At 44.2% G+C, this 115,343-nt stretch carries 76 protein-coding genes and 2 pseudogenes; 43 read left to right on the top strand and 35 right to left on the bottom strand.

The window, feature by feature from the left end; translation table 11 throughout:
• Positions 1–78 precede the first annotated feature (78 nt).
• Positions 79–762, bottom strand: coding sequence for a DUF3334 family protein (locus tag AB6D58_RS02180; protein WP_017059770.1), 684 nt, complete (start codon positions 760–762; stop codon positions 79–81).
• A 222-nt stretch (positions 763–984) separates the two neighbouring features.
• Between AB6D58_RS02180 and AB6D58_RS02175 the strand changes: the two genes are divergently transcribed.
• Positions 985–4,020, top strand: a complete 3,036-nt coding sequence (locus AB6D58_RS02175; protein ID WP_372156411.1) for an FAD-binding and (Fe-S)-binding domain-containing protein — start codon at positions 985–987, stop codon at positions 4,018–4,020.
• A 66-nt stretch (positions 4,021–4,086) separates the two neighbouring features.
• On the top strand, positions 4,087–4,548 hold the full coding sequence (locus tag AB6D58_RS02170; RefSeq protein WP_017059772.1) for an isoprenylcysteine carboxylmethyltransferase family protein: 462 nt from the start codon (positions 4,087–4,089) through the stop codon (positions 4,546–4,548).
• A 91-nt stretch (positions 4,549–4,639) separates the two neighbouring features.
• Here AB6D58_RS02170 and AB6D58_RS02165 read toward each other — a convergent pair whose 3' ends face one another.
• The 6 genes from AB6D58_RS02165 to hutC form a co-directional block, all read right to left on the bottom strand.
• Positions 4,640–5,365 (bottom strand): DUF3581 domain-containing protein, encoded by a 726-nt coding sequence (locus AB6D58_RS02165; RefSeq protein WP_016792117.1) that lies wholly within the window; start codon positions 5,363–5,365, stop codon positions 4,640–4,642.
• Positions 5,366–5,591: 226 nt separating this feature from the next.
• Positions 5,592–7,124 carry a histidine ammonia-lyase gene (hutH, locus tag AB6D58_RS02160; protein WP_372156409.1) on the bottom strand — a complete coding sequence of 511 codons (1,533 nt, stop codon included), beginning with the start codon at positions 7,122–7,124 and terminating at the stop codon, positions 5,592–5,594.
• A 14-nt stretch (positions 7,125–7,138) separates the two neighbouring features.
• On the bottom strand, positions 7,139–8,833 hold the full coding sequence (gene hutU, locus AB6D58_RS02155; RefSeq protein ID WP_372156407.1) for a urocanate hydratase: 1,695 nt from the start codon (positions 8,831–8,833) through the stop codon (positions 7,139–7,141).
• Between the two features lie 90 nt (positions 8,834–8,923).
• Complete coding sequence (hutG, locus tag AB6D58_RS02150; protein ID WP_372156406.1) at positions 8,924–9,952, bottom strand: formimidoylglutamase; 1,029 nt, start codon at positions 9,950–9,952, stop codon at positions 8,924–8,926.
• Complete coding sequence (hutI, locus tag AB6D58_RS02145; protein WP_372156405.1) at positions 9,939–11,189, bottom strand: imidazolonepropionase; 1,251 nt, start codon at positions 11,187–11,189, stop codon at positions 9,939–9,941. Before hutI ends, hutG begins: the two co-directional genes overlap by 14 nt.
• A gap of 113 nt (positions 11,190–11,302) precedes the next feature.
• The gene (gene hutC, locus AB6D58_RS02140) at positions 11,303–12,016 is read right to left on the bottom strand and encodes a histidine utilization repressor (protein WP_017070233.1); all 714 of its coding nucleotides are present in this window, start codon (positions 12,014–12,016) and stop codon (positions 11,303–11,305) included.
• 181 nt (positions 12,017–12,197) lie between these two features.
• Here hutC and AB6D58_RS02135 point away from each other — a divergent pair, with 181 nt between their 5' ends.
• The 7 genes from AB6D58_RS02135 to AB6D58_RS02105 all read left to right on the top strand — a co-directional run bounded on the left by AB6D58_RS02135 (position 12,198) and on the right by AB6D58_RS02105 (position 17,559).
• The gene (locus tag AB6D58_RS02135; protein WP_016789246.1) at positions 12,198–12,941 is read left to right on the top strand and encodes a sporulation protein; all 744 of its coding nucleotides are present in this window, start codon (positions 12,198–12,200) and stop codon (positions 12,939–12,941) included.
• A 383-nt stretch (positions 12,942–13,324) separates the two neighbouring features.
• The gene (gene thrS / locus AB6D58_RS02130) at positions 13,325–15,253 is read left to right on the top strand and encodes a threonine--tRNA ligase (RefSeq protein WP_372156404.1); all 1,929 of its coding nucleotides are present in this window, start codon (positions 13,325–13,327) and stop codon (positions 15,251–15,253) included.
• A gap of 2 nt (positions 15,254–15,255) precedes the next feature.
• On the top strand, positions 15,256–15,807 hold the full coding sequence (infC, locus tag AB6D58_RS02125) for a translation initiation factor IF-3 (RefSeq protein WP_076654893.1): 552 nt from the start codon (positions 15,256–15,258) through the stop codon (positions 15,805–15,807).
• Positions 15,808–15,911: 104 nt separating this feature from the next.
• Complete coding sequence (gene rpmI, locus AB6D58_RS02120) at positions 15,912–16,106, top strand: 50S ribosomal protein L35 (RefSeq protein WP_004738430.1); 195 nt, start codon at positions 15,912–15,914, stop codon at positions 16,104–16,106.
• A gap of 42 nt (positions 16,107–16,148) precedes the next feature.
• A complete protein-coding gene (rplT, locus tag AB6D58_RS02115) occupies positions 16,149–16,502 on the top strand; it encodes a 50S ribosomal protein L20 (RefSeq protein ID WP_004733517.1) in 354 nt (117 codons plus the stop codon).
• Between the two features lie 224 nt (positions 16,503–16,726).
• A complete protein-coding gene (gene yqfB / locus AB6D58_RS02110) occupies positions 16,727–17,041 on the top strand; it encodes a N(4)-acetylcytidine aminohydrolase (protein ID WP_017063603.1) in 315 nt (104 codons plus the stop codon).
• A gap of 68 nt (positions 17,042–17,109) precedes the next feature.
• A complete protein-coding gene (locus AB6D58_RS02105; protein WP_102320512.1) occupies positions 17,110–17,559 on the top strand; it encodes a hypothetical protein in 450 nt (149 codons plus the stop codon).
• Positions 17,560–17,695: 136 nt separating this feature from the next.
• Here AB6D58_RS02105 and AB6D58_RS02100 read toward each other — a convergent pair whose 3' ends face one another.
• The 4 genes from AB6D58_RS02100 to AB6D58_RS02085 form a co-directional block, all read right to left on the bottom strand.
• A complete protein-coding gene (locus AB6D58_RS02100; protein WP_372156403.1) occupies positions 17,696–18,934 on the bottom strand; it encodes a leucine-rich repeat-containing protein kinase family protein in 1,239 nt (412 codons plus the stop codon).
• Between the two features lie 115 nt (positions 18,935–19,049).
• Positions 19,050–20,624, bottom strand: a complete 1,575-nt coding sequence (locus AB6D58_RS02095) for an ABC-F family ATP-binding cassette domain-containing protein (protein WP_372156402.1) — start codon at positions 20,622–20,624, stop codon at positions 19,050–19,052.
• Positions 20,625–21,158: 534 nt separating this feature from the next.
• The gene (locus tag AB6D58_RS02090; protein WP_372156401.1) at positions 21,159–21,737 is read right to left on the bottom strand and encodes a TetR/AcrR family transcriptional regulator; all 579 of its coding nucleotides are present in this window, start codon (positions 21,735–21,737) and stop codon (positions 21,159–21,161) included.
• Entirely contained in the window at positions 21,734–23,170 is a 1,437-nt protein-coding gene (locus AB6D58_RS02085) for a coniferyl aldehyde dehydrogenase (protein WP_372097729.1), read from the bottom strand. Before AB6D58_RS02085 ends, AB6D58_RS02090 begins: the two co-directional genes overlap by 4 nt.
• 561 nt (positions 23,171–23,731) lie before the next feature.
• On the opposite strand from AB6D58_RS02085, the gene speA reads away from it, so the two are divergent.
• The 3 genes from speA (at position 23,732) to AB6D58_RS02070 (ending at position 42,345) form a co-directional block, all read left to right on the top strand.
• Positions 23,732–25,639: an arginine decarboxylase gene (speA, locus tag AB6D58_RS02080; protein ID WP_032500248.1), complete on the top strand. Its 1,908-nt coding sequence runs from the start codon at positions 23,732–23,734 to the stop codon at positions 25,637–25,639.
• Entirely contained in the window at positions 25,639–26,568 is a 930-nt protein-coding gene (gene speB, locus AB6D58_RS02075) for an agmatinase (RefSeq protein WP_372156400.1), read from the top strand. The genes speA and speB overlap by 1 nt, the downstream gene beginning before the upstream one ends.
• Positions 26,569–27,231: 663 nt before the next feature.
• Entirely contained in the window at positions 27,232–42,345 is a 15,114-nt protein-coding gene (locus tag AB6D58_RS02070; RefSeq protein WP_372156399.1) for a retention module-containing protein, read from the top strand.
• A 75-nt stretch (positions 42,346–42,420) separates the two neighbouring features.
• Here the strand turns inward: AB6D58_RS02070 and AB6D58_RS02065 are convergent, their stop codons facing one another.
• From AB6D58_RS02065 to AB6D58_RS02045, 5 genes are all read right to left on the bottom strand, one after another.
• Complete coding sequence (locus tag AB6D58_RS02065) at positions 42,421–43,185, bottom strand: transporter substrate-binding domain-containing protein (protein ID WP_017067326.1); 765 nt, start codon at positions 43,183–43,185, stop codon at positions 42,421–42,423.
• Between the two features lie 263 nt (positions 43,186–43,448).
• Positions 43,449–45,215 carry a sodium:solute symporter family protein gene (locus tag AB6D58_RS02060; protein WP_017061487.1) on the bottom strand — a complete coding sequence of 589 codons (1,767 nt, stop codon included), beginning with the start codon at positions 45,213–45,215 and terminating at the stop codon, positions 43,449–43,451.
• Between the two features lie 861 nt (positions 45,216–46,076).
• Positions 46,077–46,703 (bottom strand): bifunctional 4-hydroxy-2-oxoglutarate aldolase/2-dehydro-3-deoxy-phosphogluconate aldolase, encoded by a 627-nt coding sequence (locus tag AB6D58_RS02055; RefSeq protein WP_017069898.1) that lies wholly within the window; start codon positions 46,701–46,703, stop codon positions 46,077–46,079.
• A gap of 73 nt (positions 46,704–46,776) precedes the next feature.
• Complete coding sequence (locus AB6D58_RS02050) at positions 46,777–47,709, bottom strand: sugar kinase (RefSeq protein ID WP_017061485.1); 933 nt, start codon at positions 47,707–47,709, stop codon at positions 46,777–46,779.
• A gap of 34 nt (positions 47,710–47,743) precedes the next feature.
• Entirely contained in the window at positions 47,744–48,079 is a 336-nt protein-coding gene (locus AB6D58_RS02045) for a cupin domain-containing protein (protein WP_009846518.1), read from the bottom strand.
• Between the two features lie 333 nt (positions 48,080–48,412).
• On the opposite strand from AB6D58_RS02045, the gene AB6D58_RS02040 reads away from it, so the two are divergent.
• The 3 genes from AB6D58_RS02040 to AB6D58_RS02030 all read left to right on the top strand — a co-directional run bounded on the left by AB6D58_RS02040 (position 48,413) and on the right by AB6D58_RS02030 (position 53,889).
• Positions 48,413–50,611, top strand: coding sequence for a heparinase II/III family protein (locus tag AB6D58_RS02040; RefSeq protein WP_017063613.1), 2,199 nt, complete (start codon positions 48,413–48,415; stop codon positions 50,609–50,611).
• Positions 50,612–50,613: 2 nt separating this feature from the next.
• Positions 50,614–52,767, top strand: a complete 2,154-nt coding sequence (locus AB6D58_RS02035; protein WP_372104009.1) for a heparinase II/III family protein — start codon at positions 50,614–50,616, stop codon at positions 52,765–52,767.
• 324 nt (positions 52,768–53,091) lie between these two features.
• Positions 53,092–53,889, top strand: a complete 798-nt coding sequence (locus AB6D58_RS02030) for a fumarylacetoacetate hydrolase family protein (RefSeq protein WP_372127876.1) — start codon at positions 53,092–53,094, stop codon at positions 53,887–53,889.
• 189 nt (positions 53,890–54,078) lie between these two features.
• On the opposite strand, the gene AB6D58_RS02025 is transcribed toward AB6D58_RS02030, so the two are convergent.
• The 5 genes from AB6D58_RS02025 to phnD form a co-directional block, all read right to left on the bottom strand.
• Complete coding sequence (locus tag AB6D58_RS02025) at positions 54,079–54,840, bottom strand: IS5 family transposase (protein ID WP_026028612.1); 762 nt, start codon at positions 54,838–54,840, stop codon at positions 54,079–54,081.
• A 68-nt stretch (positions 54,841–54,908) separates the two neighbouring features.
• Positions 54,909–55,703, bottom strand: coding sequence for a phosphonate ABC transporter, permease protein PhnE (gene phnE, locus AB6D58_RS02020; protein ID WP_372156398.1), 795 nt, complete (start codon positions 55,701–55,703; stop codon positions 54,909–54,911).
• A gap of 10 nt (positions 55,704–55,713) precedes the next feature.
• Positions 55,714–56,568 (bottom strand): phosphonate ABC transporter, permease protein PhnE, encoded by an 855-nt coding sequence (gene phnE, locus AB6D58_RS02015; protein WP_372156397.1) that lies wholly within the window; start codon positions 56,566–56,568, stop codon positions 55,714–55,716.
• Positions 56,565–57,383 carry a phosphonate ABC transporter ATP-binding protein gene (gene phnC, locus AB6D58_RS02010; protein ID WP_102320520.1) on the bottom strand — a complete coding sequence of 273 codons (819 nt, stop codon included), beginning with the start codon at positions 57,381–57,383 and terminating at the stop codon, positions 56,565–56,567. The genes phnE (AB6D58_RS02015) and phnC overlap by 4 nt, the downstream gene beginning before the upstream one ends.
• A 143-nt stretch (positions 57,384–57,526) precedes the next feature.
• Positions 57,527–58,483, bottom strand: coding sequence for a phosphate/phosphite/phosphonate ABC transporter substrate-binding protein (gene phnD, locus AB6D58_RS02005; RefSeq protein WP_102320521.1), 957 nt, complete (start codon positions 58,481–58,483; stop codon positions 57,527–57,529).
• Between the two features lie 265 nt (positions 58,484–58,748).
• Here phnD and AB6D58_RS02000 point away from each other — a divergent pair, with 265 nt between their 5' ends.
• The 7 genes from AB6D58_RS02000 to AB6D58_RS01970 all read left to right on the top strand — a co-directional run bounded on the left by AB6D58_RS02000 (position 58,749) and on the right by AB6D58_RS01970 (position 72,594).
• A complete protein-coding gene (locus tag AB6D58_RS02000; RefSeq protein ID WP_017061478.1) occupies positions 58,749–59,468 on the top strand; it encodes a FadR/GntR family transcriptional regulator in 720 nt (239 codons plus the stop codon).
• A gap of 726 nt (positions 59,469–60,194) precedes the next feature.
• Positions 60,195–61,973 carry a sodium:solute symporter family transporter gene (locus tag AB6D58_RS01995; protein ID WP_017061477.1) on the top strand — a complete coding sequence of 593 codons (1,779 nt, stop codon included), beginning with the start codon at positions 60,195–60,197 and terminating at the stop codon, positions 61,971–61,973.
• A 220-nt stretch (positions 61,974–62,193) separates the two neighbouring features.
• Complete coding sequence (locus AB6D58_RS01990) at positions 62,194–64,272, top strand: DUF4962 domain-containing protein (RefSeq protein WP_017061476.1); 2,079 nt, start codon at positions 62,194–62,196, stop codon at positions 64,270–64,272.
• Between the two features lie 541 nt (positions 64,273–64,813).
• Positions 64,814–65,695 carry an NAD(P)-dependent oxidoreductase gene (locus tag AB6D58_RS01985; protein WP_004733521.1) on the top strand — a complete coding sequence of 294 codons (882 nt, stop codon included), beginning with the start codon at positions 64,814–64,816 and terminating at the stop codon, positions 65,693–65,695.
• A 1,072-nt stretch (positions 65,696–66,767) separates the two neighbouring features.
• Entirely contained in the window at positions 66,768–68,639 is a 1,872-nt protein-coding gene (locus tag AB6D58_RS01980) for a methyl-accepting chemotaxis protein (protein ID WP_372156450.1), read from the top strand.
• A gap of 216 nt (positions 68,640–68,855) precedes the next feature.
• The gene (locus tag AB6D58_RS01975) at positions 68,856–70,598 is read left to right on the top strand and encodes a polysaccharide lyase family 7 protein (RefSeq protein WP_017061474.1); all 1,743 of its coding nucleotides are present in this window, start codon (positions 68,856–68,858) and stop codon (positions 70,596–70,598) included.
• Between the two features lie 430 nt (positions 70,599–71,028).
• A complete protein-coding gene (locus tag AB6D58_RS01970; protein WP_372156396.1) occupies positions 71,029–72,594 on the top strand; it encodes a polysaccharide lyase family 7 protein in 1,566 nt (521 codons plus the stop codon).
• Between the two features lie 968 nt (positions 72,595–73,562).
• On the opposite strand, the gene AB6D58_RS01965 is transcribed toward AB6D58_RS01970, so the two are convergent.
• Entirely contained in the window at positions 73,563–75,389 is a 1,827-nt protein-coding gene (locus AB6D58_RS01965; protein ID WP_372156395.1) for a hypothetical protein, read from the bottom strand.
• A 190-nt stretch (positions 75,390–75,579) separates the two neighbouring features.
• A complete protein-coding gene (locus tag AB6D58_RS01960; protein ID WP_372156394.1) occupies positions 75,580–76,440 on the bottom strand; it encodes an oligogalacturonate-specific porin KdgM family protein in 861 nt (286 codons plus the stop codon).
• 538 nt (positions 76,441–76,978) lie between these two features.
• Here AB6D58_RS01960 and AB6D58_RS01955 point away from each other — a divergent pair.
• The gene (locus AB6D58_RS01955; RefSeq protein WP_017063622.1) at positions 76,979–78,016 is read left to right on the top strand and encodes a polysaccharide lyase family 7 protein; all 1,038 of its coding nucleotides are present in this window, start codon (positions 76,979–76,981) and stop codon (positions 78,014–78,016) included.
• A gap of 258 nt (positions 78,017–78,274) precedes the next feature.
• Here AB6D58_RS01955 and AB6D58_RS01950 read toward each other — a convergent pair whose 3' ends face one another.
• From AB6D58_RS01950 to AB6D58_RS01940, 3 genes are all read right to left on the bottom strand, one after another.
• Complete coding sequence (locus AB6D58_RS01950; RefSeq protein ID WP_372156392.1) at positions 78,275–79,642, bottom strand: MATE family efflux transporter; 1,368 nt, start codon at positions 79,640–79,642, stop codon at positions 78,275–78,277.
• 148 nt (positions 79,643–79,790) lie between these two features.
• Positions 79,791–80,513, bottom strand: a complete 723-nt coding sequence (locus AB6D58_RS01945) for a FadR/GntR family transcriptional regulator (RefSeq protein ID WP_017063624.1) — start codon at positions 80,511–80,513, stop codon at positions 79,791–79,793.
• A 174-nt stretch (positions 80,514–80,687) separates the two neighbouring features.
• Positions 80,688–81,464: an SDR family NAD(P)-dependent oxidoreductase gene (locus AB6D58_RS01940; RefSeq protein WP_065584137.1), complete on the bottom strand. Its 777-nt coding sequence runs from the start codon at positions 81,462–81,464 to the stop codon at positions 80,688–80,690.
• Between the two features lie 342 nt (positions 81,465–81,806).
• On the opposite strand from AB6D58_RS01940, the gene AB6D58_RS01935 reads away from it, so the two are divergent.
• The 3 genes from AB6D58_RS01935 (at position 81,807) to AB6D58_RS01925 (ending at position 85,381) form a co-directional block, all read left to right on the top strand.
• Positions 81,807–82,526: a FadR/GntR family transcriptional regulator gene (locus AB6D58_RS01935; protein WP_010438385.1), complete on the top strand. Its 720-nt coding sequence runs from the start codon at positions 81,807–81,809 to the stop codon at positions 82,524–82,526.
• A gap of 276 nt (positions 82,527–82,802) precedes the next feature.
• Positions 82,803–84,665 carry a DUF294 nucleotidyltransferase-like domain-containing protein gene (locus tag AB6D58_RS01930; protein WP_017061466.1) on the top strand — a complete coding sequence of 621 codons (1,863 nt, stop codon included), beginning with the start codon at positions 82,803–82,805 and terminating at the stop codon, positions 84,663–84,665.
• Positions 84,665–85,381, top strand: coding sequence for a 3'-5' exonuclease (locus tag AB6D58_RS01925; protein ID WP_019822233.1), 717 nt, complete (start codon positions 84,665–84,667; stop codon positions 85,379–85,381). Before AB6D58_RS01930 ends, AB6D58_RS01925 begins: the two co-directional genes overlap by 1 nt.
• 134 nt (positions 85,382–85,515) lie before the next feature.
• Here AB6D58_RS01925 and AB6D58_RS01920 read toward each other — a convergent pair whose 3' ends face one another.
• From AB6D58_RS01920 to AB6D58_RS01910, 3 genes are all read right to left on the bottom strand, one after another.
• A complete protein-coding gene (locus tag AB6D58_RS01920; protein WP_017061464.1) occupies positions 85,516–86,190 on the bottom strand; it encodes an oligogalacturonate-specific porin KdgM family protein in 675 nt (224 codons plus the stop codon).
• Between the two features lie 76 nt (positions 86,191–86,266).
• Entirely contained in the window at positions 86,267–87,526 is a 1,260-nt protein-coding gene (locus AB6D58_RS01915; protein WP_372156390.1) for an alginate lyase family protein, read from the bottom strand.
• A 963-nt stretch (positions 87,527–88,489) separates the two neighbouring features.
• Entirely contained in the window at positions 88,490–89,101 is a 612-nt protein-coding gene (locus AB6D58_RS01910; protein WP_017061462.1) for a toxin-antitoxin system YwqK family antitoxin, read from the bottom strand.
• A 509-nt stretch (positions 89,102–89,610) separates the two neighbouring features.
• Between AB6D58_RS01910 and AB6D58_RS01905 the strand changes: the two genes are divergently transcribed.
• Both AB6D58_RS01905 and AB6D58_RS01900 read left to right on the top strand, forming a co-directional pair.
• Positions 89,611–91,383, top strand: a complete 1,773-nt coding sequence (locus AB6D58_RS01905; protein ID WP_017061461.1) for a sodium:solute symporter family transporter — start codon at positions 89,611–89,613, stop codon at positions 91,381–91,383.
• Positions 91,384–91,468: 85 nt separating this feature from the next.
• On the top strand, positions 91,469–93,085 hold the full coding sequence (locus AB6D58_RS01900; RefSeq protein WP_136973876.1) for a polysaccharide lyase 6 family protein: 1,617 nt from the start codon (positions 91,469–91,471) through the stop codon (positions 93,083–93,085).
• A gap of 192 nt (positions 93,086–93,277) precedes the next feature.
• Here the strand turns inward: AB6D58_RS01900 and AB6D58_RS01895 are convergent, their stop codons facing one another.
• Entirely contained in the window at positions 93,278–93,790 is a 513-nt protein-coding gene (locus AB6D58_RS01895; RefSeq protein ID WP_372156388.1) for a peptide-methionine (S)-S-oxide reductase, read from the bottom strand.
• A gap of 239 nt (positions 93,791–94,029) precedes the next feature.
• Here AB6D58_RS01895 and AB6D58_RS01890 point away from each other — a divergent pair, with 239 nt between their 5' ends.
• The 3 genes from AB6D58_RS01890 (at position 94,030) to tnaA (ending at position 99,041) form a co-directional block, all read left to right on the top strand.
• Positions 94,030–95,145: a YcjF family protein gene (locus tag AB6D58_RS01890; protein ID WP_017063633.1), complete on the top strand. Its 1,116-nt coding sequence runs from the start codon at positions 94,030–94,032 to the stop codon at positions 95,143–95,145.
• Positions 95,132–96,808 (top strand): GTPase family protein, encoded by a 1,677-nt coding sequence (locus AB6D58_RS01885; RefSeq protein ID WP_102398576.1) that lies wholly within the window; start codon positions 95,132–95,134, stop codon positions 96,806–96,808. Before AB6D58_RS01890 ends, AB6D58_RS01885 begins: the two co-directional genes overlap by 14 nt.
• Positions 96,809–97,568: 760 nt before the next feature.
• The gene (tnaA, locus tag AB6D58_RS01880; protein WP_102394496.1) at positions 97,569–99,041 is read left to right on the top strand and encodes a tryptophanase; all 1,473 of its coding nucleotides are present in this window, start codon (positions 97,569–97,571) and stop codon (positions 99,039–99,041) included.
• 127 nt (positions 99,042–99,168) lie between these two features.
• Here the strand turns inward: tnaA and AB6D58_RS01875 are convergent.
• Positions 99,169–99,279, bottom strand: a pseudogene (locus AB6D58_RS01875) (LysR family transcriptional regulator); the annotation flags it as partial.
• Positions 99,280–99,360: 81 nt separating this feature from the next.
• On the opposite strand from AB6D58_RS01875, the gene AB6D58_RS01870 reads away from it, so the two are divergent.
• Complete coding sequence (locus AB6D58_RS01870; RefSeq protein WP_017070645.1) at positions 99,361–99,600, top strand: hypothetical protein; 240 nt, start codon at positions 99,361–99,363, stop codon at positions 99,598–99,600.
• A 214-nt stretch (positions 99,601–99,814) separates the two neighbouring features.
• Positions 99,815–100,132, top strand: coding sequence for a Dabb family protein (locus AB6D58_RS01865; RefSeq protein WP_009846539.1), 318 nt, complete (start codon positions 99,815–99,817; stop codon positions 100,130–100,132).
• Between the two features lie 146 nt (positions 100,133–100,278).
• Here AB6D58_RS01865 and AB6D58_RS01860 read toward each other — a convergent pair.
• Both AB6D58_RS01860 and AB6D58_RS01855 read right to left on the bottom strand, forming a co-directional pair.
• Positions 100,279–100,389: pseudogene (locus tag AB6D58_RS01860) on the bottom strand (DUF3103 family protein); the annotation flags it as partial.
• 122 nt (positions 100,390–100,511) lie between these two features.
• Positions 100,512–103,529 (bottom strand): EAL domain-containing protein, encoded by a 3,018-nt coding sequence (locus AB6D58_RS01855; RefSeq protein WP_017069971.1) that lies wholly within the window; start codon positions 103,527–103,529, stop codon positions 100,512–100,514.
• A 484-nt stretch (positions 103,530–104,013) separates the two neighbouring features.
• Here AB6D58_RS01855 and AB6D58_RS01850 point away from each other — a divergent pair, with 484 nt between their 5' ends.
• The 8 genes from AB6D58_RS01850 (at position 104,014) to AB6D58_RS01815 (ending at position 110,337) form a co-directional block, all read left to right on the top strand.
• The gene (locus AB6D58_RS01850) at positions 104,014–105,432 is read left to right on the top strand and encodes a DASS family sodium-coupled anion symporter (protein WP_102332139.1); all 1,419 of its coding nucleotides are present in this window, start codon (positions 104,014–104,016) and stop codon (positions 105,430–105,432) included.
• 6 nt (positions 105,433–105,438) lie between these two features.
• Positions 105,439–106,794: an ATP-binding protein gene (locus AB6D58_RS01845; protein ID WP_017069973.1), complete on the top strand. Its 1,356-nt coding sequence runs from the start codon at positions 105,439–105,441 to the stop codon at positions 106,792–106,794.
• Entirely contained in the window at positions 106,781–107,254 is a 474-nt protein-coding gene (locus AB6D58_RS01840) for a response regulator (RefSeq protein ID WP_017063648.1), read from the top strand. The genes AB6D58_RS01845 and AB6D58_RS01840 overlap by 14 nt, the downstream gene beginning before the upstream one ends.
• Positions 107,255–107,721: 467 nt before the next feature.
• Positions 107,722–108,222, top strand: coding sequence for an opioid growth factor receptor-related protein (locus AB6D58_RS01835; protein WP_017066571.1), 501 nt, complete (start codon positions 107,722–107,724; stop codon positions 108,220–108,222).
• Positions 108,223–108,421: 199 nt separating this feature from the next.
• Positions 108,422–108,862 carry a hypothetical protein gene (locus AB6D58_RS01830; protein WP_017062406.1) on the top strand — a complete coding sequence of 147 codons (441 nt, stop codon included), beginning with the start codon at positions 108,422–108,424 and terminating at the stop codon, positions 108,860–108,862.
• Positions 108,863–108,923: 61 nt separating this feature from the next.
• Positions 108,924–109,424, top strand: coding sequence for a hypothetical protein (locus AB6D58_RS01825; RefSeq protein ID WP_017064207.1), 501 nt, complete (start codon positions 108,924–108,926; stop codon positions 109,422–109,424).
• 69 nt (positions 109,425–109,493) lie between these two features.
• Positions 109,494–109,943, top strand: coding sequence for an N-acetyltransferase (locus tag AB6D58_RS01820; protein WP_136973884.1), 450 nt, complete (start codon positions 109,494–109,496; stop codon positions 109,941–109,943).
• Positions 109,936–110,337 carry a hypothetical protein gene (locus AB6D58_RS01815; RefSeq protein ID WP_017062409.1) on the top strand — a complete coding sequence of 134 codons (402 nt, stop codon included), beginning with the start codon at positions 109,936–109,938 and terminating at the stop codon, positions 110,335–110,337. The genes AB6D58_RS01820 and AB6D58_RS01815 overlap by 8 nt, the downstream gene beginning before the upstream one ends.
• A 211-nt stretch (positions 110,338–110,548) precedes the next feature.
• On the opposite strand, the gene AB6D58_RS01810 is transcribed toward AB6D58_RS01815, so the two are convergent.
• Positions 110,549–111,577: a methionine synthase gene (locus AB6D58_RS01810; RefSeq protein ID WP_372156387.1), complete on the bottom strand. Its 1,029-nt coding sequence runs from the start codon at positions 111,575–111,577 to the stop codon at positions 110,549–110,551.
• Positions 111,578–111,622: 45 nt separating this feature from the next.
• Complete coding sequence (locus AB6D58_RS01805; protein WP_017064213.1) at positions 111,623–112,600, bottom strand: DUF1852 domain-containing protein; 978 nt, start codon at positions 112,598–112,600, stop codon at positions 111,623–111,625.
• A gap of 343 nt (positions 112,601–112,943) precedes the next feature.
• On the opposite strand from AB6D58_RS01805, the gene AB6D58_RS01800 reads away from it, so the two are divergent.
• Positions 112,944–113,753, top strand: a complete 810-nt coding sequence (locus tag AB6D58_RS01800; RefSeq protein WP_372156386.1) for a sulfite exporter TauE/SafE family protein — start codon at positions 112,944–112,946, stop codon at positions 113,751–113,753.
• A gap of 227 nt (positions 113,754–113,980) precedes the next feature.
• Positions 113,981–114,988: a metal-dependent hydrolase gene (locus tag AB6D58_RS01795; protein ID WP_372156385.1), complete on the top strand. Its 1,008-nt coding sequence runs from the start codon at positions 113,981–113,983 to the stop codon at positions 114,986–114,988.
• Positions 114,989–115,343 lie beyond the last annotated feature (355 nt).

Genomic DNA, 115,343 nt, shown 5'->3' with positions numbered 1-115,343 from the left:
GGTAAAAACAAAAACGCCATCAAGCGTATTGATGGCGTTAGTGACACGTTTTTTCAATATGTCTAGAGCATTCGTAAACTAGATACCCAGTTCATCGAGTAGATCTGCCGCAGAATCATTGCCAGAGCTTTGAGCTGGCTTGTTCGCTTCTTGCATTTTTTTCTGAGTCGCCTCAAGAATGCTATCTGGACATTCGTCTTCTGCGATTTCAAATTCTTCTAATTGAATGAACTCAGTCTTATCCATCGCAAGCTCAAGGTAGAAGATGTTGTTATTAGCGGTAGAGAAGGTCACACGACGAGCTTGTGGACGGTCGAGATTGGTATCAACAGAAAGGTTAACTTGCTTGTTCAGAGCCAGCATTTTCGGTTGGTTTTGTGTGATGTTGGTTTGCAGCTCTTTGCGGATTTTATTGGTGAAATCGCCAACTAATTGGTTCATCAACTCACCCAATACATCACCCACTTCGTCTGAAGTATGAAGCACAGCAAGCTCGTTTTCAGGCATGCCCATATTGCGCATGTAATTGGTGTAGATCTCTAGCGCTGCTTTGGACGTAAAATTAATAACAACGAGACCAGAAAAGCCGCCGTCAAACAGAACGAAGCAACCAAAATCTGGCTTTAGGCTTGTCTTGTTGATCTTTTGAACCATGGCTGAATAGGACACCTGAGAAGCCGTCGCTGAAGTCAGTACGCTTGAGACTGATTGGCATAGTTTAAGAAGGATATCTTCAGTTGTGACTGTTTTGTTTTTTTTCATTGTGATGTGCTCGTGGAGATGTCTTAAACAAAATGTTATTCAGTATATTGTTACTGAATTAAGACGAAAGTGACTATTTCTCCATTCTTGCACTGAGATTCTGATTTGATCACCTTTTTATATGATCTTAATAGTAGTAAAGTGACGAAATTCAAAGAAAATTATTAAAAATCTCAGATAACCCAATGCTGATAGGATCAGCGAAGTAGGGGCAGGAAGCAAATGTTACCAAGACTTCAACTCAATGCTGATGTCGATCCAGTTGTCGTACGCTTTTTAGATGAACTAAAAACAGCGGGCTTTACTGGCGACATTGAATCTCAATATTCTAGCCGTTTGGCTGTGGCGACTGATAACAGTGTCTATCAGCAATTGCCGCAGGCGGTCATCCTTCCTAAAACAACGCAAGACGTTGTGCTTATCGGTAAAGTGGTTTCTAAATCCGCTTACGAACGCGTGACTTTTTCCCCTCGTGGCGGCGGTACCGGAACCAACGGACAATCTTTAACAAAAGGTGTCGTGGTTGACCTGTCGCGATACATGAATAAGGTTCTTGAGATTAACGAGAAAGAGGGCTGGGTAAGAGTTCAGTCTGGTGTCGTTAAAGATCAATTGAACGACGCTGTTCGCCCTTATGGTTACTTTTTCTCTCCAGACCTTTCTACCAGTAACCGAGCAACCTTGGGTGGCATGATCAATACCGATGCTTCGGGCCAAGGGTCATTGAAGTACGGCAAAACGTCTGACCATGTATTGTCGCTGCAAGCGGTGTTCGCAGATGGTTCATGTCTAGAATCTGATTTATCACACGGCTTACCTGTAGAGGGTGAATTCGCTCACCATGCACTTGCGGTGACAGAGGCGGTTTGTCGAGACAAACGCGCTCAAATCTTAGATAAATTCCCTCCGCTGAATCGCTTCTTAACAGGCTATGACCTAAAGAATGCAATCAACGAACAAGATGACAGCTTTGACCTAACTCGCGTTCTATGTGGCGCTGAAGGTTCTTTAGCATTCATCACGGAAGCAAAGTTAAACCTAACCAAGATTCCAAAAGCGCGCACACTGGTTAACGTGAAATACAACACGTTTGATTCTGCGCTGCGTAATGCGCCGTTCATGGTGGAAGCGAAAGCACTGTCTGTTGAAACGGTAGATTCAAGAGTATTGAACCTAGCGAAGCAAGACATCGTTTGGCACACCGTGAGCGATTTGCTGACTGATGTTCCGAACAAAGAGATGCTTGGCATCAACATGGTTGAGTTTGCAGGCCAAGATGAAGCGGAAGTTGAACAGCAAGTTCAAGCGCTGACTGCACGCCTTGAAACCATGGTTGAAAGCGAAGAAGCCGGCGTGATTGGTTTTCAAGTTTGTAGCGATTTGGCGAGCATTGGCCGAATCTACAACATGCGTAAGAAAGCAGTGGGTCTGTTAGGTGCGGCGAAAGGCCGAGCTAAGCCAGTCGCTTTTGCTGAAGATACTTGTGTACCACCAGAAAACCTCGCGGATTTCATCTCTGAATTTAGAGTGTTACTCGATTCAAAAGAGTTGAATTACGGCATGTTTGGTCACGTAGATGCGGGTGTATTACACGTTCGTCCGGCATTGGATCTGTGTGATCCGATGCAAGAAGCCTTGATGCATGAAGTCTCTGATGAAGTGGTTAAGCTGGTGGCGAAATACGGCGGCTTAATGTGGGGTGAACACGGTAAAGGCTTCCGTTCGGAGTATGGCCCAGACTTCTTTGGTGAAGAGCTGTTTACCGAATTAAGACGTGTTAAAGCAGCATTCGACCCGCACAACAAGATGAACCCAGGCAAGATCTGTACGCCTTTAGAAAGTGACGCTGAATTGGTGAAAGTCACCGATACCAAGCGTGGTTTCTACGACCGTCAGATCGACGTACAAGTGCGTGACAGCTTCAAGCAAGCAATGGAATGTAACGGTAACGGCTTGTGTTTCAACTACGATACTAGCTCGCCAATGTGTCCTTCAATGAAAGTTACGGCTGACAGACGTCATTCACCAAAAGGCCGCGCAGGCTTGGTAAGAGAGTGGTTGCGTCAACTGACTGAACAAGGCGTTGATATTCTTGACCTTGAGCAAGAAGCGTTGAAAGACAATACACCCGTTAAGACTATGATTGAGCGTGTTCGTAACACGATGAACAAACGCCACGAATACGATTTCTCACATGAAGTTCATGAAGCGATGAACGGTTGTTTGGCGTGTAAAGCGTGTGCGAGTCAATGTCCGATCAAAGTCGATGTACCAAGTTTCCGCTCACGATTCTTGAACATCTATTACTCCCGTTACCAACGCCCTGTAAAAGATTATCTAGTTGCCAACATTGAAACCATGCTGCCGCTGATGGCGAAAGCGCCAAAAGTAGTGAACGCTGCATTAGGTCAAAAGTGGATCCAAACGGCAACAGCTAAAACGGTCGGTTATGTTGATGCACCATTGATGTCGGTGCCTACGCTACAAAATCGTCTAGCAAGTAAAGAGCTACAACTCTTCGACTTACAGTATTTAGAAGGCTTGTCTTCTGAACAGAAGAAACAGCATGTGCTGATCGTTCAAGATCCGTTTACCAGCTTCTATGATGCTGAGGTGATTGAAGACTTCGTCACTTTGGCTCAAAAGCTGGGCAAAACACCGGTACTGCTGCCGTTCAAACCGAATGGTAAAGCGCTACACATCAAGGGCTTCTTAAATCGTTTTGCACGTGAGGCGAAATCGACTTCTGATTTCTTGTCGATGGTGGCGGATATCGGAATTCCTTTGGTCGGTGTTGATCCTGCTCTTGTGCTTTGTTACCGCGATGAATACGTCGAGATCTTAGGTGGCAAGCGCGGCGACTTTGATGTGCTTACTGTGCATGAATGGTTAATGCCATCGCTAGGTGAGTTCGAAGCACGCTCAGCAAGTGAAGATATGTGGTACTTGTTTGCTCACTGTACTGAGAAGACCAAAATGCCGAACGCTGAAAAAGAGTGGGGTACTATCTTCAAACACTTTGGGGCGGCGTTAACCAGCGTTCCTGTCGGCTGTTGTGGTATGGCAGGAACTTTCGGCCACGAAGTCGATAAGCTACAAATGTCGAAAGACATATATGGTTTAAGCTGGAAGCCTCAAATGCAGGACTTACCAAAAGATCGTTGCTTGGTGACGGGCTATTCTTGCCGCAGCCAAGTGAAGCGTTTTGAAGGTGAGAAGCTTGCTCACCCATTACAGGCGCTAGCAAAAATTCTCTAATACATTTAGCCCAGCAATTGCTGGGCTTTTTTCTAAACTAACAAAGGAATGTTAATAAGGAAAAGTATGAAATTTCTAGAATTAAAAGTACCACCAGTTGCACTGTTCATTATTGTATTCGTAGCATCATACTTCTGCGCTCAACAGTTGAGCCAAGGGACACTGGCATTGCCTCATGGAATGATTGTGTTAGGAATCGGAGTCACATTGAGTGGTGTGATCGGAATATCCGGCATATTGGAATTTCGAAAACAGAAAACCACCGTTAACCCGATCAAAGTCGAAACCGCTTCAGCCGTCGTGGACAGTGGAATTTTTGGCTACACGCGAAACCCAATGTACTTAGGGTTGTTCATCCTGCTATTTTGCTTTGGCTACTTCTTCCAGAATATCTTCAGTGTACTACTTAGCTTTGGCTTCGTAATCTACATGAATTACTTCCAAATCAAACCCGAAGAGCGAGCACTAGAACAATTATTCGGCGCAGAATATGTTGATTACAAACAAAAGGTTAGACGCTGGATTTAGTGATGATTTGAGTGCTGGCTTAGTAATCGAAATAAAAAAGCCCAGCTTGAGATTATCAAGCTGGGCTTTATTGATCTTGTTCTAGAGCTGATTAAGCAGCGGCTGTGAACTGAGCTAGAAACATCTCTTTGCGTTCGTTGAAGCGGTTTACTAGGTCGTCTACAGAAGCTTGGTCGTATGGCTTAAGGCCACTTGCTACCATGCGTTTCACGCCTTTACCTACCACTTCGCCGTCCTCTTTGAAATCGAAGTTCAGTGTCACGATGCCACGCTTGCCTTCAACATCAAAAGTCGCACCAGAGAATTCAACTTCTGGGTGAGATAGGTCTAGGCGAGTAAATTCAACTTCCATGCTCTCGTAAATAACAAGAGGGCGTTGGCAGTTGATCATCATCTGTTGCTCTTCCATAAGAGGAACCATGATGTGTGGGAAGTTCATACCAGAGAACTTAACGTAGTTTGTTACTACGTGTTCGATGAATGCTTGATCGTGGCTTTTCTCACCTTCACAAGACATGTGTAGGTACTCTTTGCCTTTCTCGTCAACCAGTGAGCTTTCTTTTTCACACTTGTTGTCAACGCTAAGCGCAATACCGTTACCAACCATACCTGAAAAATCAAAACGCATTTTTTGGCTGATACCTTCTTTCTGCAGAAGAACTGCAAACAAAAGATCGCCAGGCACGCAGAAGCGCTTGTTGTCTTCATCGTGAATTGGGTTGAAGTCAGCGGCTACTTTTTTAGCAAAGTGGCTAGCCTGTTCACGAGTGAATTGAAATTGATTGTCTTCAGTAGAAAAGTAAGGTGTCAGAAACATAGTATCGCTATTAGTCATCAAATCTGGGGTGGATTATAGCTAACTAACTTCGTTCTAATGGTCTATCCAGTTAACTTTGCTTATATATCAGTCAATTAGATAAATACGTTGGATGGTATGTGACGACTTTAAGAGAGATATGGCCTCTGGCTCAATGCAACAAGGGCTAATCGATAGCCCTTGTTTATATGACACTCTAATGAGTGTTGTTCAGAATGTTTTTGCTTTAAAAGCTACACAAAGTGCCTTCTGGCATTAGGTGATTATGAACGGATAATTTGAGCAATAAGTTCGCTTGTTCAATATCCGGTGCAAAATATCTGTCTTTGTCGTAGAAGCTGACTTTTTCACGCAAAATCTGTTTCGCTTCTTCCACACGAGGAGAAGATAGATTCGGAGCGCGGAAGTCTAGCCCTTGTGCTGCTGCTAAATATTCTACAGCCAATATCCCACGGGTATTTTCAGCCATGTATCTAAGTCTACGTGCTGCGAAGGTTGCCATTGATACGTGGTCTTCTTGGTTTGCTGATGTCGGAAGGCTGTCTATTGACGCAGGATGCGCTAAGGTTTTGTTCTCACTCGCCAATGCTGCAGAGGTAACCTGAGCAATCATAAAGCCTGAATTAACGCCGCCGTTATCGACCAAGAAAGGTGGAAGTTTGCTTAGTGCGCTATCAATCAGCAGTGCCATTCTTCGTTCAGAAAGGCTACCAATTTCTGCAATCGCAAGTGCTAGGTTATCCGCTGCCATTGCCACAGGTTCTGCGTGGAAGTTACCACCTGAAATAATGTCGCCGTCTTCAGCAAATACCAGTGGGTTATCCGATACCGAGTTCGCTTCAACGTTTAACGTTTCTGCTGAATTACGAATTTGCTGTAAACAGGCACCCATCACTTGAGGCTGACAGCGCAACGAGTAAGGGTCTTGAACCTTTTCACAGCAAGTGTGTGATTCACCAATCTCACTCTTTTGATCAAGCATATGGCGATAAGCAAGCGCGGCATCCATTTGACCACGATGACCACGAACGCGATGAATTCGAGGGTCAAACGGACGACGACTACCCAGTGCAGCTTCAACAGACATTGCACCACATACGGTTGCAGACGCAAACAAGTCTTCCGCTGCGAACAGACCTTCTAATGCAAAGGCAGTCGATGCTTGTGTGCCGTTTAACAGCGCTAAGCCTTCTTTCGGCGCAAGTGTGATTGGCTCCAAGCCAGCGATCTGCATTGCTTCTAAGCCAGTGATGATTTTGCCGTTGTGGCGCGCTTGGCCTTCACCTAGAAGTACCGTACTCATGTGGGCGAGGGGAGCAAGATCTCCAGATGCACCTACTGATCCTTTTTGTGGAACACATGGGTAAACCTGTGCGTTCACAAGATCGATAAGAGCATTGATGACCTTGAGTCGGATACCCGAGTAACCGCGAGACAAGCTGTTAATCTTCAATACCATCATCAAGCGTACGGTTTCATCAGACATGAACTTGCCAATGCCCGCAGCGTGAGAAAGTACGATACTTTTCTGTAGAACTTCGAGATCTTCAGGCGCAATCTTGGTGTTTGCTAATAAGCCAAAACCCGTGTTGATGCCATACACAGTGCGGTCTTCAGCAATCACTTGTTCGACAACTTGCATGCTCGCTTCGATATCCGGGATTGCTGCAGGATCGAGTGATAAGTTCACAGGGCTACGGCTGATTTTTCGAAGTTCAGATAGGCCAAGAAGTCCTGGCTTAAGTAATAAGTTCAACATGTTCTCTCCAGACATTAAAGGCGACGAAGTTCTTCGTTTAGCATAGGTAAATCAAGCTTCTGCTCTTTGGCACATTGCTTGGCAATATCGTAACCTGCATCAGCATGACGCATAACGCCGGTTGCTGGGTCATTGTGAAGTACGCGAGCAATACGCGGTGATGCATCTTCACTGCCGTCACAACAAATCACCATGCCTGAGTGTTGCGAGAAGCCCATACCAACGCCACCACCGTGGTGCAAAGAAACCCAAGTTGCGCCGCCCGCTGTGTTCAGAAGGGCATTCAATAGAGGCCAATCTGATACGGCATCTGATCCATCCATCATGCCTTCTGTTTCGCGGTTCGGGCTTGCTACTGAACCTGAATCTAGGTGGTCACGACCGATAACAACTGGTGCTTTCAGTTCGCCATTTTTCACCATTTCATTGAATGCTTGGCCTAAGCGTTCACGATCTTTCAAGCCAACCCAACAAATACGCGCAGGCAGGCCTTGGAACTGAATGCGTTCACGCGCCATATCTAGCCAGTTATGTAGATGTGGGTTGTCTGGAATCAGTTCTTTTACTTTTTGGTCTGTTTTGTAGATGTCTTCTGGGTCACCAGATAGTGCCGCCCAACGGAAAGGACCAATACCTTCGCAGAATAAAGGTCGAATATAAGCCGGAACGAAACCTGGGAAATCAAACGCGTTTTCTACGCCTTCTTCCAGTGCCATTTGGCGAATGTTATTACCGTAATCCACGGTCGCTGCGCCGCGGTATTGCAGGTCTAACATCGCTTGTACTTGAATCGCCATAGATTGCTTAGCGGCTTTCACCACTTTTGCTTCATCAATGGAGCGCTCTTGTGCGGCTTTCTCCATCGTCCAACCTTGCGGCAAGTAGCCGTTAAGAGGATCGTGGGCAGAGGTTTGGTCAGTCACCACATCAGGTGTGATATTGCGTTCAACTAACTCTGGGAAGACGTCTGCGGCGTTACCTAATAAGCCAACAGAGATTGGCGTGTCTGACTCTTTAATCATTGCCATCGCTTCATCTAAGCTGGTGGCTTTTTTGTCTACATAGCCAGTACGCAAGCGGTAGTCGATTCGTGATTCATCACACTCCACTGCGATCATTGAGAAGCCAGCCATCGTTGCAGCAAGAGGTTGAGCGCCGCCCATTCCACCAAGACCGCCCGTTAGAACCCACTTGCCGTTTGCTTCACCTTGGAAGTGCTTCTTCGCGATAGCGACAAAGGTTTCGTAAGTACCTTGAACGATGCCTTGTGAACCAATGTAGATCCAGCTGCCCGCCGTCATTTGGCCGTACATCATCAAGCCTTCTTTATCGAACTCGTTGAAGTGTTCCCAGTTCGCCCAGTGTGGAACAAGGTTCGAGTTAGCGATCAGTACGCGAGGTGCGTTTTTATGAGTCGGGAACACGCCCACAGGTTTACCGGATTGAACAAGTAACGTTTGGTCGTCCTCTAAACGCTCTAATACTTCAACAATCTTGTCGTAACATTTCCAATCACGTGCTGCACGACCAATACCGCCATACACAACCAGTGCATGTGGGTGTTCTGCCACATCAGGATCTAGGTTGTTCATTAGCATACGAAGGGGTGCTTCTGTTAACCAAGATTTTGCGCGCAAAGTGGTGCCATGAGGTGCGCGAATTTCGCGAGTCGTGTCGAGACGAGGGTCACTGTTGTGGTGTTCCGTCATTTTGGAATTCCTTCTGTTTCACGTTATATCGTTGTAGTTGTAGTTGTAGTTGTAGTTGTAGTTGTAGTTGTAGTTATCGGTATAGCTGGATTAGTCGCTGGCCATTGCACTGGCAATATCCCAACACAAACGAGCTGCCAATCGAGCCGTTTGGCCATCGACGTCGTAGTCCGGGTTATATTCTGCAATGTCCGAGATAATGAGTTTTTTACTGTGTTGGAAAATCTGTTCTAGAAAAGGAGCGAGTGCTTCATAGCTCACGCCTCTTGCCGCTGGTGCACTTACGCCCGGCGCAGTAGCTGCGGGGAAAACATCGAGATCAATGGTGAGATAGAGATAATCACACTCAGCGATGAATTTTTGTAACTTGATCAGTTGAGCGACTTGATTCACTTGGGTCATGTTGCGGTCGTGTTCATACCACACGCCCAGTTGGTCAGCTTTGTTAAACAGCGCTTTGGTATTGCTGGCGGCACTCACACCAAGACAAGCGTAATGAAACGGCCACTGATGTGTGTGGCAGTAATCACTTATCTGGTTAAATGGTGTGCCTGAGCTTGGCTTTACGTCAGCGATGTCGCTTTCAAATTCACGAAGATCAAAGTGAGCATCAAAGTTAACGATGCCTATCTTAGGTTTGTGATCTGATTGAGTTCTGTGAAGATGCTCAGCTAGGCCTTGGAAAGAAGCCCAAGCGACTTCGTGACCACCGCCAAGGGTAATCACTTTGTTGGTTGCTAAGGCATTGGCAATCACAGAAGCACACTGTTTTTGGCTGACTTCCAATTGACCATCATTGCACTCGATATCACCAAGATCCGCGATGTATGCGTCACTGTGCCAAGCCATATTCGCCAGAGTTTGGCGTATCAAGTTAGGTGCTTGTTTCGCGCCCACGCGTCCTTTATTTCTTGCAACACCGGCGTCGCTGGCAAAGCCTACCAAGGCGATACCACCGTCAGTCAGCTCGTCACTTAACTCGCTACTTTGCACTTGCTTGGTAATGTGATGAACGCGAGTACCGAGTGGGCCATCTTCAAGATCATTACGCCCTGTCCACACAAAGTTATGCATGGTTGTTGCGTTCTCTTGGATAGCGTTGGATTTAGATTGAGTCATGACACACCTCGCCATTAACAATGCGTTTATGCAGGTGCGGAACACCAACTTGATAGCTTAAGTCGGCAGGGTGGTCGATGTTCCAGATAGCCAAATCTGCGGCATAACCGATTTCGACTTTACCTTTGGTTTGTGACTCACCAATGGCAGCCGCAGCGTTACAAGTTACACCACGCAATGCTTCTTCAGGTGTCGTGCCAAACAGGGTGCAGCTCATGTTCATCATCAGGGTTAAATCTGCAAAAGGGGAGGTTCCGGGGTTTAAGTCGGTCGCGATCGCCATTGGAATCTTGTGTTCACGAAGTAGGGCGATAGGCGGCTGTTGAGTCTCTTTCAAGAAGTAGAAAGCACCGGGTAATAAGGTGGCGACTGTGCCTGATTCTGCCAGCGTTTTTACTCCGGTTTCATCAAGGTATTCAACATGGTCGACAGAGAGTGCGCCGTATTTTGCTGCAAGCGCGCTGCCACCCATATTAGAAAGTTGTTCAGTGTGGCCTTTAATCGCCAGCCCATGTACTTTGGCAGCTGCAAAGACGCGTTCGGTTTGTTCTAAGTTGAAGCCGATAGATTCGCAGAACACGTCAACGGCATCGGCGAGCCCTTGCTCTGCAGCTTTAGGAATGATCTCTTGGCAAACCAGATCGATATAGCTGTCCGGTTGCTCTTTGTATTCGGGTGGCACAGCATGTGCTGCAAGGAGAGTGGTCGTGATCTTAATACGGCGATGATTCTCTAACGCTTTGGCTGCGCGTAACATTTTGAGTTCATCATCAAGTGTTAAACCATAGCCAGATTTTACTTCGATGCTGGTTACGCCACTTCTTAGTAGGCCATCAAGTCTCGGTAATGCCATTTCAACCAGCTCAGACTCTTGCGCTGCGCGTGTTGCAGTGACTGTCGCTAGAATGCCGCCGCCTTGTTTGGCGATGTCGGTGTAAGAGATACCATTCAAACGCTGTTCAAATTCGTTGGCACGATTACCCGCAAATACGAGGTGAGTGTGGCAATCAATCAGACCTGGGGTGACGAGCTTGTTCTTGCAATCATAGGTGATGTAATCCTCAGAGTTATCAGTGCTCGGTTGTTCTACCTCAGAAGCAAGTACGCCTTGGTTTGAACAAGAGATGGACACGATTTTACCGCTTTCGATAACGATATCTTGAGGGGAAGAGGGCTGATAACCGTCGGATCCCGAACTCATGGAGACCACTCGTGCGTTTTTGAGGATCAAATTCATAATCACCTAGATCTTTGCTAAACATTAAATGTATATACAAATAAATAGGCTAAACTATGACCCGAATCAAGTTGATGTTGCAAAAATGTGATCGGCGATCAGGATGATGTTCTTTAATCTAGAAGTATCTTGGAGCTTAATTTGTACTTAGAGCCAGGATGGTAGAGCAATGCAAAGCTGATGAGGCGTTCTTTGCTCCATGTTCTTCTATTCAAAAGAAGGCAAGGCTCTGATTCAGATAGCTTTAGTGACGTTCTGATTTGAGAGTCTGGAATAATGGCTTCAACCGTGTGCTCGATAGCACTTAACGGGCAGCTTTTTGAAAGGTATTCATTAGGTGTGGAAGTTGAAAAGTCTTGCTCTAGGTATTTTGGAGCGGCTTGAGAATTCACCCAGCGCGCTTCCAATTGTATCGGCGTGTTGTCAGCAAAGTGTATGATTTCACTATAGAACACCTCTGCGTTAATCATCACACCTAACCGTGTAGCCGTGCTTTCATCAGCCTTGATACTATCGTGCTTGATAACTTGGCTAGTATACGTTTGGCCGCGGTCTTTGATCTCTTGCGCGATGTTGTTGATATCAAGCAGCGGAGATTGCGCTTTTTCGTCGGGTTCACAAACAAAAGTACCAAGCCTTGGCTTCCTAATGAGCTTACCTTCAGACACAAGATCTCGAATGGCTTTATTGACCGTCATTCTACTCACATTGAACTGCTCGGTGAGTTCGAGTTCGGTGGTAATTTGATAACCCACCGGCCAGTGACCATTGGTAATTTTGTCGTCTATGAACTGTTTTATCTGAAGGTAGAGCGGCGCTTTCGACATAATGAAACCTTATTTGACTATACAAATAGAGTAACGGATTTTTTAACGATTTCAACATTTCCTCGGGCAATGTGACCTTATTCAACATAGATGGGGCAAATTGCTTGATTCTGTGAGGCAAGTGTCGCAAATTGTCACGCAATAACTATTCGTAAATCAGATAATTAGAAAGGGAAATAATATGTTTAAGAAATTAAAGGCCTCGTTGGGCATCGGTGCAGCAAAGGTTGATACCGTCTTAGATAATATTGAAGTTTTCCAAGGTGGAGAGTTGTCTGGCAATGTTCACATTGTTGGTGGCGACGTTGAGCAACAAATCGACCTGATTAACTTGGTTCTCAACACAGAAGTAAAAGTCGAAACGGAAGATAGCACCAGCTACGAAACTTTTTCGTTGGGTCGTATTCAAGCGGTAGAACCATTTGTGATCCAACCGGGTGAAACCAAATTGGTGCCGTTCCGTCTTAAGTTAAATGATGAAACACCAGTCACCGCGTTGAACGCACAAATGAACCAATGCCATGTGTGGGTTGAAACCAACCTAGATATCGGCTTTGCGATTGATCCTAAAGACCGTGACTTTATCTCCGTTCATCCACTGCCAACAGTCGCTAAAATTATCCAAGGTGTGGAAGCATCGGGCATGGCAATGGTGAAAGCAGACGTAGAGAAGGGCTTCTTAAAAGGCAACAGCTTTGCTTCTCGTTCGGGCTGTTACCAAGAGATTGAGTTTCGCAGCGGCGGCTTCATGAATAATAAAGAGATCGAGCTGTCATTCATCGTTGAAGGTTCAATGGTTCACTGCCTAGCAGAAATCGACCGCTCAATGAGCTTCCGTGGCGACCAATACATCTCATTCAGCTTACCTGCTAATGCGGCCGACTCAGACATTCGCAACGCTGTATCAAGAATCATGAGTGCGTAGTTCCCTTTCTGTTAGTAGTCGCTTTTTCTATTAATAGAGACAAGACAGTACGATTTCTATAGCCGAACTTATCCGTTCGGCTTTTTTGTATTGTAGATAAAGCCAACGAATTACTGATTGAACTATGGGTTAGGCGTTAGAAGGATCTATATAGAAGAGACATTTCAGTCATATAGTTTTGTGGTGCTGCGGGACTAACATTGTCATTTCATATTATTTCGTTACAATGTTCGGCTACTCACAGATGTGGCATCTGTATTTGCTTCTATGTGGGTATATTTATTATGCATATATCCCCAATCAGCGTACTCGTTGATTGAAAGACATATATTAAACATTTTCATGTGTTGCTTGGTGTGCAACACCACTGTAAAGGACAAATAATGCCAATTATTACTCTTCCTGACGGTAGTCAGCGTCAATTTGACAACCCTGTATCAACTCTAGATGTTGCCCTATCAATCGGTCCTGGTCTTGCGAAAGCTACCATTGCTGGTCGTGTAGACGGCGAGCGTGTTGATGCTTGTGATCTTATCGAAAACGATGCAAGCCTAGAAATCATCACAGCTAAAGATGAAGTTGATGGCCTTGAAATCGTTCGTCACTCTTGTGCTCACCTTTTAGGCCACGCGGTTAAGCAGCTTTTTCCAGAAGCGAAAATGGCGATCGGTCCTACTATCGATAACGGTTTCTACTACGATATCGATCTTGAGCACTCTCTAACGCAAGACGATCTAGAAAAGATCGAAAAGCGCATGAAAGAGCTAGCGAAGACCAAATACCAGGTTGTTAAGAAGAAAGTTAGCTGGCAGGAAGCGCGCGACGCATTCGAAGCTCGCGGCGAGACTTACAAGATTGAAATCTTGGACGAGAACGTTTCTAAAGATGATCGTCCAGGCCTGTACCATCACGAAGAATACATCGATATGTGTCGTGGTCCACACGTGCCTAACATGAGCTTCTGCCAGCACTTCACTCTACTTAACGTAGCGGGTGCATACTGGCGTGGTAACAGTGACAACAAGATGCTTCAACGTATCTACGGCACTGCATTCCACGACAAGAAGGCACTTAAAGCTCACCTTGTGCGCCTAGAAGAAGCGGCTAAACGTGACCACCGTAAAATCGGTAAAGCGCTTGACCTATTCCACATGCAGCAAGAAGCACCAGGCATGGTGTTCTGGCACCACAACGGTTGGACTATCTTCCGTGAGCTAGAAGTATTTATTCGTCAAAAACTGACTGAGTACGATTACCAAGAAGTTAAAGGCCCATTAATGATGGACCGTGTTCTTTGGGAACGCTCTGGTCACTGGGATAAGTACGCTGAAGCGATGTTCACTACTTCTTCAGAGAACCGTGAATACGCTATCAAGCCAATGAACTGTCCTGGTCACGTTCAAATCTTCAACCAAGGTTTGAAATCTTACCGTGATCTACCGCTACGTATGGCTGAGTTCGGCTCATGTCACCGTAACGAGCCGTCTGGCGCACTTCACGGCATTATGCGTGTTCGTGGCTTCACTCAAGATGATGCTCACGTATTCTGTACTGAAGACCAAGTTCAACAAGAAGTTAAAGCTTGTATTGAAATGGTTTACGATACTTACACAACTTTCGGCTTCGAAAGCATCGTTGTTAAGCTATCTACTCGTCCAGAACAGCGTGTAGGTTCAGACGAAATGTGGGACCGTGCAGAGGCTGACCTTAAGCAAGCGCTAGAGGCAATGGACATTGCATACGAGATTCAAGAAGGCGAGGGTGCGTTCTACGGACCTAAGATTGAATTTACTTTGCATGATTGTTTGGACCGCGCTTGGCAATGTGGTACAGTGCAGCTCGATTTTGCATTACCAGAACGTTTAGGTGCTACTTACGTAGGTGAAGATAACGAGCGTCACACGCCAGTTATGATCCACCGCGCGATTTTAGGTTCACTAGAACGCTTCATTGGTATTCTTATTGAAGAATACGCTGGCTTCTTCCCAACGTGGTTGGCGCCAGAACAAGCAGTTGTAATGGGCATTACAGACAAACAGTCTGAATATGTACAAGAAATTACGAAAAAACTGCAAAAAAGTGGATTTAGAGTCAAAGCAGACTTGAGAAATGAGAAGATTGGCTTTAAAATCCGCGAACATACTTTGAAACGTGTACCGTTCATGCTTGTGTGTGGTGACCAAGAAATGGAAGCCGGCGCAATTGCAGTACGTACACGTAAAGGTAAGGACCTTGGCAAATTTAAAGTGGATGACTTTATTTCATACATCCAAGCCGAGGTTTCAAGCCGTAAGCTCAATCTGGAGGAATAGCTATTAAAGGCGGAAGACGTGGCCAACAACCGGCCAAACAAAACCAGCACCGTTTAAACGGTGACATTCGTGGCGTTCGTGAAGTGCGTCTAACTGGCGCAGACGGCGAAGCTGTTGGTGTAGTATCAATCGCTGAAGCGATGGAAGCTGCAAATGAAGCTGGTATGGATCTTGTAGAGATCAGCCCTAACGCCGAGCCGCCAGTTTGTCGTGTGATGGACTACGGTAAGTTCCTCTTCGAGAAGAGCAAAGCTGCGAAAGAGCAGAAGAAGAAGCAAAAGCAGGTTCAGATCAAGGAAATTAAATTCCGACCTGGAACTGATATTGGAGACTATCAGGTAAAACTACGCAACCTGACTGGTTTCCTAGAAGACGGCAACAAAGTGAAGGTAACAATTCGCTTCCGTGGCCGCGAAATGGCTCACCAAGAAATCGGTGTTGACGTTCTTAATCGTTTGAAAGCGGATACTGAAGAATTTGCAGTAGTCGAATCTTTCCCAACGAGAATTGAAGGTCGCCAGATGATCATGGTGTTGGCCCCTAAAAAGAAGTAATTAACGGCTTTGCAAGTAATTGAACCCTGCAGCCTCAGGTTGCGGGGTTTTATTCGCCCTAATTACTATGTTATTAACAACTCAACAATGCGGAGTTATTCATCATGCCTAAGATGAAAACCAACAAAGGTGCTGCTAAGCGTTTCCAGAAAACTGCTGGTGGTATTAAGTTTAAGCACGCTGGTAAACGTCACATCCTGACTAAGCGTACTACTAAGAACAAGCGTCAGCTACGTCCGAACTCGATCCTTCCTAAATGTGAAGTTGCTCAAGTTCTACGTATGATGCCATACGCTTAATTCTTTTTAGTTTATAAATTCGTTTAGTTTAGGAGAAGCATAATGCCTCGCGTAAAACGTGGTGTACAAGCTCGTGCACGTCATAAGAAAGTTCTAAAACAAGCTAAAGGTTACTACGGAGCACGTTCACGTGTTTACCGCGTAGCTTTCCAAGCAGTTACCAAAGCTGGTCAATACGCTTACCGTGACCGTCGCAACAAGAAACGTCAATTCCGTCAACTTTGGATTGCACGTATCAACGCGGCATCTCGTCAAAATGGTCTATCTTACAGCCGTTTCATCAATGGCCTAAAGAAAGCATCTATCGAGATCGACCGTAAGATTCTTGCTGACATCGCAGTATTCGACAAAGCAGCATTTGCTGTTCTAGTTGAAAAAGCGAAAGCATCTCTATAATTTAGAGTTAGCTTAAAGGTTTAAGAAAAGGAGAACTTCGGTTCTCCTTTTTTATTGCCTGTAATTTGGCTTTGCCATACTCTCTCGCATCTCGCATCTCGCATCTCGCATCTCGCATCTCGCATCTCGCATCTCGCATCCCGCACCTAATTTTTATTCGCTTGAACACGCATTCTGGTATATAAACATTTACCTAACCTTTAAATGTAAAGCGACCGAAATAAATGACCGCACCGACCACTATGACGTTCTTCGAACGTTTTGAAACTGACATCCTATCTGGCAAGAAGACGATTACTATTCGTGATGAATCTGAGCGAGACTACCAGCCAGGCAGTGTTGTGGAAGTATCGACGCTAGAGCAAGACCGTGTGTTCTGTAATCTTAAGATCATCAGCGTTGAGCCAATTTTGTTTGATGACTTAGGTGAGTTCCATGCTCAGCAAGAGAACATGACGCTGCAAGTACTGAAAGACGTGATTCAAGATATCTATCCAGGTATCTCTCAGCTGTATGTGGTTTCTTACGAGCTTGTGTAGCCCGCTTTAAATAGAATTGGTTGATCAATACCGCGTCTAACGCAGAGCAATGAGAAAGAGAAGTCACAATGAATGAATTACAGAATGAAACAGTTCAGAAAATTTTGCTCCAACTTTATTGTCGTGAGCAAACTGAGCAGCCGTTAATTTCTAGAACTGATCTCAACATTGCTCTTTATGATAGCGAAGGCTTTCTAGCGTGGCGTGATACCAAGCGTGACTTCATTGTCAGTGATATCGAGAATCGAGTTTGGGTGAAGAGCTGTCCCGGCGGTTACATCACTGAAGTGCACTTCAATGCTGACGGTTCTTTGATTGAATATCGTTTGTTCGACCGATTTGAAACAACAGGGCAGTGGCAACTAAAAGATGGTTTGTTACACGTCGAGATTCTGAAGGGTGAGAACCGCTACCAGTTTGCTGTTGTGGCTCGTGCTGATCTAAATATTCACTCTGCAGTGGAATATAAAAATGGTGAGCTGCACTCGTATCTGAAATTGGTGCAGGCTGAGCGTTAATCCCTTTTAGCCAACCTTGCTTGTCCATTAAAATTAGTGATATTCCAAGAACAACAAAGCCAACAGTGATGTTGGCTTTGTTGTTTTCAATTCGACCGAGTACTTCTAATCAACGCGCTATTAAGCTATTAAGCCATTAAGCTTTGAAGTTCGCTAGTTGACTATAAAGCTCGCTGTCTTGATCTTGCTTTGCACAAATCGTCAGTAGGTCTTCAATAAAGTACTTTAATGCGCGAGCTTCGATACGACGAATGCCTTGTTGCTGCTCTTCAGTTAGGTAGCCGTAGATAGTTGCCGCTCCAAAGTCGCCAAAGATCATCTGACCTTTTTCGTTCACTAAAGTGTTGTGAGCGTATAGATCACCATGACAGACTTTGTTGGCATGAAGGTGTTCAAACACATCAACCATCTGTTCGGTAATGCTATTAATCTGAGTAATTGAAAGCTCAAAGCCTTCATTGAACGTATCGCGAGTACAGCTTTCAAGAGTAGGGGGTAAGCCTAGGTTGTAATAGTTGCTTGGGATAAGCTCCATCACTAATGCGAGATAGTCTGGTTCATCGACTTGAGCTATCGACTTCACTAGGTTGCTATGATGACCAGCCTGCAAACAAGCTTCGAGCTCATCGTGTGGGTAGCCGTCGCTTGTTACTTCACCTTTAAATACTTTTACAGCGACTTCCTGTGGGAAATCAAAATCGCCGTTCAACCAGTTAGCATGTGAAATTACGCCAGATGCCCCCTGACCAAGTACTTGATTCAGTGAGTAGCATTGCGAGCTTACAGCAGGCACGCTATCTAAGCTGCTCGGGTGTTTGCAAAACGGGTTACCCGCAAATGCTAGCCAAGCCAGCTTTGGTAGCTTAATAAGGAACTCAGGGAATTCAGTCAACTGGTTTGCAGACAGGCGAACCAGTTCAAGGTTGGATAGGCTTTCCATGCTTTCTGGTAACACGCGAATCTTGTTACCCGCCAATGCCAGTTTCTGTAGTCGTGGTCTTTCACCTAGTGAGCTTGGCAGAATCTCAATCTCATTGTCGGTCAGGATTAACCAACGTAGTTGAGTAGGCAGAGACTGCTCGCTAACGGTTTTGATTTGGTTGGTTTTAAAGCCAACCATTTCGAGCTTAGGAAGTGACCCTAGAACATCAGGCAGGTGCGTAAACAGGTTATTCGACGCGAAGATGATACGCAGGTTAGTCAGCTGTGATAACTCGGCTGGTAGGTCTGACAGCTGATTACCTGAAAGGTCTAGGATCTCAAGAGAATCTGCAAGCTCTATGATTTCTAGAGGAAACTCGGTGAGACTTTCTGACAGTTTTAAGCGCTTAATACCTTTAAGTTGCCCTGATTTTAATTGTTCTAGAGTATGCAAACCTTAGCCTTATGAATAGATGTTCGAGGCGCGTAGTTTACTTGTCTCAATCAAGAAAGGCGAGTATCCGGAAGAATACTAGCCTAACTAAACTAAGTGAACGAATTTACGAAGGTTAAAGCTGTATATGGTTTTGGCTAACGCCGACCTCCTCAACAAAATCGCTATCATGACTGACCAAGATGAATGCACCCTGGTATTCACGTAAAGCGGACGCCAATATTTGCTTCGAGTCTATGTCCAAGTGATTGTCTGGTTCATCAAGCAAAAGAAGTGGGGCATCCTGTTTATGGCTGACAATCAACATCGCCAATTTCATTTTCTCGCCACCACTGAGGTGAGCGACTTTGCGATATACAGACTCTCGCCTGAATCCAATTCCCGCTAGCAGGGTTCGCGCGTCACTTTCTGTCATGCCGCAGCTATGTGTCATCAGGCTATCGAACATGGTGTTGTGGGTATCTAGCAAACCAAAGTGTTGATCAAGGTATACGGTCGCCCCTAAGCGTTTGATGGTGCCAGTGTAGTTCGTGTGCTCGTTGTGAATCGCTTTCAACAGTGTCGATTTACCACAGCCGTTTGCACCGCTTAGATAACACCGTTCACCTTGCGACATAGAGAAGTTGATGGGAGCGCCAGAACCAAAACTCATATGGCAATCTTCAACGGTTAATAGCGAGTTCTTTTTACTGTTATTACCCTGTTTAAGATATAACGCTTGTGGTTTTAGTTGTTCCTTTTGTTCTTTAAGAGATTGAAGCCTATCTTGGTTTTGCTCCTTTAAGTTACTTTGGCTAGTGGCTGATGCTCCTAGGGTTCGTCCTGCTTTGTCTTTCATCGCATCCAGTAAGATCTTGGGTTGGCTACCTGACTTTCTGAGTCGGTTTCCCTGAGATTCTCGCTGCTGCGCCTTTTCCTTGTTGGCTTGAGCTTGACGCTCGAGTCGTTTCTTTTCGGACTGATGATGCGCGATCTGTTTGTTGAGCGCTTCGCTTTGGCTAGACACTTGTTTGAAGTAATCATCATAATTTCCTTTATAGAAACGTACGCCCAAGCTATTTAGATGGTAGATCCCGTCCATTTGTCTCAATAATCTTCGATCATGGCTGACGACAAGCACTTTGCCTTCAAACAACTGGCACTGTTCGAGTACCCAATTGCGTCCATCGTTATCCAAATGGTTCGAAGGCTCATCGAGGATCAGTATGTCGTTATTTGATACGAATAGCCGATGAAGCTGTAACAGGGCAAGTTGCCCACCACTCAAAGAGCAACAAAGCGTGTTCAAATCACTAGTGATTTTGAGTGTACCTAGCAACTGCTGGGTACGTGTCTCTAAATCCCAATCATCTCCAACGATATTGAAGTGCTGCAGTTCGCAGCTACCTTGCTCTATCGCTTTTAATACATCTAACTTTTCGGTGAGCCCTAAGAAGTCAGCGATGGTGGTGGCGGAATCCAGTAGCGTTGATGGCAACTGAGAGTAAAAGCCGATCGAACCTTGGCGCGAAATACTGCCTGTTGTGGGCTGTTTTTGCCCGATCAGTAACGAAAGAAGTAGTGACTTTCCAGCCCCATTCCTTCCGACTAGGCCGGTGAGGCGAGTGCTCAAATTAAAGGTGATGTCTTTGAATAACCACTCACCAGTATCGAGTTGGAATGAGAGATTGTTGGCTAATATAGTAGGCATAAAAATACCTCCCTTTACGTGTAAACGAGTAAAAGGGGTGAGGCGCTTTTTCTATATAGAACCCTACATAGAATTCTATGTATAGATCGCCAAAGACGTTACTTAGGTAGCGTACCAATCAAAGATAGGAAATAGAGTGCTGATCTGATTTCTGTCTTTAACGTACTGATCTTAAAGATGTAGCTTGTCAAAAAACGGATCTTTAAGAGCTTGATTTGTCGCGAAAATAGATGACGAAGTAACGCCCACTAACCCCGAGTGTCCAAATGATTTTTATAAAAATAAATCGGATGTCAGGATGTTAGTACTTCATTATGGCGTTATTCTCTTTTGAAATGATGGTGGGATGGTACTGAAAGAAAGTACTCTGAGTCAATATGTTGAGGTGATTAAATTGTGTTCAAATAATTAAAGCGTCTGTGTGGCGCTTTAGTGATCATTATTGGAGGTAAGTTGAGTCTAGAACTTATATCTTTGGGTTTAGAGCTTAGAGCTTAGAGCTTAGAGCTTAGAGCCTTGGGCTTAAAGCTAAAGCTACTTGTTTTGCCCACCAACGGCGCGCCAACACATATCAAAGCTATCGTTGATGTACTTCGATGTTTGCTCTGGTGGAGACTCACTTTGTTCAATCAGCCAGTTTGCACAAATCAGAAAGTGGCTATGGATGAAGTGCCTCACAAGGTTAATGTCTAACACCATTAATTCACCATCCTCTTGCCCTTTCAAAATGATCTCGTCTAACGATGCGAACATCTGTGAAACAATCATTTCTCGAGTTTGAGTCGTTGGGTCGAAATGAACATTGGTGAAGAACTTCATCGCAAGCGGATTTTCTAGTGCCCATTCAATCCCAGTGATCCACATGAACTTAAAGGCTTGATAGAGATCCTGCTCAGCAATATCAGTGTGTTGTTGAAGGGTAGAGAATAGCTCCAACTTCAGCTCGCGAAACAGTTCATCAATCAATAGAGATTTGTTTTCGAAGTGGTGGAACAGCGTCGCTTTCGCCACACCAGCTGTTTTCGCTATTTGTCCAGTAGATGTGCCCTCTAGCCCCTGTTGAGAGAATAGCAAGAGTGCAGCATCTAGGATTTTTTGTCTTTTGGTGATCATCTATTGAGTACTTTGAACATCAGTTTCTTGATTGGGTTGTTGTAAGGAGGATGCATTAACTTGGTGAAGTTGATTTTTCCTCTGCTTAGAACGGTTTTGGCATGGCTAAAGGTCTTGAAGCCTTCAATGCCGTGATAGTGTCCCATGCCTGAAGGGCCAATGCCACCGAACGGCGCGTCTTCTGCTGCCACATGCACTAGCGAGTCGTTAATACAAACACCGCCAGAGTGCGTGTCTGATAAAAGCTTGTCTTGGGTTTCTTTATTATGGCTCATTAGGTACAGAGCCAGTGGGCGTTCTCTCTCTGTGATGTAATTGATTGCTTCTTCGATGGAATCATAAGGCACGATAGGCAAAACAGGACCAAACAGCTCTTCTTGCATCGCGAGCATCTCATCGTTCACTTCGGTGAGAAGGTGCGGCGTCATTCTGTGGTTTACATCGTCTTGTGCTTGTTCGGTTACCGTGTGAATAACCGCGCCTTTGGCTTGTGCGTCTTCAATGACACCTTTCAAGCGATTGTATTGGCGCATGTTGATCACTGAGGTTAAGTCTTTGCTCTCAATACCGGCTTTATAAAGCTTCTTGAAATAACGCTTATAGGCTGTGATGAACTCGTCTGATTTTTCTCGCGGCAATAAGATGTAATCAGGCGCTACACATATCTGGCCAGCGTTTAGACTCTTGGCAAACAAGATACGTTCAACAGCGTCAGCCACATCAAAGTCAGGGGCAATGATGGTTGGAGATTTGCCGCCTAATTCCAAGGTAACTGGTGTTAAGTTGTTAGCCGCTGCTCTCATAACGTGTTTACCCACAGCGGTTGAGCCTGTGAAAAGGATATGGTCAAACGGCAGTTGGCTAAATTTAGCGGAAACGTCAGCTTCGCCTTCGATAATCGCAACCTGATCTTCACTAAAGCCTTCGGCCAACATCGCTTTTAAAACTCGGTTGGTCGCTGGAGTAAACTCCGACATCTTGAGCATCGCCGTGTTGCCCGCTGCTAACGCTGTGATCAGAGGGCCTAAAGAGAGCATGACTGGGAAGTTCCAAGGCACGATGATACCAACCACACCTACTGGCTGATAATGCACAGTAATCTTGGCTGGTGTTAGCATCAAGCCGGCTTTTCGACGTGAAGGCTTCAACCACTTCTTCAGGTTTTTATCACTGTAATTGATCTGGTGTAGGGAAGGGGTGATGTCAGCAATTAAGCTGTCGTGCTCTGCTCGATGGCCATAATCTTCTGATACCGCTTCAATTAACTGCTCTTGGTAGCGCATTAATAGTTTTTTCAAGACTGAGAGATCATTTCGTCTCTGATCAAGTGTTGGATTAACGTTGTTACGGTAGTGATCTTGTTGTCGGTTGAATATTTGATCCATGTCGTTGGTGCTCGACGTGTTTGGTTCAAGGTCTAGATTATGGCTCATAGTATCCCCTAAATTCGAAGGCTGACCGATTGGTTGGTCAGTTAAAATTACAAGAAGATTGAACCGAATACAAGATATGCGCGAGAAAAGTTCAAAAATTGAGCGGTTACAACATTGAAGTGAGCGAGTTCTAGTAGGAAGAATGAAGTGTTTACCGGCATCGAATCGCGGGACACAAGCTGTGTTGGTGATAGCGAGAGTTCAGATTGTGAAGTGCTTATATTTGTCACAACTCTGACTTAACCTCACTCAATTTACTAAAAATCTTTTGGTTTCTGCACATTTTTTCTCCCTAATTTAATGTGAGAAATTGCTTTATATTTAATGCGCTTCAGCCTGTTTTTTACCCTAAAACCTTGTAATTCCTTACCTGTCATTTTAAGTCGATCTGTCGATAAAAAAACGTAATCGTCACCACAAATATCAATGGTTGGACTCGCTCTTAATAATATCGGTTAATGCAGCCAACAAATCGTTTTTGAACGCTTTTTGTTGGGTTATACCTCGCTATTCCAAAGAGGTATCTTCTGTCGATGGCCCTATAGTGTGAGGTCTCTAGAATTGGAAAATTCGGTTAATTTGGAACGCATCCGTGCTGAGTATAATGTAAAGCACTGGAGCCAAGGTTTTTATGGAATTGATGATAACGGTGAGGTGTATGTTTCACCGAGCGAGACGGATCATCAAGTCCCACTAAGTAAGATCGTAAAACAGTTAGAGCAAAGAAATATTGGTTTGCCTGCTCTTGTGCGTTTTCCTCAAATCGTGCATCAACGTGTGCACAATATCTGTAACGCATTCAACCAAGCGATCGACGAATATCAGTACGATAACCGTTACCTACTTGTTTACCCGATTAAAGTTAACCAACAAAAAGAAGTGGTTGACGAGATCTTAGCGAGCCAAGCTCAATTAGAGCAGAAGCAGCTTGGTTTAGAGGCGGGCAGCAAGCCTGAACTATTAGCGGTATTGGCACTGGCTCAAAAAGCGAGCTCGGTGATCGTGTGTAACGGTTACAAAGACAGAGAATACATCCGTCTTGCTCTTATTGGCGAAAAGCTGGGTCATAAAGTATTTATCGTTCTAGAGAAGCTATCTGAGCTTGATCTTGTTCTTTCTGAAGCGAAAGCGCTTGGCGTGAAACCTCGTTTAGGTTTACGTATTCGTCTTGCATCTCAAGGTGCAGGTAAATGGCAAGCAAGTGGTGGCGAGAAGTCGAAATTCGGTTTGTCTGCATCACAAGTATTGACCGTTATTGAACGCTTGAAAGCAGAAGACCAGCTAGATGTTCTAGAGCTAGTACACTTCCACCTTGGCTCGCAAATGGCAAACATTCGTGACGTGCGAAATGGTGTGAGTGAAGCGGCTCGTTTCTACTGTGAACTGCGTGATATTGGCGCTCAACTGAAGTTCTTAGATGTTGGTGGTGGCTTGGCAGTCGATTACGACGGCACGCGTAGCCAATCTTCAAACTCAATGAATTACGGCTTGCTTGAGTACGCTCGTAACATCGTGATGACAGTAGGGGATATTTGTAAACTCTACAATCAGCCACAACCTGTGATTATTTCGGAGTCTGGTCGCTCACTGACTGCGCACCATGCTGTGTTGATCACCAACGTGATTGGTACTGAAAGCTACTCACCGGAAGATATGGCTGCGCCAGAAGCAGACGCACCACTGTTGCTAAACAACATGTGGAAGAACTTCTTGGAGTTAGATGCAGGTAATGATGACCGCGCGCTGATTGAGATCTACAACGACACGCAAAGTGATATCGCAGAAGCACACAACCAATTTGCGACAGGCATGCTGAACCTTCAGCACCGTGCTTGGGCAGAACAGATGTCTTTGCGTATTAACTATGAACTTAGCTCTCGTATGAGTACTAAGAACCGCTACCACCGTCCAATCTTGGATGAGTTGAGTGAGCGTTTGGCTGATAAGTTTTTCGTGAACTTCTCTTTGTTCCAATCGTTGCCAGATGCTTGGGGTATCGATCAGGTGTTCCCTGTATTGCCTCTAAGTGGTTTGGACAATGCGGACGAGCGACGCGCGGTAGTACTGGATATCACATGTGATTCTGACGGTACGATCGATCAGTATGTTGACGGCCAGGGCATTGAAACAACGTTGCCAGTTCCAGCATGGAATCCAGACGAACCTTACCTGATGGGCTTTTTCTTAGTAGGCGCATACCAAGAGATCTTGGGTGATATGCATAACCTATTTGGTGATACGCACAGTGTGGTGGTGAACGTTGATGAGAGCGGAGAAGCGAACATTGACTACATCAACGAAGGCGACACGGTTGAAGACATGATGCGTTATGTTCATATCGATATGGACCTAATTCGTCAGAACTACAAAGAATTGGTAACGGCGAAAGTACCAGCGCAAGAGCAGCAAAGCGTACTTGAAGAGTTAGAGCAAGGCTTGATGGGTTACACCTATCTTGAGGATTTTTAATGAACGATCTATTTACGAAACCAGATTACTCGTTGTACTCCAATGCGATGACGTTTATGCGTCGTCCATTGGTGCAAAACCCAATCGACAACGATGCTGATGTGGTTGTGTTGGGCGCGCCGTTAGATATGGCGACGTCTGGTCGACCAGGTGCACGTATGGGCCCTGATGCGATTCGTCGTGCGTCAGTAAACTTGGCGTGGGAAGGTAAAAAATTCCCTTGGGACTTCAATGTATTTGAACATACCTCTGTGATTGATGCTGGCGATCTTGTGTTTGATTGCGGTGACGCAGAAGACCTAACTCAGCGTTTGGAAGTTGCAGCTGATGCGATTTTAAGCAGTGGAAAAACATTGCTTGGTTTAGGTGGTGATCACTTCATTACATTGCCTTTGCTAAGAGCATACGGCAAGAAGTACGGTGAGATGGCGTTGATCCACTTCGATGCACATACAGACACCTACAACCAAGGCAGCCGTTACGACCACGGCACCATGTTCTACCATGCGCCAAATGAAGGTTTAATTTCGCCTGAACATTCAGTGCAAATTGGTATTCGTACAGAGTACAAGCAGGAAGGACACGGCTTTAACGTTATTAACGCGATGCAAGCGAACGACATGAGTGTGGACGATATCATTGCTCAAGTGAAAGGTATTGTTGGTGATAAGCCAGTTTACCTAACGTTTGATATCGATTGTCTGGATCCTGCTTTTGCTCCGGGTACCGGCACACCAGTATGTGGTGGTTTGAACTCAGATAAAGTGCTCAAAATCATCCGTGGCTTACAGGGTATCAACATGGTTGGTATGGACGTTGTAGAAGTGTCTCCTGCCTATGACCAAAGCGAAATTACGGCATTGGCTGGTGCAACTATCGCACTTGAGCTGCTTTATGTTTGGACGGCAAATCGCCTCGCTAAATCATAGTGTTTGATTGTTAAAAGCGTAACGCTACATACTGATTTTAAAGCCCACTAAGTTTCAACTTAGTGGGCTTTTTTGTTTTGCCGAGCAACAAAAATTCTATTCTCGCATCTCAGTAAGTAGTCTTTTCTTGGCTGTGAACTAATAGGCTAAAAGGCTCGTATTCTACGGTCTATCTCATGATTGGTGAGCGAAAAATCATCACATTGATTCTGAGAGGTGTCTCAAAGATGGGACTTGCCTCTGCTTTACTAAGGATGCAGAGCTTACCGCTATTAATGCCCTGTATTCGCTAATGATTTATCAACTTTGTTACTGTATATATTTATAAAACGAAGATGTGTATTTATATTGCGCGCTCATTTGCATATTAATCAGCATCCTACTAACTTTTGACTAGGGTTTTTAAGCCTTGAAAGAATACTTGGATTTGCGAAAAGATGTCTCTTCGCACAGACATGGCATTTTTTATGGGGAAGACTAGGCTTAAGGGTAAGTAAACTATAAAAAAACAGGTGAAATACTTCTCTCTTTTCAAGCCGATTGGGCATAACAATGGATTGCCATTGATGAGAGCTAAGTATGCGTTCAATTAAAACCTGAAATTGCTATTACAAATAATTTTCACAGCGCTTAAAAATAGTGCTTTGTGACAACGGGGGATGTATGGATATTGAAGTTTCGCGCCAGGTTGCGGTAGTTGAAGCAACGAGTGGAGATGTCGTCGTAGTTAAGCCAGACGGCAGCGCAAGAAAAGTTTCAGTTGGCGATACCATCCGTGAAAATGAGATCGTGATTACGGCCAACAAGTCAGAGCTTGTATTAGGCGTTCAGAATGATTCGATTCCGGTTGCAGAGAATTGCGTCGGTTGTGTTGATGAAAACGCTGCATGGGTAGATGCCCCAATAGCTGGTGAGGTTAATTTTGACTTACAGCAAGCAGACGCAGAAACCTTCGCTGAAGACGACCTTGCTGCAATTCAAGAAGCCATTTTAGGTGGTGCCGATCCGACTCAAATCTTAGAAGCAACGGCTGCTGGTGGCGGACTAGGTTCTGCAAATGCTGGCTTTGTGACGATTGACTATAACTACACTGAAACTCATCCATCGACTTTCTTTGAGACCGCTGGTCTAGCAGAACAAACTGTTGATGAAGACAGAGAAGAATTCAGATCTATCACTCGTTCATCAGGTGGCCAATCAATCAGTGAAACACTGACTGAAGGCTCCATATCTGGCAATACCTATCCCCAATCTGTAACAACGACAGAAACGATTATTGCTGGTAGTTTAGCTCTCGCCCCTAACTCTTTCATTCCAGAAACTTTATCCCTCGCTTCACTACTTAGTGAATTAAACAGCGACATTACTTCAAGTGGTCAGTCCGTTATCTTCACCTATGACGCGACGACTAATTCTATCGTTGGTGTTCAAGGTACCGACGAAGTATTACGTATCGACATTGATGCCGTCAGTGTTGGCAATAACATTGAGCTTTCTCTAACCACAACGATTTCCCAGCCGATTGATCATGTACCGTCGGTTGGCGGTGGTCAGGTTTCTTACACTGGCGATCAAATAGATATTGCCTTTGATATTCAAGGTGAAGACACCGCTGGGAACCCGCTAGCAACACCCGTTAATGCACAAGTTTCAGTGTTTGACGGGATAGATCCGTCTGTTGAAAGTGTCAATATCACTAACGTTGAAACTAGCAGCGCGGCAATCGAAGGGACGTTCTCAAATATTGGTAGTGATAACCTTCAATCAGCCGTATTTGATGCAAGTGCACTGGACCAGTTTGATGGGTTGCTCAGTGATAATCAAAACACGCTTGCGAGACTTTCTGATGATGGAACAACGATTACTCTGTCCATCCAAGGTCGAGGTGAGGTTGTTCTCACTATCTCTCTAGATACCGATGGCACCTATAAATTCGAGCAGTCTAATCCGATAGAACAAGTGGGTACCGATTCACTGACGTTCGCTTTGCCAATCACGATTACCGATTTTGACCAAGATGTTGTAACCAATACGATCAACATTGCCATTACTGATGGCGATAGCCCGGTTATCATTAATGTTGACAGTATTGACGTTGATGAAGCGGGTATTGTTGGCGGCTCACAAGAGGGCACGGCGCCAGTGTCTGGCACTGGCAGTATCACCGCGGACATTTTTGAAAGTGACATCATTGACCATTATGAACTTGAACCTACAGAATTTAATACTGGTGGCAGCTTGGTTTCAAATGGCGAGGCTGTGCTACTTGAGTTGATTGATGAAACCAACGGTGTAAGAACTTACGAAGGTTATGTTGAGGTCAATGGTTCGAGAATTACGGTCTTTGACGTTAAAATTGATAGCCCTTCATTGGGCAACTATGATTTTAATCTTTATGAAGAACTTTCTCATCAAGGCGCTGAAGATGCGCTGCTAACTTTTGCATTGCCAATTTATGCTGTTGATGCAGATGGCGACCGTTCTGCACTGTCTGGAGGTTCGAACACACCAGAAGCTGCTGAGATCCTCGTCAATGTTAAAGACGATGTCGTTGAGTTAGTTGATAAGGTTGAATCAGTCACCGAGCCGACCTTAGCGGGCAATACTATTGTTTCGTATAACCTGTTCAATTTTGAAGGCGCAGATGGTTCTACAATTCAATCGTTTAACTACGACGGTGTTGATTACTCACTCGATCAAAGCCTGCTCCCCGATGCTACCCAGATTTTCAGTTTTACTGAAGGTGTCGTCACTATCTCATTAAACGGTGACTTCAGTTTTGAAGTCGCTCGTGATATCGACCACTCAAGCAGTGAAACTATCGTCAAACAGTTCTCATTTTTAGCCGAAGATGGTGATGGGGATACTGATAGTTCGACGCTTGAGTTAAGTATTACCGATGGCCAAGATCCGATCATTGATTTGATCCCGCCTGTGACTCTCTCTGAAACCAACCTTAATGACGGCTCTGCTCCCAGCGGAAGTACAGTTAGCGCAACCGAGACGATTACCTTTACCGCAGGCAGCGACGATGTAGCAAGTTTCCGTATTGAACCAACAGAGTTTAATGTGGGCGGTGCACTTAAATCGAATGGATTTTCGGTTGAGATAAAAGAAGATTCGGCTAATCCGGGTACTTACATTGGCTTTATTACCAACGGGTCGGGCGCTGAAATCCCAGTGTTTACGATTGCTTTCTCTACGAGCACATTGGGTGAATACACCTTTACTCTGCTTGAAGCGTTAGACCATGTAGATGGTTTAGATAAGAACGATCTGAGCTTCGATCTGCCTGTTTATGCGGTAGACAGTGATGGTGATGATTCACTGGTATCGCAGCTTAATGTAACGATTGATGATGATGTTCAAATCATGCAAGGTGGTGCGCTCAATATTACCGAGCCGACCGTCGCTGATTTAGCGGCTGGTACACCGACCACGGCTACTTTTGATGTCATGCCAAACCAAAGTGCTGACGGCGCGACCATCACTCAGTTCACTTATGATGGCGTCGTAAACACCCTCGATCAAAATATTGCAGGCGAACAGCAGTTTATCTTCGCAGAAGGCAAACTGTACATTACCCTCGAAGGTGAAGTTCGCTTTGAGCCTAATCGAGATCTTGACCATACGGCCGGCGATATTGTTAAGTCGATAGTGGTGACCTCAAGCGATTTCGACAAAGACTCAGTCACGTCAACCGTTACGTTAACGATCACCGATGGTGATATTCCAACCATTGATGTTATTCCAACGGTTAGCTTATCTGAAACGAACCTGACGGATGGTTCAGCCCCAAGTGGCAGTGCGGTAAGTCAAACCGAAACCATCACCTTCACTAATCAAAGTGATGATGTGGTCCGCTTCCGCCTTGAACCAACAGAATTCAATACCAATGATGCACTCACATCGAATGGTTTAGCTGTTGAATTACGTGAAGATCCGCAAGGGTCGGGCAACTACATCGGATTTACAACCAGCTCGTCGAATGCGGTAACCACAGTATTTACGTTGAGTTTTTCTGGGACAACCTTAGGTGAATACACCTTTACCTTAATCGAAGCCTTGGATCATCAAGATGCACGTGGCAACAACGACCTGAGTTTTGATCTGCCTGTGTATGCGGTGGATAGTGACGGCGACGATTCGTTAGTCTCTCAGCTTGGCGTGACTATTGGTGATGATGTGCAGTTGATGCAAGGCGGCACAATAACCAGTCGTGAGCCTGCTGGAGTCGTCGAAACATCGAATACTCTGGACGTGATGCCAAATCAGAGCGCAGATGGAGCAAAAATCACTTCATTTGTGTTTGATGGAAACAGTGCAGAAAGCCTTGATCTCAATGTGAATGGCGAGCAAGAGTTTGTGTTCACTGAAGGTTCTGTATTTATTACCACAGAAGGTGAGATACGATTCGAGCCTGTGCGAAATCAAGATCACACGAGTGGTGATATTACTAAGACGATTGTTGTTACATCTACTGACCTTGATGGTGATATCGTCTCATCTACCGTGACACTGAAGATTGTTGATGGTGATCTTCCAACGATCGATTTGGTCCCTGGAATTACGCTCTCAGAAGTGGATCTCGCTGATGGTTCTTCGCCAACCAGCAATCCAGTGGCGATGACTCAAGTTATTACCTACTCAGAGGGTAGTGACGATGTTAGTTATTTCAGAATTGACCCTGCTCAGTTCAATACTTCGGGGGCTTTGAAGTCGAATGGATTAGAGGTTGAGATTAAAGAGCAGCCAGCGAATTCTGGTAATTACATTGGCTTCGTCAAGGACGGTTCTAACGTCGAAACCAACGTCTTCACGATCAGCTTCTCGACGAGCAATTTAGGGCAATACACGTTCACACTGCTTGAAGCGTTAGATCATGTAGATGGATTACAAAACAATATACTAAGCTTCGATGTCCCTGTTTTAGCGGTTGATGCGGATGGTGATGATTCTGCAATGTCGCCTATGACGGTTGCGATCACCGATGACGTACAAGGCGTTCAAGATGGTACCTTGAGTATCATCGAGCCTTCATTAGCTGATTTGGCATCGGGTACGCCACCAACGACGCCAATCATTGATGTTATGCCAACGCAGAGTGCTGATGGCGCGAAAGTGACACAGTTTACTTACGATGGTGGCACCGCTGTAACGTTAGACCCAAGCATCTCTACAGAACAAGTCTTTACAGTAACCGACGGCTTACTGTACATCACCATTGAAGGGGAGGTTCGTTTTGAACCGAGCCGAGATCTTGACCATTCATCCGGCGACATTGTAAGAACGATTGTCGTCACCACCAGTGATTTTGATAACGATACAGATACCGCGGATGTCACCTTAACGATCAAAGACGGTATCGATCCCGTTATTGACGTGGTTCCAGATGTTAACTTATCGGAAGTCAACCTAGCGGATGGCTCTACGCCAACTGGTTCTCCGGTAAGTTCGACTCATACAATCACTTACACCGAAGGAAGTGATGATTTTAGTCACTTTAGAATTGCGACCAACGAATTCAATCCTGGCGATCTGTTGAAATCAAGTGGTCTTGTTGTTCAACTAAAAGAAGATCCTTCTTCTGCTGGTGACTACATTGGTTATACCGATGATGGTATGGGTAACGTTACCGATGTATTTACCATTAGCTTTGATAGTGCAAACAAAGCTCAGTTTACACTTACCTTGATTGAGGCGCTTGATCACCTTGATGGCGTGCTCAACAACGACCTTACTTTCCGCTTACCTATCTATGCTGTTGATACCGATGATTCTGAGTCAACAAAGCGCGATGTGGTGGTTACGATAGAAGATGACATCCAGCAAATGCAAGATGGCTTCTTAACCATTACCGAGCCAAATTCTGGTACTCCAACAACAACTACCGTTGATGTGATGCCAATACCAAGTGCAGACGGCGCGAACATTACGCAGTTCACGTATGACGGTGGTTCTCCAATTACTCTGAATCAGAACATCAGTGGCGAACAAGAGTTTGTTTTCATTGAAGGTTCATTGTTTGTGACATTAGATGGTGATGTAAGGTTTGAGCCAAATCGAAACCTTGATCACTCTGCAGGGAACATTGTTAAGTCAATCGTGTTCACGTCTTCAGACTTTGATAACGATATCTTTTCGTCGACGGTTACGCTCACCATTGTTGATGGTGATGGACCAACAATCGACGTTGTGCCGGGTGTGGCATTGTCAGAAAGCTTACTTGCGGATGGTTCGACGCCTAGTGTAAATCCTGTGAGTATCACTCAAACCATTACTTCACTTGCAAGCAGTGATGATATTGCTGAAATAGTGGTGGAAGTAGGGCTATTCAATACTAACGGCGCGTTGAAGTCGGATGGTTTGTCACTGAGTTTACGTGAAGATCCTGCAAACTCTGGCGACTACATTGCCTTTACCACTGATGGAATGGGTGTGGAGAAAACCATATTCACTCTAGATTTTGATGACACGAACCCAAGCCAATATACCTTTACGCTGCTTGAGCGTTTGGATCACGTTGATGGCTTAGGAAGCAACGATCTGAGTTTTGATCTTTCTGTTTACGCGCAAGACACCGATGGCGATATTTCAGCGTCTAAACCGCTTTCAGTAACCATCACCGATGATGTCCAGTTAATGAAGTCTGGTGCGCTTAGCATCACTGAACCAAGCACGGGCACACCTACCACAACGACATTTGATGTGATGCCTGCGCAAAGTGCTGATGGCGCCACCATAACCAAATTTACTTATGGTAGTCAGCCTGAAGAGTCTCTGGTGCAAACCAACACTGGTGAGCAAGAGTTTGTATTTACGGAAGGTTCGTTGTTTATCACGCTTGAAGGTGATGTGCGCTTTGAGCCTAATCGAAACCTGAATCATTCTGGTGGTGATATCGTTAAGACGATTACCGTGACATCAGAAGATAAAGACGGTGATATTGTTACTTCGACCGTGACATTGACGATTTCAGATGGTGCTCCACCGGTAATTGATACTGTACCAACGGTTGCATTGGAAGAAGCGAATCTCGTGGATGGTTCATCTCCGAGCTTACCTGTGAGCCAAACTGAAACCATTGCTTTCACAGCGGGAAGTGATGATGTGAGCTATTTCCGTATTGATACCACTCAGTTCAACACGTCTGGTGATTTGAAATCGGATGGCCTAGTGGTTCAGCTTAAAGAAGATCCAGCCAACAGCGGAACCTATATTGGTTTCGTTGAGAGTGGGGGTGTTCAAACGGATATCTTTACCATCACTTTTAATAGTGTAGTGCTAGGCGAATACACCTTCACTTTGTTGGAAGAGCTCGATCATCTGCCTGTGCAAGGCAACAACGATCAAGTATTCACTCTGCCAGTGATCGCGGTCGACCAAGACAATACCGACTCTGTGATGAAACCTTTGACCGTTACTATCACCGATGATGTGCCTGTCATTACCGATACGACAGCGACCAGCACATTTGTGGTTGATGAAGATGATCTCGGCTCTGCGATTTCTCAAGCAACAGGTGCATTTGTTACCACAGAAGGTGCAGACCAAGTAGAGGTTTACGAACTGCGTAATATCTCTGCGCTTGAAGCGACATTGACCTCTGGAACTGAAGCGATTTCTATTACAGAAGTCACAGGTGCCGCCAACACAACGACCTATCAAGGTACGACGACAAGTGGAACTCCTATCTTCACGCTCGCGCTAGCGAATGACGGCTCTTATACGTTTACGTTGCTAGGTCCTCTAAACCATCCAACAAGCCCGAATTCCAATACCTTAACGATTCCATTTGATGTCGTTGCGGTTGATGGTGACGGCGATGATTCTAACCAATATGTATTGCCAATCGAGGTGCTAGACGATGCGCCAGTAATGAGTGCGCCGACGGGTGAAACGGTTGTCGATGAAGACGATCTTACTGGTATTGGTTCCGATCAATCTGAAGACACCATTATTAATGGCCTGTTCACTGTCGATGAAGGCGCGGATGGTGTTGTGAAGTATGAACTGGTTGATGAAGATTTGGTTCTGACTGGCTTAACCTCCAACGGAGAAAGTTTAGAGTGGCTTGCTGTTTCACAAAGCGGCACAACATTTACTTACGTTGCTCAAACTGCAACGAGTAATGAAGCTGTGTTTGAGATTATTTTCGATACCTCGGATAACAGCTATCAGTTTGAATTGTTTAAACCACTTAAGCACCCTGATGGCGCGAATGAAAACGCAATTGACCTTAACTTTTCTGTTGTTGCAGAAGATTTTGATCAAGACCAATCAAACGCGATCGATTTGAAAATCACGGTGACTGATGATGTTCCATTGGTGACAACTCAATCGATCACACGAATTGAAGGCCAGGGCTATGGTAATTCCAAAGTTGACATGTTTGCTAATGCGACGGATGTCGGCGCGGATGGCGCGGTACTGAGTCGAATTGAGGGCATTACCAGTAATGGTGCAGATATTGTTTTCCGTACAGGAAACAGCGGGCCGTACAGCAGCAGTTTCGATTTAAATAGCGGTAGTCAACAAGTACGAGTGTACGAACAAACCGACGATGGTAGTGGTGGCGTGGACACCCGTGAGCTAGGGCGTTTGCGTATCAACTCAAATGGCGAGGTTGAATTTAGAGCTAACGGCTATCTCGATCATGACGGCCTAGACACCATCGATTTTTCGATTAATGTGATTGCGACGGATGGCGATTTAGATACCTCTGAAACACCGTTAGATATAACGATTACTGATAGGGACTCTACAAGAATCGCTCTGAAAGTGACGACCTTCGAGGATGCGGGTAGAGACTCAACCATACCTTATGCAACAGGCGATGAGCCGGCTCTTGAGAATATTCAAGATAACCAAAATAGTTTGCCTAATGCGCCAGCTCAAGTTGCGCTGCAAGTTAGTCTGTATGACCAAGATAACGCTGAATCTATTGGCCAGTTGACGATTAAAAGCCCGAACGGAGGTGATAGTCATCAAGGTACTTTTTATTACTTTGATGGTGCTGACTACATTGAATTAGTGCCTGAGTCAAATGGGAGCATTATATTTGGTCCTCCTCAACTCGAACAAAGCTTTGCTCCAAATCCGAATGAGCCAAGACAAACTATTGCGACGATAGACAACTTGTTCTTTGTTCCGGACCAACACGCTAGTTCGGATGAAACTGGTGGGCGCGTTCGCTATGAGCTAGAAATTGAGAAAAATGGCAATACGGATCACACCGTTAACTCAAACTTCAGAATCGAGATTGAAGCGGTAGCGGATATTGCAACGTGGGATGACGCCAACAGTACTTATCAGTATCAAGTGAATGAAGATGAAGACAATGTTACGTTGCAGCTGAATGCTGAATCGCAAGATAACAGCAATACTGAGACGATTACCTATGAACTTGAAGCGATTCAGGGTGATGGGAAGTTTGAGTTACTTGATCAAAATGGCAATGTGTTAACGCCTGTTAATGGTGTTTATATCATCGCATCTGCTGATATTAATAGCACAGTCGTTAACCCAATCGACAACTTCTCTGGACAAATTGAGTTCAAAGCAACGGCAATTACGGAAGAAACACGCAACCCATATGATGATTCAGCCAACGGTGGGGTAGACAAAACGACCGCTCGCTCTGTAGAGCAAAACATCATTATCGATGTGACTGCTGACGCCGACCCTGGAAAACTCAGTGTGAGCCGCATTAGGATCAACGAAGACAACATTGATGATCCTGATTATCTAGGTCCTCTTGATAATAAGGACGCATTCACGTTAGACGAAGTTATCACCATGACGGGATCCGTTGATACTGATGGATCTGAAGAACTCTTCGTTCGTATTAACAATATTACTGAAGGCGCGGTGCTTAGTAGTACTGATAGCAATGTAACCATCAACACCGTGACTATCAATGGCATCGTTTACCAAGAGATTGCTTATGCTGACTTAGCGAAAATTGAAGTTACTCCGACTAAACACAGCAATGTTGATTTTACCTTTGACGTAACCGGTGTGGTTAAAGATACCGCGAACCTATCTACAGGGGCGCAAGTTGATGAAGAAATCCTAGGAACTAAAACGGTTAACGTTGAGGTTAAAGGTGTTGCAGATATTCCTTATGGCGGTACAAACGGTACGGCTTGGACAGCAATCACCGATGGCACAACATCTGGTGTTCAAACCACGATCCAAGAGAGCCAGAATGGAGACAACTATGCCGAGCTTGATTTCACCGTGTTGTCGGGTGAGAGAAGACCTGATCCGGCAGCTGTAGATCAAACCCCATTGCCTGACGACGGTTCAGAATCCATAACCGTTATCCTCTCGGGTATTCCTGATGGTGTTATTCTGGAAGACGGTGACGGTACCGTTATTGACCTTAACTTTGTCGGTTACGAAACCGGTCCGGGTGGTAGCCCTGATCTGTCTAAACCTATCTACGAAGCTAACATCACTGACGCAGGTAAAACCTCAGGAATCCGCATCAGACCTGTCGATTCTTCAACAGAGAACATTCACATTCAGGGTAAAGTGATCGTGACTGAGAATGACGGTCATACGCTTACGTTTGACCAAGAAGTGCGAGTGTTAGTCGAACCTAGAATCGATACCTCAGCGACGTACAGCACAGTCACTAATGGCGATGAAGATACGGCGATCAGTATTGATTGGCACCCAGAGGGTACTGATTATATTGATGATGATGAGCATTTCACTTCTATTGTGATCAGTGCCATTCCGACAGATGTTGAAAGTGTTGTGGTTAATGGCGATGTAACTTGGGTTTACGATGCTTCAGCAGGCACTTTAACCATTACGCCGAAGAGTGGACAGACGGCAGAAGAGTTTACTCAAATTGCACTGAACAATAATTTTATTCAGATCACACCTGAACAAGACTCGAGCACCGACTTTACGCTTAATACGGTTGTCATGATCGAAGAGCGAGATCATGAGTATGTTGATGCGACTGATCCTGGTCAGGGCATCGCTATCGCGACAATCACGGGCTCGATTGATGTTATCGTACGTCCAGTCGTTGAGCCGAAAGACGCTAGCAACAAGCTTATCGTCGATGATGTGCTGGGTACTGGAGCACTAGCAACCGTAGTTGCTGATGCAAACACTGGCGTGCTTAAGTTCACAACCAACAGCGATAATACATCGGTTACGGATGAGTTCGTCATTCGATATCAAGAAACAGATGCTTCGTCCGCTATCGAAGAAGTTGACCAGTTAGTTATTGAATTAACAAACGTGGACGGTTCGGAGCTATCAGATGCTGTACTCAATCAACTGCTCGTTATTGGCGCTGCTTATGAAGGCAATGGGCGCTGGGTTGTAACGAATGAAGACATATTTAGCATCAGTGCACCGAACGGCCTTGTTCTTCCTTCAGGAAACAGCGGGGCAGGAGGGTTCAATGACATCAAGATGGATATCTTTAGCACGGTAATAGACCGAGGTGATGGTGCTGAGGTTGAGTCATCTACGGCCGCTCGTAGGGACGGAGAAGTCACTCTGTCATTCCCTCAAGTGGTGGCTGGGAGTACTAAGGTTGCAGCCGATATTGATATAACACCAGACAGTGTTGTTGATGCGATTGAGGACACCCAGTTAGATCTAGGTACGGCATTGAATGGTTTAATTACTTTCTCGGGCGAAGATGACTCAACTGATCAAGTGACCATCATTATTGATGACAGTGTGACCATTAATCCAGGAGCGGTGAACGAAGTCACCTTCCCAATTAGTTTATCGGGAAGCAGCGACCTAGACTTTGTTAATGGCAAATATGTATTCCAGACTACCGTCGATCAAGGGGTCTCGACCGACCTCTCTGGACTACTGCTTAACTTACCAGCCGACTACTCCGGCGACTTTAGGTTGCCGTTGACGATAGTAACTAAAGACGTATTGTCGGGGGATGAGAAAACTCTAGTGACAGAAGTAGTCATTAAAGTTGCTCCTGATGTTGAAGGTAACCCAGATATTGACGTTACTGTCGTTGGTTCGCTTGACGATTCGTTTAACCCTGTCGATACCGACGGTCAAGCAGGGCAAGATCCAGTCGGCTACGAAGATACCTATATCCAACTTGATTTCAGCTCGACCATTGATGACCAAGTAAGCGGAGTTGAAGGTGGTGACGAAAAATTCACCTCTATCACACTGACGTTAAATGACACGAGTGTTGGGGCTTTCTATACCAGCGCAGGGGTATCGCTTGGCACATCGGTGACCTTTAATGAAGCTGAGATTAATGCAGGCGCGTTGGATAATGTACTATTCCGACCGGCGTTAAATTACCCAACAGATAATGACGTAAATCAGGTGCAAGTGAATGTCAGCGGGACGATTACCGATACTGCTACATACAATGATGCAGCTTCGCCAACTGGCAGCGCGACTGATACCGATACTTTCTCTACCAATGTCAGTTTTGAAGTCGTTCCTGTGGTGGATGACGTGTCTGTCACTGGCCCGGGTAGCGATCCTGATGTTATCGAGATTACGGGTACTGAGGACCAGCTGATTTCTTTGTCGGGCACAGGGCCTGTATCGATTGCACTGACTGACCTTGATGGCTCAGAACAGTTTGTGTCGATTAAGTTTACAGATGTACCTGATGGCTTCCAGATGCGTGCAGATGCTGGTTCGGCATACACGGTGAAGAATAATGGTGGTGGTGAGTGGAGTGTTCAACTACCTCAAGCATCAGGGTTATCGTTCGACTTGAGTGAGATTTCGATTTTACCGCCTAAGGACTTCAGTGGTACGGCTGAATTTGGTGTTGCCGTATTTACTCAAGAATCTTTGTTGGGTGTGCCTACTGCAGCATCAAATCTGCCAAGCTTTAAGCTGCATGTGGTACCTGTGGGTGATGATGTTGATACTAATCCAACAGATTCTGTGACAGGTAACGAAGGTCAAAACATTGATATCGAAATCAATGCGACGATTTTGGATAAAGAGCTATCTGCAACGGGCAACGGCACTTATACCGAGAATGCACCAGAGACACTTCGAGTAGAAGTTGCGGGCGTTCCTCAAGATGCCTCTATCTATTATCCAGACGGCACAACCTTGGCTAGTTATGATCCAGTTACGCAGCTTTGGACACTTGATGTTCCTGCACAGTCGCTCGATAAGATCGTATTCAATTCAGGTGAACACAATAGCGATACGGGTAATGTATTAGGCATTAATGGCCCGCTGCAGATTACCGTTCGCTCTGTGGATACTGACGCTGATAACACCGAATATTTGGGGACGCCAACCAGCTTCGATGTTGATCTGGTGATTGATCCTATTAACGATCAACCGATCTTTGTGAACGTAACGAATATTGAAACATCGGAAGACATTAGTGTTGCTATCGACAACTTTAGTATCTACGACGTTGATGCTAACTTTGATAATCCAGACGCTCCGTATGTTCTTACGTTGCAAGTCGATCAAACACTTCCGGGAGCGCAAGGTGTGTTTGAGTTTACGAGCTCACCTGACGTGACGTTTGTATTGCAACCTGGTGGCTCATTGGTGATTACCGGTAAAGAAGCCGACATCAATACCGCATTGACCAATGGAGCAGTGACGTTCAAACCCGATCCAGACCAGAATTACCTCAACCAGAGTGGTTTAGTCACGATCAATGCAACGCTCGATGATGGTGGTAATAACGGCTTGATTGACGCGGGTGATCCGAATACGGCTCAAACTAATCAAACTACGTTCACCATTAAGGTGACGGAAGTGAACGATGCGCCTGTCGCGACAGATGTTGATTTAGGTTCGATTGCTGAAGATGGTCAAATAGTGATTGTGGAAGGAGACTTGATTTCAGTAAGTTCTGACATTGAAAACCATAACCTGACGGTTACGGGTGTAACCCTGACTCAAGGACAAGGCCAATTAACGCGCTTTGAAAACGCAGGTGGCGCCGATAACGCGGCGATTACCGGACCATTCTGGCTATTTGTAGCGGACAACGACTTTAACGGTGACGTTAAATTCAATTACTCAATTACTGATGACGGTACAACTAATGGCGCGGATGACTTCCTAACCGACAGTGCTGAAATTAGTCTTGAAGTAACGGAAGTGAATGACGCTCCTGTAGCAACGGACATCGACTTAGGCAACATCCTTGAAGAAGGTCAGTTGATCATCAAAGAGGGCGATTTAATTGCTGCGACGAGCGATCCGGAAAACGACACGATTACCGTGACTAATCTGGCGCTCGATGAAGGCCAAGGTCAACTACAACGCTTCGAGAACGTAGGTGGTGCTGATGATGCTACGATCACTGGCCCATACTGGGTATTTACGGCAGCTGATGAATACAACGGCAACGTTAAGTTTACCTATACCGTAGAGGATGATGGTACCACCAATGGTACCAATGATTTCTTGACAGGTAATGCTGAAATCAGTGCTGTGGTTCAAGGTGTCAACGATACGCCAGTTGTTGATGGTGACAGTGTCACCACTCTTGTCGACGAGGATGCCGGTCAGCTATTGAGTGGTATCAATGTCAGTGACCCAGATTATGTGGATGCATTTTCGAATGACCTAATGACAGTCACGCTGACGGTGGATTACGGTACATTGAATGTATCACTTCCAGCAGTGACGACGGTTGTTGTTAACGGCAACAACACGGGTTCAGTCATCTTAGTGGGGACATTGAGTGACCTGAATGCGTTGATTGATACGCCAACCAGTCCAAATGGTGTTTTCCTTGATGCGAGCCTGTCTCCAACCAATAGCATTGGATTAGAAGTTGTTGCCAAAGACAGCGGCAACCCTTCAGGTATTGCGATAGAGACAGCACCTGTGGTTTACAACATCGCGGTGACGCCAGTGGCGAATGCACCAACCCTGTCTATCGATAGTGCGACTAACTACGTGAGAAACATTACTGCGAGTCAGTCTGTGAGTGCGAGTGGCATTCCTTTAGTTGGGATTATCGCAGCCTTAACGGACATTACAGAAGAGCTAACGCTGCATATCAGTGATGTACCTGCTGGCGCTCAAATCACCAGTGCTGCGGGTTCTGTGACGGATCTTGGCGGTGGTGTTTGGGTAGCAACGGCAGATGCAATTGAAAGCTTGCAAGCGGTTGGGCTTTCTCAAACTCCAGGTAACTACACACTGAAAGTCGAGGCGGTTTCTGAAGAGACTGACAACAACGATACAGCAACCTCTGCATCGATTGACCTTAACTTGAACATTGTGTCTAACGCAGTTGATATTAACTTGGCTTCGGAAACCGATGATGTTCAGTTACTGGCTGGTGCTAATGCGACTGACTTAACGGGTGGTTCAGGGAATGATCGACTTGAAGGTGGCGCAGGTGACGATACGCTTGTTGGCGGTGACGGTAACGACACCCTGATTGGCGGCGGAGGCTCAGACATTCTGACTGGTGGTGATGGTATGGACTCGTTCGTATGGCTTAACATCGAAGATGGTGTTGAAGATACGATTACCGACTTTGATTTGTCGGAAGGGGACAGCATTGACTTGAGAGAAGTGTTGCCGGAGCTTAAAAATACATCTCCAGACATGACCGCGTTGCTACAACAAATAGACGCGAAAGTGGACGGGGATGATATTGAGCTTACGATCAACCCGGATGGCTTAGGTACTACGGAACAGGTGATTGTGGTTGAAGACCTTGCGCCACAGCTAACCTTAAGTAGCACCATGCCTTCGGACATTCTGGATGCATTGGTACAGCAGAATGTGATAACTCACGGTTAAAGCGAACCATTGAACCATAACGAAAGAGGCCAGCATTGCTGGCCTCTTTTTTGTTACGGTATAAATTGAAAAGAGTTACTTAAGGGAGTTGTGGATCAGGAACTCTTCTTCAACACCTTTCAATTTCATCTCATCCATAATGAAGTTCACCGTGTTCAACAAACGTTGTTCACCTTTAGGAATCAGATAGCCGAACTGACTGTTGGTGAATGGAGTTTCGCAGCGTGCCGCTTCAAGACGTTCATCAGTTACTTGATAGAATAGACCTTCAGGCGTTTCTGTTACCATCACATCAACTTTGCCTTCTGCTACTGCTTTCGGTACGTCGAGATTGTTCTCGTAGCGTGTGAAGCTTGCATTCTGCAAGTTCGCGTCGGCAAAGATCTCGTTAGTACCGCCAATGTTCACGCCCACACGAACAGAAGAGAGGTTCACTTTCTCAATGCTGTCGTACTGTTCTGCGGTGCCTTTTGCAACCAAGAAACACTTACCAAAGGTCATGTAGCCTTGAGTTTGTTCCGCGTTTAACTGACGCTGCATTTTACGTGTAATGCCGCCCATTGCGATGTCGTACTTATCGTCGTCTAGATCGGCCAGTAGATCTTTCCATGTGGTACGAACAATCTTCAATTCAACGCCTAATTGTTCCGCGATGTGCTGTGCAACGTCGATATCGTAGCCAGAGTAGCTTTTACCATCGAAGTAAGAGAAAGGCTTGTAGTCACCTGTGGTGCCCACACGCAGAGTACCTGATTTTTGAATGTCTTCTAGCTGGTCAGCGTGTGCGACACCAGAAAGTGCCAGAGCAATGGAAGCAAGTAATAGTGATGTTTTTTTCATTGTAATTGTCTGTTGTGTTTGTGTTGTCATTCAAAGTAACAGAAACAATCAGAGAAAGAGATCAAACCATTGGAAAGGTTGGAAAAGAAGATGAAACGAGGGCAGGAGATAGGTATTTCTATGGTTTGTGAGCATTGATCGAGGTGCGTTTCATATTCCGTTTTGATAAACCGAAGACAAACAAAAAGCCCATGTTATCGAATAACATGGGCTTCATTTTGGTTTAACTTGTTAGCTGCTTATTTAGCTATTTAGCTATTTAGCTATTTAGCGACTGACTCGTTGTTCATCTTAGCCGGAGCTTTAGATGCGTTAACCAATAGGATACCAACGGTTAGTACCATTGAACCACATAGTAGGAACAACAAGCGTCCTGTTGGTTCGTTTGGAATCAGAGCCATTGCTAGGATACCGAAACCTGCTGTGCTGATAAGCTTACCAAGCATTGAACGCTGTTTAGTATCTAGGTTTTGTTGCTCTTCACCTTCCGCTACAAGCGGCGTGTTCCAGTTAGTGAATAGTTGGTCAACTTCTTTCTCACGCTCTGGCGATAGGCCTTTGTAGAAGCGAGAAGTCATGATGAAGTAACCACCTGTGAACACTACGTGAGCAGCTAAGCTAAGACCTACTTTCAAGTCGCTCCATTCACGGCCTGTAAGCGCTGTTTCTAGACCAAATAGGTTCTCGATGTCTTCTGCTTGCAGAGAGATACCGAAGATGTAAGAAACGAAACCACCAACCACTAGAGTAGACCAACCAGCCCAGTCAGGTGTCTTACGAATCCACATACCTAGTAGGACAGGGATAAGCATTGGGAAGCCAATCAACGCACCTACGTTCATTACGATATCGAACAAGCTTAAGTGACGCAGAGAGTTAATGAATAGACCAATCGCAATGATGAAAATACCCATCATGATAGTCGTTATCTTACTTACAATAACCAGCTCTTTCTGAGTCGCATTTTTACGAAGAATCGGGCTGTAGAAGTTCATTACAAAGATACCAGCGTTACGGTTCAAACCTGAATCCATAGAAGACATCGTTGCAGCGAACATTGCTGACATAAGAAGACCAACCATACCTGCTGGCATTACGTTTTGTACGAATGCTAGGTAAGCAGCATCACCGGCTTTGTCGCCCATTGATGTGTATTGCTCAGCGAACTCAGGCATGAATGCACTAACGTACCAAGGTGGTAGGAACCAAATTAGTGGACCAACAACCATAAGGATACATGCTAGGCCTGCCGCTTTACGTGCGTTTTCACTGTCTTTTGCACATAGGTAACGGTATGCGTTGATGCTGTTGTTCATTACACCGAACTGCTTCACGAAGATGAATACAACCCAAAGGATGAAGATGCTCATGTAGTTTAGGTTGTTACCTAACATGAAGTCGCCGTCGAAGTTAGCAACAATGTTAGTTAAGCCGCCACCGTGGAAGTAAGCTGCTACCGCACAAGTGATTGTCACGGCCATGATTACAAGCATTTGCATGAAGTCAGAAGCAACAACCGCCCAAGAGCCGCCGGTTACTGCCATCAATACTAGAACCATACCCGTTACCACAATGGTAGCTTCCATTGGGATGTTGAATACCGCTGCTACAAAGATAGCTAGACCGTTTAGCCAGATACCTGCAGAGATAAGGCTGTCCGGCATACCTGCCCATGTGAAGAACTGTTCAGACGTTTTACCAAAGCGCTGACGAATAGCTTCGATCGCCGTTACCACACGAAGTTGGCGGAACTTTGGAGCGAAGTACATATAGTTCATGAAGTAGCCAAAAGCATTGGCTAAGAATAGGATTACAATAACGAAACCGTCATTGAATGCGCGTCCTGCGGCACCTGTAAACGTCCATGCTGAAAATTGTGTCATGAAGGCAGTTGCACCAACCATCCACCACAACATTTTGCCGCCCCCTCTGAAGTAATCACTTGTAGAGGTGGTGAACTTACGGAACATCCAACCAATCGCGATTAAAAAGAAGAAGTAGGCGAGAACAACAAAAGTATCAATAGTCATCTTTTCAGCCTTTTAAATATCATAATTAACTGGGCTTAGATTAACGCGTCCCAAGGTTTATTTGTACTACAATATGTCTTTAGTATGATCTAGGTCGCATTGATTTTTCGGCCTCTAACACGTGGTTATATAAGTATTTGTTTTAATTGAATTTAAATGTGAGTGTATTTTGTTTGAGATCTAAAATAAATTGAGGGTTAAATGTTTATATGTATTACAATATAAACAAAAGCGCTTACTTTGCCGTATCTATAAGATTTTAATTATAACCGTAACAAATGTGCTACAAATTGGTGTGTTGTGCGACGACATTCACGTTAATTTGGAACTCTATACTGAAAAATTCTGTATCGGGATTTCAAGTGTAGCTCATTGTTTTCACTTCGCTATTTTCTGTTTGTCTGCGGCTCTGTAGCCTTTCTATGCTATTTATTCATTTTTTCGTGCCATAGAGGTGCATATTTGGAATTTTTGTCACTGAGTGGGCGTTAAACTGGACGGACGGGACACATTTTGCGGTGCACTTTGTCTATTGTGGTCTTCAGTGCATGCCATGAGAGATGCTTGATGACGTATCGAAAAGGAACATTGCTGGGTAAGGGGCTGGATAAGAAGCTGGATAGGCGATAGGGGGCACCAGTAACGCTTCGTTAGATGCGTGCTGAAGTCGATTGAAAGCTTACATTACTTGTTATTGCCTGTCTTAGTCGCGGAGCTGGACGAGCCCATAGAGAGAAAGGCGATAAGGTGTGGGGGAAACATAATGTTGATTGAGCGTGTTTTACGGTTAGTCAGCGCAATAAATGACAGATAACAAAAAGCCCCACCGAGGTGAGGCTTCATCACTCAATCTAAAACAGATTAAGCGTTAACGTGATCAACTGCGTCACGAACAAGCTTGCCTAGTTCGTCCCACTTACCTTCGTCGATAAGGTTAGTTGGAACCATCCAAGTACCGCCACACGCAAGTACAGAAGGGATCGATAGGTATTCATCTACATTCTTCAAGCTTACGCCACCAGTAGGCATAAATTTAACAGGGTAAACCGCTGTTAGTGCTTTAAGCATACCAGTACCGCCAGAAGGTTCAGCAGGGAAGAACTTCAACGTGCGAAGGCCCATTTCCATTGCTTGTTCAACTAGGCTTGGGTTGTTAACACCCGGTACGATTGCAACGCCTTTATCGATACAGTATTGAACAGTGCGCGGGTTGAAACCTGGGCTTACGATGAAATCAACGCCAGCTTCGATAGATGCGTCAACTTGCTCGTTAGTCAGTACAGTACCTGAACCAATTAGCATGTCTGGGAATTCTTTACGCATGATGCGAATCGCTTCGATTGCACATTCTGTACGTAGCGTGATTTCTGCACATGGCATGCCGTTTTCAACAAGTGCTTTACCTAGAGGGATAGCGTCTTCAGCACGGTTGATAGCGATTACAGGAATTACTTTTAGGTTTGCTAGTTGTTCATTTAATGTAGTCATGAATTCTTTCTCACGTTAAATGTGGGCTTGCTTTCAACTAAGCAAACCCTTGATTAATAGTTAAAGTGCGTAATTATAGAGACAGATCAGGCGTCGCTTCTAGAGGAATGATAGCACCTGGATGCTGAATCACAGTCCCTGCCACAATATGACCTGCCAACGCTGCATCACGTGCATTGCCACCGCTTAAGCGCTTAGCTAGGAAGCCCGCGCTGAACGAGTCGCCAGCCGCTGTAGTATCAACAATGTTGTCTACTGGGTTTGGAGCAACGTACTGAGCGCTTTGGCTTTCAACTACTAAGCAGTCTTTAGCACCACGTTTAATGATGATCTCTTTCACACCAGATTCAGACGTACGTGCAATACACTGTTCAATGCTTTCGTCGCCGTACAACTCTTGCTCGTCATCGAACGTCAGTAGAGCCGTGTCAGTGTACTTAAGCATCTTCAAGTACCAAGAAATCGCTTCTTGTTGGCTTTCCCAAAGTTTTGGACGGAAGTTATTGTCGAAGAATACTTGGCCGCCTTGCGCTTTAAATTTGTCTAAGAAGTTGAATAGCTGCGTGCGTCCATTCTCTGTCAAGATAGCAAGCGTAATACCACTTAGGTAAACCGCATCAAAAGAGAATAACTTATCAAGTAGAGCAGGCGTGTCTTCCTGGTCAAACATGAACTTTGCTGCAGCATCATTACGCCAGTAGTGGAAACTGCGTTCACCAGTTTCATCGGTCTCGATGTAGTAAAGCCCTGGTTGTTTGTGATCAAGCTGAGCAATTAAGCTAGTGTCGATACCTTCCGCTTGCCACTTTTCTAACATGTCGGTACTGAATGGGTCAGTGCCTAGCGCTGTTACGTAGCTCGTGTTGATATCTTGCTCTTTTGTTAAGCGAGACAAGTAAAGTGCAGTATTTAGTGTATCGCCACCGAAACTTTGCTTAAGCCCGTCTTGTTTCTTTTGTAGCTCAACCATGCACTCGCCAATGACCGCGATGTTTAATGATTTCATATGCTTACCTTAGCAACTGAGGTTGCGCTGTTTATTATTTTAGGAAATCTTCACGCGCAGGGTTGAAGATATCAAGAAGGATGCTGTCTTGCTCTAGTGCAACTGCACCGTGCATCATGTGTTTACGAGCGAAGTAAGCATCGCCTTCTTTAAGGACTTTCTTTTCGCCTTCAATCTCAGCTTCGAAGCTACCACGAACTACGTAACCGATTTGGTCATGGATTTCGTGAGTATGAGGGTGGCCAATCGCGCCCTTATCAAAACATAGGTGTACTGCCATTAGATCGTCAGTGTAAGCAACGATTTTACGCTTAATGCCGCCACCAAGTTCTTCCCATGGGTTTTCATCTAGGATAAAGAAAGAGTTCATTGTGTATCTCCTAATCTGTTTAAATCTTTTAAGTGTTACTTAACTTGCATCCATCATAAGGGAATGAGCCTAATTGTAATACAATATATCTAAATTTGTGTGATATTGATCAAGCGATACTTTATATAGCCTAAATAAATCAACAACTTAATAAATGGCTAATATTTACCATTAGCCAGCTACATCAATGACTTATGGCTAATTATGTGACTCTACTCATCATTTAGCGACGAATAGGTATAATTAAAGCTCATATTGTATTACTTTATATGGAGTTTGAAAATTTAATCAAAGTTTAAGCAGATAAACTCTTTATTGAGGGTGACAAAGAATATGACGACTAAACCAGTATTGTTGACTGAAGCAGAAATAGAGCAACTTCACCTTGAAGTGGGCCGTTCTAGCTTAATGGGCAAAACCATTGCAGCGAACGCGAAAGATCTAGAAGCATTCATGCGTTTACCTATTGATGTCCCAGGTCATGGTGAGGCTGGTGGTTACGAACATAACCGCCATAAGCAAAATTACACGTACATGAATCTAGCTGGTCGCATGTTCTTGATCACTAAAGAGCAAAAGTACGCTGACTTTGTTACAGAATTACTAGAAGAGTACGCAGACAAATACCTAACGTTTGATTACCACGTACAGAAAAACACTAACCCTACAGGTCGTTTGTTCCACCAAATCCTGAACGAACACTGCTGGTTAATGTTCTCAAGCTTAGCTTACTCTTGTGTTGCTTCAACCCTGACACAAGAACAACGCGACAATATTGAGTCTCGTATTTTTGAACCAATGTTAGAAATGTTCACGGTTAAATACGCACACGACTTCGACCGAATTCACAATCACGGTATTTGGGCAGTAGCGGCTGTCGGTATTTGTGGTCTTGCTCTTGGCAAGCGTGAGTACCTTGAAATGTCGGTGTACGGCATTGACCGTAACGACACTGGCGGCTTCCTAGCGCAAGTTTCTCAGCTGTTTGCACCGTCTGGCTACTACATGGAAGGTCCTTACTACCACCGTTATGCGATTCGTCCAACGTGTGTGTTCGCTGAAGTGATTCACCGTCATATGCCTGAAGTGGATATCTACAACTACAAAGGCGGCGTGATTGGTAACACAGTACAAGCGATGCTTGCGACGGCTTACCCGAACGGCGAATTCCCAGCTCTGAACGATGCATCTCGCACAATGGGTATTACAGACATGGGTGTTCAGGTTGCAGTGAGCGTTTACAGCAAACATTACTCATCTGAAAACGGCGTTGACCAAAACATTCTTGGTATGGCGAAGATTCAAGACGCAGTTTGGATGCACCCATGTGGTCTTGAGCTATCTAAAGCTTATGAAGCGGCGTCTGCTGAGCAAGAAATCGGCATGCCTTTCTGGCCAAGTGTTGAATTGAACGAAGGCCCTCAAGGTCACAACGGCGCGCAAGGCTTTATCCGTATGCAGGATAAGAAAGGCGACGTTTCTCAGTTAGTGATGAACTACGGCCAACACGGCATGGGTCACGGTAACTTTGATACGCTGGGTATTTCTTTCTTCAACCGTGGTCAAGAAGTACTGCGTGAATACGGCTTCTGTCGTTGGGTGAACGTTGAGCCTAAATTCGGCGGCCGTTACCTAGACGAAAACAAATCTTACGCTCGTCAAACAATTGCACATAACGCAGTAACGATTGATGAAAAATGTCAGAACAACTTTGACGTTGAACGTGCAGATGCAGTACACGGCTTGCCGCACTTCTTCAAAGTAGAAGACGAGCAAATCAATGGCATGAGCGCATTTGCTAACGATCATTACGAAGGTTTTGACATGCAACGCAGCGTGTTCATGCTAAACCTTGAAGAATTAGAATCTCCGCTACTATTAGATCTTTACCGTTTAGATTCTGAGAAAGGCGGTGAAGGTGAGCATCAGTACGACTACTCACACCAATATCAAGGTCAGATTGTTCGCACTAACTTTGAATACCAAGCAAACAAAGAGCTAAACACTCTAGGTGACGATTTCGGTTACCAACACCTATGGAACGTGGCAAGCGGTGAAGTGAAGGGCACAGCACTTGTAAGCTGGCTACAAAACAACACGTACTACACTTGGCTAGGTGCAACGTCTAACGACAATGCTGAAGTGATCTTTACTCGCACTGGCGCTAACGACCCAAGCTTCAACCTACGTTCAGAGCCTGCATTCATTCTACGCAGCAAAGGCGAAACAACACTGTTTGCTTCTGTTGTTGAAACGCACGGTTACTTCAACGAAGAATTCGAGCAATCTGTAAGTGCACGTGGTGTTGTGAAAGACATCAAAGTAGTGGCTCACACCAATATCGGTTCAGTAGTAGAAATTACGACAGAGAAATCAAACGTGACAGTGATGATCAGCAACCAACTTGGCGCGACTGACAGCACTGAACACAAAGTAGAACTGAACGGCAAAGTATACAGCTGGACAGGCTTCTACTCAGTAGAAATAATTTTAAACCCAGAATTAGCAAGCACAGCAGAGCAGGGGAAATAATAATGAGCTATCAACCACTTTTACTTAACTTTGATGAAGCAGCAGAGCTTCGTAAAGAACTTGGCAAGGATAGCCTTTTAGGTAACGCACTGACTCGCGATATTAAACAAACTGACGCTTACATGGTTGAAGTTGGCATTGAAGTTCCAGGTCACGGTGAAGGCGGCGGTTACGAACATAACCGTCACAAGCAAAACTACATCCACATGGATCTAGCCGGCCGTTTGTTCCTTATCACTGAGGAAACAAAATACCGTGACTACATCGTTGATATGTTAACTGCGTACGCGACGGTATACCCAACGCTTGAAAGCAACGTAAGCCGTGACTCTAACCCTCCGGGTAAGTTGTTCCACCAAACGTTGAACGAGAACATGTGGATGCTTTACGCTTCTTGTGCGTACAGCTGTATTTACCACACGATCTCTGAAGAGCAAAAGCGTCTGATCGAAGACGATCTTCTTAAGCAAATGATCGAAATGTTCGTTGTGACTTACGCACACGACTTCGATATCGTACACAACCACGGCTTATGGGCTGTGGCAGCGGTAGGTATCTGTGGTTACGCAATCAACGACCAAGAGTCTGTAGACAAAGCGCTTTACGGCCTGAAACTAGACAAAGTAAGCGGCGGTTTCTTAGCACAACTTGACCAACTGTTTTCGCCAGACGGCTACTACATGGAAGGTCCTTACTACCACCGTTTCTCGCTACGTCCAATCTACCTGTTCGCAGAAGCAATTGAACGTCGTCAGCCAGAAGTTGGTATCTATGAATTCAACGACTCAGTGATCAAGACAACGTCGTACTCTGTATTCAAAACAGCATTCCCAGACGGTACATTGCCAGCTCTGAACGATTCATCGAAGACAATCTCTATCAACGATGAAGGCGTTATCATGGCAACGTCTGTGTGTTACCACCGTTACGAGCAGACTGAAACTCTGCTTGGCATGGCTGATCACCAACAAAACGTTTGGGTTCATGCTTCGGGTAAAACACTGTCTGACGCGGTTGATGCAGCAGCCGACATCAAAGCATTTAACTGGGGTAGCCTGTTTGTAACGGACGGCCCTGAAGGCGAAAAAGGTGGCGTAAGCATCCTTCGTCACCGTGATGAGCAAGACGACGACACAATGGCGTTGATCTGGTTTGGTCAGCACGGCTCTGATCACCAGTACCACTCTGCGCTAGACCATGGTCACTACGATGGCTTACACCTAAGCGTATTCAACCGTGGCCACGAAGTACTGCACGATTACGGTTTTGGTCGCTGGGTAAACGTTGAGCCTAAGTTTGGCGGTCGCTACATCCCAGAGAACAAGTCTTACTGTAAGCAGACGGTTGCTCACAACACAGTAACGGTTGATCAGAAAACACAGAACAACTTCAACACAGCATTGGCTGAGTCTAAGTTTGGTCAGAAGCATTTCTTCGTAGCAGACGACCAGTCTCTACAAGGCATGAGCGGCACCATTTCTGAGTACTACACTGGCGTAGACATGCAACGCAGCGTGATTCTTGCTGAACTTCCTGAGTTCGAAAAACCGCTAGTGATTGATGTGTACCGCATCGAAGCTGACGCTGAGCACCAGTACGACTTACCAGTTCACCACTCTGGCCAGATCATCCGTACTGACTTTGATTACAACATGGAAAAAACGCTTAAGCCGCTAGGTGAAGATAACGGTTACCAACATCTATGGAACGTTGCTTCAGGTAAAGTAAACGAAGAAGGTTCTCTAGTAAGCTGGCTACATGACAGCAGCTACTACAGCCTAGTAACCAGCGCGAATGCGGGCAGCGAAGTGATTTTTGCTCGCACTGGTGCTAACGATCCAGACTTCAACCTTAAGAGTGAGCCTGCGTTCATCTTACGTCAGTCTGGTCAAAACCACGTGTTTGCTTCTGTACTAGAAACGCATGGTTACTTTAACGAGTCTATCGAAGCCTCTGTAGGCGCTCGTGGTCTAGTTAAATCAGTATCTGTTGTGGGCCATAACAGTGTCGGGACTGTTGTTCGCATTCAGACTACTTCTGGCAACACTTACCACTACGGTATCTCAAACCAAGCTGAAGACACGCAGCAAGCAACTCACACTGTTGAGTTCGCGGGTGAGACATACTCGTGGGAAGGATCATTTGCTCAACTGTAAATGATTAACATACATGCCGTTTAACGATGGCATGTATTGATGTGGTGCTTTGCGGGAACGAAGCATCACATTGAATTCAGTCGTGATTGCAAATCGTTCGTTGATACCAACAACGACTGAATACATCGGGAATAAGTCAAACCGAGTAACTCACTGCGAGTTGCTCGGTTTTTTTATGCGTGCTGCTTTTATAAGAAGGGGGGAAAGAGGATGGGGCAACGGAGCTTCCCTTTTCCTTCGAATCTTACAGAGTGGGCTAAAGTATAGTTTAGGATTTAAAAATAAAGGGATTCAAGGATGAAGTGGTTATTGGCAATAGTTGCGATGTCTGGTGTCACATTGGCGGCAGAAAATAAGAAAGTTGAGGTGAGCAGTGAGCATTTCGTCCGTTATCAATACCAAGACAAAATCAGCTATGGAAAGCTAGACAATGACGCAGTGTTACCGGTCAGCGGCGATCTCTTTGGCGAATATTCGGTAGCAAAAAATTCGATCCCGTTAGAGTCGGTTGAGGTGTTACTACCGACAAAACCAGAGAAAGTCTTCGCCGTCGGGATGAACTTCGCTAGCCACTTAGCCTCACCTGCCGATGCACCACCGCCGATGTTTCTTAAACTTCCTTCTTCTTTGATTCTCACGGGCGAAGTGATTCAAGTGCCACCAAAAGCAAGAAATGTTCATTTTGAAGGCGAGCTGGTGGTTGTGATTGGTAGAGAGCTCAGTCAAGCCAGTGAAGAAGAAGCCGAACAAGCGATCTTTGGCGTCACGGTGGGCAACGATATTACTGAAAGAAGTTGGCAAGGCGCCGATTTACAATGGCTCCGAGCGAAAGCTTCCGATGGTTTTGGCCCAGTTGGCAACACAATTGTGCGCGGCATTGATTACAACAATGTTGAGTTAACCACTCGTGTTAACGGTAAAGTGGTTCAACAAGAAAATACTTCGTTCATGATCCACAAGCCAAGAAAAGTCGTGAGCTATTTGAGCCATTATTTTACCCTCAAACCGGGCGATCTAATTTTCATGGGCACGCCAGGTAGAACTTATGCTTTGTCCGACAAGGACCAAGTGAGTGTCACGATTGAAGGGGTAGGGACTGTGGTCAACGAAGTGCGGTTCTGATGGTGAAAAATGTTTATTACGTTTCAACAAACGAAAAGCCTACTCACTGAGTAGGCTTTGATCCTAACTAACCGTCTATTTGACGTTGTTTTTATTATTTAGATAAGGGCTTTTCTTGCTTTGGCTGCCACCCATTCGGAGAAGATGACCGTCACTAGGGCGTGTTGATCTTTGCTGTACATTTCGCGTTCAACAATACATCGGTAGCCACATTAACATGAATGCCAGCGATAACATGCTGGCATAATTCCTTTCTAGCTTGTCATATCTACTTGAAATAGCTCGATAATGCTTAATTCTCCCAAAGGCATTTTCGACCAAGTGACGATACTTGTATAAACACCAATCCATACTGTCTTTGTCTATATCTTGTCCGTAATTGCGTTTAGCAATTACCGTTTCTCCGCCACGTTCCTTAACAAAAGTACGGAAAGGTTCGCTGTCATATCCTTTATCACAAACGATGGTATTAACTTCATCGAGTTGCTCAACTAAGCTTTCGGCATGCACTATATCGTGGCGTTGTCCCTCTGATAAATCAAAGCAAATCGGCAGGCCACCACTATCTACGGCTAAGTGAATTTTTGTTGAGTTGCCCCCGCGACTTTTTCCTATTTGCTCTGAACTTTCAGTAGCTGCACCTGTACTATGCTGATGTGCTCTAACTATAGAGCCATCAAGAAATACCCATTCAAAATCAGCCATGTTAGATAAACTTTTGAAAAGATTATCTAAAATCCCTTTCTTTGACCAAAGATTAAATCGTCTGTAAACGGTACTCCACTCTCCGAACTCAGAGGGTAGATCTCGCCAAGGAATACCTGTTCTCATTCGATAAAGTATTCCTTCAAATGTCATTCGATGTTCAGTTTTATCGTAAATACGACCTGTACTTTTCATAACTTGGAGTAGCAGTTCCCAGCGAATATCAGTTAGCATTGTTCTTGGCATGGTATTGGTTATGGTTTTACTTTTGGCGAAGCAAATTATAACTCTTTACCATGCTGTTCAAAAAACACTCACGAAAGATCAACACGCCCTAGAATCGCACAGAAAATCACAGTCACTTGAGGCCATGCCAGCATCGCCATCGATTCTTGCAATTTCAAGCCGATACCGCCAGCGCCGACCAAGCCTAAAACCGTAGACTCACGAATATTGATATCCCAACGGAACAAGCTCGTGCCGATGAAACTTGGCATCACTTGCGGAAGAATGCCGTAGTTCAATACCTGCAGCGGAGAAGCTCCGGTCGATTGGATTGCAGACATCTGTGTTGCATTCACTTCTTCAATCGCTTCATACATTAACTTCGCCACGAAGCCAATTGAACGTAGCGCTATCGCAATGATACCGGCCAACAAGCCTGGGCCGATGATTGCTACCAATAACAATGCCCAAATTAACGAGTTAATTGAACGACTTGCCGCGATGATGAACAGCGCGATAGGTCTGATAAACGTCATGCTTGGCGTTGTATTACGTGCAGCTAAGAACGCTACTGGAAACGCGAGTACGATCCCCAACAGTGTGCCAAGTGTCGCGATGTTAATGGTGTCCCACAACGGGCTCCAAAGAGATTCTAAGTAGCTCCATCTTGGTGGCCACATACGTGAAGAGATATCAGCAAATTGGTTGGGTGAGTCAGTCACAAAGTACCAAATCGTATCCTTGTTCATGACTTGCCATGCGAATACTGTCAAAGCAACAAAGCAAAGCCAGCCTAGCCAAAGCATGAGGCTCTGTTTACTGTCGTAACGCTGCCATTGGGTACGATTGATGGCGCTTGTCGGTGTTTCATTTAGCGTGCTCATTGGTCGTTCCTTACTGCACATGCTTACGGATGATGGTTGATAGGTATTCACACAACATCACAATCACTATAATAATCAATAGAATAGCGGCTGCTGCGCTGTATTCGTAACGGTCCATTGCTGTGTTTAACGTTGCGCCGATACCACCTGCGCCAACAATGCCAATCACGGCTGACTCACGAAAGTTGATGTCGAGTCGGTACATCGAAAGTCCGATGAAGCGCGGCATTACCTGCGCTTGAATCGCGTAATTCACTTGTTGTAACCAACTTGCGCCCGTTGCACGCATTGCGGTCAGTGGTGCTGGGTCAATGGCTTCAATTTCATCGGCAAACAATTTTGCGAGAAAGCCGATGGTCGCGAAGGTGAGCGTGACAAACCCCGCAAACGTACCAAAGCCAAATAGAGCAACACACAGAATCGCTACGATGATTTCTTGTAAGCTACGCGCAACCGAAATAAACGCACGACAGAACAAGTAAACAGGCGTAGGGGCAAGGTTTTTCGCTGCGCCTAACCCGAATGGAATTGAAAGAAGGACACCCGCCACGGTCGATGTGAGGGTCATGGTTAAACTCTCAATCAAACCTTGTGAGGTGTTGTTCCAACGGCCACCAAAATCTGGGTTCATGAAAGCCAAAATGAACTGCCAGCCGCGTTCGCTGCCTTCGTAAATTCGAGTCCAGTTGACGTGTACCGATTGAGTCGCAAGGTACAAGTAAACCGCCACAATGATGATTAAGCTCCAGCGCAGCCATGGGCTAGAAATCAGTGGCGGCTTTGTCCACTGTGTCGGGTATTGTTTGGAATTCTGTTTTCCTGACTTTAAATGCTGCTGAACTTGATTTGGATATGGTTGAGTCATATTGTTGCCTCAGACAGGCGAGGACTTGTGATGATGAGGTCATCGGCCTCTTCTTCTGCTTGTTGACTCCAGTCTTCTTCACCGTAGATTTGCGTTAAAACATATTCAGTGAGCAGGTTTGGTTTGTCATCAAATACGACACAACCTGCATTTAAGCCGACAACACGGTCAACAAACTGCTTTGCTAATTGAACATCGTGAATATTGATGATGGCAGGGAGCTGTTGCTCTGAACAAATCTCACTGATCAGTCGCATGATTTGGCGCGCTGTACGTGGATCAAGTGCGGCCGTTGGTTCATCAATCAACAGTAATTTCGGTTTCTGAGCAAGTGCACGTGCAATACCAACACGTTGACGCTGACCACCCGACAGAGCATCGGCCCTTTTATTGGCGTGTTCTAACAATCCAACACGGTCGAGTAGCGCATAAGCGGCTTGGATATCCGATTCAGGGAAACGGCGAGTAAAGCTTTGCCAGAAATTCACGTAACCCAAACGTCCTGAAAGTACGTTTTCCATCACCGTCAAACGCTCAATCAGCGCGTACTCTTGGAAAATCATCCCGATTTCACGGCGTGATTGTCTCAGTTGTCGCTTAGACAGCGTTTCTAGATTGGTATTGGAAAAGATCACTTCGCCGCTGGTGGGTTCGGTGAGCCGATTAATACAACGGATAAGCGTTGATTTACCCGCACCAGATGGACCAATTAAACCAACCACTTCACCGGCATTGACCGACAAGCTAACGTTGGTAAGGGCTTTATCAGAACTGGAGTAGTGCTTGGTAAGCCCTTTAAGGGTAAGAGTAGACATAGAATTCCTATAAGAGCGGTGTACTAAGAGTTCGCCTGAGACAGGCATGGAAAGTAAACCGGAAAGAGTGGTGAATAACTGCAGGCGATTACACCTGCAGTTAGTTTTATCAGTGTGTGATTGGCTTTTTAGTTCGGTTGAACTTAGCTACACGTATAAGAGACTTTGTTTGCCGTATCGATAGTGCGGATCACTTCCCAGTGCTCTTTGTAAGTAATAGGAACGAACTGCGCTTCGCCGTTACGTTTAAATTCTTCTTGAAGCTTTGTGCCTTCCCAATCGAAAGTGAAGAACGCTTTTTGAATCTTCTCTTGCAGCTCTGGCGTCAGGTTGTGCGCTGTGCCGTAAGCGGTCGTCGGGAAGGTTTGAGATTTGTAGATGCTCTTGATTTGGTCTTCTTTCACAACATCCCGTGAAAGCATGCGGTTCAATACTGAGTTAGCAACTGCTGCAGCATCGTAATCTTTGTGCGCCACACCCAAAATAGAGTTGTCGTGTGCGCCAGAGAATGCTGGTTTGAAATCTCGATCAGGTTGAAGCTGGTATTCAGCGTCCAAAATAGCAGAAGGTGCTTTGAAGCCAGAGTTAGACGTTTGTGATGTGAACGCTAGGTTCTTATCTTTTAGGTCTTCCACTTTCTCAATGCCAGAACCAGGGTAAGTGATGATTTCCATTTCGTAACCGAAAGAGCCATCTTCTGCAGCCATCATTGTGAATGGGGCAAAGCCTGCACAGTTAACCGCCAGTGGTGTAGAACCTGTGTTGAAACCTGCGATATGTAGGCGACCTGAACGCATTGCTTCAATTTGAGCAGCGTTATTTTGAACAGGGAAGAAACGAACCGTCTTTTCCGTTGTTTTTTCAAGGTGGCTCAAAAACTCGCTCCACACATCAGCGTATACTGCAGGATCTTCAACTGGCGTATAAGCAAAAATTAGCGTGTTTGGGTCAACCCATTGTGATTCATCTTGAGGAACATCAGCAACCAAGTTGCCAGAGCGATCTTCGTATCGTGTATCCATTGCTAATGCAGAACCAGAAAAAATCAGCGCAGCAGTAATAGCGCTCTTAAGCGTGAGATTTGTTTTTGTCGGTTTCATTATGTCAGTCCAATTGAGTGATTTGTTGGAAGGAAGTATAGGAATCGAGGATGACAGAACCGATGCCTTTTGATGACGGATTTATGAATGGTGTAACATAATGTTTCTAGCGGTATGGAGTTAGATGCTTTATAAGTGTTTGATTCATTGAGTAAATTAATAGGGCACGACTCGTTGCTAATTTACTCAATTGGCGCTAGGTTGAAATCCTGTTATAGTGATCCTTAAATAATACATAAACATAACATATAAAATAAGTGAACTTATGGTTAGCACTTTTAATTCAATCTCGGGCTCGAAGCGCAGCCTGCACGTGCAAGTAGCGCGTGAAATCGCTCGTGGAATCTTGTCTGGTGAACTGCCACAAGGTTCTATTATTCCTGGTGAAATGGCGCTGTGTGAACAGTTTGGTATCAGCCGTACGGCACTTCGTGAAGCCGTTAAACTACTGACTTCTAAAGGTCTGTTAGAGTCCCGCCCGAAAATCGGTACTCGTGTAGTAGATCGCGCATACTGGAACTTTCTTGATCCTCAACTGATTGAATGGATGGATGGTCTAACCGACATAGACCAATTCTGTTCTCAGTTTTTAGGCCTTCGCCGTGCGATTGAACCTGAAGCGTGTGCATTAGCTGCAAAATTTGCGACTGCTGAGCAACGTATCGAGCTTTCAGAGATCTTCCAGAAGATGGTTGAAGTGGATGACGCAGAAGTGTTTGACCAAGAACGTTGGACAGACATCGATATTCGTTTCCATAGCTTGATCTTTAATGCGACAGGTAACGATTTCTACCTGCCATTCGGCAATATTCTGACGACCATGTTCGTTAACTTCATCGTGCACTCTTCTGAAGAGGGCAGCACATGTATCAATGAACACCGTAGAATCTATGAAGCGATTATGGCTGGCGACAGTGAAAAAGCTCGTACAATGTCAGCCGCTCACTTGCAAGACGCTAACCACCGTTTAGCCACTGCAAGCTAAACACGGTTTTCAACTTCATTTGAACCAATCAAAAAGGTATGCCAAGTGCATGCTTTTTTGTTTTTAGAAAGCGTGTTGCACCATGTGTGGCACTGTTTTGGTTCATCCTCGCTTAACTCCTTCTTAAGCCAGTTCCTTCTTGTATACGCCTAGCGGTCGTTCTCTTTACCATCATAATAAAAATAATATTACGCTCGATATTCGTTTTTAGACACTCTCGACCCCCAAATAATTATGCGTCATCCATGATTTTTCATTTTTGTATATTTTGAATCTACCATCGTTTGAACTGGATATGCCTCTTCTATATTGATTAATTTAAGTAGAATTCTAATGAAATTATCCACTCTCAATAGATAAAAAACGCTGGTTTATTGTGTGATAAATGAGGGGGATTTAGCTCAGATTTGGCTTTTATTATTTTTGAGAATTTTATATTTATATGTGTTTGGTTGTATTTGTTAATAAGTGTGCAAAGTCTCGCTTTTTTATAAGTCTTTGATTTTAATGGGTGTGATGTTCTTTGGTCTTGGTTTTTTGAGTTTTCATCTCAAACACCAGTAATTTCCTTAATGGATTGGCCATATTCCATCCTATGTCATATATATAATTAACTTAATCAATCAAAATAAGATCGCCATCACTTATTTGGATTATTGTACTACAAATAAAGTTTGAGATTTCCTATAGTCCTCATAACAAAATACAACGGACAAAGGATACACGATGGAACTCAACACGATTATTGTCGGCATTTATTTCCTATTCTTGATTGCGATAGGTTGGATGTTTAGAACATTTACAAGTACCACCAGTGACTACTTCCGCGGGGGCGGTAACATGTTGTGGTGGATGGTTGGTGCAACCGCCTTTATGACCCAGTTTAGTGCATGGACATTCACCGGTGCGGCAGGTAAAGCGTATAACGATGGTTTTGCAGTAGCGGTCATCTTCGTAGCCAACGCATTTGGTTACTTCATGAACTTCGCATATTTTGCTCCAAAGTTCCGTCAACTACGTGTAGTAACGGTAATCGAAGCAATTCGTATGCGTTTCGGTGCGACTAACGAACAAGTGTTCACTTGGTCTTCAATGCCAAACAGTGTTGTTTCTGCCGGTGTATGGTTAAACGCACTAGCAATCATCGCTTCTGGTATCTTCGGTTTCGACATGACAGCAACTATCTGGATTACCGGTTTGGTTGTATTGGCAATGTCTGTAACGGGTGGTTCATGGGCGGTAATTGCATCTGACTTTATGCAGATGGTTATCATCATGGCAGTAACCGTGACATGTGCTGTTGTTGCTGTTGTTCAAGGTGGCGGTGTTGGTGAAATCGTGAATAACTTCCCTGTAGCGGAAGGCGGTTCTTTCCTTTCTGGTAACAACATTAACTACTTAAGCATCTTCAGCATTTGGGCATTCTTCATCTTCGTGAAGCAGTTCTCTATTACTAACAACATGCTTAACTCTTACCGTTACCTAGCGGCTAAAGACTCAAAGAACGCGAAGAAAGCAGCGCTACTAGCGTGTGTGCTAATGCTTTGTGGTGTATTTATCTGGTTCATGCCTTCTTGGTACATTGCAGGTCAAGGTGTCGACCTAGCAGCAGCTTACCCAGAAGCAGGTAAGAAAGCGGGTGACTTTGCCTACCTATACTTCGTACAAGAGTACATGCCAGCAGGTATGGTTGGCCTTCTAGTTGCGGCGATGTTTGCAGCGACAATGTCTTCAATGGATTCTGGTCTAAACCGTAACTCGGGTATCTTTGTTAAGAACTTCTATGAACCAATCGTTCGTAAAGGTACGGCTAGCGAAAAAGAACTAGTAACGGTTTCTAAGATTACTTCTGCCGTGTTTGGTATTGCTATCATCCTTATTGCACAGTTCATCAACTCGCTTAAAGGTTTGAGCCTGTTCGATACCATGATGTATGTAGGCGCACTGATCGGCTTCCCAATGACAATTCCTGCATTCCTTGGCTTCTTTATTAAGAAGACTCCGGACTGGGCTGGTTGGGGTACGCTAGTGGTTGGTGGTTTTGTTTCTTACTACGTGGGTTTCGTTGTTAACGCTGAAATGGTGTCTTCAATCTTCGGTCTAGAAGAGCTAACAAGCCGTGAATGGTCTGATGTTAAGGTTGCTATCGGTCTGATTGCTCACATTACGCTGACAGGTGGTTTCTTCATCCTATCAACTCTGTTCTACAAGCCATTAACTGAGAAGCGTCAAGCAGACGTTGATAAGTTCTTCGGTAACCTGTCTACTCCATTAGTTGCGGAGTCAGCAGAACAGAAAGTACTGGATAACAAACAGCGTGAAATGCTTGGTAAACTGATTGCGGTAGCGGGTGTCGGTATCATGCTAATGGCTCTACTCACTAACCCAATGTGGGGACGTCTAGTCTTCATACTTTGTGGTGTGATTGTTGGTGGTGTTGGTGTGCTATTGGTTAAAGCGGTCGATGACGGCGGCAAGCAAGCGAAAGCAGTAACTGAAAGCTAATACATAGAAAACGATTATAATAGAATGCGACGACTCGAAAGGGCGTCGCATTTTTTTTGCTCTGCGAAACGGAAAAACGGTCAGGTGGAAGATATCTGACCTAAATCACGAAAACTGTACAAAATGGTTCAATCGAACCGAAATAGATTTAATTGTCCTACAATAAGACGTATATTGTTGCTAATTCCTTTCAATCAACTTGAAAAATAAGTGAGTTAGAATGAGCGACCAAAAATCTCTTGATGCAATCAGGAAGATGAAGCTGGAGAATGATACTTCAGCAGGTAATCTTGTAGACCTACTCCCTATCGAAGTACAGAAACGTGACTTCGACCTATCATTCCTAGACAACTTGAGCGAAGCACGTCCACGTCTTCTTGTTCAAGCAGATCAGTTAGAAGAATTCAAAGCGAAAGTGAAAGCTGATGAAGCTCACTGCATGTTTGATGATTTCTACAATAACTCGACAGTTAAGTTCCTTGAGACTGCTCCTTTCGAAGAGCCTCAAGCGTACCCAGCTGACACGGTAGGCAAAGCTTCTCTATGGCGTCCTTACTGGCGTCAAATGTACGTTGATTGCCAAATGGCACTAAACGCGACACGTAACCTAGCAATTGCTGGTGTTGTGAAAGAAGACGAAGCGCTAATTGCTAAAGCAAAAGCTTGGACTCTAAAACTGTCTACGTACGATCCAGAAGGCGTGACTTCTCGTGGCTATAACGATGAAGCGGCTTTCCGTGTTATCGCGGCTATGGCTTGGGGTTACGACTGGCTACACGGCTACTTCACAGATGAAGAACGTCAGCAAGTTCAAGATGCTTTGATTGAGCGTCTAGACGAAATCATGCACCACCTGAAAGTGACGGTTGATCTATTGAACAACCCACTGAACAGCCACGGTGTTCGTTCTATCTCTTCTGCTATCATCCCAACGTGTATCGCGCTTTACCACGATCACCCGAAAGCAGGCGAGTACATTGCATACGCACTAGAATACTACGCAGTACACTACCCACCATGGGGCGGTGTAGACGGCGGTTGGGCTGAAGGTCCTGACTACTGGAACACGCAAACTGCATTCCTAGGCGAAGCATTCGACCTATTGAAAGCATACTGTGGCGTAGACATGTTCAACAAAACATTCTACGAAAACACAGGTGATTTCCCGCTTTACTGCATGCCTGTTCACTCTAAGCGCGCGAGCTTCTGTGACCAGTCTTCAATCGGTGATTTCCCAGGTCTAAAACTGGCTTACAACATCAAGCATTACGCAGGTGTTAACCAGAAGCCTGAGTATGTTTGGTACTACAACCAACTGAAAGGCCGTGATACTGAAGCACACACCAAATTCTACAACTTCGGTTGGTGGGACTTCGGTTACGATGATCTTCGCTTTAACTTCCTTTGGGATGCACCTGAAGAGAAAGCACCATCGAATGACCCACTGTTGAAAGTATTCCCAATCACGGGTTGGGCTGCATTCCACAACAAGATGACTGAGCGTGATAACCATATTCACATGGTATTCAAATGTTCTCCGTTTGGCTCAATCAGCCACTCTCACGGTGACCAAAACGCATTCACGTTGCATGCATTCGGTGAAACGCTAGCGTCAATCACTGGCTACTACGGTGGTTTCGGTGTTGATATGCACACGAAATGGCGTCGTCAAACGTTCTCTAAGAACCTTCCACTATTTGGCGGTAAAGGTCAGTACGGCGAGAACAAGAACACGGGCTACGAAAACCACCAAGATCGCTTCTGTATCGAAGCGGGCGGCAACATCTCTGATTTCGACACTGAATCTGATGTGAAGATGGTTGAGGGTGATGCAACGGCATCTTACAAGTACTTCGTTCCTGAAATTGAATCTTACAAGCGTAAGGTCTGGTTTGTTCAAGGTAAAGTATTCGTAATGCAAGACAAGGCAACGCTTTCTGAAGAGAAAGACATGACTTGGCTAATGCACACAACTTTCGCAAACGACGTGGCAGACAAGTCTTTCACTATCCGTGGCGAAGTTGCGCACCTAGACGTAAACTTCATCAACGAGTCTGCTGATAACATCACGTCAGTTAAGAACGTTGAAGGTTTTGGCGAAGTTGACCCATACGAGTTCAAAGATCTTGAAATCCACCGTCACGTTGAAGTGGAATTCAAGCCATCAAAAGAGCACAACATCCTTACGCTTCTTGTTCCTAATAAGAACGAAGGCGAGCAAGTTGAAGTGTCTCACAAGCTTGAAGGCAACACGCTAATGCTAAATGTTGATGGTGAAACGGTTTCAATCGAACTGTAATTCGCTGAAGCAACAGAAGCTAGATACTAAAAACTCCGAGTGAAAGCTCGGAGTTTTTTTGTTTGCACAGAACAGGCAGTAGCCTACGAGGTGGGAAGAGGTTGCGTTGGTTAGTTAGAGGCTAAGTAGCAAGAGTGCCAGGCTTAGTAAGTGGCGACAAAACTTGGTTTAAAACCCGTGTTCAGTAAACCTTACTAAGGCTAGGGCAGTGACTGTCTTCCAATAATTTGTCAACTACTGACAGTGGGCAGCCTTAATCTTGTCTGAAAAAAGGGACGGCAGGTTAATAATCGTTATTGGAGTGGCTTATTCTCATTAATCGTATGACATTTAGAGTGCATTATTTCATCAATAGGTTATTTTTTGATTGGGATATCGCTCTTGTAAGTACAAAGCGTGACCATATTTTCTCGTAAAGTGAATCCCCGTCACAACTTGCGTCTAAGCATTGAAGGATTACCCTAAAACTATTGCGTAACGGAAAAGACGTCGTTATTATAATGACCATATAATCATACAATACTATATTTGGAGTTTGAACATGACTAAACCTGTAATCGGTTTCATTGGCCTAGGTCTTATGGGCGGCAACATGGTTGAAAACCTACAAAAGCGCGGCTACCACGTAAACGTAATGGATCTAAGCGCTGAAGCTGTTGCTCGCGTTACAGATCGCGGCAATGCGACTGCATTCACTTCTGCTAAAGAACTAGCTGCTGCAAGTGACATCGTTCAGTTTTGTCTTACAACTTCAGCTGTTGTTGAAAAAATCGTTTACGGCGAAGACGGCGTTCTAGCTGGCATCAAAGAAGGCGCAGTATTAGTAGACTTCGGTACTTCTATCCCTGCTTCTACTAAGAAAATCGGCGCAGCTCTAGCTGAAAAAGGCGCGGGCATGATCGACGCACCTCTAGGCCGTACTCCTGCACACGCTAAAGATGGTCTTCTGAACATCATGGCTGCTGGCGACATGGAAACTTTCAACAAAGTTAAACCTGTTCTTGAAGAGCAAGGCGAAAACGTATTCCACCTAGGTGCTCTAGGTTCTGGTCACGTTACTAAGCTTGTAAACAACTTCATGGGTATGACGACTGTTGCGACTATGTCTCAAGCTTTCGCTGTTGCTCAACGCGCTGGTGTTGATGGCCAACAACTGTTTGACATCATGTCTGCAGGTCCATCTAACTCACCATTCATGCAATTCTGTAAGTTCTACGCAGTAGACGGCGAAGAGAAGCTAGGTTTCTCTGTTGCTAACGCTAACAAAGATCTTGGTTACTTCCTTGCTCTTTGTGAAGAGCTAGGTACTGAGTCTCTAATTGCTCAAGGTACTGCAACTAGCCTACAAGCTGCTGTTGACGCAGGAATGGGTAACAACGACGTACCAGTAATCTTCGACTACTTCGCTAAACTAGAGAAGTAATCGACGTACGACCTCGCTAGGGTATTGCCTGTCTTTTTAGGCGGCGATACCTCAGCGAGGTTCGTTTTTATCTGCCATACCCAACCCTTTGTTCCCTCGTTAAACTCTTCTACTTCTACTTCTACTTCTACTTCTACTTCTACTTCTACTTCTACTTCCTCAGCTACACCTACTCAAAACTCTGTTCAACTTTGTTACTGCCTCAATTCCTATTTTTGTTTCTATATCTATATCTATTTGTAAATTCAAAGCCTTCTAGCACCAACTCACTCACTTTTCCTCGCAAGCTTAAACCAGTGCACTTAACTGATTGTTGGCGATGGCTTAACACCGCTCGTATATCGGGTCTGAAAAGAAAGTAAAAAAAACCCACACAGCTGGTGACTGTATGGGCATGTTCGGACGAGCCGTCTGGAAAAACAAATGATCAATAGCAAGTGAAAAAACGAATAACGAGATCCCCCGACAGTTTCTACGTTAAACGCGTTCAATGACCTTAAAGCGGCTGCTTCAATTATCACTTTGAATTGAACAAAAGCATCCAGAAAGAACTTAAGTTATGATTCAAATACACCATAACTCAAGGCTTATTGTATTACAAATAAATTTTAATATTGAATGCCTTTAGTGAATGGTTAGTTGGTAGAAGTGTGAGTTAAGACTCATTTTTGCATACTATTAGGTAGCGTGGGACAGTAAAATCTGGTGATGATAATTATCGACAGAAATATGACTTTTCACTATGAAATTGGACGTTTTACAAATTTATAGTGATTTTATTCAATGAGATGAAAGTCAAAACGCATAAATGATAACTATGTCACAGGGCTATTTTAGCCAGTTTTAATATATCAAGATTGCTCACAGAATGATCGGTCAATTAAGCATACAATATTAATTAAATTGATGGTTGTGACGATGGAACGGCATGAACAAGTTTTGCTTCCCGTATCTTCGAATATCTAAAAAATGACCATTTCATTCGGATAAAAATAATAGACATAGGTTGATATGGATTATGAGTTTTATGAATTCAAAATTGTCTCTAGGGTTTAAAGGAAAATTGATTTTAATGGTGGCGATCGTCAGTTCCAGTGCCTTGGCATTTACGAACTGGTTCACGCTTAACTTGGCGACTGATCAAGTAAACCAAACGATTTATAACGAGATTGATCACTCGTTAACGATAGAAATTAATCAGATTGAAAGCACCGTCCAGCGCACCATCGATACGGTCAATTCCGTTGCACAAGAGTTCATGAAATCCCCATACCAAGTACCAAACGAAGCGCTGATGCATTTTGCCGCTAAGCTCGGTGGTATTGACAAGATTGTAGTGGGTTTTGATGATGGTCGTTCTTACACTTCTCGTCCTTCAGAGTCTTTCCCAAACGGTGTTGGAATCAAAGAAAAATACAACCCAACGACTCGTCCTTGGTATCAACAAGCGAAATTGAAATCAGGTTTATCTTTTAGTGATCTGTTTTTCACCAAGAGTACTCAAGTACCTATGATTGGTGTGACTTACACCTATCAAGATCGCGTCATCATGGCAGACATTCGATTTGATGATTTGGAAACTCAGCTTAAACAGCTGGACAGTATCTACGAAGCCAAAGGCATTATTATCGACGAGAAAGGGATGGTGGTCGCTTCAACAGTCGAAAACGTACTTCCGCAAAGCAATATATCTTCTGCAGATACTCAGATGAGACTCAATAGTGCCATTGAACAGCCTGACCAATTCATTGAGGGTGTGATTGATGGCAACCAGAGAATTTTGATGGCCAAGAAAGTGGATATTGGCAGCCAGAAAGAATGGTACATGATATCTAGTATCGATCCTGAACTCGCGCTCAATCAGTTGAATGGCGTGATGTCGAGTGCGCGTATCCTTATCGTGGCATGTGTGCTTGGCTCGGTGATATTGATGATTTTACTGCTGAATCGCTTCTACCGCCCAATCGTGTCACTGAGAAAAATCGTCCACGATCTATCTCAAGGTAACGGAGACCTGACTCAAAGGCTTGTTGAGAAGGGGAATGATGACTTAGGGCATATCGCCAAAGACATCAACTTGTTCATCATTGGTCTGCAAGAGATGGTTAAGGACGTCAAATTTAAGAACTCGGATCTCGATACTAAGGTACTGAGTATTCGTGAAGGTTGTAAAGAAACCAGCGATGTACTGAAAGTTCACACTGATGAAACGGTTCAAGTGGTCTCTGCAATTAACGGCTTATCTGAAGCATCAAACGAAGTCGAGAAGAGTTCTCAGTCGGCGGCAGAAGCAGCAAGAGAGGCCGCTGTGTTCAGTGATGAGACGAAACAAATTAACACCGTGACGGAAACCTATATCAGTGATCTTGAGAAGCAAGTCTGCACCACCTCTGATGATATTCGCTCAATGGCGAATGAAACGCAGAGCATCCAGTCTATCGTGTCTGTGATTGGAGGAATTGCGGAACAAACTAATTTGCTGGCATTGAATGCGTCAATTGAAGCGGCGAGAGCGGGTGAGCATGGCCGAGGTTTCGCGGTGGTTGCTGATGAAGTCCGTGCGTTAGCCAACCGAACTCAAATCAGTACTTCTGAAATTGATGAAGCGCTGTCTGGCTTGCAGTCTAAATCAGATGGTTTGGTTAAATCGATTGAGTTGACCAAAAGTAACTGTGAAATGACGCGTGCCCAAGTTGTTCAAGCGGTCAGCATGTTGGCGAAACTTACCGAGAAGATGGAAACCGTGAGTCAGTTAAATAATGACATTTCAGGCTCTTCGGTCGAGCAAAACGCCCTGATCCAGAGCATTGCGACCAACATGCATACCATTGAAAGTTTCGTGGAGGCGCTGAACAAGTTAAGCCAAGATCAATTAACTGAATCGGCGGAAATCAAAACTCTCAATGGCAGTGTCAGTGAGTTGATGAATAGTTTTAAAGTATAATAAAATCAGTTATTTGAAATTAAATTGAATCTAGGGCCACTCAATAACGTTCGAGTTTAGAGTGGCCTTTTTGCATTGCATTTAGGTTCATATTTTACCTGATTGCCGATTGTTTTACTTCATTTGCCGCATCTCACATTCTGATAAATAGACAATTGACATAAAATAGTACAAATGTGCATTATCACTCTCCCCTTATGGATAAGTGAGTTAAATGTGAATAAGCCAATCTTTATCGCTGCGCTGGCGTCGCTTACGTATGGCTGCGGTGGCAGCAGTTCAAGTGACGGTAGCACCCCTCCTGGCAATGAAGACCCAGACACTCCTTATGGCGTGGTCGCCCCTTATACGATTGCTAAGTATCAAACTATTCTCTCTAGTTCCGATCTTCAGGTGTCTGATCCTAACGGAGAAGAAGGCAACAAAACCTCTGAAGTGAAAGATGGCAACTTCGATGGCTACATCAGTGAATACTTTTACGCAGATGAAGAGAGCGAGAATCTCGTTTTCAAGATGGCAAACTATAAGATGCGCTCAGAAGTCCGTGAAGGTGAAAATTTTGATATCAACGAAGCGGGTGTAAGGCGAAGCCTGTATGCCGAGATCAGCTTGCCCGACATTGAGCATGCAATGGCTAGCTCTCCTGCCGATCATGATGAAGTGACGCTGCTACAGATACACAATAAAGGCACCGATGAGAGCGGCACAGGCTACATCCCTCATCCACTGTTGCGTGTCGTTTGGGAGCAAGAGCGAAACGGTATTACGGGCCACTATTGGGCAGTAATGAAGAACAATGCTATTGATTGTAGTAGCGCTGACGACTCTTCAGACTGTTACAACACCTCTTATAATCGTTACGATTTAGGCGAAGCCGATCTTGATAGCTTTACGAAGTTTGATTTGAGCGTTTATGAAAATACACTGTCAATAAAAGTGAATGATGAAGTCAAAGTAGCTCAAGATATCGCCTATTGGCAGCACCTATTGAGTTACTTCAAAGCCGGGATCTACAACCAGTTTGAAAATGGTGAAGCGACCGCTTACTTTCAGGCGTTGAGGTATACGACGACTCAAATGGATGGCGCTAACGACTGGGATATCAATGACTGGAAGTTAACGATTCCTGCCAGCAAAGATACTTGGTATGGCAGTGGCGGCACTAGTGCAGCTGAGTTAGAGCCTGCGCGCTGCGAATCGAGTAAAGATCTACTCTCAAACGACAGTGATGTATACGACAGCAGTATCGGCCTTTCCTATTTCGATACCGATCAAGGAAGAATGCACTTTAGAGCCGATATGGGCAATGGCACCTCGACAGTGAATTCTAACTACATCCGCTCCGAATTAAGAGAGCTGTACCAGAGCAACGACCAGCCAGATTGCAGCACCAGTGATGAAGATACCAGTTGGTATTTGGACGACACCAGAACCAACACAACCAGTCACGAGTTAACGGCAAGCTTGCGAATTGAAGATTACCCGAACATCAACGGCCAAGACCCAAAAGTAGTGCTCGGTCAGATCCATGGCTGGAAGATCAATCAAGCATTGGTCAAATTGCTTTGGGAAGGTGAGGGTAAGCCAGTAAGAGTGATACTGAACTCTGATTTTGAGCGCAACAACCAAGACTGTAATCATTGTGACCCGTTCAGTGTCGAGTTAGGGACTTATTCGGCAAGTGAAGAGTGGCGCTATACGATTCGTGCCGACCAAGATGGTATTTACCTTGCGACCCACGATTTAGATGGCACCAACACGGTTTCGCACTCAATCGGTTGGGGAGAGGATTACCAAGATAAAGATGGCAAAACCGTTTCTTTAACTCAAGATTGGGCCTCTAACGACATCGCTTTCTACTTCAAAGCGGGTATCTACCCACAATTTAAGCCAGACAGCGAGTACGCCGGTGAGATATTTGATGTGAGTTTTAGCTCTGTGAGAGCGGCCCATTATTAAGCTCGCGCTGCTTTAACACTCGCGCTGGTTTAACAAATAAAAACCGTAATTAAAAGACCACATCAGTTGTTAACAATGTGGTCTTTTTTTGTGCTCAAATGTAATGGGTTAGGTAACTTTAATTTAAATAACGAGATCAACTTCCCGGTGAATAGCCACCAAAAATTATCGTCGCTTAGACGAGATGCTGATCCAAAATTTATCTACTCTCTATTTTATCAATAAGAAATGTGATCCAGTTAATATATGGATAAAGCAGAAAGTGTCCCCAGTCTCATTTATTCAATGAAACGTTTTATTTGTATTATAAGATTACGTAAGATTTTTATGTACTCGCAAACATCCAAATATAAATCACTTAATAACAGGAGTTCGCGGACTTTGATTTCACTTACAAGCGCTGCCTTTGTAATATAATAATGGGTTTAATATGAAACAAACGATTATAAAAAGCTTACTTGCCTCTTCTGTCCTACTAGCGGTGGGTTGTACAAGCACAACACCAACGGTTGAGTTTCCGAACAACAAAGAAACGGGTGAAGCTCTACTGATGCCAGTTGCAGCTACTGCAAGCAGCCACGATGGTAACGGCCCAGATTTTCTTCTTGACCAAGATCTTACAACGCGTTGGTCTTCAGCGGGTGACGGCGAGTGGGCAATGCTAGACTACGGCTCTGTACAAGAGTTTGACGCAGTTCAGGCCGCTTTCAGTAAAGGTAATGAGCGTCAGTCTATGTTTGATGTTCAAGTGAGTGTTGACGGTGAAAACTGGACAACAGTACTGAAAGATCAACTAAGCTCAGGCCAAGCGCTTGGTTTAGAACGTTTCCAGTTTGAGCCAGCAGTACAAGCGCGCTACGTGAGATACGTGGGTCACGGTAACACTAAAAACGGTTGGAACAGCTTGACTGAGTTGGCGGCGGTTAACTGTAATGTTAACGCTTGTCCAACAAGCCATATCATCACGCCAGCAGTGGTTGCCGCTGAGCAAACAATGATCGCTGAAATGAAAGCAGCAGAAAAAGCCGCTAAAGAAGCGCGCAAAGATTTGCGTACCGGTAACTTTGGTGCACCAGCGGTTTACCCTTGTGATACAACCGTAGAGTGCCAAACACGTACTGCGATGCCAGCACCGACTAACCTACCTGAAACACCGCTTGCAGGTAATGCACCAAGCGAAAACTTTGACTTGACTCACTGGTACCTATCTCAACCATTCGATCATGACAAAAATGGCAAGCCAGATGACGTTTCTGAGTGGAACCTTGCAAACGGTTACCAGCACCCAGAGATCTTCTACACTGCTGATGATGGCGGCATGGTATTCAAATCTTACGTAAAAGGTGTGCGTACGTCTGCAAACACTAAGTATGCTCGTACTGAGCTACGTGAAATGATGCGTCGTGGTGACCAGTCGATCAAAACCCAAGGTGTTAACAAGAACAACTGGGTATTCTCAACGGCACCAGAAGCTGACCTAAAAGCGGCGGCTGGCATTGATGGCGTAATGGAAGCAACATTGAAGATTGACCATGCAACCACAACGGGTAACGCGAATGAAGTAGGTCGCTTTATCATTGGTCAAATTCACGACAAAGACGATGAGCCAATTCGTTTGTACTACCGTAAATTGCCAAACCAAGCGACTGGTGCGGTTTACTTTGCACACGAAGGTCAAAACGGTACTAAAGAGAACTTCTACCCACTTGTTGGTGGCATGACAGCAGAAGTGGGTGAGGATGGTATCGCACTTGGTGAGGTATTCAGCTACCGCATCGAAGTGAAAGGCCACGATCTGATCGTAACGCTAATGCGTGAAGGTCATGACGACGTACAACAAGTGGTTGATATGAGTAACAGCGGTTACGATGTTGGCGGCAAGTACATGTACTTCAAAGCGGGTGTTTACAACCAAAACATCAGCGGCGACCTAGACGATTACTCACAAGCGACTTTCTACCAGCTAGATGTATCGCACGATCAATACCAAAAGTAATCTAACCGAATAACACTTAATATTAAAGCTATCGCAATAGCCTCCAGCCTTAGGGTTTGGAGGCTTTTTTGTGCCTGCTGTTGGTTGGGCTTAAGCGTATGATTTAATTGAGTCGGAGAAGGGTAGTTATCAGTTGCACAGAGTTTAAGACATTATCATTAAGCTCATTCAGTATTAACTTCAGTCATTATCAGTTTCAGTCACTATCCTTTCCCCAATCGCCGATCACCATTAACCTCAGTCATGATTAATCTCAGCTGATAACAGGTCATATTGGCTCTCATTCAAAGCTAAACAATGCCAATATTATTTTGGAATCGCCATAGCTAGAAAACTTCGACTTCGTTCTCAAGGTATGTACTAATGCGACGTCTACACATGAACGTATTGTTTTGCCTGGTCTACTAATAAGCGTTAGCTCGGCTGATTACTCCCGTTTTGTTCTTGAAACCGTCACTTTTGGGTTGTTTAGCAAGACTCTTAGCAACAGCCATAAATCGTGCTCTAACTCTTGCATAAATAGAAGGGCGGTTAGCCATCACTTTATTAGCGCCAATGCTTAATAAAATACTCAGGCGGGCTCAAGTCGATGATCAAACGCATCTAGTGCTCAAGGGGATACGCTTGAGGGTTAGTTGCTTGCAGGCCGTAAATACCTTGATTGTATGCTACGGTGATGCTGAATAATAATTTGTGGGTTGAGTGCAGAGCTGAGGGGTTTTGTTTATCTATGATAGATACAGGGCTTTTGAGAGGGTTAAATAAGTTAGAGAGGCAAGGGGGCATTCGTTACTAGCAGCATCGGTGCTTATTCAACGCTGAAGCAAAGTTCCGCTGAGTCAGAGAGCTTAACTGAATCGCCAGTCTGCTTTTTATTCTTGAGCTAACAATAAAAAATCCCTATCAAATTACGTTGATAGGGATTTGTTTTATCTAGCAATCAAGTCAAACAGACTTTCTAGTGAGAACTAGAATAGGTCTGAATCTAGGTTGTCGAAGTAGGTGTATGTCCCTTTTGAACCATTGTCACCATTGTATAGCGCAATAGCGGTCGGGGAACCACCTGCACTTTCAGCTTTTAACCCAGTGTAGTCTGTTCCATCAACATTGACGGTAATGTCTGTATCTACCCATGAAATGGTCACATCTACCCATGTGTCTTTTGAGTATGAAGCAAGGTCAACTTGGCTGCCTGATTCGTTGCGGAATTTAATCATACTAGATGTAAATACAACTTCAGTGAAGCGACCACTAGATGATGCATCGTTATTAGAACCTAAGAAAATGTATGATGCTTTTACATAGCCATCGCTAGGGATGTATACAGATGTAGAAACAGAGCCAGTTTCTGCTGCGCCACTAGCAAAGTCGCGGCCAACGATAGCTTTGTTATTATCAGTGGTTGAGTCCGCACCATCTTCAATTCGTAAAGAGTTAGAACCCGACTTGGCAAAGTCACTACTGATCACTGCTGTATTTAAAACCCCATCAACACCTTTTGTCTGGTACGCAGGGTTAGCCACATCGATCTGCGTACCTACAGTATAAGAATCGAAGTTGTCTGTTACTTCGCCGGGCTCTGGATCTGGATCTGGTTCAGGTTCTGGCTCAGTACTACCGCCATCCACAACAACAGTCGCTTCCGCAGTATTGTTGTTATACGGATTGCCTGACAAAAGTTGCCCATTCGGATAGTTATTAAAGTTATCTTCAAATACTAACTCGTCAGTAGTCGTGTCATTTGAATAAACTTTAAAGTTATCAGCGTTCAATTCGTAATGTGTTGTGTTGGAAGTATCACCAAGCTTCAATGACACGATAGTAACGGCAGCTTTGTCGAAAGCCTCAAAACCGTTGCCGCTATTGTCGTATACAGTGTCATTGACTTTGAATGTGTAGTAACCGCTCGCCCAACTGATTTCAACCGCGAGATCTTCACCTAAAGTGTAAGTGCCTACAGGCTCATCAGGAATTTGAGGTTTACCGCTACTATCGGTAACCGTGGAACGGTAGAAAATTTCTCCAGCATTAAAAATAACTTCGCCGTGTAAATTAGTGTTAGAAGTACCAGAAGCGTAGAGACTAATATAAGCGTTGTTACCTGAACCATTCGCTTCTTGCTCGGTGTTTTCATCTACTTGGTAGATTAAGTCAACGGTTACCTTTCCTGATGCGATACTGTCTACTGTTGCCCCTGTGCTGCTGTCAGACAATTTCAAACGTAGTTCACCCACATCATTCTTTACACCACCATTGTTGGTGTCCAAGATTTGAACGTAGCCATTGATACCATTTGCTTCATTGGCTTCACTGATAGCTTCTTGTACGGCGTCAGTCGCAGTTTGGTCTGAACCAGAGTAGTCTATGCCAGTGGTGTTATCTGAAATATTCAGAGCACCAGCGTCATCGAAAGAAAAAACACCATCTAGAATTTCGATCGTTGATGTGCCTGTTTCATAATATGTGAAAGAGACCGTACCGGCTTCTTCATCATAATTATTAGTAGAAGCACTTGCATCTTTAATCGTGTAAGTACCTAAGTCATCATCATCGTCATAGTATTTATGATTGCCATCTTCTTGGAAAACATAAACATTTGGTAGATCAGCGTTTGATGACGCGGATATTGAAGCGGAGTTACCATCACTGATTTGCCAGTAACCCGTAGTTAATGCTGAAGGTTGGTTACCTGGATCAGTAGAACCATCGGTCGGGATAGGTAAACCGTCACTGTTACAACCAAATAATAAACCTGTCGAAAGAGCAACAGCTGTAGCGACTTTAGAAATCTGCATAAAATATTCTCTTTATGATATTAAATCCATATGTAAATCACATAAGAAGTAGATAATGAATAGTCGTTAAATATTTATTAGGATGAAACTAACGTTAATTAGAACATCCTATTATTTAAATAAAGTGCTTAAAATATACCCCAAAAATTTACAAGAGGAGAGGGGTGTTTTATAAATTGACTATTTCTAATTAGAATGAGTAAGCAACACCAACGCGGTATTTAGCTTCACGATCTTTTGAAGATGAACTGATATCAGAAGACCAAATCTCAGCAAAAGGTTTCCAAGAACCGAACTTGTAGTTTACTTTTAAGCCAGCATCCCATTCCCAGTCATCACTATTATATAGAAGTACGTTATCTAGCGATTTTACATAGTTAGCTTCGTAAGAAAGGCCAAGTTTAGGTAGAGATTGAATTTTGTAAGAACCCGTTAGTGTGACTTTTGATTTCTGTGCTGACTCTAAACGCTCACCAGTCTCTGAATCTTTGTCACCAAATTGAGTGTGGTTGCGGAAATCAGCATACTCGTGACGGTAACGAATGGCAGTCGTTAATCCCATATCCGCATTATAACCAACGCGGAATTGTGGTTTGTAAGTGACTTTTTTCATTTTCCAGTCACCATCGTTAGAATTAGGCTCATCCCAATCCCAAGCAATAGGCATACCAACTTGTAGATACCAGTTGTTATCGACTTTGTAAGTTGCTGTATTTTCTACTTCCATACCGTAAATATACCAATTGCCGTCATAGAAGCTTCTACTGTTTGCTGATTTAACTTCGCCAGAATCTGCGTCGTAGTAAGAATCGTCAGTATGGAATTTAACTTCAAGGCCCGTTGAGTGCTTCCACTTATCTGACAGTTTAAAGCTTTCACCTAGCTTCACTCGGTGTTGATGGCGAGCGTCTACGTGAGCCGTGTCGCCATTTGTTTTTGTATAATCCGTCGCAGCACGATACTCGTAACGATAATCAAGAGATGCACCAGTAGCTGTGCCCGCTAAAAGAGTACATGCAACAGCTGCAGCAATTTTTGTAACAGAATTCATACCTTTGTCTCACTATTATTTTTTAATTCTGGATACATCCAATGTACCCGTGGCTCACAAACCAATACCTTACATGGTATTAAATTAATGTATGACAAATATGGTATTTATTATTGAGTCAGATTTCTGTGAGATCTATCAAAAAGTTCTGACTAATGGCCCAAGTATATAGCTAAATGTTATGAATATCTCAATTTAGGGCTTGTGTATTAAATCAATCATGACGTACTTCTCATATTCACAAACCTTAGAAAATCACTTTTTTGCATGTGTTAAAATAATACAAATATTAAGTGTTTCTATATGTTAATAATGATGATTTTAACCATCGTGGCTTAAACATAGGGAGCATGTTGAGAGGCATAAATATAAACCATAGCCAGATGTTTAATAAAAGTTACAAAATGGCTAAATGTAAATTCTATTTATCGGTTGGCTTATTTAAGTCGAAGAGAAAATATTTAGTACTAATTCGTGTTCAAAAGTGGTTTCTGTACTGAGTGTGTACTCGGTATCTGTTAACAATAAAGGATGAGTCATGTTTAAGAAAAACATATTAGCAGTGGCGCTATTAGCGACTGTACCAATGGTTACTTTCGCAAATAACGGTGTTTCTTACCCCGTACCTGCCGATAAATTCGATATGCATAATTGGAAAATAACCATACCTTCAGATATTAATGAAGATGGTCGTGTTGATGAAATAGAAGGGGTAGCCATGATGAGCTACTCACATAGTGATTTCTTCCATCTTGATAAAGACGGCAACCTTGTATTTGAAGTGCAAAACCAAGCGATTACGACGAAAAACTCGAAGAATGCGCGTTCTGAATTACGACAAATGCCAAGAGGCGCAGATTTCTCTATCGATACGGCTGATAAAGGAAACCAGTGGGCACTGTCGAGTCACCCAGCGGCTAGTGAATACAGTGCTGTTGGCGGAACATTAGAAGCGACATTAAAAGTTAATCACGTCTCAGTTAACGCTAAGTTCCCAGAAAAGTACCCAGCTCACTCGGTGGTTGTTGGTCAGATTCACGCTAAAAAACATAATGAGCTAATCAAAGCTGGAACCGGTTATGGGCATGGTAATGAACCACTAAAGATCTTCTATAAGAAGTTTCCTGACCAAGAAATGGGTTCAGTATTCTGGAACTATGAACGTAACCTAGAGAAAAAAGATCCTAACCGTGCCGATATCGCTTATCCAGTGTGGGGTAACACGTGGGAAAACCCTGCAGAGCCGGGTGAAGCGGGTATTGCTCTTGGTGAAGAGTTTAGTTACAAAGTGGAAGTGAAAGGCACCATGATGTACCTAACGTTTGAAACCGAGCGTCACGATACCGTTAAGTATGAAATCGACCTGAGTAAGGGCATCGATGAACTTGATTCACCAACGGGTTATGCTGAAGATGATTTTTACTACAAAGCGGGCGCATACGGCCAATGTAGCGTGAGCGATTCTCACCCTGTATGGGGACCTGGTTGTGGCGGTACTGGCGATTTCGCTATCGATAAAAAGAATGGCGATTACAACAGTGTGACTTTCTCAGCGCTTAAGTTGAACGGTAAATAGCACATAGCATAACCAATAGGCTAGCTAGACGCAGTCCTTAAGGAATATTTTCGAAGACCACTTAACCGAATGTTGAGTGGTCTTTTTGTTTTATATGAGTTTTAAGATGACCTTGGTATTAATGTGACCTTGGTATCAATGAGGGTGTGCTGAAGCCTACCAATGAATGGTACAGCTAAAACAATACAACCTTGTCAAAAGACAAGGTTGTATTCAGAACGCGTGGGAAGATTTTAGGACGGCAACTCGATACGGAGTTTAGTCATACATCAACTCTTTAGCTTTGTCGGCATCAAACTCTTTAAGAGACTTTCGAGCCAAATGACGGAATGGGAAAGCTTTAACGACTTCTTCGAATGGTTGGATAGCAAAGGCCCAAAAGATAGAGCCATCTAAACCAAAGATGATCAATGCACACAATGGAATTGAAATTACCCATTGACCAGTAAAGTTGATTTTGAAGACTGCGGTCGTTTTTCCTAGTGCTCTTAGTACATTCCCATGAACCGTGTTGTAGCCACGGACAATCGGCAAGAAGATGTAGAGTGGGGCGATAACGGCCAATGCTTGATAGGTAGACTCATCCAAGTTCGGGTAAATGTCACCAATAACCAGACTTAATCCTGCGAACAAGATTGCACACACAAAAGAAATGACGACCGCAATATCAATACTGGTATCGACGTTTTTGACTAGGTCATCCATCTTTTTAGAGCCAATCGCTTGGCTGATAGTAATTGCGGAAGAGTGAGCCCAAGCGGTAATAAATTGAGAGACAGCCCTGATCCAAGGCATCACCAAAGTAATCGCTACGTAAGCGTTGATGTTAAGTTGCGAATACAACAATTGATATATCGTTGCGCCAATCAAAAGCATGGTCACGTTCGCTGCTACAGGGAATATCTCGATAAAGTGACGGCGAACGTTGGTAAAGAATTCAGAGCGCTGAGCGTCTAATTTGAGTGAAATCGCTGAGCTTAAATGCACGCACAAAACCAAATACAGCAAGCGGATCGTTATTGCAATAATGCTGCCTAATGCAGCGCCTTGAACACCAATACCTTCGAAATTTGAAAAGCCGTGAATGAGTCCATAAGAAAGTACAGCGTTGATCGGCAATTCAATCAAATACCCTTTAAACGGTATCTTGGTTCTTCCTAATGCATTAAATAGGGCGATAATTACTTGCGTTAATGCTGTGAAAATGACGAGATACTTTGAGATATCAAGGTAGTGGCTGATTTCTAAGTAAAGGGCTTTATCGTCGGTTAAGGCTTGAATTAAAGGCTGTTCTAAAAAGGTGAGCAGAAACCAAAATATTGTCGCGATACCTAAGTTGATGAACAGACCTGCCCAAAACGCTTTAGATAATGATGCGGCGATGCCAGAGCCCACTGCGCGGCTTAATACTAACTGAGTACCGTTTGCCAGCGCCATTTGAATTCCCAGTACAAAGGCAACGATAGTCGTCGCAATCCCCATTGCAGCTAAAGGGATTTCACCAAGAGGAGAGACAAGCAGTGTGTCGATCATCAACATCGACTGCATCAAGATACCGTTTAAGGCGAGGGGCCAGGCGAGAGAGAAATTTTTCCTTACGTACGATTGTGAAGACACAAACAACACCTTATGTGTATAACCGTAAGCTTTCTCTGAGGTGGCGGAGTAGAGCGTTTAAAGAAGAAAACACTACGGTAGTTGATGGTTAAAAAATGGGTGCTAAAACAAGACTGACTTGTGTCTTTGAAAAACAAGTCAGTTTGGTTAATCTCGGTTATGCGATGGCTAATTCAACCCTAGAGAGCTTTTGGTTCTCATCGTCTAGCAGGACTTGAGAAGCAATTCGAGCTTGCTTGGCATCGCCAGACATTATTGCGTCGTAAATCGCTTTGTGTTCTTCTAAACAGAAGCGACCGCCTTCAGCGGAGTGGTCGATAAACTGCTTGAAGATAGTCGACAGAATGTTCGCGAATGGAATGTAAAATTGATTACCTGTCGATAAGAAAATCGTTTGGTGAAACAGGTGATCGTTGGTCGTCCACTCTTCATAATCGAAGCTATTTGCTGCGATGGTCATTTTCTGGAAAAGAATCGAAAGCTCTTTGCGTTGCTCTACAGTTGCATTGGTTGCAGCGAGCGCACACGCTTCCGGGTCAATCGCTTTTCTTAAGCCTAAAAATTGAGACAAGAAGGGTTTAGTATCTTCTAAATCTTGGATCCAGTACAGCAATTGCGGGTCCAAGAAGTGCCACTGTGTTCTCGGTTTGATACGAGTGCCCACTTTTGGCTTCGACTCGATTAAACCTTTTGCCGAAAGTAGCTTAGTTGATTCTCGAAGGGCAGTTCTGCTCACTCCAAAGATTTCGCACAGCTCCATTTCGCTGGGTAACTTTTGATTTTCTTCTAACTCGCCTGACAAGATCTTGCGAGCAATTTGTCTCGCCACTTGAACATGAATTCGGCGGCTTGAATCTTCCACCAATGTAAATATTGACATTTAAACCACCTGAAATTGAAACTTTGAAAACACTAAAAGCCAGACGAATCTGGTGTTTAGTGTCAGTGTATACGTCGAATTTAGTGTGAGGTTTTCCCTCATCTACTCGGGTCTGTTAACCTTATATAGTGTGGCGAACTTAAATCGCTGAGTGAGCTTATATAAACCAGCTAACTAGGGCGTTATTTGTCCGCCGTTAACATCTAGGATTTGACCTGTGATGTAACCGCTGCAAGCATGTGAGGCAAAGAAAGCAAAAGTAGGTGCTACTTCTTCAATACTGCCAAAGCGACCCATAGGGATATTGCTAGCAATGGTCGACTTTAGCTCATCGCTTTTGCCGTCATGAAATGCGGTATCGATAGTGCCTGGTGAAACTATGTTGAAACGGATATTGTCTTTAGCAAATTCTTTTACCCAGTTCCGATGGATATCGTGTAACCAAGCTTTCGATGCGGCATATACACCAGCACCCACACCACCACCTTCACGAGCGGCAATCGAACCCGTGCTAATCACACAAGATGTTTGCCCGGACTCAGCAGCAGAGGCGCGTAAGTGCGGGATAGAGAACTTGGTTGTCATCAGCGCAGAGCGAACATTAAGGTTCATTACGCGCTCATAAAACTCATCATCGATATTTTCTAGATTGGCGCGACCACCAAGGCCACCGGCGTTGTTAATCAACACGTCCATGCCACCAAAATGATCAGTGAACTCTTTGACTAACCTTTCGCACTCTAATGTGTCCATTAGGTTTGCAGGAAAAAAGGCAACATCGCCACCCAGTGCGGTAAGTTCAGATAGAACGTCATCAACTTTTGGGCTAGAAGCACGACTATTGATACCAATTTTTGCACCATACTTTGCGAAAATACGTGCTGTAGCTAAGCCCATACCTGCAGTAGAGCCAGTAATTAGAATGCGTTTGCCTTTTAAATCGTTAAACATCACAGTCGCCTATATTGTAGATTATTCGCGTTAATAAATCATACAATAACACTTGCAGTATTCAAGGATAGTCATCTCAAAACTGATCATCAACGACATAAATAGTGAGAGTAAGAGTCGTTTTGTGAGTTTGCGCATACAAAAAACGGTGTAAATAAGAACCATTTGTATGAATAAATGTTTTTAATTAGTTTGATGAACTAAATACTTATAATATTCATAAAATCTTCGCTAGCCCATATCATTCGTGACCTCACGTTATTCTTATACTTAGTTGGTGCAGATATAAATCAGTGCTATAGTCCGAGTTAAATAATACATATCTAATAAGTAAGTAGACACATGGCTGGCTCTTTCAATTCGATTTCAGGCTCTAAGCGAAGCCTTCATGTGCAAGTTGCACGTGAAATCGCACGTGGTATTTTGTCGGGCAATTTGCCTCAAGGCTCTATCATTCCTGGTGAAATGGCTCTGTGTGAGCAATTTGGAATTAGTAGGACTGCATTAAGAGAAGCGGTTAAGCTTCTTACTTCAAAAGGCCTACTAGAATCTCGACCAAAGATCGGTACTCGCGTTGTTGACCGTGCGTTCTGGAACTTTTTAGACCCGCAATTGATCGAATGGATGGATGGTTTGGCAGATACAGACCAATTCTGTCATCAGTTTTTGGGCTTACGTCGCGCGATTGAACCAGAAGCATGTGCATTGGCTGCTCAGTTCGCGAGCGCTGAACAACGCATTGAACTGTCGGGCATTTTCCAACAGATGGTAGAAATATCAGGTGCTGAAGAGTTTAACCAAGACAGTTGGCTAGATATTGATATGAAATTCCATAGCCTCATCTTCAATGCAACAGGTAATGACTTTTACCTTCCATTTGGCAATATCTTAACGACAATGTTTGTTAACTTTATTTCTCATTCTTCAGAAGAGGGAAGTACGTGTATTAATGAACACCGTCAAATTTATGAAGCAATCATGGCGGGTAACAGTGATAAAGCACGCCAAGCTTCTGCAAGTCATCTATTAGATACTAACCACAGATTGCCAGTAGCAAGCTAGCTTAGTGTTTTGGGTGAGGTTTCAACTCTAAGGTCTTAGCCGTTTCTATCGAGCGTTGCTCTGGATACCTAGTGGAGTCAACCTAAAATTGCTGTTACTACAGACAGTTATCTATTGAAAGCACGTTTAATACGTGCTTTTTTTACATCCAAAATTGATGAAAACTTGACCGATGTCCAATATTTAGTCTTATGTGCGTTGTTTTGCTAAAACCGCTAGTAACCAGCATTGTTAGTTATATAATAATACTAATCAAATTAATGCGAGTGTGATTATATGCCTCAGTCTCTATTGCCAAATATTCTTCAGTTCATCGGTCAGATAGACCCTTTCGATAAGATCCCTAAAGAAGCGCTTCGTGACCTCGCTTTTAATGTTCAGATTACCTATCTAGCCAAAGGGGATGTCGTCGATCTATGCGAGTCAGGAAAAGAAAAGTCGCTCTATATCATTCGAACAGGATCTATGGAGCAAAGAAAATCGGACGGTGTGCTTCGTGCCCGTCTAGGCAGTGAAGATTTGTTTGGCTTTACGTTCTTAGATTCTGAAGTCAACGACGAAAAAGGCTATAGAGCTGTCGCAATCGAAAACACCTTACTTTATGTGATTCCACACTCGGCACTTCAAACGCTTTTCAAAGCCTTTCCAAGTTGCGCAGAACACTTTGCTTCACAGGCGCAGGTTCGCTTGAAGTCGGCACTGGATGTGGTCTGGTCGAATAAAGAGAAAGGCCTGTTCATTCGTAAAGTTGAGGAAGTGGCAAGCGGGCAGGTGGCAATTGTTAAGTCTGAGCAAACCATCCAGTCGGTTGCGGTTGAAATGCTTCATCAACGCTCACCGTGTGCCGTGATCTATGAAGGTGAAACCATTGTTGGTCTGATCACCGACCGAGATATGACTAAGCGAGTGATTGCCCACGGCGTGAGTACTGATAGCCTGATCTCAGAGGTAATGACGCACTCTCCACTTACTGTAAAACCGGATGATCTGGTGCTGCATGCGGCCTCTATCATGATGCAATTTAATATCCGTAACTTGCCCGTTGTGAAAGAGAATAAGGTCGTTGGTCTTCTTACTACGTCTCATTTGGTTCAAAACCACCGTGTTCAAGCGATATTCTTGATCGAGAAAATCAAATACGCGGGCAGCGTGAAAACCATGTCTTCGTTCACCTCAGAGCGACAAGCTATTTTTGAAGCGCTGGTGGAAGGTAAAGTGGCGCCTGAAACCGTCGGCAAGGTAATGACCATGATTATGGACGCCTACACCCGTCGATTGATTCAAATAGCGATTGATAAGTTAGGCCCACCACCGTGTGATTTCTCTTGGATCGTAGCCGGATCGCACGCACGTAATGAAGTGCACATGTTGTCGGACCAAGACAGCGCGATTGTTCTTGCTGACGATGCAACCGACAGTGACCGTATTTACTTCAAACACTTAGCGATGATGGTGACCAACGGCTTAGCAAGCTGTCACTACCCATTATGTCCAGGTAAATTCATGGCTGCGACGCCAAAATGGTGTCAGCCACTCAGTGTATGGAAGCACTACTACAAGAAGTGGGTGGCTAACCCAGAGTACGAACGCTTGCTTAATATCAGTGTGTTCCTAGAAATTCGTACTATCTACGGCAACAGTGAGTTCGAAGGTATTCTGCGCGATGAGCTGCATAGCAATATTCGCGGTAACCGTGAGTTTTTAAGCACGCTAGTGAAAGACGCGGTCAATACCAACCCGCCACTTGGCATCTTCAATAGCTTAGTGCTAGAGAAGTCAGGTGAGAATAAGAAAACGTTGAACGTGAAGAAGTACGCGATCAACTTGATTATCGACTTAGCGCGTATTTATGGCCTTGCTGTGGAGTGCGATTTGTCGGCGACTGACGAACGTTTCGCTGCTGCTAATGAAAAAGGCATGCTGAGCGACGATGCATTCAAGAACATTCTGGGTGCTTACCAGTTCATTCTCTCTTTCCGTTTTGGTCATCAACTTGAAGCGCTGAAGAACGGGGATGTGCCTGACAACAACATCAACCCAGATAGCTTTGGTAGCTTTGAGCGTAAACACTTGAAAGATGCCTTTAGGATCATTGCTGACCTTCAAGAAGCGGCGAAAATTCGTTTCGGAGCGCGCTAATGAAATCGTTTTTAAATTACTTTCATCCGCTTGAGCGAATTAAACGTAAACGTAAGCAATATCTGGGAACGGTTAAGTTGCCAGAAGCGTTACATGATCTCGTAGATCAGCCTTGCCCTGAAATGACGGACTTGGCCAAAGACAGTGACTATATCGTGCTGGATCTTGAGACCACGGGTCTAGACAGCGAACAAGATCTTATCTTGTCTATGGGATGGGTCGATGTGGTGAAAGGACGAATCGATTTGGCTTCTGCCAAGCATATCTACCTGAACAATGATTCTCAGATTAACGCTGAAACTGCGGTGATTAACCACATCACACCACAGATGCTGGAAGAGGGCGCATCTATTCATGATGCGATGCTCACTTTCTTCGAAGCAGCGAAAGGCAAGATTATCGTCGCGCACGCGTGTGTAGTCGAAGAGAAGTTCATTAGCCAATACCTTCTTCGCTGCTACGGTTTAAGAGCGATTCCTCTGCTTTGGCTTGATACCTTGTGTATTGAGAAAAGCATGGAGAAAGCGATCAGCAATCATGAAGAAGTCGATTTAACCTTGGCAGGGACTCGCGAAAGGTACGGGCTTCCTGAGTACAACAGCCACAATGCATTAGCCGATGCCGTTTCGACAGCGGAATTGTTTTTGGCTCAGCAGAAGCGAGTTGTGCCTAACGATAATGTGACCGTTGCCTTTCTCTATCGGATTAGTCACTAGGAAAAAGAGCTGCAAGTGCACGGCTCTTATTTTACTGATTTTAAAGGAAAAAAAGCCAGCGATTAAGCTGGCTTTTGTTTAGGTCTTAGAAAATTAGGACAGTAATTATCTTAGATTATTCATGTAGCTATCGATTAGAAGCTGTAAGTAATACCTACACGGCTACGTAATTGACGGTCACGGCTGTCTTGAACGTTACCTAACTCAACGTATGGACGCCAGCTCCAGTCAGCCTCTTTGTAGCCCACTTTAAAGTTGTAATCCCACTCGTTGTCAGCACCACCGCCGCCAGTCCACTCATTGTCAATGAAGTCTTCTGCGTAGTTAGCTTCAAAGCCGAACTGCCATGCATTCCAGTTGTAATCGATGTTACCTGTAACTTTACTGCGGTTCTTATTCTCGTTTGAAGAGTCAGATGTGTAGTCACGGAACTCGTGACGGTAGCGAAGTTTCGCCTTTAGGCCTGATTCGAAAGAGTATTGAACACGTACTTGCGGTTTGTAGGTTACGCTATCAGAACCAAACGTTACTGGCATACTTGGTTGAATTAACCAGTGCTCGTTAAGCTTGAATTTGTAACCGTATTCGAACTCGTTGTCTGCCGCTTCCCATTCAGAGAAAGGCTTACCTTTTTGCTTTATTTCAGCGCCGAAGAAGTGGTTATCGACAGAACCGCTCATCTTGATACGACTTGCCCAGTCTTCTGAGCCATGTTTGTACTCTTGGCGCGCGTCGAGTGATGCGGCAGACACGCTGCCTGCGAAAAGAGTCGCTAATACTGCAAGTGTTACTTTATTCGTTTTTATCATTGTTATTGTTTCTACTGTATCTAAATAAAAAGGGGTTACTAAAGGACCAACGTTGAGCCCTTTGTTGTATTTGGGATTATAGTTTTGGGTAAAGTAGTTCTACGTCTCGTTGAGCCCACACTTCAGCTAGCTGCTTCTTGACTGTGAATTCGCTGAAATCGGTCTCTGTTGCTAGTTTTACCCATTCAGGGTTTTCCATAGCTACGCCAGCTTTCAGGTAAAGCGGAGTCATACGTTCAACGCGACGACGTTCGTCTTTCTGTGTGTATGGCCACTCTTTCGATAGGTCGTTGTAATCAGCCATTAGCTGAATACCTGTGTCTAAAGAACCGCCTTTCTTATTGGTGTAGTTCCAAAGATCGATACCGACCTTGTCACCGATCTGAGCCATACCGATCAATGGATCTAGGCTGAAATAGTGGTAGTGGTAAGCACGCGTGCGCTCGATTTCATGAGGCTGAGAGCCGTCTTTTTCGAATTGAGTGTCGATACGCATCTTGCCTTTTTGAACCATTTGCTTAGCAAGCGTTTCGTTACCAATAAAGTAAGAAACACCTGCAACTTGATAGTCGTACCAAGTACCGTGGTTGTTTTCTGCGTAAGCTTCGCCTTTAGGACCGCCAGATAAATCATCGATGATCAACCAATCCAAGTAATCGCTGTACCATTGGGTGATTTGTGTTTCGTCAGACTCTGACCAGGTAGGTGATTGAGACAAAATAGCGATTGAATCTAACATGCGATCAGTCAGCGTTCTTGTATCGATGATTCCACCGCGGCGACCTTCTGCTACACCAGGAACACCTTGTCCGTAGTTCACGTTCGGGTTCATCTTGGTGTCTTCGTTGAAGAACCAAGTTCTTATGTATTCGATACCTTGCTGAGCATATTTTTCGTCTTGGCTAAAATAGTAGGCGACCGCTAATGCACGAACAGAACGGGTGAAGTGGCCAATACGTTTTGAGTCAGTTTCGTCAGTTTTTGATGCTGGGTTTGTTTTTCCGTCATGGCGAATCCATGGAAGCCCATCTTCTTTTGATTCATCAGGCCACCAGTATGGGCTAATGCTCATGTAATCGTTCTTGCTGCCACTTGGCGGAACCATTCCTTTATCAGCAACGCTAAAAGGACCATCGTTCATTGCTAGGTCGGCTTCTTCAATAAGCTTTGTGTACGCGTCTTTCATTGATTCAGAAGCATTGTCTGATTGAAGAAGAGTACGGTTCGCTTCTAATGTTGCTTCGTCTAAGAAAACGAATTCAGCGGCTATAGCCTGAGAACCAAAGGTGATAGCACCAATACAAGCAGCAAGATGTAGGAGTCGAGGGGCTTTCATATTTACGTCTTTTATTTTGAGTTAAGATAATACAAATATGCTAACGATTTGAAGGCGCATGATCTGTGAATTGGATCGTGTTTTGAGGACAAAACCACTATTTACAAAGGGTTACAAAGTCAGTTTGTATTGGTAAGTTTATGATTTTTAGTGTTTTGTTTGGCTGTTGATCATGGTTTTGAAGAGTTTTGTTCATCAATAAATGTGCGCTACAGCAAAAAATTGAACCTTTAGATATCATTTTTATTTGTAATACATTATTATTTACTAACTTTCTGTAGCAACACATAACTTTGCTGTGTTGATTGCATGAACAGACGGTGTGAAGCCGAATAAGTAAGAGTGGTCTTGAAGCTAAATGGATTAAATCCACCGCTTTAAGAACATGAGACATTTACTTGAGGTGATTTAAAGCTCAATCAGAGAAGGTTTGAAATGTAGTAGGCAAGGTAGTGACATAGCCTGCTATATAAGTATGAACTTGATAGGAATGAACTGGGTTCGAATCGTTACCCGTTGTTCTCATCAGCGACAAAGAAGAAATCGTTGAAGTGCTTGCGAAAGCATTTTGATTATTGCTCCCAACTATTCTAATTATAACTTCTGCTTTCATCTAGAAAGGTAGGAGATGGTAGTCGAAGATCTACCCTTGCGCTCATGTTGATACAGGCAACATGAGCGTTTTTTATTTGAAATTTGAGTAGAGAGTCGTGTGCGGCTCAATAAGCGTGTAAACCGCGGCTTAAGAATAGGCTTTTAGGTTGATGACAACACGCTCAAGTGAGTCTGTTACAGCATCAAAGCCACGAACATTCACGCTTAATCACATGAATGTTCGTTTCCCTTCTCTTCTCTTCTCTTCTCTTCTCTTCTCTTGTCTCTTAGTTGCAGACGTGTAGCTACAAACTTTAACAGCAGGCGTTTAGTTATATCAAAGAGCTCCGTGAGAGCTGTTCTTGAGGCTTAGCTTTCTGTAGGCATCCACACCTGTTTAGAGGTGACTTTGTGATCTTTAAAGGTCAGTTCTTCAACTTTGTCACCGTTAGTATTCCAGCGAGTAAGTTTTCCGTTCGCGACTTCACCTTCATCAAACTTCGCTTGGCTGGCCTTATTACCGTTCGGGTAGTAGTCCGTTACCAATCCATCTTTTTGTCCGTCGCTGTATTCAGCTGTCAGGCTTTGTTCCCCATTGGGATACCAGCGAGAGGCGGTGCCTGATAGTTCATTGTCTTTATAATTGAGTTCTGCTTTTTTCTGTCCGTTTGGATACCAGGTTTCAGCTTTGCCTTGCAGTTCACCTTTTACGTAATTCACTTTAGAAGCGACTTGGCCATTCGGATACCAGTTAGTTTCTAGCCCAAGTTCTAAGCCATCGGCAAACTGAGCTTGGGTCGCGACTTGGCCGTTATCGAACTTCTCTTCAAATTGACCAGTGAAAGGTTTTGAATGGTTTACTTGGTAAGCCACGCCTTTACGCATCTGTAAGTAGTCAACAGCATCTTCACGCGGTGTTGCTGCATAGCTCATAGAAGATACCGTACTAAGAGCAATTAAGATTGGAACGTATTTCTTCATAATGACACCTTTTTATTGGACGGGGAAAGTGTAACGGGTGTGTTAAAAGCATTTCACTTCCGTGTATCCCTGTCAGTATCTAATAGTGGTTTTCAAGTTTTCATTATTGGCTGCCTAATATAGGGAACTTTTAAAAGAAAATTTCCAATTCTATTTGTACTACAAATGAGTTGGTTTAATTTATTTTTATAAATTATATCTAACGATATTTTTGCTGCTCTTCTTTAAGCTTTGATCGTCAAGAATAATAGTTTTTAACGATGAATCTTCGATTTTTAGAGACTTTGTTCATGTTTTTCGGGGTTTTGGTCGAAATTTAGTGCGGATAACTGCACTGACTTGAGGAATTGCGCTCCTAGGTGGTGCAACTTTGAACTCGATCACTTGTATGATTAATTGAGTGTCAGACTGTAAGATCATTGTCACGCATTTGGATTATTGTAGTACAAATATACTTGCCATTTATTTATAATGACCTCAACAAAAAAACATAAATAAAAGGTCTAACGATGGAACTCAATACCCTGATAGTTGGCATCTACTTCCTATTCTTAATTGCGATAGGGTGGATGTTTCGAACGTTTACAAGTACGACAAGTGATTACTTCCGTGGGGGAGGTAATATGCTGTGGTGGATGGTAGGTGCAACCGCATTTATGACCCAGTTCAGTGCTTGGACATTTACTGGTGCAGCAGGTAAAGCCTTTACCGATGGCTTTGCCGTAGCGATTATCTTCATCGCGAACGCATTCGGTTACCTAATGAACTACCTTTACTTCGCTCCGAAGTTCCGTCAACTGCGTGTTGTGACGGTAATTGAAGCGATTCGTATGCGTTTTGGTAAGGTGAATGAGCAAGTATTTACTTGGTCTGGTATGCCAAACAGCGTTATCTCTGCAGGTATTTGGTTGAATGGTCTAGCAATCATCGCATCGGGTATCTTCGGCTTTGATATGACAACGACGATTGTCCTAACGGGTCTGGTTGTACTAGTAATGTCAGTAACAGGCGGCTCTTGGGCGGTAATCGCATCTGACTTTATGCAGATGGTTATCATCATGGCGGTAACGGTGACGTGTGCTGTGGTTGCGATTTACCACGGTGGTGGCGTTACGCAGATCGTTAACGACTTCCCAACAGATTCATTCATTACGGGTGATAACCTGAACTACATGAGCATCTTCAGCATCTGGGCTGTGTTCATCTTCTTAAAGCAGTTCAGCATCACCAACAACATGCTTAACTCTTACCGCTACCTTGCTGCGAAAGATTCAAATAACGCACGTAAAGCAGCTCTACTTGCTTGTGTACTAATGACGCTTGGTCCAATCATCTGGTTCATGCCTTCTTGGTTCATGGCAGGTCAAGGTGTTGATTTAGCAGCAGCTTACCCAGAAGCTGGCAGCAAAGCCGCTGACTTCGCTTACCTTTACTTCGTTCAAGAATACATGCCTGCAGGTATGGTTGGCCTTCTGATTGCCGCTATGTTCGCAGCAACAATGTCTTCAATGGACTCAGGTCTAAACCGTAACTCAGGTATCTTCGTTAAGAACTTCTACGAGCCGATTCTTCGTCCTAAAGCGACAGAGAAAGAGCTAATGGTTGTTTCTAAACTAACGTCTACCTTCTTCGGTATCGCGATCATCTTGGTTGCTCTGTTCATCAACTCTCTTAAAGGTCTGAGCCTTTTCGACACCATGATGTACGTGGGCGCATTGATCGGCTTCCCAATGACAATTCCAGCATTCTGTGGCTTCTTCATCCGTAAAACACCGGATTGGGCAGGTTGGGGCACGCTAGTTGTAGGTGGTGTGGTTTCTTACTTCGTTGGTTTCGTTATCACTGCGGACATGATTCAAAACTGGTTCGGTCTAAATGAACTAACTGGCCGTGAGTGGGCTGACCTGAAAGTGGCTATCGGCCTTATCGGTCACATCATATTTACTGCTGGCTTCTTTGTTCTTTCAACACTGTTCTACAAGCCTCTTGCTGAGCACCGTGAGAAAGACGTAGACAAGTTCTTCAACAACCTAGCGACGCCACTAGTTGCTGAAAGTAATGAACAGAAGAAACTGGATAACAAGCAACGTCGTATGTTGGGTTCACTTATCGCGGTAGCGGGTGTGGGCGTAATGACTATGTTCGTACTGCCAAACCCAATGTGGGGACGCATGGTATTCGTTCTGTGTGGCTTGATTGTGTTCTCTGTTGGTCTGTTACTTGTTAAAGCAGTCGATGACAAAGTCGAGCAACAAGACGAAGTGACTCCAGCCGAAGGCTAATTTAATACGCATCCTAAATAACATCACGGCCACCTGAACGGGTGGTCGTCATTTTTATAATCCAAACTTTAATGTGAGATGTACGATGAACAAAAAACTATTATCGGTAAGCATTATTAGCGCGTTCACACTCGCTTTTGCAACAGGCTGTACAACACAAGAAAAAACAGCACCCGTAGTCAGTGTCGCTGAACAAGCTACGCCTGCTGTTAGCGAAATTGACCGTAGTTACCTATTGAGCAGTGACCGCTTAACAGAGGTAGATGGCGACACTTTAGCCGTTGCTTCGGAAGAGCAAGTGGCTGCGCTTAAAGCACAATTTGAAAACCTAAAAGATGGCGACGAAGTGGTTATCCCTGCCGGTAAATACGCGAACTTAGGTCAAGTGACGATCACGGCGAATGACATCACTATCAAGGCAGAGCAAGCAGGTTCTGCGTGGATCACGGGGTTGATTCAGTTTGAACTGAAAGGCGATGACATCACGCTTGATGGCTTGGTATTTACTGAAGGCGGCCCTAAAGAACGCTTTGGTGCAGTTCGTATGATGGGTAATGGCAATACGCTTCAAAACTCAACATTTTACTACTTCAACCACGATTACACGTACGAGCCAGACGAGCGTCGTTCTGAGTATCCAAAGTACCTTTGGGTATCTCTATGGGGTAAAGACGGCAAAGTCATCAACAACCGTTTCGAAGGTAAGCAAAAACGCGGCACTTTGATTGGTGTACAAAAAGATGACACAGCTGACAACCACCTGATCGCAAATAACATCTTCATGGATCAAAAGCCTAACCAGTTCAACGAATTCGAGATCAAAGAAGCGATTCGTTACAACGGCAACAGCTGGGAAGCGATCCGTATTGGTGATTCTAAATCTTCACAGTGGGATTCAAGTTCTAAGTTCGTGAACAACCTAATGATCGATATGGATGGTGAGCGTGAGCTTATCTCGATTAAGTCGGGCGACAACACGATCTCAGGCAACACGATCTTCCAAAGTGCAGCTCTTATTTCACTGCGCCACGGTAAAGGCAACACAGTTGAGAACAACATGATTCTGGGTAACGAGAAACGCCTAACGGGCGGCATTCGTATCTACGATGAAGATCATGTGATTCGCAATAACTACATTGCCAACACTCGTGGTCGTGATGGTGTGATTGAAGGCAACGCTGACCTACGTGGCGGCATTGTTATTAACACGGGCATCATCGACGTAGCGAATGGTGAGCAGCTAGATCAATCGGTGAAAGGCAAAGAGCTTAATAAGCAGTGGACACCGAAAAACATCACGATCGAGAATAACTCTCTAGTTGATACTGAGTGGGGCATTGTTTACGGCAACCAAAGTCACCGTGTAAGCCTGTTCAACAACGCAGAAGTGGAAGGCATTTATGCGGGTGTTGATGTGGCGTTTAAACACAATGTGGTTGATAACTCGCAGTCACCTGAATTTGTAAGTGTCCGTGCAACGCAAGACTTCCCATTAGTTGGCGCAACCTACACAGACGAAACTTACGTAGGTCAAGTAACGGATTCTGAACTGATCGAAGGCTACTCGATTGAGCTACCAAAAGTCGTTGTAGAAAATGGCATTAACGCTTACCAAGGTGAAGGCGCAGACGTGTCTAAACTTGCGGTTGTGACAGCTGAAACAGCGGGTCCAGACTACGTGCTTGAGAATACGACTAAGTAAGTTATTAGTTAATGGCTAATGGCTAATGGTTAATGGTTAATGGTTAATGGTTAATGGTTAATGGCATGAGTTATCAAATCAATTCACGATAGCTGACCTGACCTAACCATAACACTTAAAAAGCCTCAACAGATAATGTCTGTTGAGGCTTTATCGATCTTAGGTCGTGACCATTTCAATCTTACGTCGTGACTACTGTGATTTATACTTATGCAGCAGATCCCAAGGGATATGACATAAGTGGTGATCTTCAGGGAAGTGACTTAAGTGATGCTGGTGGATGTCGTCGCTGGCAACATAATTGGTCAACGGCAACACCTCAACAGCGATACGGTCGGCATCATCTCTTGAAGAAATAGAGTGCTTAGCTTCGGTTAAGTGTTCTGTGTTAGTGCTGTAAACGCCTGTGCGGTATTTCTCTCCGACATCGACACCTTGTTTATTCACGCTGTAAGGGTCGATAATCTCAAACAAGTGTTCCATCAAAATCGTGACTGACGTGATGCTTGGATCAAACTCTATTTGTACGCACTCCGCGTAGCCATTGTAATCGCTTTGTGTGCCGTCGCTTTGTGTCGTTTTGTTCTCTGTTGGCTGGGCGCTTCCATTAGCACGGCCTGCTTCTGTGCTGATAACACCAGGAACGTACTTAATAAATTCTTGTACACCCCACAAGCAGCCGCCAGCTAAATAAATTTGTTCCATACTTCTCTTTGAGCTCTCTGTGTTTGTTGATGTTCGTTAGGTACCCGAATCAATACGATGATACCCGTACGTATAAAAAAGCGTCTATAAAAATGAGCGCGCAAATAAAAACAAGCGTTTAGGCATTGTAAACCTGTGCGACTGAACAAACATAAGTTTAATATGATTTGTGATTATATAAGTCAGTATTGCTTTGTCATCAACTCGAATCTCAACATCAAGTGAGCGTTACTCTAAACATGTTTGATCAAATAAAAGACTTCATTAATCCGAGCAAGAACCCAGACTTGACTCAGGCTCATGAATATCAGCGCAAGCATCTTCCTACATTGTGGCTGTTGGGCAAAACGGGGGCGGGCAAGTCATCGTTTATTCAAGCGGTCACGGGCGACTCTTCTGTAGAAGTGGGCAATGGTTTTGCGCCTTGTACCATGACGGCGATGTCGTATGAGTTTCCGCAAGACAAACCCGTGATGAGGTTTCTTGATACCAGAGGACTCAGCGAAGCGAATTACGATGCGAAAGAGGATTTGGAAGAGATTGGTCAGGCAGGTAATGCGTTAGTCGTTGTAATGAAAGCCGACGAACCTGAACAATCCGCTGTGCTTACGGCTCTAAAACAGATTAAGAAACAGAAGAAGATTAAACACTTGTTGCTGGTTCATACGGCGGTGTTGTCTTCCAGTGAACCAGATCGAGCAAGGCAAATTCAGTTCAACACCAACCAAGTAGAGAAGGCTTGGGGTAAAGAGTTTGAATCGGTAGCGGTCGATTTCGAAACGGATGACAACGCTATGTCTAACAGCGAAGCGGTTTACAACTATGACATCTTGTTAGAAAAGCTGAGCAGTATTCTTCCGGTGATAGGAATGATGGTGCAAGACAAAGAACATTCCACGCAAGAAGAAGCCAACTTTGATCAAGTAGAAAACGAAGTGCTTTGGTATGCAGGAAGTGCCGCAGCGAGTGACCTGATTCCGGGTGTTGGTTTGGTGTCGGTACCTGCGATTCAAGCCAAAATGCTTCACAGCTTGGCCAATCAATATGGGGTCGAATGGAATAAGAGAGTCTTTAGTGAGTTGATAGGCACTCTGGGAAGCAGCTTTGCTTTGCAATACGGAATGAAGCTGGGCACTCGACAGTTGATAAAGCTGATTCCAGTTTATGGTCAAACGGTAGGTGCGGTGGCTGCAGCGGCAATGAGTTTCGGCACCTCTTATGGTTTAGGTCGCGCGGCTTGTTTTTACTTCTATCATAAGAACAAAGGTGAAGAAGTGTCTGAACAAGAGATGCAGAAGATCTACAAAGAATCTCTGAAAAAAGGAAAGGCGGCGTCGGGTTATGAAGAAAATTAGAAACCTATTTCGATTACTGGCGGTGCTATCGAGCGGACGCTGGGGCATTGCCCTGATTTCGGCGATCTTCCCAAGCATTATCATGATGGGTTTTGGTGTCTTCTTGGCGATCAAATACGGTTATCTACTCGAAATGTCGATTGCCATTGCCGTGAGTACCTTGGTGTTCACCATCCCTTTATTCATTTCTAGCCGTTCTTCAAGCCGCTCTTCAAATAAAGAGTCTTTCTCGAATAAAGAGAGTGGCGGCCTTGGCGAGGATACTGCTGAAGCTGAATCACAGCATAAAAAAGCTGATATCAACGATGCATTGGTTAAGGCTTCGGCTGATTGGTCTCAAAAAGAACTGTCGATCTGGAATGATTCAAAACACCATGTACGCCAACAATTAATGGTCGACATAGAGTGGGGTAACCTAGACCAAACCGGTTTAGAGGTACTTGAATTTGTTGCGAAAAAGTTTGATAAGAAATCACTCGATTTTTCGATTCCTGAAGGGCTAAAGCTGTTCGAAGAGGTCAGCCGACGCTACAAATTGGTAGTGCGAGAGCATATCCCCGGCATTGAGTATCTCAAGGTTTCTTACATCAAAGCGGGCTACGAAGCCTACGATAAATACGGTGAGCTAGGACAGAAGATCTTCAAAGCGGCTATTTGGGGTAACCACCTTAAAAACTTGTATTTGAATCCACTCAAGGTGATTTCTGATTTAGGACGAGAACAAGCGACAGCAACGATGACAAGGGGTGTGGTTGATGACATGCAATACGCCGCCAAACAAGCCTTGTTAGATGAAGTTGCGGCGGTGGCGATTGACCTCTACAGCGGACGTTTCAGCATTGAAGATGAGGCACTTAAAGTGTCTGATGTTTCTGAACTCGACGAACAACGCTTTGCTCCAGAGCTAGAGCCTGTGCGAATCGTGCTGGTGGGACAAACCAGTTCGGGTAAATCTTCACTTATCAATGCACTCAAGCAAGAGTTGGTTGCAGAAGTGGATGTGCTGCCATCAACCGACACTTCAACGGTGTATAACGCGTTTGTCGACGACAATGATGTTCGCGTTGTTGATCTTCAGGGGCTTGATGGCAATCCTAAAACCGAAGCCTTAATGCTGAAAGAGATGACCCAAGCGGATGTGGTGCTATGGGTGCTTAAAGCCAATCAGTCTGCACGTGATTTGGATAAGCAATTGAAAGATAGATTTGATGCTTTCTATGACGATCCTAAGAACATCTCACGCAAGAAACCGATTGTGGTGTCGGTTGTGAATCAGGTAGACAGATTAAAGCCTGTAGACGATTGGCAGCCACCGTATGACTTAGAGAATCCAACATCGACCAAAGCGAAGATCATTGCTCAAGCGCTCGAATACAATCATATATTGCTGCAAACCGATATCGTGTTACCGCTGGCGATTGCGCCAGAAAAGGTACAGTTTGGTTTAGATACTTTAAGGCAGACGTTGATAGAGCGTATCGCTGACGCAAATAACGTTCAGAGAAACCGCCAACGTTTAGAAGCCATGAAAAGAGGCTCGTCGGTTAAAGGCCAACTGAATAAAGCAGTCAAAGTGGGTAAGAAGGTGGCACCCAGCGCATTGAAAGCGGCGACACCAAAACTGGCTGAAATGGCCATCAAGCAAGCCGTGAAGAAGAAGTAAGTCATTCACTGCGAATACGGTTCTGGTGAGGTTTGAGCCTCATCAGAATTTATCTTTTCTAGATCGGTGAGTTTTGGATCTTGGCTTTATTAGATGATGGCTTTTTTAGAAAACAGCTATCTTCGCCCCTTATTAGAGAGGTGTTGATTTCAAAAGAGATTTGATATTATTAAGGTTCTCGCTGAACTAGTTTAATAGTATATAAACAGCTGTGATTCACATTTTATATAACACGCTATCGTATTTAATCATCATTCTAAATATTGATCACATTTATACTTTTTTAAGCTGTATTTATAAAACAATTGCACTATATTTAAACTTCGGATCATCTTGATTTCAACGTAGGGATATATTGTGAACATGTATCTGAAATGGCAATCAACAACTTGGCTAACCTTGTTAGCTTGGTATACCTTAGATCACCAACTCTCGTTCCACCTTTCTTCAGAGTAGTACCCTCTAGGCGTCACGCGCCAGCAAAGCAGCGAGCTTTGTTTACCTATCAGCAGCTTTGATAACCTTTGAACGTATGAATGTCGCACTTATTATTCCGTGTAGGGTATTCGTTTTTTGTCGTTCTCGCTAATTATCTTAGCCTCTGTTTAGGTTTGATTAATAAGTCATTATTTAATTTGTTTATTTTCACTGTTAATTTTCTGTGTATCTTTATACGGAACTATTAATTTAATAGTGAGGACTCGTGACATCTAAAGAAAATACATTTCGACCTGATCGGAATGTATTGAAAGGTATTATTATGGAAAACTTCAAACATCTACCAGAACCGTTTCGTATTCGTGTTGTAGAGCCAGTAAAAAGAACAACTCGCGCCTATCGTGAACAAGCCATTGTCGACGCGGGCATGAACCCATTTTTGCTCGACAGTGATGATGTGTTTATCGACTTACTGACAGACAGCGGAACAGGATCTATCACTCAGCGTATGCAAGCCGCGATGTTAATGGGTGATGAAGCTTACAGTGGTAGCCGCAGTTACTACGCATTGTCGAATGCGGTTAAGGATATCTTCGGTTACGAGTTGACGATTCCAACACACCAAGGACGCGGTGCAGAGCAGATCTACATTCCGGTTCTTATTAAGAAGCGTGAAATGGAGAAAGGGCTCGATCGCAGCAAAATGGTCGCCTTGTCGAACTACTTCTTCGATACAACACAAGGCCACACCCAAGTGAATTGCTGTGTGGCGAAGAACGTTTATACCAAAGAAGCGTTCGATACCTCAGTGAACGCGGATTTCAAAGGCAACTTCGATGTGGTGAAGCTGGAAGAAGCGATCTTAGAAGCGGGCGCAGCCAATGTTCCCTACATTGTGAGCACCATTACTTGTAACTCTGCTGGTGGACAGCCAGTGTCTATCGCCAATCTAAAAGCCGTGTATGAAATCGCTCAGAAGTACGATATTCCTGTGATCATGGACTCGGCACGCTACGCAGAAAATGCCTACTTCATTCAACAACGTGAAGCGGGTTATCAGGATTGGACAATCGAACAGATCACGCGTGAGTCTTACAAATACGCGGATGGTTTAGCTATGTCTGCCAAGAAAGATGCCATGGTACAAATGGGCGGCTTGTTGTGCTTTAAAGACGACGCTTTCATGGATGTGTACACAGAGTGTCGAACCTTGTGTGTGGTGCAAGAGGGCTTCCCAACCTATGGTGGCTTAGAAGGTGGCGCGATGGAGCGTCTTGCGGTTGGCCTTTATGACGGCATGCGCCAAGATTGGTTAGAGTACCGTATTGGCCAGGTTCAATACCTTGTTGATGGCTTAGAAGCGATGGGCATCGTGTGCCAGCAAGCAGGCGGTCATGCTGCGTTTGTCGATGCGGGTAAATTGCTGCCTCATATCCCGGCTGGTCAGTTTCCCGCACATGCTTTGGCGTGCGAACTCTATAAAGTCGCGGGTATCAGAGCGGTTGAGATTGGCTCATTGCTGCAAGGTCGCGACCCAGCAACCGGTGAACAACACCCATGCCCTGCGGAGTTATTGCGCCTTACTATTCCTCGCGCGACCTACACACAAACACACATGGATTTCATTATCGAAGCATTCGAAAAAGTGAAAGAGAATGCAGGACAAGTGAAAGGGCTCGATTTTACCTACGAGCCGCCGGTGTTAAGACACTTCACTGCGCGCTTGAAAGAGGTAGAGACCAGCGAGAAACAAACAGAAAAAAAGAACGAACAAACGCTCGAAGAAGCATTTTAAAATAAAAACATAAGCGAATAGTCACTAGAACCCTAATCAAAGGCTCCCTCGGGAGCCTTTTCTTTTTTTGGATGGTAGGGGAGTTAGGCAGTTAAGCCTTTAAGTAGTTAACCCGTTAAAAGCTGAACTACGCTTGTTTGTTTTTCAGGGTAGACTTCAACATTTGGAATAACCACTGATTCAAAGGTGCGTCTTTTTGCGAGCGGCGGCAGCTCATCACATAGCTCACATCTATGGTTCATGTTCGATTGTTAAAGTTACTCCAACAAAAACACAGATACCAAACGAACAAAGAATTAGAAATACAACGAGGTGATGTATGAACAAGTTAATCGCACTTGGATTGATGGCTTTGTCTATGAACACGGCTTTCGCGGCTGACGGTACTTATGCGAGTACTCTCGATATGACGAGAAGCGAAGGTAATCAAGTAAAGGCTGAGCGTGTTGAATCTGATCCAGTGCTTGAAGGAAGAAATGACGCCGCTAATGGCGGAATAAAATTCCAAAAGAACGTTGATCAAGACCAAACGATCCAGCTTACAGGTCGTCGTGATTAACGTTAAAGATGTGCTTACCATTGTCATGAGAAATGCTGGGCCCTCGGGTGCAGCATTTTTCGTTATTGGGTTGTGGAGTATTTTATAAACTCTAGCGATCTAGCCTTGGCATGTTGTGTAACGTGTGGCATTTTGTTGTTCTCTAATTTAAGAACGCGACTCGGTGTTGGTTAAGCATTACAAACCAGTAAGCGAACGCTCGAAAGGACTAGGAATGACTCAAAAAGAAACGGGAATGATTCGTCATATTCTACTGATTAAGTTTAAAGAAAACGCTGAGGCTTCAGAGGTTCAAAAACTAAAGATGTTGTTTGAAGCGATGCCAAACAAGGTTGAAGGGGTCACTTCAGTAGAATGGGGATTAAATGACAGCCCTGAAAACAAGAATCAAGGTTATACCCACTCGGTGTTAATGACGTTCGCCGATGAAGAAGGCCGTCAGAATTACCTTCCGCACCCTGAGCATGATGCGCTGAAAGATGTGTTTCGTCCGCTTTTAGAAGACATCATTGTGTTTGATTACTCCCTGTAATTAGGTTCTGAGTAGGTCTCTTGTGTTTTACTTACCTTCGATAATGAAGAGTTAGGGCCTAGCGATTAAGCCCTAACTCAATAAGAAACGACTTACTCTGTTGGTGAAATCGTGACTGGTGCAAACGATGCGACAGCATTTCCGCCTGCGCCCCAGCGGTAGCGAGGCCAGAAGATAACTGTCTGATTGGGGTAGTACGTCTGTTTGTCGTAGTCCAGATAAGGCATCTCAACGAGGTCTATCTGTGGTTCTAAACGACCTTTATGTCATCTACTGTTTACGCTCATTTTTATTCCGTTAACCTGCCAATAGGCAGTAAAGTTAACGCAAAGCGTGAATAAGAATGGCATTACTTTTAAATAATGCCGTTGTGCCACGGTTAAGCTCTAGTCAATTTGATAGCCACTTCTGATTCCAGTTCACTTAATGGTCGAGGTTTACTGAAGTAATAACCTTGCAGCAGATCTATCCCCAGTCCGTTTAGGCGTTGGTTATGATCAGCAGTTTCCACCCCTTCAGCTACAACACGATAGCCCAAGCTTTTACCCATCATGATCATAGTGTTGACGAAGTCTAAGTTGGTCTGCCCTTGAGTTATGTCAGAGATAAATGAACGGTCGATCTTTACTTCACTTAGTGGAAGTTGCTTTAGTAGAGATAGAGAAGAGAATCCCGTGCCAAAATCGTCAAGAGAGATAGAAATTCCTACATCGTGTAGTTCTTTAAGTGAGTTTATGCATAACTCGTAATCGACAATTGCTGCTGACTCGGTTATCTCAATACAGAATAACGTCAAAGGAAGCTGGTATTGGCGAATAGTTCGAATGATTTCTTGAGCGAAGTGAGGCTGTATCAGCTGTTTTGCACTGATATTAATGGAAATATGGCTCATGGTTTGTAGCCATTCAGATCCTTCAACATCCTTACAAACTCGATGAATGATACATTCACCAAGCTTGCTGATTAGGCCAGCTGATTCAGCAACCTCGATAAACTGGTCAGGAGGGACATCCCCCAATGTTGGAGATTCCCATCTTGCTAGTGCTTCAACAGCAGTAATCTTTTCATCTTGCCCACAATATTGAGGTTGGTAGTGCACCTTTATTTCTTGTTGAGCGATGGCACGACTGAGTTGGTGCTCTATTTCGATTATGTTTTCCGTCTCTTTTGCCATTGACCTTTGAAAGTTGAGATAGCTTTGTCCTCCCAGCTTTTTAGCTTGATACATGGCAATGTCGGCCTGCTTAATTAATTCTTCGGCACTTACGCCATCATAAGGATACATAGCGATGCCTAGGCTTCCTTGGCTGATAATCTCAATATCATCAACGATCAATGGGTTTTGAACGGCATTTAAAATCTGCGTGGCGAGTGCGTTGATGTCTGCTTCGGAACTGACATTACACAAAAACAAGAATTCGTCACCTCCCAAACGTGCGACAAGGTGTTCACTTGATAGCACGTTCTGAATATGTTTGGTCACGTGGCAAAGAAGTGCATCACCGACGTGATGACCAAAAGAGTCGTTGATAATCTTAAAACGGTTAAGATCCATCAACATGACCGCGCGTTTTTGGTTAGGTCGATTCACAATGTGTTGCGCGATGCTTTCCATTATTTTCCGGCGATTAGCGATGCCAGTAAGCGCATCATAATACGCCATGTGTTGAATCTTTTCCGCATCTTCTCGCTCTTGAGTTACATCCGTCATTGAGCCAATGAAGCGCACAGCCTGCCCTTCTGCATTATGAACCGCTGAGCCATTGGCATGAACCCAGATATATCCGCGATGTTGCGTCTTCATCCTGAATTCACATTTGAACGGTACTTCTTCGTTTAAGTGGTTATGAATGGCGGACTCGAGAAGTTCTAAGTCTTCTGAGTGTATATATTGGAACAGATGGTCACATCCTAACTTACGATCAGAAAAGGTATCTTGACAGCCAATCATTTTGGTTAACCGACTGTTCCAGACAAGAGTATTGGTTAGTAAGTCCCAATCCCAGATACCATCGTTTGAGCTGTTAGATACTACTTTGAGCTGTTGCAACAACTGTTGGGAGTTCTTCTGACGATTGTTACTTGTATTGATAAGCTCGTCGCGCTCGATGAACAGTGCGAGCATATCTAAATAATTGTTGAATACCGATTGTGTACCGATATCTTGGTGATCTTGCAATGAATCAACAACAGCGACGAGCTTCCAGTGATCTTCTTGCCCTGAGTTGATAGGAAGAATGGAAGCAACGAAATGATCATAGCGTTCGAAAAATGGGAAATTGCGAATATCGTCTTGAATATCTGTTTGTTGCGGTAGGGTAGTTGGCTGAGTCATGCCTTTTTCTACCCATTTCCTAATAGTGTATTGCTCCGAATTACACTCAGCGAGACAGGCCCAGTCAAGATTGTTTCCGTAAAGGCTTTGAGCATCTCTAATTGAGTCAAAACCTCCTTGTGCTTGTGAATAGAAATTTTCGAATATCTCAGCGGGAGAACGCCCTTGCACATTTAAGAGGATTTGGCGAGTTGAGTTGATATCTTCTTTATGTTCGAGATCTGGGTTTGTGTTACCGCAAGACTGATGAACGATGAGCTTTTGCGGGACACTATTATTGGCATTATTAAAAGGCTTCCCAGAAATACGTTCCAACACGCGGTGAAATACTTGCGTCGCTAGAAGCTCAAGCTGTTGGTCTACTGTTGTTAACTTGGGATTGAATTGTTGACCGACGAAAATATTATCAATGCCTACGATGGCGACATCGTCAGGTACCGAGATATTGCTGTGAGACAGTTGCTCCATCATACCTACAGCATTGTGGTCAGTTGCGCAGATAACCGCAGTGCATTTGGATTTACGCTGTATAAATTCTATTGCGGCTTCTCGTCCCCCAGATAGAGAACAATTCGACACGCGGAAGAAATGGCGTTGGTTGAATGAGCCTTTATGATCAATCACCGTACGTTGATACGCTTTGAAGCGAGACCTGATATCATTAACAGTGAGATCGCCACAAAAGCCGATTTCTTCGTGTCCTTGACTTTGTAACCATTCATAGAGCTTAGTGACACCATCGCTTTGCACACTATAATACTGCTCAACGGGCAGCGGCGCATAGCTTGCTCCAATAGAAATGACTGGAATGTTTGCGTTTATAGCTTCTTCGATCAACTTTACTGTCGCTGCATGGAGAACGACCACAAGGGCATCGAGATGATTAAAATATATAGGAAGTTTAAAATCTCTTCGCTCACCCGAGCGGATGAAGATCAGATTGACTTTATGGTTTTTCGCAAGCCTTCTAAGGGTTGCATTTAGCTCGCCCATGTAGAAGCCACTGAGCATAGGCAGCACAATGCCAACGGTAGGACGTTTTTTAGATGTAACAATAGTCATGTTATTAGCCGGTCGAAAGTTGTGTTGTGTAGAACTGTTTTCGGGGGAGAATAGGTATCTTTTTATTATTTCTTCCATGCTCTACTAAGCGAGCTTGAAAATAAACTTACGGCAAAAGGAAATGCAAAACCACGCACAATCCGAGTAAGTCTAACTCATATATTTGAGAGGTTACTCAGAAGCGGTCCTCAATTTATGGACATGACTTAAGCGACTGATCTGTTCTGACAGTACCTAGAATAACCGGAACGGATTATGACTAGAAACGCAGAAACCACTCTCCTGAATTTAATTGCAACAATAAATGGCATACAAACGTAGAGGTAGCGCACAGAATCGAAAAAGGGGATATCGTGATCACATAATCATTGATCTAGCCGAGAGTGAGATAGTGGCGAGAGTTCGATAATTCGTTGTCGGATCTAAATTAGAACTGTAAATCTAATTTCTAAGTAGTTGTTATCTCAGGAAGAGTTTTTGTGCTATGCGCCCCTATATTAAATACATTATCCCTATTTTAATTCCTTTCATTATCCTCGTCATGCCGCTATCAGCGTTTCCATTTGAAGGCCTTACGATTATTCAACAACGCGTTATTGCGATCTTTTTGTTAGCGGCATTGTGCTGGGTGTTCGAGCCTATCCCTATTTACGCGACGTCTGTTGTTATTATCGTTCTGCAATTATTGATGTTGTCGGATAAAGGGCTGATCTTTTTAAGGTTTGAGCATGGGGAAGAACATTTTGGTGAGCTGTTAAAATACAGCGATATCATGGCGACATTCGCTAGCCCAATCATCATGCTGTTTTTGGGTGGTTTCTTCTTAGCAATGGCCGCCACTAAATATCGATTAGACGTAAACTTAGCTCGCGTGTTGTTGAAGCCATTTGGACAAGACCCAAAGTTTGTGATGCTCGGCTTAATGTTGATCACTGGTATCTTTTCGATGTTTATGTCTAACACGGCAACAACGGCAATGATGCTCTCTATTTTAACGCCGGTACTGGCTGTGTTTGGTCCGAAAGACCCCGGTCGTGTAGCGTTTGCGCTTTGTATCCCGGTTGCCGCTAACATCGGTGGCATTGGTACTCCGATCGGTACCCCTCCGAACGCTATCGCACTTAAATATTTAGTTGGCGATAACCTCATTACGTTCGGTGAATGGATGGCATTTGGTGTGCCGTTTGTTGTGATTATGATGGCGTTAGCGTGGTTTTTAATAGGCTTTATGTACAAAGCTGACCAAAAGAAAATCGAGCTAAGCATCAAAGGTAAATTCCTTAAAACGCCTAAAGCCATTGCGGTGTACGTCACTTTTGCGCTGACCATCATTCTTTGGTTAATGGGTTCAAGCCATGGCATGAACTCTTACACCGTCGCTCTGATTCCTGTCGCTGTGTTCTCACTCACAGGGATCATCAATAAAGAAGACCTGAAGAAAATTTCTTGGGACGTATTGTGGCTTGTATCAGGTGGTATTGCGCTTGGTTTAGCGCTCGATAAAACTGGCTTAGCAAAGCTCGTGGTACACAGTATTCCGTTTGATAGCTACTCACCCTATGTGGTGTTGTTCGGAGCGGCGTTCTTGTGTTTGGTAATGGCAAACTTTATGTCTCATACCGCAACGGCTAACTTGTTAATGCCAATTATGGCGGCATTAGGTTCGTCTATGGCTTCACTCACGCCACTAGGCGGTGAGCTAACGTTAATTTTGGTTGTGACTTTTGCCGCTTCATTAGGTATGTCGCTGCCAATCAGTACGCCACCGAATGCGTTGGCTCATGCCACTGGTCATGTGCAAAGTAATCAAATGGCCAGAATCGGTATTATTTTGGGTGTGGTTGGTGTGCTACTGAGTTTTGTTATGGTGTGGGTGCTACATTCAATTGGTCACATAGGATAACGATACGTGTATCAACAAAAGCTAGAAGCACTGATCGAGCGCTATTTTAACCAAACAGAACGTCGGGTGACGTGCTGTGCCGGTAACACCATTATTGAACAATCAGCGTTAAACACTCGTTTATATTATGTGTTTAGTGGAGAACTGGAAGGGTTTTATACTGATGCGAATACACCGCAAGTGCGAGTATTTAGCGCGGGTAGTGGGGCTTTTATAGGCGTTCATAGCTTCTTTTCAGGTAATTGGACAGCATCTTCAACGGTTGTTGCTAAAACCGATGTTGAGTTAGCGTGGATCGATAAAGACACGCCTGCAGAAGATGAACGTAAATTTGGTCCTCTTACCGCACAGTTCACACCTGTAATTGTCAATGAGTTGTCGCGTCGTCAACGCCGCGCAACACAAGAAGCGATAGCGAAACAAAAAGCGCTAGAGAAGTTACATACTGCTGAGCAAATGACGACCTTGGGTCAATTGGCTGCAGGGATTGCTCATGAGCTTAACAACGCTATTGGTGTCGTAAATAGTAAATCTGGTCGACTTGAAACGGTCATCATGGATCTGCTTGAAGAAGTGCATCCAGAAGCCAGTCAATTTTTCGATTTTGGGTTAATGCATGGTCAGAAAACGTCGTCGTCAGAAGCACGAACACGTGGGCGACAATTTGAAAGAAAATATGGTTTAGACAAAAACATTGCTCGCTCTCTTGCAAAGGCGATTCCAATTGATGCTTTATCTGCAACAGACGTTATTTCAAAGCATTGGCTGAAAAAACCAGAAGAAGCGATTCGTTTTTGGCAGATGGGCTGTGATTTACATGATTTGCGTTTGGCATCTAGACACACCGTCGGCATCGTAAAATCGGTTAAACAACTTGGCAGAGTTGATATCGACACCGAAGAAGCGGTTGATATTAACGACTCCATTAACCATGCCTTATCGTTGCTACAAAGTGAGTTACGTAGAGTGTCTGTGCGATTGAGCCCTGCGGATTTACCGTCTTTTAAAGGCTCGAAAACAGAGCTCGTTCAGATTTGGGTCAACATTGTAAAGAATGCTTGTGATGCAATGTCGAATTCAGACGATGCCGCAATAGAGATTCAAACCAGATTAAGTAAGAAAAGGATATTAGTTACGATCGCGAATAACGGCCCTGAGATAGACGAGGCGACTCGTAGAAAGGTATTTCAGCCCAACTTCACCACTAAAAAAGGTGGTTTATCGTTTGGATTGGGCTTGGGTTTATCAGTAGTTAAGCGGATTGTGGCAGGTTATGGCGGAAGTATTATTGTGAAAAGTGATGCTTCTAAAACGGTATTTAGAATCAAGTTACCAATAGAGGGTGAACATGGAGAAGCTTAATTTAATCTGTGTCGATGACCAGAGAGAAGTACTGAGCGCAGTGATACAAGATTTAGAGCCGCTGGCGAGTTGGCTGAATATTGAAGATTGTGAATCAGCGCAAGAAGTGCTTGATCTCATTGATGAACTTGACGCAGAAGGCGAACACATTACCGTCATCGTGTCTGATCATGTGATGCCAGGGAAAACGGGTGTGGAGTTACTCACTGAAGTGTTCCATGACAGTCGCTTTCCGAATACCAAGAAAATTCTTCTTACGGGGCAGGCCACTCATACTGATACCATCAATGCGATTAATGCAGCAGGCATCGACCGTTACTTTGAAAAGCCTTGGCAAGCAAGCACATTGGTTGAGTGCATTCGTACTCTTGTCACTGAGTACATATTTGATCAAGGGCTTGATTACACGGACTATCAGAATGAGCTCGACCAGCAGGTTGTGTTCAGACGCTTGCGTTAGCCTCTTATGTTAGCGACTTACATTATTCACTAGTGTAAGTCGCTTAAAATTCTATGCACCGAAGGACGCTTTCTGAAGGGTTTTTCTTTGAAAGATGTAATCTTTCGCTGCTTATTTTACCTACCTCTTTTAGTCGTTCAGGTTTTGGTACTCAGTTATTAACACACTGGTTGCTGGCTTTAGTCTAAAACTCATACGCTACGCCAACGCCAACGCCAACGGATGCATTGTGTTTTCTTCAGGAACGATTCCCTGAACATACAGCAGAGCTAAAATGTGTCGCAGAGTTCCCGTGTCGTTTGTTAGAAAAGTAAGTCGAAATTATTCAAAAGTGATTCCTAACGCGTGGGACGTGGAGTTCTAAGCCAAATCGGTACTTACAACGTAAAGGACTAGGCTTTTGACGGCTTACTGCGTAATAATGCATTCGCCCACAAGTGGGGGTTTATAGTCAGTAGGATTTTAAAATGAGTGAGATTGCTCGCTTTATATCTGGTGAAGCGCCGGATAAATTTGGTCGAAATATAGAACAGTTATTGGCTTACAATCATTTTTGGTTGGAGCATGACCATAAGTACATTCAAGTGTTCTTCCCAATAGATGAGGGGACTAAGTTTAATCAACATGCCCCGTTGGTTACTCAAGAAGATAAGGTGCTTTTTGCTAATTCAGAAGCGCTCCGCACAGCTCATCTACAAGTGCTTGACCTGATGCTTGAGTTTTGGGGTATGCAGCGAAACGGGAGTGAAATATCTTCATCGTTACCACTTAGCCCGGCTAATCACGTATGGTTAAAGAATCATGACCATAACCAGCTAAGGTTAACGCGAGCCATTCGCAGTTTGTACTTGTTGGGTAATGAAGAGGTTGCGGCTCGGTTATGTGACTTTTTAGTATCAGCGGCGACCGAGACTGGCTCGGTGTCGGAGAAAACCGTTCAGTATTGGCGCAATGCCTTGGAAGGTTAGGGTTTTTCTGTGCAGAGCTTCCGGCACTGCTCATAATTGATTCTCAATGCGCGGTATTTTGTACGATGCCGCTTTCTCTATATTCAACATTTGAATGCAATTTGTGGAATATATCAAAGTTAATTAAACTGATGGTAAGTTATTACTTTTCATTATGTTAGGGTTCTTTTCTTAAGGTCAGCGGATTAGGAAGAGGCTAATGAAAAAGGGATTTGTGATAGCGATATCAATCGGCTTTGTTGTCTTCTTCCTTGTTGGTCGTGAGCTTCAGTGGTTCGGGTCCAGTAATTCCGAGTCGTTTCCTAAACTTCCTGATAGTCCCCAATTTGTTCCTTCTATCGATTTCGACGGTGAGTGGCTAGGCCGCCGTATTAACACCACTGGCAATAATATGTGTGAACGCACAACCATCACCGGAACTATTCGTGAGGGTAAGGCTACTCTAAGGCTTACCTACAATGGAACACCGTTAGAGGGTTGGGTGACGGAAAACGGCGACTTACGTTTATATGCTAAACATCGCCAATGGGATTATCGTTTTTCCGCACGTGGCAGTGGCAGTAGATTTGACGGCCGATGGCACTTAACCAATGGGCCGTGCCAAGGAAGTTGGTTTCTAGAAAAGGTCGATGGCAAGTAGGGTTGTTACTACAAGACGCCGTTTAAAATTAACCAGCACAAGGTTCTTTTAGGAGAGATAAGTGATCAGATTAATCGCCGTGTTCATTGTGGCTTTCGGGCTAGGTGCATATGCGAGCTTACATGTTTTGACAGACTATGTTGTGAGCATTGAAGACAGTCATAAAGCTGCGGTGCGGCAAGGTTTTGAAACCTATAAATATGCAAATACAAAAGACCTTGCCCCATTAATTAAAACATCGAACTTGTTAGCTCGTTATAGTGCTTGTGAATTAGAGGGAGATGAAGGCGATGCGATTGCATTAGCCCTGTCTATTAACGCTATTTCCTTTGGGATGTTATCGAAGCAAGCGTCTGACCTCGATCAAGACACCTTTAGGACTGGTTTGATGATGTACGGAAAACTCAAAGACAACGAAAAAGCGTCTGGTCAGTTAACTGAAATACTTACTGCGTACTGTAAAGATAGTCTTCGCTATCTATACGACTGTGAAAAACTTTCTAATTTGTTAGGCGAAGAATGGGATACACAATGGAAGGAAGTGAAACCAGTATGTACCTAAAAATGATTCAACATATACGGCATTTTGCTATGCCGTATTCAGATGTGATTTGAAAACAAAGGACACAATATGGAAGTAAGGTTGGTCAAAGGTTCAGAGCCTAAGTTCGCTGAATCGATCACCAAAACGAATATGGCGAGTTACTATCAAGCTCGTGGAATCGCTTGGGGTCATAGCCAGTTTTTACGCAGCTGGGATGAGCTGGATAACTATGAAATTTATGTGGGGGATCGCCGTATTGGTGTTGTTCGCTTCAGTTACGCTAGTGGTACAACGTTTCTTAGGGACTTGCAGATATTAGCTGACTGTCAAGGTCAAGGTTTTGGCTCTAAGTGTCTCGATTTGGCTATTGAACATGCAAACAATCAAGCATCGGCTCAGTTAGTGTTGCGCGTGTTCAGTGAGAACCCCGCCATTAAGCTTTATCAATCAAAAGGTTTTACTCAGTTGTCTGAAGTGAAAGGGCTCGTTGAAATGGAGCTGCCTTTAGGGTCATCATTGAGAGAGTGTCATGGATAACCGTATCCAACTAAATTTTGTTAAATACTTATTTTCAGAGTTGCTGTTTATTGTTATTGCACTAGGTCTTGTCTATTGGATATCAGACGGTGATCGTTCATCGCTGCTAACCATAGGGCTGATAATTTGTGTTCCTCCATTAATAAAAATTCTAATGTTGTGGTGGAAGCTTCGCGATAGCTCGTTTGAAATCACGAACGGTCATGTACGTTTAAATGGCGTTGCTTGTGATGTGACTTTACAGCGTAGCTTTCTTCCGTTTGAAATTGGCTCATTCATCAAGCTTTCATACACGAAAGGTGCAATGCAGAAACACAATATTTACCTTTCTAAAGGCGCAATGAGCAAAGAAGAATGGAGCCGTATGTTAGCGTGTCGAACTAGGTCGCCATAAAGAAGCGACATCGCTGTTACTTGAGCTTTTAGTTTCCACGACGAATAGCGATGCGATTAAAGAGTACCAACGAGCGATCTCTTTATATGCTCAAGACCTAGATTAAACCTGGTAAGCAGCGCGTAAAGCTCATTAACTCACATAACAAAAAGCCTAAGCATCAATATGATACTTAGGCTTAAAGGCATAGTTTTTGTTCTTTAGGAAAGCGTTACGCTGAAAGCTCTTTACGAACGATCTCTGCGCCAGCACTTAGCGCATTAAGCTTCGCTGAGGCTATCTCGCGAGGTAGGGGAGCCATGCCGCAGTTGGTGCAAGGGTAGAGCTTGTCGGCATCAACGTACTTAAGTGTTTCACGTAGAGTGCTAGCCACTTCTTCCGGTGTTTCAATCGAATCGGTTGCAACATCAATCGCACCGACCATTACTTTCTTGCCTCGTACGAGCTCAAGCAGCTCAAGAGGTACATGAGAGTTGTGACGCTCTAAAGAGATAATGTCGATATTCGATTGCTGCAGCTTAGGGAAGACTTCTTCGTATTGGCGCCACTCGGTGCCTAATGTCTTTTTCCAATCCGTATTCGCTTTGATGCCGTAGCCATAGCAAATATGTACTGCGGTTTCGCATTGAAGCCCTTCAATGGCTCTTTCCAAACAAGCAATGCCCCAATCATTCACTTCATCAAAAAACACGTTAAACGCAGGTTCATCGAACTGAATAATATCAACGCCTGCAGCTTCTAACTCTTTCGCTTCTTCGTTGAGGATCTTGGCAAATTCCCACGCCAGTTTTTCACGGCTTTGGTAATGTGCATCGTAAAGTGTATCAATCATGGTCATAGGCCCCGGCAGAGCCCATTTGATCGGTTGGTCGGTTTGCTGACGTAAGAATTTCGCATCTTCAACAAACACGGATTTCTGACGAGAAACTGGGCCTACAACCGTCGGTACACTCGCATCGTAGCGGTCGCGGATTTTAACGGTTTCACGCTTTTCAAAATCAACGCCATTCAGGTGTTCAATGAAGGTCGTTACAAAGTGTTGACGTGTTTGTTCGCCGTCACTCACAATATCAATGCCTGCTTGCTGTTGCTCGTGCAGAGAGACACGCAGCGCATCTTGTTTGCCGTCTGTGAGTTCATCGCCTTGAAGTTTCCATGGCGACCAAAGCGTCTCTGGTTGTGCAAGCCAAGACGGTTTCGGCAAGCTGCCCGCTGTTGAAGTCGGTAATAGTGTTTTCATAATAATATTGCCTATCCTTGGGTGGTTTGAGAGCGCAATAGACGATTAAAGTGCGTAATTTGCCGACCAGTTCTCTAGAACTGATTGGTATGGCTTAATGAACTTCTCTTCTGCGAATTTACCTTGTTCAACAGCTAGCTGGCTTCGTTCTTCACGGTCGTACACGATTTGAGTCAGCGAGTGATCCAAGTTTTTCAAGTTTGGTTGGTAACAGTTACCCGCAACCGCGTTCGCGTTGTAAATCTCAGGTCGGTAGATTTTCTGGAACGTACCCATGGTACTGATGGTGCTGATAAGCTCTAGGTTAGAGTAATCGTTCAGCAGATCACCAAAGAAATAGAAGGCCAAAGGTGCAACACTGTTAGGCGGCATGAAATAACGAACCTGTAAGCCCATCTTTTTGAAATATTGTTCAGTTAAAGAAGACTCATTCGGTTGGTATTCAAAACCTAATACTGGGTGTTGGTTTTCAGTGCGGTAATAGGTTTTATTATCTGACACGCTTAAGCAAATAACAGGTCGTTTATTAAAGTTCTTTTTGTAAGCGTCAGAGTTAACGAAATATTTAAAAAGCTTACCGTGTAAGTCACCAAAATCTTCTGGAATGCTGAATTTATCTTGGCCTTTATTATGATCCAATAGACGTACGCTAAAGTCATAATCTCGAACATAAGAAGAGAAGTTATTTCCGATAATGCCTTCAATACGCTCGTTAGTTTTACGGTCTACAATATTGGTTTTCAGCACTTCAATTGAAGGGAATGCTTCGCCGTTGCTTTCAATATCCATATCAACAGAAATGATTTCAAGCTCAACAGAGTAGCGGTCGCCCTTAGGGTTATCCCAGTGCGCTAACGCGTTGAAACTGTTATCGATCATTTGTAGTGCATTGCGTAAGTTCGCTTGACGGCTGTCACCGCGAGCCAGGTTAGCAAAGTTGGTAGTGATACGCGTGCTGTCTGCAGGCTGGTAGTTTTCGTCGAGGCTAATGCTCTTAATCGTAAAATTAAATTCTTTATTCATGCTTATTTGGTATCCCAATTTTTTTTCTGATTCTCTCGGTCTTTAGTATTAAAACGGCTTTTATTTCTTGCTTGTGACCGGATTAAGAATCGAAGGCTATGCTGTCTGAAATTAATGCTTAGTAGAATTAATGTCGTATAAAGTTAATCGCTTAAGGTTTTTATACGTTGATAGGTTGACCATTAACAATGGTATTACTTCACATTCAACATGAGGAATATTCATGATCTATTCTGTTTGAATATTTTAGTCGGTGTCAGTTATATTAATTAGCTTGATGGAAATATAACCGCATTAATAGTGTGTTATTTAAGACGATTAATTTAATTAAGAGATGGATGAAATGAGTGAATTGCTGTTGTTGATTTTCTACTGTGCGTTACTGGGCTGTGGTGTTGGGTTTCTAGCCGGTTTGTTAGGTATTGGCGGAGGGCTGATCATTGTTCCTGTGTTAAGCAGCATTTTACTGTATTTAGAAGTTCTACCTTCCGACCAAGTTGTTGTCGCTGCGATTGCTACCTCGTTGGCATCGATACTGTTCACTTCCACATCTTCTGCACTCGCTCACCACAAGAATGGCAACGTGCCTTGGGATCTGGCGCCTTGGATCATGCTCGGTGTTGCTCTGGGTGCATTGGTTAGTGGTTTTATGGCGGCGTTGTTACCGGAAAAAGTCGTTCGTATTGTGTTTGCTGTGAGTGTGGTTCTGATTGCGATCAAGATGTTCTTAAGCAGCAAAAATGATGCGCCTAAGGAACGAAAACTGCCGAACAAAGGCGTGCTCACTGTGCTGACAACCATTACGGGTGGCTTATCTGCCATGATAGGTATTGGTGGCGGAGCATTGCTGGTTCCGCTATTAACGTTCTTCTCTGTCGGTATGAAAAAGGCCATCGGTTGTGCCTCGGCTTGTGGCATTGTGATCGCGTTGTTTGGCTCGATAGGTTACATCACTTCAGGCAGCAGCCACTTTGCTCTATCAGATGGCTTTGCTGGCTTTGTTTATCTGCCTGCGCTGTTGGGTATTGTGTGCACGTCTTGGTTTACGGCTCCGTTAGGCGCAAAAGCCACCAACCATTTACCGGTTCCAACGATTAAGAAAATCTTCTCAGTACTGCTGGTGGTTATCGCAGCAAGCATGGTTGCTCGTTAATAAAAGATCGTTCAAGTGTGAATATACAGAACAAAAACGAATAAATTGATCAACCACCAATAATTAGAAAAGGGCAGTTTCATAACTGCTCTTTTTTTGTTTATCGGTCTATGCTTATACAACTATGTACATGAGTATATTGATAAAACCGTTTAGTTATGAACAGTTCACCGCTATAGCTAAATGTATTTTGTTTGATTCAACGGAATGCTATCAATGAGTGATTTATGGATCCTTTAACGCAGGGCGTGTTAGGCGTTTCTTTGTCACAATCTGCCAGCAAAAAACAACATTTGGTTGTTGCTGGGGTATTAGTAGGGCTGCTCTCCGGGTTAGCACCAGATTTGGATGCACTGATTAAGTCTCAAAGTGACCCTTTGTTGGCTTTGGAATTTCATCGACAATTTACCCATTCACTCTTCTTTATTCCCATTGGCAGTTTGATCTGCGCTTTGGTTCTGCATCACCTGATTGCAAAAAAACGTGGGCTTTCTTTCAAACAAAGTTGGCTGTTTTGTGCTCTGGGCTATGGTACTCATGCACTGTTAGACGCTTGTACCACCTATGGCACGCAGTTACTTTGGCCTTTCACCAACGCGCGTTTTTCTTGGAATACCATATCAATCATCGATCCTGTTTATACGCTTCCCATTCTAGTGTTGCTTGTGTTTGCGACGTTAAAACGAGCGCCTTGGCTAGCGCGTGTTGCGTTTACTTGGGCGCTAATTTATCCAACATTAGGGATGATTCAGCGAGACAGGGCAGAGGCGATTGGGTGGCAATTAGCGCAAGAAAGGCAACACACACCGATTCGATTAGAGGCAAAACCAAGCTTTGCGAATATCTTGGTTTGGAAAGTGGTGTACGAAACAGAGGCTCATTACCATGTAGACGCAGTGCGGGTTGGCACATCGGTAAGCACGTATCCCGGAGAGTCGATTGCGAAGCTGAATGTTAGCAGGGATTTACCTTGGCTTGACCCGGACTCTCAACAAGCCAAAGACATAGAACGTTTCCGCTGGTTTTCAAATGGTTATATCGCTCAGGACCCAACAGACGAGCTGCGTATTATCGATGTCCGATATTCAATTGTACCAAATCAAATGAAAGCACTATGGAGCATCAAGCTATCAAAAGCAGTTGATGCAAACGCGCATGTAAAATACGAAACTCATAGAGACAACACGCCAGAATCGAGACAGACCTTTTTCGATATGCTTACTGGTGATAAATGAGCTAGTTTTAAACTGATCTGCACCGTCAATACTGGATGCTAAGTTAAGCGACTTTCCATACGTTTAGTTATCTCTGAATTGTTAATTTAGGGGAAGCTATAGCTCATTTATGCCCCATTGTGTGTTCACTTCGATGAGTGAACTACATCGGCAATCTATTTTTACAATACATAAACTAATGGTTAGGAAAAGGCCCGACACATTTTCTTTCTTCACTCTAGGTAGTCAGCATATTTAGATAGTATGGACAATAGGATAGAGTCAGACCATACTCCAGTCAAAAAGCTCATCGAAGCGATTGTATCCGCCCCATGAACCCACGGGGCGACTTGTCAGTGTTTGAAGTTCCAAGGCA

This window comes from Vibrio sp. 10N.239.312.D08 (assembly GCF_041466145.1).
Lineage (GTDB): Bacteria > Pseudomonadota > Gammaproteobacteria > Enterobacterales > Vibrionaceae > Vibrio > Vibrio crassostreae_C.
Note: the sequence above shows the minus strand (reverse complement) of the source record. Positions and strands in the feature narration are given on the sequence as shown.

Coding starts and splice junctions, on each gene's coding strand:
- AB6D58_RS01925 (WP_019822233.1), top strand. CDS start 84,665: ATGAAATCGTTTTTAAATTACTTTCATCCGCTTGAGCGAATTAAACGT.
- AB6D58_RS01900 (WP_136973876.1), top strand. CDS start 91,469: ATGAACAAAAAACTATTATCGGTAAGCATTATTAGCGCGTTCACACTC.
- phnC (WP_102320520.1), bottom strand. CDS start 57,383: ATGTCTACTCTTACCCTTAAAGGGCTTACCAAGCACTACTCCAGTTCT.
- AB6D58_RS01915 (WP_372156390.1), bottom strand. CDS start 87,526: ATGAAAGCCCCTCGACTCCTACATCTTGCTGCTTGTATTGGTGCTATC.
- AB6D58_RS01895 (WP_372156388.1), bottom strand. CDS start 93,790: ATGGAACAAATTTATTTAGCTGGCGGCTGCTTGTGGGGTGTACAAGAA.
- AB6D58_RS02170 (WP_017059772.1), top strand. CDS start 4,087: ATGAAATTTCTAGAATTAAAAGTACCACCAGTTGCACTGTTCATTATT.
- AB6D58_RS02025 (WP_026028612.1), bottom strand. CDS start 54,840: ATGCCAAGAACAATGCTAACTGATATTCGCTGGGAACTGCTACTCCAA.
- AB6D58_RS01820 (WP_136973884.1), top strand. CDS start 109,494: ATGGAAGTAAGGTTGGTCAAAGGTTCAGAGCCTAAGTTCGCTGAATCG.
- AB6D58_RS01840 (WP_017063648.1), top strand. CDS start 106,781: ATGGAGAAGCTTAATTTAATCTGTGTCGATGACCAGAGAGAAGTACTG.
- AB6D58_RS01805 (WP_017064213.1), bottom strand. CDS start 112,600: ATGAATAAAGAATTTAATTTTACGATTAAGAGCATTAGCCTCGACGAA.
- AB6D58_RS01810 (WP_372156387.1), bottom strand. CDS start 111,577: ATGAAAACACTATTACCGACTTCAACAGCGGGCAGCTTGCCGAAACCG.
- AB6D58_RS02085 (WP_372097729.1), bottom strand. CDS start 23,170: ATGAGCCATAATCTAGACCTTGAACCAAACACGTCGAGCACCAACGAC.
- AB6D58_RS02095 (WP_372156402.1), bottom strand. CDS start 20,624: ATGCCTACTATATTAGCCAACAATCTCTCATTCCAACTCGATACTGGT.
- AB6D58_RS02090 (WP_372156401.1), bottom strand. CDS start 21,737: ATGATCACCAAAAGACAAAAAATCCTAGATGCTGCACTCTTGCTATTC.
- thrS (WP_372156404.1), top strand. CDS start 13,325: ATGCCAATTATTACTCTTCCTGACGGTAGTCAGCGTCAATTTGACAAC.
- hutI (WP_372156405.1), bottom strand. CDS start 11,189: ATGAATTTGATCCTCAAAAACGCACGAGTGGTCTCCATGAGTTCGGGA.
- AB6D58_RS02175 (WP_372156411.1), top strand. CDS start 985: ATGTTACCAAGACTTCAACTCAATGCTGATGTCGATCCAGTTGTCGTA.
- AB6D58_RS02060 (WP_017061487.1), bottom strand. CDS start 45,215: ATGACTATTGATACTTTTGTTGTTCTCGCCTACTTCTTCTTTTTAATC.
- AB6D58_RS02180 (WP_017059770.1), bottom strand. CDS start 762: ATGAAAAAAAACAAAACAGTCACAACTGAAGATATCCTTCTTAAACTA.
- AB6D58_RS01940 (WP_065584137.1), bottom strand. CDS start 81,464: ATGTTTAACGATTTAAAAGGCAAACGCATTCTAATTACTGGCTCTACT.
- phnE (WP_372156398.1), bottom strand. CDS start 55,703: ATGAGCACGCTAAATGAAACACCGACAAGCGCCATCAATCGTACCCAA.
- phnE (WP_372156397.1), bottom strand. CDS start 56,568: ATGACTCAACCATATCCAAATCAAGTTCAGCAGCATTTAAAGTCAGGA.
- AB6D58_RS01830 (WP_017062406.1), top strand. CDS start 108,422: ATGAAAAAGGGATTTGTGATAGCGATATCAATCGGCTTTGTTGTCTTC.
- AB6D58_RS01990 (WP_017061476.1), top strand. CDS start 62,194: ATGAGCGACCAAAAATCTCTTGATGCAATCAGGAAGATGAAGCTGGAG.
- AB6D58_RS01910 (WP_017061462.1), bottom strand. CDS start 89,101: ATGAAGAAATACGTTCCAATCTTAATTGCTCTTAGTACGGTATCTTCT.
- AB6D58_RS01920 (WP_017061464.1), bottom strand. CDS start 86,190: ATGATAAAAACGAATAAAGTAACACTTGCAGTATTAGCGACTCTTTTC.
- AB6D58_RS01835 (WP_017066571.1), top strand. CDS start 107,722: ATGAGTGAGATTGCTCGCTTTATATCTGGTGAAGCGCCGGATAAATTT.
- AB6D58_RS02055 (WP_017069898.1), bottom strand. CDS start 46,703: ATGACTACATTAAATGAACAACTAGCAAACCTAAAAGTAATTCCTGTA.
- AB6D58_RS01870 (WP_017070645.1), top strand. CDS start 99,361: ATGAACAAGTTAATCGCACTTGGATTGATGGCTTTGTCTATGAACACG.
- AB6D58_RS01955 (WP_017063622.1), top strand. CDS start 76,979: ATGTTTAAGAAAAACATATTAGCAGTGGCGCTATTAGCGACTGTACCA.
- AB6D58_RS02165 (WP_016792117.1), bottom strand. CDS start 5,365: ATGTTTCTGACACCTTACTTTTCTACTGAAGACAATCAATTTCAATTC.
- hutH (WP_372156409.1), bottom strand. CDS start 7,124: ATGTTGAACTTATTACTTAAGCCAGGACTTCTTGGCCTATCTGAACTT.
- AB6D58_RS01935 (WP_010438385.1), top strand. CDS start 81,807: ATGGCTGGCTCTTTCAATTCGATTTCAGGCTCTAAGCGAAGCCTTCAT.
- AB6D58_RS02065 (WP_017067326.1), bottom strand. CDS start 43,185: ATGAAAAAAACATCACTATTACTTGCTTCCATTGCTCTGGCACTTTCT.
- yqfB (WP_017063603.1), top strand. CDS start 16,727: ATGACCGCACCGACCACTATGACGTTCTTCGAACGTTTTGAAACTGAC.
- AB6D58_RS01885 (WP_102398576.1), top strand. CDS start 95,132: ATGAAGAAAATTAGAAACCTATTTCGATTACTGGCGGTGCTATCGAGC.
- AB6D58_RS01850 (WP_102332139.1), top strand. CDS start 104,014: ATGCGCCCCTATATTAAATACATTATCCCTATTTTAATTCCTTTCATT.
- AB6D58_RS01970 (WP_372156396.1), top strand. CDS start 71,029: ATGAAACAAACGATTATAAAAAGCTTACTTGCCTCTTCTGTCCTACTA.
- tnaA (WP_102394496.1), top strand. CDS start 97,569: ATGGAAAACTTCAAACATCTACCAGAACCGTTTCGTATTCGTGTTGTA.
- AB6D58_RS01815 (WP_017062409.1), top strand. CDS start 109,936: ATGGATAACCGTATCCAACTAAATTTTGTTAAATACTTATTTTCAGAG.
- AB6D58_RS01795 (WP_372156385.1), top strand. CDS start 113,981: ATGGATCCTTTAACGCAGGGCGTGTTAGGCGTTTCTTTGTCACAATCT.
- AB6D58_RS02040 (WP_017063613.1), top strand. CDS start 48,413: ATGACGACTAAACCAGTATTGTTGACTGAAGCAGAAATAGAGCAACTT.
- AB6D58_RS01905 (WP_017061461.1), top strand. CDS start 89,611: ATGGAACTCAATACCCTGATAGTTGGCATCTACTTCCTATTCTTAATT.
- AB6D58_RS01980 (WP_372156450.1), top strand. CDS start 66,768: ATGGTGGCGATCGTCAGTTCCAGTGCCTTGGCATTTACGAACTGGTTC.
- AB6D58_RS02050 (WP_017061485.1), bottom strand. CDS start 47,709: ATGAAATCATTAAACATCGCGGTCATTGGCGAGTGCATGGTTGAGCTA.
- hutU (WP_372156407.1), bottom strand. CDS start 8,833: ATGACGGAACACCACAACAGTGACCCTCGTCTCGACACGACTCGCGAA.
- AB6D58_RS01965 (WP_372156395.1), bottom strand. CDS start 75,389: ATGCAGATTTCTAAAGTCGCTACAGCTGTTGCTCTTTCGACAGGTTTA.
- phnD (WP_102320521.1), bottom strand. CDS start 58,483: ATGAAACCGACAAAAACAAATCTCACGCTTAAGAGCGCTATTACTGCT.
- rpmI (WP_004738430.1), top strand. CDS start 15,912: ATGCCTAAGATGAAAACCAACAAAGGTGCTGCTAAGCGTTTCCAGAAA.
- AB6D58_RS01855 (WP_017069971.1), bottom strand. CDS start 103,529: ATGACTATTGTTACATCTAAAAAACGTCCTACCGTTGGCATTGTGCTG.
- AB6D58_RS01945 (WP_017063624.1), bottom strand. CDS start 80,513: ATGTCAATATTTACATTGGTGGAAGATTCAAGCCGCCGAATTCATGTT.
- AB6D58_RS01985 (WP_004733521.1), top strand. CDS start 64,814: ATGACTAAACCTGTAATCGGTTTCATTGGCCTAGGTCTTATGGGCGGC.
- AB6D58_RS02135 (WP_016789246.1), top strand. CDS start 12,198: ATGTTTAAGAAATTAAAGGCCTCGTTGGGCATCGGTGCAGCAAAGGTT.
- AB6D58_RS02105 (WP_102320512.1), top strand. CDS start 17,110: ATGAATGAATTACAGAATGAAACAGTTCAGAAAATTTTGCTCCAACTT.
- AB6D58_RS02030 (WP_372127876.1), top strand. CDS start 53,092: ATGTCTGGTGTCACATTGGCGGCAGAAAATAAGAAAGTTGAGGTGAGC.
- hutG (WP_372156406.1), bottom strand. CDS start 9,952: ATGACTCAATCTAAATCCAACGCTATCCAAGAGAACGCAACAACCATG.
- AB6D58_RS01960 (WP_372156394.1), bottom strand. CDS start 76,440: ATGAATTCTGTTACAAAAATTGCTGCAGCTGTTGCATGTACTCTTTTA.
- AB6D58_RS02000 (WP_017061478.1), top strand. CDS start 58,749: ATGGTTAGCACTTTTAATTCAATCTCGGGCTCGAAGCGCAGCCTGCAC.
- AB6D58_RS02070 (WP_372156399.1), top strand. CDS start 27,232: ATGGATATTGAAGTTTCGCGCCAGGTTGCGGTAGTTGAAGCAACGAGT.
- AB6D58_RS01930 (WP_017061466.1), top strand. CDS start 82,803: ATGCCTCAGTCTCTATTGCCAAATATTCTTCAGTTCATCGGTCAGATA.
- AB6D58_RS02035 (WP_372104009.1), top strand. CDS start 50,614: ATGAGCTATCAACCACTTTTACTTAACTTTGATGAAGCAGCAGAGCTT.
- AB6D58_RS01800 (WP_372156386.1), top strand. CDS start 112,944: ATGAGTGAATTGCTGTTGTTGATTTTCTACTGTGCGTTACTGGGCTGT.
- rplT (WP_004733517.1), top strand. CDS start 16,149: ATGCCTCGCGTAAAACGTGGTGTACAAGCTCGTGCACGTCATAAGAAA.
- AB6D58_RS01890 (WP_017063633.1), top strand. CDS start 94,030: ATGTTTGATCAAATAAAAGACTTCATTAATCCGAGCAAGAACCCAGAC.
- speB (WP_372156400.1), top strand. CDS start 25,639: ATGAACGATCTATTTACGAAACCAGATTACTCGTTGTACTCCAATGCG.
- AB6D58_RS02045 (WP_009846518.1), bottom strand. CDS start 48,079: ATGAACTCTTTCTTTATCCTAGATGAAAACCCATGGGAAGAACTTGGT.
- AB6D58_RS01995 (WP_017061477.1), top strand. CDS start 60,195: ATGGAACTCAACACGATTATTGTCGGCATTTATTTCCTATTCTTGATT.
- hutC (WP_017070233.1), bottom strand. CDS start 12,016: ATGTCGAAAGCGCCGCTCTACCTTCAGATAAAACAGTTCATAGACGAC.
- AB6D58_RS01865 (WP_009846539.1), top strand. CDS start 99,815: ATGACTCAAAAAGAAACGGGAATGATTCGTCATATTCTACTGATTAAG.